At 45.0% G+C, this 105,608-nt stretch carries 100 protein-coding genes and 1 riboswitch (1 of these 101 only partly in view); of the genes, 39 read left to right on the top strand and 61 right to left on the bottom strand.

Annotated elements, in window-relative coordinates; translation table 11 throughout:
• The 4 genes from BFN00_RS01635 to prfB form a co-directional block, all read right to left on the bottom strand.
• Positions 1-810: the 5' portion of a 3-deoxy-D-manno-octulosonic acid transferase gene (locus BFN00_RS01635; RefSeq protein WP_071850267.1), read on the bottom strand. Its footprint begins 471 nt before the window's first position; 810 of the gene's 1,281 nt are visible here — the first part of the coding sequence; its start codon is at positions 808-810; the stop codon falls past the left edge of the window.
• 82 nt (positions 811-892) lie between these two features.
• Positions 893-1,978: an alkene reductase gene (locus BFN00_RS01640; RefSeq protein ID WP_071850268.1), complete on the bottom strand. Its 1,086-nt coding sequence runs from the start codon at positions 1,976-1,978 to the stop codon at positions 893-895.
• A gap of 15 nt (positions 1,979-1,993) precedes the next feature.
• Complete coding sequence (locus BFN00_RS01645; RefSeq protein ID WP_004281346.1) at positions 1,994-2,293, bottom strand: ArsR/SmtB family transcription factor; 300 nt, start codon at positions 2,291-2,293, stop codon at positions 1,994-1,996.
• A 146-nt stretch (positions 2,294-2,439) separates the two neighbouring features.
• A protein-coding gene (gene prfB, locus BFN00_RS01650) for a peptide chain release factor 2 (protein ID WP_101627160.1) occupies positions 2,440-3,535 on the bottom strand; the annotation gives its coding sequence in 2 pieces (ribosomal slippage) (positions 2,440-3,462 and positions 3,464-3,535; 1,095 coding nt in all).
• Between the two features lie 501 nt (positions 3,536-4,036).
• On the opposite strand from prfB, the gene BFN00_RS01655 reads away from it, so the two are divergent.
• Entirely contained in the window at positions 4,037-4,816 is a 780-nt protein-coding gene (locus BFN00_RS01655; protein ID WP_004647252.1) for a putative porin, read from the top strand.
• Positions 4,817-4,990: 174 nt separating this feature from the next.
• Entirely contained in the window at positions 4,991-5,791 is an 801-nt protein-coding gene (locus tag BFN00_RS01660) for a putative porin (protein WP_004647251.1), read from the top strand.
• A gap of 52 nt (positions 5,792-5,843) precedes the next feature.
• Here BFN00_RS01660 and recJ read toward each other — a convergent pair whose 3' ends face one another.
• From recJ to BFN00_RS01710, 10 genes are all read right to left on the bottom strand, one after another.
• Positions 5,844-7,544: a single-stranded-DNA-specific exonuclease RecJ gene (recJ, locus tag BFN00_RS01665; protein WP_071850269.1), complete on the bottom strand. Its 1,701-nt coding sequence runs from the start codon at positions 7,542-7,544 to the stop codon at positions 5,844-5,846.
• Between the two features lie 2 nt (positions 7,545-7,546).
• Positions 7,547-8,203 (bottom strand): pyridoxamine 5'-phosphate oxidase, encoded by a 657-nt coding sequence (pdxH, locus tag BFN00_RS01670; protein ID WP_071850270.1) that lies wholly within the window; start codon positions 8,201-8,203, stop codon positions 7,547-7,549.
• Positions 8,204-8,217: 14 nt separating this feature from the next.
• Entirely contained in the window at positions 8,218-9,549 is a 1,332-nt protein-coding gene (gene glmM, locus BFN00_RS01675) for a phosphoglucosamine mutase (RefSeq protein WP_034437971.1), read from the bottom strand.
• Positions 9,550-9,672: 123 nt separating this feature from the next.
• On the bottom strand, positions 9,673-11,139 hold the full coding sequence (gene guaB / locus BFN00_RS01680) for an IMP dehydrogenase (RefSeq protein WP_004281332.1): 1,467 nt from the start codon (positions 11,137-11,139) through the stop codon (positions 9,673-9,675).
• 225 nt (positions 11,140-11,364) lie between these two features.
• On the bottom strand, positions 11,365-11,730 hold the full coding sequence (locus BFN00_RS01685; protein WP_071850271.1) for a YkgJ family cysteine cluster protein: 366 nt from the start codon (positions 11,728-11,730) through the stop codon (positions 11,365-11,367).
• Positions 11,731-11,827: 97 nt separating this feature from the next.
• On the bottom strand, positions 11,828-12,625 hold the full coding sequence (locus tag BFN00_RS01690) for an oxygen-binding di-iron domain-containing protein (protein ID WP_071850272.1): 798 nt from the start codon (positions 12,623-12,625) through the stop codon (positions 11,828-11,830).
• A gap of 184 nt (positions 12,626-12,809) precedes the next feature.
• Positions 12,810-13,385: a TMEM165/GDT1 family protein gene (locus BFN00_RS01695; protein WP_004729168.1), complete on the bottom strand. Its 576-nt coding sequence runs from the start codon at positions 13,383-13,385 to the stop codon at positions 12,810-12,812.
• A 72-nt stretch (positions 13,386-13,457) separates the two neighbouring features.
• A riboswitch (yybP-ykoY riboswitch) is annotated at positions 13,458-13,599 on the bottom strand.
• A 157-nt stretch (positions 13,600-13,756) separates the two neighbouring features.
• Complete coding sequence (locus BFN00_RS01700) at positions 13,757-15,763, bottom strand: 2-oxo acid dehydrogenase subunit E2 (protein ID WP_071850273.1); 2,007 nt, start codon at positions 15,761-15,763, stop codon at positions 13,757-13,759.
• A gap of 2 nt (positions 15,764-15,765) precedes the next feature.
• Complete coding sequence (gene aceE, locus BFN00_RS01705) at positions 15,766-18,468, bottom strand: pyruvate dehydrogenase (acetyl-transferring), homodimeric type (RefSeq protein ID WP_071850274.1); 2,703 nt, start codon at positions 18,466-18,468, stop codon at positions 15,766-15,768.
• Between the two features lie 327 nt (positions 18,469-18,795).
• A complete protein-coding gene (locus BFN00_RS01710) occupies positions 18,796-19,479 on the bottom strand; it encodes a M23 family metallopeptidase (RefSeq protein WP_004281322.1) in 684 nt (227 codons plus the stop codon).
• Between the two features lie 107 nt (positions 19,480-19,586).
• On the opposite strand from BFN00_RS01710, the gene BFN00_RS01715 reads away from it, so the two are divergent.
• Complete coding sequence (locus BFN00_RS01715) at positions 19,587-20,027, top strand: DciA family protein (protein ID WP_004647242.1); 441 nt, start codon at positions 19,587-19,589, stop codon at positions 20,025-20,027.
• Positions 20,028-20,126: 99 nt separating this feature from the next.
• On the opposite strand, the gene lpxC is transcribed toward BFN00_RS01715, so the two are convergent.
• The 7 genes from lpxC to murG form a co-directional block, all read right to left on the bottom strand.
• A complete protein-coding gene (gene lpxC, locus BFN00_RS01720) occupies positions 20,127-21,029 on the bottom strand; it encodes a UDP-3-O-acyl-N-acetylglucosamine deacetylase (RefSeq protein ID WP_071850275.1) in 903 nt (300 codons plus the stop codon).
• Between the two features lie 126 nt (positions 21,030-21,155).
• Positions 21,156-22,349, bottom strand: a complete 1,194-nt coding sequence (gene ftsZ, locus BFN00_RS01725; RefSeq protein WP_071850276.1) for a cell division protein FtsZ — start codon at positions 22,347-22,349, stop codon at positions 21,156-21,158.
• 159 nt (positions 22,350-22,508) lie between these two features.
• Positions 22,509-23,771, bottom strand: a complete 1,263-nt coding sequence (ftsA, locus tag BFN00_RS01730; RefSeq protein ID WP_071850277.1) for a cell division protein FtsA — start codon at positions 23,769-23,771, stop codon at positions 22,509-22,511.
• 71 nt (positions 23,772-23,842) lie between these two features.
• Complete coding sequence (locus tag BFN00_RS01735) at positions 23,843-24,697, bottom strand: cell division protein FtsQ/DivIB (protein WP_071850278.1); 855 nt, start codon at positions 24,695-24,697, stop codon at positions 23,843-23,845.
• 2 nt (positions 24,698-24,699) lie between these two features.
• Complete coding sequence (locus BFN00_RS01740) at positions 24,700-25,629, bottom strand: D-alanine--D-alanine ligase (RefSeq protein WP_071850279.1); 930 nt, start codon at positions 25,627-25,629, stop codon at positions 24,700-24,702.
• A 57-nt stretch (positions 25,630-25,686) separates the two neighbouring features.
• Positions 25,687-27,135, bottom strand: coding sequence for a UDP-N-acetylmuramate--L-alanine ligase (gene murC / locus BFN00_RS01745; RefSeq protein WP_071850280.1), 1,449 nt, complete (start codon positions 27,133-27,135; stop codon positions 25,687-25,689).
• A gap of 12 nt (positions 27,136-27,147) precedes the next feature.
• Positions 27,148-28,245 (bottom strand): undecaprenyldiphospho-muramoylpentapeptide beta-N-acetylglucosaminyltransferase, encoded by a 1,098-nt coding sequence (gene murG, locus BFN00_RS01750; protein ID WP_071850281.1) that lies wholly within the window; start codon positions 28,243-28,245, stop codon positions 27,148-27,150.
• A gap of 424 nt (positions 28,246-28,669) precedes the next feature.
• Between murG and BFN00_RS01755 the strand changes: the two genes are divergently transcribed.
• Positions 28,670-29,872, top strand: coding sequence for an MFS transporter (locus BFN00_RS01755; protein ID WP_071850282.1), 1,203 nt, complete (start codon positions 28,670-28,672; stop codon positions 29,870-29,872).
• A 51-nt stretch (positions 29,873-29,923) separates the two neighbouring features.
• Here BFN00_RS01755 and gshB read toward each other — a convergent pair whose 3' ends face one another.
• Complete coding sequence (gene gshB, locus BFN00_RS01760) at positions 29,924-30,874, bottom strand: glutathione synthase (protein ID WP_071850283.1); 951 nt, start codon at positions 30,872-30,874, stop codon at positions 29,924-29,926.
• 143 nt (positions 30,875-31,017) lie between these two features.
• Between gshB and BFN00_RS01765 the strand changes: the two genes are divergently transcribed.
• The 4 genes from BFN00_RS01765 (at position 31,018) to BFN00_RS01780 (ending at position 34,509) form a co-directional block, all read left to right on the top strand.
• Positions 31,018-31,218, top strand: coding sequence for a DUF3565 domain-containing protein (locus tag BFN00_RS01765; protein ID WP_004281307.1), 201 nt, complete (start codon positions 31,018-31,020; stop codon positions 31,216-31,218).
• Positions 31,219-31,314: 96 nt separating this feature from the next.
• The gene (locus BFN00_RS01770; RefSeq protein WP_249449776.1) at positions 31,315-31,764 is read left to right on the top strand and encodes a hypothetical protein; all 450 of its coding nucleotides are present in this window, start codon (positions 31,315-31,317) and stop codon (positions 31,762-31,764) included.
• Between the two features lie 41 nt (positions 31,765-31,805).
• Positions 31,806-33,578 (top strand): copper resistance system multicopper oxidase, encoded by a 1,773-nt coding sequence (locus BFN00_RS01775; protein WP_071850284.1) that lies wholly within the window; start codon positions 31,806-31,808, stop codon positions 33,576-33,578.
• Positions 33,565-34,509, top strand: coding sequence for a copper resistance protein B (locus tag BFN00_RS01780; protein WP_071850285.1), 945 nt, complete (start codon positions 33,565-33,567; stop codon positions 34,507-34,509). The genes BFN00_RS01775 and BFN00_RS01780 overlap by 14 nt, the downstream gene beginning before the upstream one ends.
• A gap of 171 nt (positions 34,510-34,680) precedes the next feature.
• Here the strand turns inward: BFN00_RS01780 and BFN00_RS01785 are convergent, their stop codons facing one another.
• Positions 34,681-35,013, bottom strand: coding sequence for a hypothetical protein (locus BFN00_RS01785; RefSeq protein ID WP_071850286.1), 333 nt, complete (start codon positions 35,011-35,013; stop codon positions 34,681-34,683).
• Positions 35,014-35,558: 545 nt separating this feature from the next.
• On the opposite strand from BFN00_RS01785, the gene BFN00_RS01790 reads away from it, so the two are divergent.
• Positions 35,559-35,768, top strand: a complete 210-nt coding sequence (locus BFN00_RS01790; protein WP_004281299.1) for a cold-shock protein — start codon at positions 35,559-35,561, stop codon at positions 35,766-35,768.
• A gap of 462 nt (positions 35,769-36,230) precedes the next feature.
• Here the strand turns inward: BFN00_RS01790 and pyrE are convergent, their stop codons facing one another.
• The gene (gene pyrE, locus BFN00_RS01795) at positions 36,231-36,881 is read right to left on the bottom strand and encodes an orotate phosphoribosyltransferase (protein ID WP_071850287.1); all 651 of its coding nucleotides are present in this window, start codon (positions 36,879-36,881) and stop codon (positions 36,231-36,233) included.
• 40 nt (positions 36,882-36,921) lie between these two features.
• Here pyrE and BFN00_RS01800 point away from each other — a divergent pair, with 40 nt between their 5' ends.
• Together BFN00_RS01800 and BFN00_RS01805 are read left to right on the top strand one after the other, a co-directional pair.
• Positions 36,922-37,740, top strand: coding sequence for an exodeoxyribonuclease III (locus BFN00_RS01800; protein WP_071850288.1), 819 nt, complete (start codon positions 36,922-36,924; stop codon positions 37,738-37,740).
• 471 nt (positions 37,741-38,211) lie between these two features.
• Positions 38,212-38,562, top strand: a complete 351-nt coding sequence (locus BFN00_RS01805) for a Spx/MgsR family RNA polymerase-binding regulatory protein (RefSeq protein ID WP_071850325.1) — start codon at positions 38,212-38,214, stop codon at positions 38,560-38,562.
• A 72-nt stretch (positions 38,563-38,634) separates the two neighbouring features.
• Here the strand turns inward: BFN00_RS01805 and BFN00_RS01810 are convergent, their stop codons facing one another.
• Positions 38,635-39,072 (bottom strand): DUF2147 domain-containing protein, encoded by a 438-nt coding sequence (locus tag BFN00_RS01810; protein WP_005105342.1) that lies wholly within the window; start codon positions 39,070-39,072, stop codon positions 38,635-38,637.
• Positions 39,073-39,228: 156 nt separating this feature from the next.
• On the opposite strand from BFN00_RS01810, the gene BFN00_RS01815 reads away from it, so the two are divergent.
• Complete coding sequence (locus BFN00_RS01815) at positions 39,229-40,140, top strand: alpha/beta hydrolase (protein WP_071850289.1); 912 nt, start codon at positions 39,229-39,231, stop codon at positions 40,138-40,140.
• A 62-nt stretch (positions 40,141-40,202) separates the two neighbouring features.
• Here BFN00_RS01815 and BFN00_RS01820 read toward each other — a convergent pair whose 3' ends face one another.
• The gene (locus BFN00_RS01820; protein WP_005267680.1) at positions 40,203-40,772 is read right to left on the bottom strand and encodes an FMN-dependent NADH-azoreductase; all 570 of its coding nucleotides are present in this window, start codon (positions 40,770-40,772) and stop codon (positions 40,203-40,205) included.
• Between the two features lie 340 nt (positions 40,773-41,112).
• Between BFN00_RS01820 and BFN00_RS01825 the strand changes: the two genes are divergently transcribed.
• Entirely contained in the window at positions 41,113-42,309 is a 1,197-nt protein-coding gene (locus BFN00_RS01825; RefSeq protein ID WP_071850290.1) for a GGDEF domain-containing protein, read from the top strand.
• 25 nt (positions 42,310-42,334) lie between these two features.
• Here the strand turns inward: BFN00_RS01825 and dsbD are convergent, their stop codons facing one another.
• The 4 genes from dsbD to BFN00_RS01845 form a co-directional block, all read right to left on the bottom strand.
• The gene (gene dsbD, locus BFN00_RS01830; RefSeq protein WP_071850326.1) at positions 42,335-44,176 is read right to left on the bottom strand and encodes a protein-disulfide reductase DsbD; all 1,842 of its coding nucleotides are present in this window, start codon (positions 44,174-44,176) and stop codon (positions 42,335-42,337) included.
• 19 nt (positions 44,177-44,195) lie between these two features.
• Entirely contained in the window at positions 44,196-44,951 is a 756-nt protein-coding gene (locus BFN00_RS01835) for a transporter (RefSeq protein WP_071850291.1), read from the bottom strand.
• Positions 44,952-44,972: 21 nt separating this feature from the next.
• Positions 44,973-45,515, bottom strand: coding sequence for an ankyrin repeat domain-containing protein (locus tag BFN00_RS01840; protein ID WP_004647221.1), 543 nt, complete (start codon positions 45,513-45,515; stop codon positions 44,973-44,975).
• A 127-nt stretch (positions 45,516-45,642) separates the two neighbouring features.
• Positions 45,643-46,008, bottom strand: coding sequence for an HPF/RaiA family ribosome-associated protein (locus BFN00_RS01845; RefSeq protein ID WP_004281285.1), 366 nt, complete (start codon positions 46,006-46,008; stop codon positions 45,643-45,645).
• Positions 46,009-47,015: 1,007 nt separating this feature from the next.
• On the opposite strand from BFN00_RS01845, the gene BFN00_RS01850 reads away from it, so the two are divergent.
• The 3 genes from BFN00_RS01850 (at position 47,016) to BFN00_RS01860 (ending at position 49,230) form a co-directional block, all read left to right on the top strand.
• Positions 47,016-47,741, top strand: coding sequence for an outer membrane protein OmpK (locus BFN00_RS01850; RefSeq protein WP_071850292.1), 726 nt, complete (start codon positions 47,016-47,018; stop codon positions 47,739-47,741).
• A gap of 81 nt (positions 47,742-47,822) precedes the next feature.
• On the top strand, positions 47,823-48,335 hold the full coding sequence (locus BFN00_RS01855; protein WP_071850293.1) for a GNAT family N-acetyltransferase: 513 nt from the start codon (positions 47,823-47,825) through the stop codon (positions 48,333-48,335).
• 172 nt (positions 48,336-48,507) lie between these two features.
• Positions 48,508-49,230, top strand: a complete 723-nt coding sequence (locus BFN00_RS01860) for a hypothetical protein (protein WP_071850294.1) — start codon at positions 48,508-48,510, stop codon at positions 49,228-49,230.
• Positions 49,231-49,631: 401 nt separating this feature from the next.
• Here the strand turns inward: BFN00_RS01860 and urtE are convergent, their stop codons facing one another.
• The 7 genes from urtE to BFN00_RS01900 all read right to left on the bottom strand — a co-directional run bounded on the left by urtE (position 49,632) and on the right by BFN00_RS01900 (position 58,075).
• Positions 49,632-50,330, bottom strand: coding sequence for an urea ABC transporter ATP-binding subunit UrtE (urtE, locus tag BFN00_RS01870; RefSeq protein WP_071850295.1), 699 nt, complete (start codon positions 50,328-50,330; stop codon positions 49,632-49,634).
• 10 nt (positions 50,331-50,340) lie between these two features.
• The gene (gene urtD, locus BFN00_RS01875) at positions 50,341-51,159 is read right to left on the bottom strand and encodes an urea ABC transporter ATP-binding protein UrtD (RefSeq protein ID WP_004281279.1); all 819 of its coding nucleotides are present in this window, start codon (positions 51,157-51,159) and stop codon (positions 50,341-50,343) included.
• A complete protein-coding gene (gene urtC, locus BFN00_RS01880; RefSeq protein ID WP_005245654.1) occupies positions 51,156-52,229 on the bottom strand; it encodes an urea ABC transporter permease subunit UrtC in 1,074 nt (357 codons plus the stop codon). The genes urtD and urtC overlap by 4 nt, the downstream gene beginning before the upstream one ends.
• Positions 52,230-52,233: 4 nt before the next feature.
• The gene (gene urtB, locus BFN00_RS01885) at positions 52,234-53,865 is read right to left on the bottom strand and encodes an urea ABC transporter permease subunit UrtB (protein WP_071850296.1); all 1,632 of its coding nucleotides are present in this window, start codon (positions 53,863-53,865) and stop codon (positions 52,234-52,236) included.
• 94 nt (positions 53,866-53,959) lie between these two features.
• Entirely contained in the window at positions 53,960-55,240 is a 1,281-nt protein-coding gene (urtA, locus tag BFN00_RS01890) for an urea ABC transporter substrate-binding protein (RefSeq protein ID WP_005250249.1), read from the bottom strand.
• Between the two features lie 359 nt (positions 55,241-55,599).
• Positions 55,600-57,480 carry a DNA topoisomerase IV subunit B gene (parE, locus tag BFN00_RS01895; protein ID WP_071850297.1) on the bottom strand — a complete coding sequence of 627 codons (1,881 nt, stop codon included), beginning with the start codon at positions 57,478-57,480 and terminating at the stop codon, positions 55,600-55,602.
• 1 nt (position 57,481) lies between these two features.
• Positions 57,482-58,075, bottom strand: a complete 594-nt coding sequence (locus BFN00_RS01900) for a YqiA/YcfP family alpha/beta fold hydrolase (RefSeq protein WP_071850298.1) — start codon at positions 58,073-58,075, stop codon at positions 57,482-57,484.
• A 246-nt stretch (positions 58,076-58,321) separates the two neighbouring features.
• Here BFN00_RS01900 and BFN00_RS01905 point away from each other — a divergent pair, with 246 nt between their 5' ends.
• Positions 58,322-59,653, top strand: a complete 1,332-nt coding sequence (locus BFN00_RS01905) for a PGAP1-like alpha/beta domain-containing protein (RefSeq protein ID WP_071850299.1) — start codon at positions 58,322-58,324, stop codon at positions 59,651-59,653.
• 53 nt (positions 59,654-59,706) lie between these two features.
• Here the strand turns inward: BFN00_RS01905 and BFN00_RS01910 are convergent, their stop codons facing one another.
• Positions 59,707-60,234, bottom strand: a complete 528-nt coding sequence (locus BFN00_RS01910) for a disulfide bond formation protein B (RefSeq protein WP_004281272.1) — start codon at positions 60,232-60,234, stop codon at positions 59,707-59,709.
• An 18-nt stretch (positions 60,235-60,252) separates the two neighbouring features.
• Positions 60,253-61,830: a glutamate--cysteine ligase gene (gene gshA, locus BFN00_RS01915; RefSeq protein ID WP_004647205.1), complete on the bottom strand. Its 1,578-nt coding sequence runs from the start codon at positions 61,828-61,830 to the stop codon at positions 60,253-60,255.
• A gap of 211 nt (positions 61,831-62,041) precedes the next feature.
• Between gshA and BFN00_RS01920 the strand changes: the two genes are divergently transcribed.
• The 3 genes from BFN00_RS01920 to BFN00_RS01930 are packed head-to-tail and all read left to right on the top strand — an operon-like array spanning position 62,042 to position 64,498.
• Positions 62,042-62,581: a DUF924 family protein gene (locus tag BFN00_RS01920; RefSeq protein ID WP_004647204.1), complete on the top strand. Its 540-nt coding sequence runs from the start codon at positions 62,042-62,044 to the stop codon at positions 62,579-62,581.
• Positions 62,582-62,633: 52 nt separating this feature from the next.
• A complete protein-coding gene (locus tag BFN00_RS01925) occupies positions 62,634-63,185 on the top strand; it encodes a CC0125/CC1285 family lipoprotein (RefSeq protein WP_004647203.1) in 552 nt (183 codons plus the stop codon).
• Between the two features lie 11 nt (positions 63,186-63,196).
• Positions 63,197-64,498: a DUF445 domain-containing protein gene (locus BFN00_RS01930; protein WP_071850300.1), complete on the top strand. Its 1,302-nt coding sequence runs from the start codon at positions 63,197-63,199 to the stop codon at positions 64,496-64,498.
• 81 nt (positions 64,499-64,579) lie between these two features.
• On the opposite strand, the gene BFN00_RS01935 is transcribed toward BFN00_RS01930, so the two are convergent.
• Positions 64,580-64,867 (bottom strand): DUF2798 domain-containing protein, encoded by a 288-nt coding sequence (locus BFN00_RS01935; protein ID WP_004647201.1) that lies wholly within the window; start codon positions 64,865-64,867, stop codon positions 64,580-64,582.
• A gap of 259 nt (positions 64,868-65,126) precedes the next feature.
• Between BFN00_RS01935 and argS the strand changes: the two genes are divergently transcribed.
• Both argS and BFN00_RS01945 read left to right on the top strand, forming a co-directional pair.
• Positions 65,127-66,917, top strand: a complete 1,791-nt coding sequence (gene argS, locus BFN00_RS01940) for an arginine--tRNA ligase (protein ID WP_071850301.1) — start codon at positions 65,127-65,129, stop codon at positions 66,915-66,917.
• 298 nt (positions 66,918-67,215) lie between these two features.
• The gene (locus tag BFN00_RS01945; RefSeq protein ID WP_005245641.1) at positions 67,216-67,833 is read left to right on the top strand and encodes an SPOR domain-containing protein; all 618 of its coding nucleotides are present in this window, start codon (positions 67,216-67,218) and stop codon (positions 67,831-67,833) included.
• 222 nt (positions 67,834-68,055) lie between these two features.
• Here BFN00_RS01945 and asd read toward each other — a convergent pair whose 3' ends face one another.
• From asd to BFN00_RS01970, 5 genes are all read right to left on the bottom strand, one after another.
• Entirely contained in the window at positions 68,056-68,907 is an 852-nt protein-coding gene (gene asd, locus BFN00_RS01950) for an archaetidylserine decarboxylase (RefSeq protein WP_071850302.1), read from the bottom strand.
• A complete protein-coding gene (locus BFN00_RS01955) occupies positions 68,904-69,752 on the bottom strand; it encodes a sulfurtransferase (protein WP_071850303.1) in 849 nt (282 codons plus the stop codon). The genes asd and BFN00_RS01955 overlap by 4 nt, the downstream gene beginning before the upstream one ends.
• Before the next feature lie 184 nt (positions 69,753-69,936).
• On the bottom strand, positions 69,937-71,142 hold the full coding sequence (pncB, locus tag BFN00_RS01960) for a nicotinate phosphoribosyltransferase (protein WP_071850304.1): 1,206 nt from the start codon (positions 71,140-71,142) through the stop codon (positions 69,937-69,939).
• Between the two features lie 119 nt (positions 71,143-71,261).
• Positions 71,262-71,792: an ankyrin repeat domain-containing protein gene (locus BFN00_RS01965; RefSeq protein WP_071850305.1), complete on the bottom strand. Its 531-nt coding sequence runs from the start codon at positions 71,790-71,792 to the stop codon at positions 71,262-71,264.
• A 184-nt stretch (positions 71,793-71,976) separates the two neighbouring features.
• Positions 71,977-73,491: a catalase gene (locus BFN00_RS01970; RefSeq protein ID WP_071850306.1), complete on the bottom strand. Its 1,515-nt coding sequence runs from the start codon at positions 73,489-73,491 to the stop codon at positions 71,977-71,979.
• A gap of 227 nt (positions 73,492-73,718) precedes the next feature.
• Here BFN00_RS01970 and dtd point away from each other — a divergent pair, with 227 nt between their 5' ends.
• Positions 73,719-74,159: a D-aminoacyl-tRNA deacylase gene (gene dtd / locus BFN00_RS01975; protein ID WP_044108792.1), complete on the top strand. Its 441-nt coding sequence runs from the start codon at positions 73,719-73,721 to the stop codon at positions 74,157-74,159.
• A gap of 10 nt (positions 74,160-74,169) precedes the next feature.
• Here the strand turns inward: dtd and BFN00_RS01980 are convergent, their stop codons facing one another.
• The 5 genes from BFN00_RS01980 to serB all read right to left on the bottom strand — a co-directional run bounded on the left by BFN00_RS01980 (position 74,170) and on the right by serB (position 78,461).
• Entirely contained in the window at positions 74,170-74,610 is a 441-nt protein-coding gene (locus tag BFN00_RS01980) for a hypothetical protein (protein ID WP_071850307.1), read from the bottom strand.
• Between the two features lie 63 nt (positions 74,611-74,673).
• Entirely contained in the window at positions 74,674-75,153 is a 480-nt protein-coding gene (locus BFN00_RS01985; protein ID WP_044108790.1) for an SCP2 sterol-binding domain-containing protein, read from the bottom strand.
• Positions 75,154-75,294: 141 nt separating this feature from the next.
• Positions 75,295-75,630 carry a ciprofloxacin tolerance protein AciT gene (gene aciT / locus BFN00_RS01990; RefSeq protein WP_005094938.1) on the bottom strand — a complete coding sequence of 112 codons (336 nt, stop codon included), beginning with the start codon at positions 75,628-75,630 and terminating at the stop codon, positions 75,295-75,297.
• A gap of 373 nt (positions 75,631-76,003) precedes the next feature.
• Positions 76,004-77,074: an RNA-guided endonuclease InsQ/TnpB family protein gene (locus tag BFN00_RS01995; protein WP_004647187.1), complete on the bottom strand. Its 1,071-nt coding sequence runs from the start codon at positions 77,072-77,074 to the stop codon at positions 76,004-76,006.
• A 166-nt stretch (positions 77,075-77,240) separates the two neighbouring features.
• A complete protein-coding gene (gene serB, locus BFN00_RS02000; RefSeq protein WP_071850308.1) occupies positions 77,241-78,461 on the bottom strand; it encodes a phosphoserine phosphatase SerB in 1,221 nt (406 codons plus the stop codon).
• Between the two features lie 77 nt (positions 78,462-78,538).
• Between serB and BFN00_RS02005 the strand changes: the two genes are divergently transcribed.
• The gene (locus BFN00_RS02005) at positions 78,539-79,792 is read left to right on the top strand and encodes a hypothetical protein (protein ID WP_071850309.1); all 1,254 of its coding nucleotides are present in this window, start codon (positions 78,539-78,541) and stop codon (positions 79,790-79,792) included.
• Positions 79,793-79,886: 94 nt separating this feature from the next.
• On the opposite strand, the gene ppk1 is transcribed toward BFN00_RS02005, so the two are convergent.
• The 4 genes from ppk1 to mhpT form a co-directional block, all read right to left on the bottom strand.
• The gene (gene ppk1 / locus BFN00_RS02010) at positions 79,887-81,950 is read right to left on the bottom strand and encodes a polyphosphate kinase 1 (protein ID WP_071850310.1); all 2,064 of its coding nucleotides are present in this window, start codon (positions 81,948-81,950) and stop codon (positions 79,887-79,889) included.
• 177 nt (positions 81,951-82,127) lie between these two features.
• Entirely contained in the window at positions 82,128-83,087 is a 960-nt protein-coding gene (locus BFN00_RS02015) for a bile acid:sodium symporter family protein (RefSeq protein WP_071850311.1), read from the bottom strand.
• Between the two features lie 126 nt (positions 83,088-83,213).
• The gene (pncA, locus tag BFN00_RS02020; RefSeq protein ID WP_071850312.1) at positions 83,214-83,843 is read right to left on the bottom strand and encodes a bifunctional nicotinamidase/pyrazinamidase; all 630 of its coding nucleotides are present in this window, start codon (positions 83,841-83,843) and stop codon (positions 83,214-83,216) included.
• Between the two features lie 305 nt (positions 83,844-84,148).
• Complete coding sequence (mhpT, locus tag BFN00_RS02025; RefSeq protein WP_071850313.1) at positions 84,149-85,354, bottom strand: 3-(3-hydroxy-phenyl)propionate transporter MhpT; 1,206 nt, start codon at positions 85,352-85,354, stop codon at positions 84,149-84,151.
• Between the two features lie 725 nt (positions 85,355-86,079).
• On the opposite strand from mhpT, the gene dapA reads away from it, so the two are divergent.
• The 3 genes from dapA to purC are packed head-to-tail and all read left to right on the top strand — an operon-like array spanning position 86,080 to position 88,356.
• The gene (gene dapA, locus BFN00_RS02030; protein ID WP_071850314.1) at positions 86,080-86,979 is read left to right on the top strand and encodes a 4-hydroxy-tetrahydrodipicolinate synthase; all 900 of its coding nucleotides are present in this window, start codon (positions 86,080-86,082) and stop codon (positions 86,977-86,979) included.
• Between the two features lie 14 nt (positions 86,980-86,993).
• Positions 86,994-87,599, top strand: a complete 606-nt coding sequence (locus BFN00_RS02035) for a hypothetical protein (RefSeq protein WP_004647178.1) — start codon at positions 86,994-86,996, stop codon at positions 87,597-87,599.
• Between the two features lie 37 nt (positions 87,600-87,636).
• On the top strand, positions 87,637-88,356 hold the full coding sequence (purC, locus tag BFN00_RS02040; RefSeq protein WP_004281247.1) for a phosphoribosylaminoimidazolesuccinocarboxamide synthase: 720 nt from the start codon (positions 87,637-87,639) through the stop codon (positions 88,354-88,356).
• Positions 88,357-88,665: 309 nt separating this feature from the next.
• Here purC and BFN00_RS02045 read toward each other — a convergent pair whose 3' ends face one another.
• Complete coding sequence (locus BFN00_RS02045; protein WP_071850315.1) at positions 88,666-89,934, bottom strand: replication-associated recombination protein A; 1,269 nt, start codon at positions 89,932-89,934, stop codon at positions 88,666-88,668.
• Positions 89,935-90,197: 263 nt separating this feature from the next.
• Here BFN00_RS02045 and BFN00_RS02050 point away from each other — a divergent pair, with 263 nt between their 5' ends.
• Positions 90,198-92,336: a putative bifunctional diguanylate cyclase/phosphodiesterase gene (locus BFN00_RS02050; protein WP_071850316.1), complete on the top strand. Its 2,139-nt coding sequence runs from the start codon at positions 90,198-90,200 to the stop codon at positions 92,334-92,336.
• A 19-nt stretch (positions 92,337-92,355) separates the two neighbouring features.
• Here the strand turns inward: BFN00_RS02050 and BFN00_RS02055 are convergent, their stop codons facing one another.
• A complete protein-coding gene (locus tag BFN00_RS02055) occupies positions 92,356-92,808 on the bottom strand; it encodes a YcgN family cysteine cluster protein (RefSeq protein ID WP_005105303.1) in 453 nt (150 codons plus the stop codon).
• A gap of 192 nt (positions 92,809-93,000) precedes the next feature.
• On the opposite strand from BFN00_RS02055, the gene BFN00_RS02060 reads away from it, so the two are divergent.
• Positions 93,001-93,159 (top strand): DUF1328 domain-containing protein, encoded by a 159-nt coding sequence (locus BFN00_RS02060; protein WP_004647174.1) that lies wholly within the window; start codon positions 93,001-93,003, stop codon positions 93,157-93,159.
• 125 nt (positions 93,160-93,284) lie between these two features.
• Here the strand turns inward: BFN00_RS02060 and murJ are convergent, their stop codons facing one another.
• Positions 93,285-94,835, bottom strand: a complete 1,551-nt coding sequence (murJ, locus tag BFN00_RS02065) for a murein biosynthesis integral membrane protein MurJ (RefSeq protein WP_171260752.1) — start codon at positions 94,833-94,835, stop codon at positions 93,285-93,287.
• A gap of 60 nt (positions 94,836-94,895) precedes the next feature.
• Entirely contained in the window at positions 94,896-95,486 is a 591-nt protein-coding gene (ampD, locus tag BFN00_RS02070) for a 1,6-anhydro-N-acetylmuramyl-L-alanine amidase AmpD (protein WP_004729058.1), read from the bottom strand.
• 182 nt (positions 95,487-95,668) lie between these two features.
• On the opposite strand from ampD, the gene nadC reads away from it, so the two are divergent.
• Positions 95,669-96,514 (top strand): carboxylating nicotinate-nucleotide diphosphorylase, encoded by an 846-nt coding sequence (gene nadC / locus BFN00_RS02075; protein WP_071850318.1) that lies wholly within the window; start codon positions 95,669-95,671, stop codon positions 96,512-96,514.
• A 99-nt stretch (positions 96,515-96,613) separates the two neighbouring features.
• Here the strand turns inward: nadC and BFN00_RS02080 are convergent, their stop codons facing one another.
• Entirely contained in the window at positions 96,614-96,808 is a 195-nt protein-coding gene (locus BFN00_RS02080; protein WP_071850319.1) for a hypothetical protein, read from the bottom strand.
• 184 nt (positions 96,809-96,992) lie between these two features.
• Positions 96,993-97,709 (bottom strand): ribonuclease PH, encoded by a 717-nt coding sequence (rph, locus tag BFN00_RS02085; RefSeq protein ID WP_004281238.1) that lies wholly within the window; start codon positions 97,707-97,709, stop codon positions 96,993-96,995.
• A gap of 211 nt (positions 97,710-97,920) precedes the next feature.
• On the opposite strand from rph, the gene BFN00_RS02090 reads away from it, so the two are divergent.
• Positions 97,921-98,622 carry a TetR/AcrR family transcriptional regulator gene (locus BFN00_RS02090; RefSeq protein ID WP_071850320.1) on the top strand — a complete coding sequence of 234 codons (702 nt, stop codon included), beginning with the start codon at positions 97,921-97,923 and terminating at the stop codon, positions 98,620-98,622.
• A 52-nt stretch (positions 98,623-98,674) separates the two neighbouring features.
• On the opposite strand, the gene BFN00_RS02095 is transcribed toward BFN00_RS02090, so the two are convergent.
• On the bottom strand, positions 98,675-99,289 hold the full coding sequence (locus BFN00_RS02095) for a thiol:disulfide interchange protein DsbA/DsbL (protein WP_005094908.1): 615 nt from the start codon (positions 99,287-99,289) through the stop codon (positions 98,675-98,677).
• Between the two features lie 227 nt (positions 99,290-99,516).
• Here BFN00_RS02095 and ubiG point away from each other — a divergent pair, with 227 nt between their 5' ends.
• The 8 genes from ubiG (at position 99,517) to argA (ending at position 105,441) form a co-directional block, all read left to right on the top strand.
• On the top strand, positions 99,517-100,245 hold the full coding sequence (gene ubiG, locus BFN00_RS02100) for a bifunctional 2-polyprenyl-6-hydroxyphenol methylase/3-demethylubiquinol 3-O-methyltransferase UbiG (RefSeq protein WP_071850321.1): 729 nt from the start codon (positions 99,517-99,519) through the stop codon (positions 100,243-100,245).
• Positions 100,242-100,931, top strand: a complete 690-nt coding sequence (locus BFN00_RS02105; protein WP_044108779.1) for an HAD family hydrolase — start codon at positions 100,242-100,244, stop codon at positions 100,929-100,931. The genes ubiG and BFN00_RS02105 overlap by 4 nt, the downstream gene beginning before the upstream one ends.
• A gap of 39 nt (positions 100,932-100,970) precedes the next feature.
• Positions 100,971-101,717: a YciK family oxidoreductase gene (locus tag BFN00_RS02110; protein WP_005094903.1), complete on the top strand. Its 747-nt coding sequence runs from the start codon at positions 100,971-100,973 to the stop codon at positions 101,715-101,717.
• Between the two features lie 156 nt (positions 101,718-101,873).
• Positions 101,874-102,293 (top strand): hypothetical protein, encoded by a 420-nt coding sequence (locus BFN00_RS02115; RefSeq protein WP_004281232.1) that lies wholly within the window; start codon positions 101,874-101,876, stop codon positions 102,291-102,293.
• A 185-nt stretch (positions 102,294-102,478) separates the two neighbouring features.
• Positions 102,479-102,634: a hypothetical protein gene (locus tag BFN00_RS15895; protein ID WP_005105291.1), complete on the top strand. Its 156-nt coding sequence runs from the start codon at positions 102,479-102,481 to the stop codon at positions 102,632-102,634.
• A 315-nt stretch (positions 102,635-102,949) separates the two neighbouring features.
• Complete coding sequence (locus BFN00_RS02120) at positions 102,950-103,336, top strand: RcnB family protein (protein ID WP_005105288.1); 387 nt, start codon at positions 102,950-102,952, stop codon at positions 103,334-103,336.
• Positions 103,337-103,578: 242 nt separating this feature from the next.
• Entirely contained in the window at positions 103,579-103,965 is a 387-nt protein-coding gene (locus tag BFN00_RS02125; protein ID WP_071850322.1) for an RcnB family protein, read from the top strand.
• Positions 103,966-104,097: 132 nt separating this feature from the next.
• Positions 104,098-105,441, top strand: coding sequence for an amino-acid N-acetyltransferase (argA, locus tag BFN00_RS02130; protein WP_071850323.1), 1,344 nt, complete (start codon positions 104,098-104,100; stop codon positions 105,439-105,441).
• Positions 105,442-105,608 lie beyond the last annotated feature (167 nt).

The raw sequence follows: 105,608 nt of genomic DNA on the forward strand, positions 1-105,608 counted from the left end.
AATACAGACCAAATATGGATCAGCTTCTAAAGCAGCTTTTAAAGCACTCAGAATTTCTTTTTCTTCAGGAGCATGAGTACTAGCTAACGTGACGATCTTTCGCCCCCCTAACTGCCACTCCTGTGTCAATTGATCTGCCTGCTGGATAAAGCGCTCGGGCGCAGTAATATCAAATTTGATATTGCCCAAAACCTGGGTTTTTTCGGCTGCTATTCCTAACTGGATATAACGTTGCTGGGTGGCAATATCCTGTGCCAAAAGCTGGGTTAACTGCTGTAGCATGCCTCTAGTCAGACCTTTGACCTTGGTATAACCTTTGGCAGATTTTTCAGACAGACGCGCATTCAACAATACAGTTGGCACATTAAACTGGGGTGCCTGATCCAGCAGATTAGGCCAAAGCTCGGTTTCCATCAGCAATAAAAGTTTCGGCTGATACTTTTGATAAAATTCACGAATTAAAGTTTTCTGGTCAGCAGGCAAATACACGGCTTGAAACAAATCAAGATAAGGCGCTTTTAAAAAAAGTGATTTAGCGCGTGCCTGACCGGTTTTGGTGGTATTGGTGACCAGCACCGGATGGCCAAGTTTTAAATAATGTTCAATTAACGGTTGGGCAGCATTGGTTTCACCCACCGACACCACATGAAACCAGATGGCATGCAGGTTTTTGGGTGGCTGAAACGGGCCAAAACGTTCTGTTAGTTCTTGTTGTAATTGTTCAGGATCGGTCGCACGTTTACGGATACGCGATTGATATAAGGGTTTAACCAGCGCCAAGGCTGCGTTATACCAAAATGGAGTGGCCACATTGCGCCCCTGTCCAAAGATTCAATGGGCAGAATATAGCAGAGCCACATCAACATGTTAATCAATGTGGCTCATTTTTAGATTATTCTACTGTAGTTAAAGCTTCTGCTTCAGCCAATGTCGGATAATCAATATAGCCTTCCGCGACATTGGTTCCGATCATATTTTCCAGCTTCAGTTCATTCAGCGGCGCATCTTCGAGCAGACGTTCGTATAGATCCGGATTGGCAATATACGCCTTACCAAAAGCCACCGCATCAGCCTTGCCTGAAGCCAGTAATTCAATGGCATCTTCACGACTTAGTTGCATATTGGCAATATAAGGCACTCCATTTGAGCGCTGTTTCATATATTCAGAAATACTGTCTTCTGCCAGATATTCACGGGTAAAGAAGAAGGCAATCTTGCGCTTACCCAGCTGCTCCATGGCATAGCCAAATGTTTCACGTGGATCATTGTCGCCCATGTCATGGTCATCACAACGCGGCGCAAAATGCACCCCTACACGATCTGCGCCCCATACTTCAATCAGTGCATCAGTTGCTTCTAGCAGGAAACGTGTACGATTTTCGACTGAACCGCCGTATTCATCTTCACGCTGATTGGTTTTGCTTTGCAAGAACTGGTCAATCAGATAACCATTGGCAGCATGTAATTCAACACCATCAAAACCGGCTTCTTTAGCACGAATCGCGGCTTGCTTATATTGCTCGGTAATCGCTTGAATTTCCGAAATTTCCAGCGGACGCGGCAACACATAAGGACGTTTTGGACGTAACAAGCTGACATGACCCGCCTGTTGTACTGCACTTGCAGAGACTGGTGTTTCACCATTTAACAGATCCGGATGCGATACACGACCAACATGCCAAAGCTGGGCAACAATCAGACCGCCCTTCTCATGAACCGCTTGAGTAACCTTTTTCCAGCCTTCGACCTGAGCATCGGTAAACAATCCTGGAGTATTTAAATAGCCATTGGCTTCTTCAGAAATCACTGTGGCTTCAGAAATGATCAGGCCAGCACTTGCACGTTGCGCATAGTACTCAACCATCATTGGGGTTGGAACGCGATCAGCAGTTGCGCGGTTACGCGTCAGCGGCGCCATGATGACACGGTTTTTAAGCTCTAACGCACCGAGCGTTAAAGGAGAATTTAATTCAGCCATCGTTACTCCCACCTGTTAAAGGTGTTGTTGTAGGTGTTCGATAAATTGTTGAATCAAAGTTTCATTGCGGGAGAAATATGACCACTGTCCATGCTTGGTCGCAGTGATCAGGCCAGTCTGCTGTAATACAGACAAATGATTGGACATGGTGGACTGGGAAACCTGGCCCAAACGTTCAATTTGACCTGCACAGACCCCACGTTGAAAGCCACCACACTCTTCCGCAGACAGATATTGCTCCGGAGATTTTAACCACTCCAGAATTTGTCGACGGGTCGGATTGGCTAAGGCTTTAAAAATTAGATCAAGGTCCATAGGCACATCACAATCAGTGGCGCAACGAAACTTTATTCAGCATCTGCGACCATTATATCGTATTTTTTCGATTTATATATCGAAAATTTTAGATATAATAATCACAATCTGCACAAGCTTTGTTACGCCAGCTTTTAAACGATTTCTTACAGGCCCTGTTTCAGGCTTGCTTCGATAAATTTGTCCAGATCACCGTCCAGAACTGCGCCAGTATTGGAATTTTCCACACCTGTACGCAAATCCTTAATACGTGAATCATCCAGGACATAAGAACGGATCTGACTACCCCACCCAATGTCAGACTTGGAATCTTCCAGTGCTTGTGCCGCTTCGTTACGTTTGCTCATCTCGAGCTCATAAAGTTTGGCACGTAACTGCTTCCAGGCGTGGTCACGGTTGGCATGTTGTGAACGCTGGTTCTGACAGGCCACCACAATTCCGGTCGGTGCATGGGTTAAACGCACGGCAGAATCTGTTTTGTTAATATGCTGACCACCCGCCCCTGATGCACGATAAGTATCGGTACGAACATCGGACGGATTGATTTCAATTTCGATATTGTCATCAACTTCCGGTGACACAAACACGGCAGAGAACGAGGTATGACGACGGTTGCCCGAGTCAAAGGGCGACTTACGCACTAAACGGTGTACACCAGATTCGGTACGTAACCAGCCATAGGCGTACTCACCTTCCACACGAATCGTCGCAGATTTAATCCCGGCAACATCCCCATCAGATTCTTCCATCACTTCTGCTTTAAAGCCATGACGTTCAATCCAGCGTAGATACATACGTAGCAACATAGACGCCCAGTCCTGTGCTTCTGTACCGCCTGAACCAGCTTGAATTTCCAGATAGCAAGGATTTGGATCCATCGGATTATTGAACATACGGCGGAATTCAAGCTTGGCCAGTTCTTCTTCAGCCGTGCTCAGTTCAGCCTGTACATCTTCTAGCAAGCTTTCATCATCCGCTTCAACCGCCAGATCAAGCAAAGCCTGTGCATCTTCAAGCTGGGTACTTAAGCGATCCAGCACATTTAATACATTTTCAAGCTCGCCTTTCTCTTTGGCCATCGCTTGGGCACGACTCTGGTCATTCCAGATGGTTGGATCTTCTAATTCACGCAGGACTTCTTCTAAACGCTCTTTTTTCAGATCGTAGTCAAAGATACCCCCGTAGTGTTTGACCACGTTCGTTTAAGTCTTTTAATTGGTTTAGATACGGATTAATTTCCACGTGAATTACTCTCAATCAAAATTAGGCACAAAATTCTTAGCCCGATATTATAGCACAGTCTATTTCTGCTATTTTAATGATTCATTCAGTCTAAAGCTCGAATGTTTTGAGCATTTAGACCTGTGTTTTCCTCATCCAATTTTCCACATTTCATAGGCTCTTTTGCGTCTTTTTAGCTGAGATTTTTATTGACTTTTTAGCCTCACTTTTATGACCGAAATATAATTTTGCAATTGATTTTATAATCTAGGATTTCTTAGTGTACTGTATAAAAAATCAGCAAATTCAATAGATTCCACAATATCTACACACTTTTAATAAAACACTACATTATAAATTTAATTTTATTATTCAGTCACTTGTTTAGCAAAAATTACACAAGATTACGCTATTCACATTACTGTAACTTTCCTTTGATTGACGATCTTTGGAATTGCTCTAGACTGAAAGTTGTAACAAAAAGTGTAATGTTTTTAACTCACGATTTGAGGGGTAGTAACCATGAAAAAATTAGCGATTGCTTCGGCACTACTTTCAGCAATAGCAATGACTGGTACAGCAGCACATGCTTACCAAGCAGAAATTGGTGCATCAGCAGGAGTGGTTGATCCTGACAACGGTGGAACTAGCGGTTCTTTCGGCGTTGATGGTACATATTACTTCAATCCAGTTCAAACACGTAATGCACCATTAGCAGAAGCAGCATTCCTTGATCGTGCTAGCAACGTGAGTGCGCAATATCAATATAATGAAATTGGTGATTCTGAAGCGCATCGTTATGGCGTAGGTGCAGAGTACTTCGTACCGAATTCTGACTTCTACTTAAGCGGTAACGTCAATGGTCATGATCTGCAAGACAATGATGATCTAGAAAATGATTTAACTACGTATGCAGCTGAAGTCGGTTATCTGCCAGCGCCAGGTCTATTGATTGCGGCGGGTGTGAAAGGTTGGGATAACGACAATGATGATGGCGTAGATCCAACATTGCGTGCTAAATATGTGACGACATTAAGCAACGGTAAAGACATCAACCTGGAAGCAGGTGCAGCATTTGGTGATTTAGATGAATACAATCTGGCAGCAGATTATTTCATCGACAAAACCTTGAGTGTCGGTGCTGATTATCACAATAATGATATTACCGACAAGAGCGAATTTGGTATCAATGCACGTAAGTTCATTAACCAACAAGTGAGCTTAGAAGGCCGTGTCGGCTTTGGCGAACAGTTTAACAATGACTACAATACCTTTGGTGTAGCAGCGAAGTACCGCTTCTAATCTAAAACCAAAAATTAGTCATGCATAGAAACCCATCCTCGGATGGGTTTTTTTATTGCACTCTTAACAAGCATTTAGGTATTTTTGCACATTGACGGGGCGAATATAAACTGTACAATTTGTTACAACTGTTCATCAAACAGTCATATTTTTATAACAAAGAGAGAAATCTAAATGCTTAAGAAACTTGCTCTTGCTACAGCGCTTCTTGCTGGCCTGGGAACTGCACATGCTTACCAAGCTGAACTTAATGTCGGGTATGAAAATACAGATATTGATAATGTTGGGGATCTAGATACATTTTTCATCAATGGAAAATATTACTTAAACACTGTTCAAGTTAAGAACTCTCCACTTGCAGAAGCGGCTTTCCTAAATAAAGCAAGCAATATTGGCTTAGGTTATGCAAATGCAAGCGGTGATGGCGATGAGGATATTGATGTATTTGGTGTAAGTGGCGAGTTTTATATTCCAAATACTCAATTTTATGTAAGCGGCACTATTAACCAGGTTGACTTTGCTGGTGAAGACAATACTGGCTATGCTTTTGAAGTTGGTTACTTACCAGTTAATGGCCTACTATTAGCAGCTGGTGCAGCTAATGAAAGCGTTGATCCAGTTCAGGTAGCAAATTATGGTTTTGTCCCTAACCTCCTAAATGCTGTTACTGTAGGTGATGATACTGCACTATCTTTACGTGCAAAATATGTGACTCAGATTGGTAATCATTTTGCCAATTTTGAAGGTTTAACTTATTTCGGTGATGAAACAACTTATCGTTTAGGCGCTGATCTTTATATCGATCCAACTTTAAGTGTGGGTGTATCAATCGCGGATTCTACAGAAGATGATTCAGATACAGTATTTGGTTTACGCGCACAAAAATTCTTTACACCTGCAATTGCAGCTGGCGTGAACTATACAACTACTGACGGTGCTGACTCTTTCGGTATTAACGGTACTTTCCGCTTCTAATCTCTCCGATTAAAAGCATAAAAAACCGCTCACTCGAGCGGTTTTTTATGGCCTATTGTTCTAAATGGATAATCCGCATTTGCAAGCTGATATTGCCATTAAATACATTTTTATCCAGCTCATAGACCAATCGTGTATCTTTCATCGGGTCAAAGTCATATTTATCCGCTGCATTGAAAGCGATCGCATCCACGACCTGCCCATTCTCCAACGCCACACGTAACTTAAGATGCACATCTTTAAGCCAGCGATAGTCCATGATTTTGAACACACCATCAAAAATCGGTTGGGGGAATTTTTGCCCCCATGGACTTAAATTCTGTAATAAATCGACTGTTTCAATGTGAAAAGCAGAAGCTGGCAGCTCTCCATCCGTCCATAAAGTCGCAGTGAATAAATCCTCGTCCATCGCACCAACAAGTGCTTCAAAAACCTGCTTAAACTCAGCGAAATTTTCTTTTTTCAGGGTTAAACCGGCTGCTGCTGCATGTCCGCCAAAATGACTGACTAAATGGGGATATTGCTCCGCCACCTGTTCAATCGCATCACGAATATGAATACCTTCAATCGAACGCGCCGAGCCTTTGATATGAATCCCATCCTGATCCGCGGCAAAAACAATACTCGGACGATGAAATTGCTCTTTCAAACGCCCTGCCACAATCCCAATCACCCCCTGATGCCAATGCTGTTCAAACATGATCAGTGCAGCAGGTAGTTCAGTTGCATCCCACTGAATTTTATCCAGCTCAAGCAAAGCTTCCTGCTTGATTTTTCCTTCCACCTGACGGCGTTCGACATTGAGCTGATTCAGTTGTTCAGCCAGCGGATAAGCAGTTGTCAGATCAGGAGCCAGCAAACATTCGATGCCGATATCCATGGTTTCCATGCGTCCAGCTGCATTAATCCGTGGGCCCAGAACAAAGCCTAAATCTTGAGCTTTCAGACCAGCCGGATCACGTTTGGCAATATCAAGTAGCGCACTAATCCCTGCTCGGCACTGCCCTTGCTGGATCCGTTTCAGCCCTGCATCGACCAGAATTCGGTTGTTATAGTCCAGACTCGCGACATCGGCATAGGTACCGAGCGCTACCAGATCAAGATAATTGGTAATTACCGTAGAGGATTTTCCAAGTTTCTTGCGATGGGTAGACAGATTGGCCAGTACATAAAAAGCCACCCCGACCCCGGCCAGTGCCTTGCTTGGAAAGTCGCAACCCAACTGATTGGGATTGACCACGGCTTCGGCTTTTGGTGTCGGCTTGGTCGTCAGATGGTGATCGGTAATGATCACCTGCATGCCATGATCCTGCGCCTGTTTGACTCCGTCATGGCTGGAAATGCCATTGTCCACGGTAATCAGTAAATCAGGTGTGAAACTGACAAAAGCCAGATCTGCAATTGCGGGTGTCAGTCCATAACCATACTTAAAACGGTCTGGTACCAGATATTCAACATTGGCACCCATATCACGTAGTGCCAGCACCATGAGTGCGGTACTAGTCGCGCCATCGGCATCATAATCACCGACAATCACGATTTTCTGGCCACGATCAATCGCCTGATCCATCAATTGAATCGCTTCGGGCAATCCTTTCATGGTCGGTGCCAGCAAATGCTTCAGCTTGAGCTCAAGCTCCTGTTCGGATTCCACCCCACGCCGGGCCAGAATCTCGGCTACAAATGCAGGAACGCCCGGCAATTTTTCAGGACGTGTCAGCAATGGACGTTGTTTGATTTCCAGTTTTTGCATGGTTATGGCATTAAGCGCTCTAAAGTCCAACCGGCATCGGTTTTGCGATAACTTAAACGGTCATGCAAACGGTTCGGACGACCTTGCCAGAATTCATAATAATCGGGTTCTAGACGATAACCGCCCCAGAATACCGGCTTATCCAACTCTTGCTGATTGGCAACCTGGGTATGCAAATCCCAAAAACGTTGCTGCAATTCCTCACGACTGGCCACGACGCCACTTTGCGGGGTACTGATATGCGCGGCAATCTGGCTTTCTCGTGGACGTTTATGATAATAATCGGTCGATTCTTCTTCCGATATTTTCTTTACACGACCCGAAATACGAATCTGACGTTCCTGATCCTGCCAGTAGAACAACAGTTCGGCATAAGGATTTTTAGCCAGATCTAAACCTTTTTGACTATCATAGTTGGTATAAAAATCATACCCTGCGTCAGTCGCTCCACGCAGCAATACCGTACGCACATGCGGACGGCCTTGTGCATTGGCTGTTGCCAACGACATGGCATAGGGCTCGTGCAATTTTGCTTCCATTGCATGGTTAAACCATTGCAAGAACTGCATATGCGGATTCGGATTGACTTGCTGTTCCTGTAACTCGCCTTTTTCATAATTCAGGCGTAGTTCACTTAGATCCTTGATCAGATCACTCATTATCTATGTTCCCGTTAAGCTGCATTGGCACGCACAGCATCTGCCAGGCTGTTTGCAAGTGTGGTGACTTCAGCCAGATCATCGCCTTCGACCATCACACGAATGACAGGTTCTGTGCCGGATTTACGAATCAATAAACGGCCACGGCCTTTAAGCTGCTGTTCGGCTTTTTCAAATTCAGCTGCCAGTGCAGGCACTGAATAAGGATCAAACATGGCATTTAAACGTACATTGACCAGGACATTTGGCAACAGTTTAAAGTCAGCCACAAGTTCATGCAGGGCTTTTTTCTGTTCAACCATCACCGTTAATACCTGCAAGGCGGCAATAATCGCATCGCCTGTGGTGCTCTTGTCCAAAGTCAGAATATGACCTGAAGGCTCACCACCAATGGTCCAACCATTTTCTTCCAGGCCCTGCAATACATAACGGTCGCCGACTTTGGCACGTAATAACGGCACTTGTGCTTTTTCCAGCGCCAGTTCCAATGCCATATTGCTCATTAAGGTACCCACAATACCTGCAGGTTTTTTCGAGCTTTGAGTCGCAAGAATATAAAGAATATGGTCGCCATCAATCAGATTACCGGCTTTATCTACGAGAACCACACGGTCGGCATCTCCATCAAAGGCAATACCCAAATCCGCTTGATGTTGAACCACAGCTTGTTGCAAGCTTTCCGGATGGGTTGAACCACAGCCCTCATTAATATTTAAACCGCTCGGCTCATTGTGAATCGCAATCACACGTGCACCCAGTTCACGGAACACTGCAGGCCCCACGTTATAGGCTGCGCCATTGGCACAATCCACTACAATGGTAAGTTCATTCAGATCCAGATGATACGGGAACGTCGATTTACAGAATTCAATATAGCGACCATTAGCATCTTTAACCCGGATACTTTTACCCAGATTCGCCGTATCTTCAATCAAAAAATCTTTTTCAAGTTCCTGATTAATTTCGTCTTGTAAAGCATCTGGCAGTTTTTTACCTTCTGCAGAGAAGAACTTAATGCCATTATCAAAATACGGGTTATGCGAAGCGGAAATGACAATACCCAAGCTGGCATGTAAGGCACGGGTCAAGTGAGCAATCGCCGGTGTCGGTAGTGGACCTAAAAGATGAACATAAACGCCAGCGGCATTTAAACCTGCTTGCAAGGCTGCTTCCAGGATATAACCAGACAAACGGGTATCTTTACCCAGAACCACCAATGGTTTGGATTTTTTACTATGGCGTTTTAAAACTTTTCCGGCTGCAAATCCCAGTTTCAGGGCAAACTCAGGGGTAATCGGCAATTCGCCAAACTTTCCACGAATACCATCCGTACCAAAATAACTCATCTTTATCTCACTTCTTAGCGGATGATTGATATCACCCATTTTTTTCCTTGAGTCACACTTTACACCAAAATAAAAAAGCCGTCATTTGCATGACGGCTTTTTAAAATTTTAAATCACAGGAAATTAACCTACGCGATAGTTTGGTGCTTCTTTGGTAATGGTCACATCATGTACATGCGACTCAGACATACCAGCAGAAGTGATTTTCACAAACTTGGCATTCTGACGCAGGTCTTCAATCGTCGCAGAACCGGTATAACCCATCGAAGAACGTAGGCCGCCCATCATCTGATGTACGATATTACCCATTGGGCCTTTGTACGGTACGCGACCTTCAATACCTTCTGGAACCAGTTTCTCGGCACCAGCCTTGGAGTCCTGGAAGTAACGGTCAGCAGAACCTGTTGCACCTGCCATCGCGCCCAATGAACCCATACCACGATAGGCTTTGTAGTAACGACCCTGGAAGAATTCAACTTCGCCCGGTGCTTCTTCAGTACCGGCCATCAATGAACCGACCATAATCGTGCTTGCGCCCGCGCCAATCGCTTTGGCCATATCGCCAGAGAAACGGATACCACCATCCGCGATCAAAGGAATCTGATCTTTCAGCGCATTGGCAACAGAATCAATCGCAGAGATCTGTGGCATACCAATACCCGCCACAATACGTGTGGTACAGATTGAACCAGGACCAATACCAACTTTAACGGCATCCGCACCCGCATCAAGCAACGCCAGCGCAGCATCACCTGTCGCGATGTTACCGCCAATCACCTGAACTTGTGGATAGTTGGCTTTCACCCAACGTACACGCTCGATCACACCTGCAGAATGACCGTGTGCAGTATCGACTACAATCACGTCCACACCTGCGTCCACCAAGGCTTCTACACGGCTTGGCGTTTCTGCACCGGTACCGACAGCAGCACCAACACGCAGACGACCCAGGTCATCTTTACAGCTGTTTGGATACAATTCAGCTTTACGGAAATCGGTTACCGTAATTAAGCCTTTCAGCTCTTGCTGATCGTTGACCACCAATACTTTTTCAATACGATGCTGTTGCAATAAGGCTTGGATATTTTCTTTCGATTCGCCTTCACGAACAGTCACCAGACGATCCTGACCAGTCATGATATTGCTGACTGGCTGCTCAAGATTGGTTTCAAAGCGTGTATCACGACCGGTCACGATACCCACCACTTTGCCGTCTTTCACAACGGGCACACCACTGATATTGTTGGCTTGAGTCAGCGCAATCAGTTCACGTACTGTGGTTTCAGGAGTCACTGTAATCGGGTCTTTGACCATACCCGCTTCGAATTTTTTCACACGGCGCACTTCTGCAGCCTGAACCGCGATATCCATGTTCTTGTGCAAAATACCGATACCGCCATTTTGCGCCATTGCAATCGCCATACGGGACTCAGTCACCGTATCCATTGCTGCGGACACAAGAGGAATATTCAGGTTAATGCCACGAGTTAAACGTGTCTTTAGGGAGACATCTTTTGGAAGAACAGTAGAATAGGCAGGGAGTAATAGGACATCATCGAAGGTTAACGCGTCTTGAACGATGGTCAACATAACAGTCTCACTGGTAATTTCCGTGCACTATTATAAACAAATATCGGCTTAAATTTCATTGCAATTGCAAAATTATTTTTTTATTCAAGCTTTATACACGCAGATCTATGTGGGTGCTAAAACAGTATCAATAATACGTCCGATCATGAAGTTCCCTATTTTAAAATATACCCCGATCATTTTAATGGAGTGAAAAGCAGAGCCTAAGCTCTGCTTTGGGTGGATTTAGCTGACGAATTCAAAACTGTCATCATTGTCGGCTTCATCAGTTTCAATCTGGACAAAGGGCAACATATTGTGTGCAATACGTGCCTTATTGCATTGCTCATCGGCAATCTGCACTTCTTTGCAGGATGAACTGCGCTGCTCATACATACCACAGCTGACCTGCTGGCCGATGGTGCCATCAAGTGCAATACAGCGTGGATTTTTTTGATTGGTTCCAGCCATACATGAATAGACTGCTGTCACAGGTTCGGTATAGTGCTCAGGCATATGAATTCCTTCAGCCCAATAAAACGAAACCCTGAAATAGGCGCAGCACGCCCCGCAGCTTAAACACGCATCCGGTTTTGGAACTTGAGACAACATTTCTTATAAGTTCTCATTATCAAAAAAAAGTTTTTTGGAGAAGAAATATAAAAAATGTTGTTTTTCCACACAAGAAAAAAATTATTTTTTGTGTGAACTATTCAGGACAAGTAAAAACCGTTTCATCCATCAGGTCAGTTCCGCATTGCAGCGTTTCAATCCAGTCCAGAAACTGATTAATCTGCTCTTTACCGATAAATGGTGTACCATGTTGCGGCACAATCATCTCGATCTCCATGCTGCGTACCATTTGCACCCAAAGACGAATGACCTTGTTATTGCACATATAGCGTTGATGGAAGCTTTTCATTTTCGGAATATGCGCGGCAAAATTTTCTAGTGGCTTGGCGGCATCTTCGACCATAGACGCGCCCATATCACCTGAAAATAAAATCTTGGCAATCGGATCATAAAACTGGAAATTCCCCACCGAATGCAGAAAATGCGCCGGCACCGCCACAATATTTGATTGGCCCAGCGGAATGATTTGACCATGATCCGGAAGCTCCACCAAGCGGTCTAACCAGTTACCTTTCATCCGGTCACTCATAAAGGCTGAGTTTAAGTGCGGCAAGAAGCGCGCCCACAGTTTGGATGCCACCACTTTGGCGTCCGTATAGACCAGCCAGCGCGGCATCGAGGTGATGATATCCGGGTCCTGGTGCGAGGCCATGACATAATCCAGATTGGTCAAACGGGTATATTTATTCAGCTCCATAGTCAGCGGCACATAGGTTAAATCACCACCCGGATCAAGTACCGCTGCGCGCTCATGATCAATGATCAGAAACTGGTTTGCCTGAACGCCTTCACCTTTAACCAGACTGGTAAAACTGATGCACTTATGTGTCCCGTTATCAAACAGGACCTGCGATGTGGTGCGTTCAAAAGCCATGTAAATTCCCCAATTTATAATAAAAATAACGTTTTTATACCCGTATAAAATATAAGGAATTAATCAAACTTACAATCAATAAAACTAGCCATATCACACTATTTACCAAGGTTTTGAGAGAATTTTAACCATAAAAAATCCTGAGTTTTTAGCTCAGGATTCATGTAATTTATTATTTTATGATTTAAAAGAAATAATGTTGAGCCAGTGTTGCGACACCAATCACCAGGAAAATCGCCGCCCCAATTTTATGAATCAGGCTGATCGGGAGTCTATTCGCCAGCTTATCTCCCAAAAATACTGCAGGTGCATTGGCCAGCATCATGCCCAAAGTGGTCCCAAGCATCACCCAGAATACGCTATCGAAACGTGCTGCTAATGCGACCGTAGCAATCTGAGTTTTGTCACCAATTTCTGCCAGAAAGAACAGAATAAAGGTCGCACCAAATACCCCGAATTTTTGCCATTTATTGATACTGGCATTTTCATCCCCGAGTTCATCCGGAATCAGCATCCAGACAGCCATTGCGATAAAGCCAATCGAGACGATCCACAGCAGCACCTCCGGCCCAATCACCGTGGTCACCCATTGCCCTAATACCGCAGAAAGGCCGTGGTTAATCAGCGTCGCCAATAAAATGGCAACTAAAATAGGAACAGGTTTGCGAAAACGTGCAGCAAGCAGCAAAGCCAGCAGTTGGGTTTTATCACCCATTTCAGCCAGCGCTACGATTGCAGTCGACAGTAGGAATTCATACATGAGGTTTTTCTCTGGCTAGCATCCAATACCAATGACTCACCGCTCCTGCTAGCCAAAATCTGCAGAGTGGTAAATCAAAGGTCTTGCCAACAAAAGAAACCTTGGAAAAGCTGACTTGGTTCTTTGCTATGATGACCATGCTCGGTTGAGCAAATATGTTGACCATCACCCTTCTGCTTTGCGCAAAAAGCGGCTACTCCCCAATGAAGTGCGCCAAGTATAGAATCAAATAGATTATTTTTCAATGCAGCAGCAAAAAACCCTGCCGAAGCAGGGTTTTCTCTTTACACCCTCTTTATATTTCTTCCTGAGCTTCAATTGAAATATTTTTCAATGAAGCGCAAGAGAAAAGAAAGTGAATCGAATTTAATTTAGATTAACAGCGTACGAATATCTTTAAGCAGCTTGGTTAACTTATTGGTAAAGCGTGCTGCATCTGCACCATTGATCACACGATGATCGTAGGACAATGAAAGCGGCAGCATCAAACGTGGATCAAAGCCTTCACCATTCCAAACCGGCTGCATGGTTGCAGGTGAAATACCCAGAATTGCCACTTGCGGCCAGTTCACTAATGGCGTAAATGCTGTACCACCAATTGAACCCAGGCTAGTGATAGTGAAGTTCGCACCTTGCAGATCTTTCGGCGACAATTTCTTGTCACGCGCTTTTTGACCCAAGGCGCCTAGCTCAGTGGCAATCTGTTTAATTGACTTCTGATCTGGATGACGTAGCACAGGCACGGTCAAACCATCTGGCGTTGCGACCGCGATACCCATATGGATCTCATTACGTAGCAATACTGACTTACCCTCATCGGCCAAGTGACCAGCAAATTCACGCTCTTCTTTTAACAAGTGCGCAACTGCTTTGATGATGAACGCCATAATGGTCAGGCTAAGACCTTCTTTCTTGAAGTTGCCTTTCAGTTCATTACGCCATGCTTCCAGTTCAGTAATATCTGCTGCATCAAACTGGGTCACTTGCGGAATGAAATTATTCAGCGACAACTGTGGAATAGACACTTGTTGCAAACGCGTCAAGGCTTTCTCTTCCACACCACCAAAAGCGCTAAAGTCTGGTAGTTTTGGCAGACCTGCGACTTGAGCAGCAGCGGTGACAGGAGCCACCTGCGGCGTAGTAAGACGCGTTTTGACATACGCTTTCAGATCTTCTTTCATAACGCGCGCATGTGGGCCAGATGCTTTGACATCTGCCAACACGACGCCCAGTTCACGTGCTAGTTTACGCACAGCAGGACCGGCATAAACTTTCGAGTTAGCGACATTCTGCTCTTTGGTCAGCTTGTCGGCATTATCCGACGTCGCGACTGTTTGAGTAGAAGATTCAGCAGGTGCCGATGCTGCTTTTGCAGCAGGCGCTTTAGGTTCTTCTGCTTTGGCTGCAACAGGTGCAGCAGCTGCTTGCGCTTCAGCTTCGATTGTCACCAGTGCAATGCCTTGAGAGACATTTTGACCCAGTTCCACATGAATGGCTTTAATCACGCCGGCTGTAGTGCTTGGCACTTCAACAGTCGCTTTATCTGATTCCACCACGATGATGCTCTGGTCTTTTTCAACCGTATCACCGACCTGAACCAGAATTTCAGCCACAGCCGCCTTGTCTACACCTAGATCAGGCACCTTCACTTCAACATCACCTGCAAGTGCTGCTGGCGTTTGTGGCGCTTCAACTGCTTTCTCTTGGGTTACCGCTTGAGCAACTGGTACTTGAGGTGCTTCTGTCTGTACTTGTGCTGCCGAAACAGCCGTTTTCACTTTCAGAATGACCACACCTTCTTTGATCGTGTCGCCTTCTTTAATCTCGATGGACTCTACCGTGCCTGAAACCGTACTTGGCACTTCAACAGTTGCCTTATCTGATTCCACCACTACGATACTTTGATCTACCTCGATTTCATCACCAACAGAAACCAGAATTTCACCGACAGTGGCTTTTTCTACACCAATATCAGGGATTTGAACATCAACCACTTGTGAGCTTGCTTGAGCCTCAGGAGCAGCAGAAGCTTTAGGCTGATGTGAAGCGATTTCCTGCATGATTTCCTGATCCGGAAATGAGGTCGGGGTATTTTCTGAAGTTTTTTCAGATGCATCTGCTCGCTGTGACTCTACTACATCCGTGCTGCCGTCTTCAGCCTGTAGCTCAATCAGTACCGCGCCTTCAGTGACTTCATCACCCTGGCTGACCAGAATGCTTTTTACCACGCCTGCTGAAGTGCTAGGCACTTCAACAGAGGCTTTATCAGATTCAAGTAACACAATGCTGTCATCAATCGCAATCGTATCACCGACTTTGACCAGAATTTCGGCCACTGTTGCCTTATCTACACCAATATCAGGAGTCGTAATTTGCATGCTTAGTTCTCCTCTTTGTAGTCAGCAACAGCATGTACAGATGGGGTTTCTTGCGGTGCCCAAGCTACTGGACGATCTGTATCAAGCTCGAAAGTCGAAATCGCATCTTTTACCAGGCGCGCATCAACTTCACCTTCATCTGCCAGTTTTTTCAAAGTTGCCACCACAATATGGGCAGCATCAACACCAAAGTAACTACGCAAGTTGGCACGTGTATCTGAACGACCATAACCGTCAGTACCCAGCGCTACGAATGGACGACCATCTGGAAGATAAGCACGGATCTGTTCGCTATAAGCACGCATATGATCGGTTGCAGACACCACAATACCTTCAGTACCGCGGAGCTGTTTCGATACCCATGCTTCTTTCACGTCTTCAGCCAGCGGATGCAAGCGGTTGTATTCTTCACATGCCATGCCGTCACGTGCCAGTTCATTGAAGCTGGTTACGCTGTAGACATTTGAATGAATTTGATATTCCTCACGAAGAATCTTCGCCGCCTTGATCACTTCACGCAGGATCACACCTGAACCCAGTAACTGAACGGTGGCTTTCTCGTCTTCTTCAAGCAAGTACATACCGCGCTTGATACCTTCTTCAACACCTTTTGGCATTTCCGGATGCTCGTAGTTTTCGTTCATCACAGTCAGGTAGTAGAACACACGTTCCTGGTTCACATACATACGTTGTAAACCATCATGCACGATCACCGCCAATTCATAACCGAAACATGGGTCATAAGAGACACAGTTTGGAATGGTATTGGCCAAGATGTGTGAATGACCATCCTGATGCTGCAATCCTTCACCATTCAGTGTAGTACGACCCGCAGTTGCACCCAGCAAGAAGCCTTGTGCCTGTGCATCGCCTGCTGCCCATGCGATATCACCAATACGCTGGAAACCAAACATCGAGTAGTACATATACATCGGAATCATTGGCAGGTTATTGGTTGAATAACTGGTCGCCAATGCCGCCCATGCACTCATCGCACCGGCTTCGTTAATCCCTTCCTGCAACATGTGACCGTCTTTGGCTTCACGGTAATGCATCAGCTGTTCTTGGTCTTCCGGGGTATATTTCTGGCCATGCGCGGCATAAATACCGAGCTGACGGAACATCCCTTCCAAACCGAAAGTACGTGCTTCATCAGGCACGATTGGAACAACGCGGTCTTTAATCGCTTTCTCTTTAAGAAGTGCAGAGATTAAACGTACCATCACCATTGTGGTGGATTGTTCTTTACCATTTGAACCAGCCAAGACCGAATCAAATACTGAAAGTCCAGGAATCGCCAGCTGTTCGCTTTCTTTACGACGTGCAGGCAGGTAGCCACCTAGCGCTTCACGACGTGCCTTCATATATTTCAATTCAGGTGAATTTTCGCTTGGACGGTAGAATGGTACTTCTTCCAGCTGTTCATCGGTGAAAGGAAGATTGAATCGGTCACGCACATATTTCAAAGAATTGATTTGCATCTTCTTGATTTGGTGAGTTTTGTTGACTGCTTCGATTTCCTCGGACAAACCATAACCTTTCACGGTTTTCGCCAGAATCACGGTCGGCTGACCTTTGGCCGTACATGCTTCGGCATAAGCAGCAAAAACTTTGTACGGGTCATGACCACCGCGGTTCAGATTATCAATATCTTCATCGCTTAAATCTTTCACCAGCTCTTTGGCTTCTGGATATTTACCGAAGAACTTTTCACGCGCGTAAGCACCACCTTTTACCTGGTAACGCTGGAAATCGCCATCGACTGCTTCTTCCATCACTGCTTTCAGTGCACCGGATTTATCTTTATCCAGTAGTGGATCCCAATGACGGCCCCACACAACTTTAATCACACGCCAGCCTGCGCCGCGGAATAGTGACTCAAGTTCCTGAATGATCTTGCCATTACCACGTACCGGACCATCCAGACGTTGCAAGTTACAGTTCACCACCCAGATCAGGTTATCGAGCTTTTCGCGACCTGCCAGAGAAATTGCACCCAGGCTTTCCGGCTCGTCCATCTCGCCATCGCCCAAATACGCCCAAACCTTACGATCTTCTTCTTTGATCAGGCCACGGTTCATCAGGTACTTTTGAATATGTGCCTGATAAATCGACATGATTGGTCCAAGACCCATCGATACGGTTGGGAACTGCCAGTAGTCCGGCATCAAATAAGGGTGCGGATAAGATGGCAAACCTTTACCGCCCACTTCACGACGGAAATTATTCAAATGCTCTTCTGTCAAACGACCTTCTAAAAATGAACGCGCGTAAATACCAGGTGCACAGTGACCCTGGTAATAGATCATGTCGCCGCCGAAGCTATCGCTATTGGCGCGGAAGAAGTGGTTAAAGCCCACATCATAAAGGGTTGCGGAAGAAGCAAAACTCGCCAGGTGACCACCGAGATCATCACCGGTTTTATTCGCGCGTAAGACCATTGCCAAGGCATTCCAACGGATCAGCGCGCGAATACGACGCTCCATGTCCTGGTCGCCCGGCATGGCAGGTTGTTCTTCAACAGAAATCGTATTTAAGTAGGGAGTATTTAAACGCTGAATAGGAACATGCTTTGCAATTGCGCGTTGATAAAGTTTTTCTAACAAAAATGCTGCACGCTCAGTGCCCATGTGCTGCAAAACAGAGTCAAATGCATCTTGCCATTCTTGGGTTTCTTGCGCGTCTGTATCGCCATAAAACGCCATAATCTACAGTTCCTAAAAGCCTAATCTAATGTTTTATATGTACCATATTTGAGACCTTAGCAGGTATGGCCTTAGCTGAATGCGATTTAGCAGTACTATTTAGGAACTAAATGATGGGTGACGTATAATTACACTACATAACAAAAAATAGTCAATAAAGGCGATTTATTATACAATCATTATAATAGTTGGTGATAATATGAGACTTAAAAGTGATAAAACAAAAAGCCCTTCAAGTTGACTTGAAGAGCCTGCAGTTTAAACGCTTTAAAATGCTTATTGGAGGTTTTTATGTATAGAGATGCTTCTTGTTATTCAGGTCTATACTTAAGGTAACATGGCCAAATAAGTAGATGGGTTTTTACGTTGACCGTCTTTTACTACTTCATAATGTAAGTGTGGACCGGTACAGCGACCAGTACAGCCAACGTTGGCAATATGATCACCTGCTTGCACCTGCTCTCCCACACGTGCAATAAGACGTGAAGCATGGGCATAGCGCGTTAAATAGCCATTGCCATGATTGATTTCAACGTATTGACCATAACCTGTGCCCCAACCTGATTTGGTCACAATCCCTGGACCTGTTGCATAGATTGGTGTACCACTTGGCGCTGCAAGATCAAGGCCTGAATGATTTTCAGCACGGCCACTCATGGTACGGCCACCGTAATTTGAACTTACGCGAGAATTAGGTAAAGGATGAGAAATTAGCCAAGAATAAGCACTGTTTGCTGCCGCTTTATTGGATGAAGTATTGGCATACTTCTGAGCAAGCGTTCGATTGTTCAGTTCAACTGGTTTCTCACGAAGTTGAACATTCAATTTAGTCTGTGCTGGAATATCGATATCATCTGGATGAGTATATGCACCCTGTGCCAGAGTACGCGTCAATTGCTCGATACGATCTGTTGAACCATTTTCTTGATTTAGATTGACTAAATCTGCGAACGCAACCGAAGCCGCTGAAACTGATAAAGAAAATGCCAACAAAATACGTCGCATATGCATAAAAAACCTCTCTAAACTGCTTTAATCGAGTTCCTTGAAGATCTCTATCCTTGATATCCACTAAAAGAAGCGCATAAGATTAAGACATAAATATGTAGGAATTATGTATGTCGGAACCTGTCAACGTTTTTCAACAAACAAGAAAACAGATAAAAACAGGAAACTTTTCGTTTCTCTCATCACAAGTCGCTGCCTGGCAGAAACTTACGAAACTCGTACAACCGCTATTGCCCCAACCGGAACGCTGGCAAGTTGTCTGCTATCAAAATGGTGTGTTAACGATTACCGGTGAAAACCAGGCCATGATCAGTCAATTGGCCTATCTTCAAAAGCAATACATTTCACAACTCTCTCAAATAAATGAATTAACAGATCTCACTAAACTTCAAGTTTGCTTGCGGAATCCTTCGCAAACATCACCTGTTTCAGCAACACCTGAAAGAGCCTTAAATGCAGAAACACAGGAATTACTTCGTAGTGCTGCTGACTTTATAAGCGACCCTAAGCTTAGCCAAGCTTTACTACGTTTGGCAAGCAATAAAAAGTAACATAGCAATCAGATGTAATAAATTAAAAAGCAAACATTATGTGATGTGTATCACAGTATTAAAGCAATAACAAAAACATAAAGACACAAACACAATGACTTATGTCACATTCACATACATGATTGGACAATTGGCTTCGTCATCAAATGTTACAATTTCATAGCAGCTTGGATCACTTTTCACATTGCGTAAAAGTTGATTATTCAAGGCATGTCCAGATTTGTAACCATCAAATTTGGCAATAATCTGATGTCCGAGCAAGTATAAATCACCCACAGCATCCAGAATTTTATGACGTACAAATTCGTCTGAGAAACGCAAACCTTCTTCATTAACGACCCCAGTTTCATCTACACCAATGGCATTTTCCAGACTGGCACCTAGTGCCAAATTATTGGCTTTGAGATAATCCAGATCTTTCATAAACCCAAAGGTACGCGCTTCACTGACTTCATAAACGAAGGTTTCAGTAGAAAAATCGATGCTGGCGGACTGATGTTCTTTTTTAAAGGCAGGATGATCAAAATCAATGGTGAAATTCAGCTGAAAGCCATCATGTGGGCTAAAAATGGCACGCTTGTCATCAATGAGTGCTTCAACCGGTTTAATAATCTTGACGAATTTTTTAGCGGCATCCAGCTCTTGCAAACCACCCTGCATGAGCAGGTAAATAAACGGACCTGCGCTACCGTCCATAATCGGCACTTCAGAAGCCGACACTTCAATAATCAGGTTATCAATGCCCAGACCAGCAATCGCACTCATGACATGTTCAATGGTGCCTACTTTGGCATTTGCCTGAACCAGGTTCGAGCACATAAAGGCTTCCTGAATCAGCATGGCATCGGCAGGAATATCCACCGGCGGATTCAGATCAATACGGCGAAACACAATTCCCCCATCGGCATGGTGCGGCACAAAGTTAATCATGACTTTTTGCCCACTGTGAAGACCGATTCCGCTCGCTTTCACGACACGTTTCAGGGTACGTTGTTTCAACATGCTTTTATCATCTGTTCATCTATAAAACCGCTATACGTTAGCATATTTGGCCATTGATAAAAAACAAAAAGGTGGCTTAAAAGCCACCTTTCCTGTCTAATCCAGCTAAACACATGATGTTACATGTTATTTACGCTGTTGATTCTTAAGATAATCCTGAATACTCATTGGCGTCGGGCGCGGGCTAGAAACTGAAGCTGCCGCTGGATTCGCTGTTGCACCTGTTTCATGCTGCTGACGCTGAATTGCCGGTACATCATCATCTTCCACCACCGCCTGCGCAGCTGCTGCTGGACGAGTTGCCTGTACATTGGTACGTTTGGTCGGTTCAACTGAATCCGCTGCATGACGGGTTAGACCTGTTGCAATCACAGTCACGCTGATTTCATCACGCGCATCCGGATCAAAAACGGTACCGTAGAACACCTGACCTTCATCTAAATCAACAATCTGGTTCACAACATCGGTAATTTCTTCAATTTCACCGAAAGTCACATCATCACCACCGGTCACATTGATCAGAATACCTTTGGCATTCATGATAGTCACGTTATCGAGTAATGGACTACGGATCGCCTGCTCAGCAGCCTGACGTGCACGGTTCTCACCACGACCCAGACCGACACCCATCATGGCATAACCACGAGTGCTCATGGCTGTTTTCAAATCGGCGAAATCAAGGTTGATATGGCCAGGACGAACCACCAAATCAAAAATACTGCGTACTGCATTCAACAATACATCATCCGCTTTTTTATAGGCATCTTTCATTGAAATATCACGGAAGACTTTCAATAGACGCTGGTTTGGAATGATGATTAATGAGTCTACATGCTGCTCTAGCGCTTCAATCCCTTTTTCAGCAGACTGTAGACGGCGTTTGCCTTCAAAGTTAAATGGCGTGGTCACGACACCAACGGTCAGAATACCCATTTCTTTCGCAATTTCAGCAACCACTGGCGCTGCACCGGTACCGGTACCACCGCCCATACCCGCAGTTACAAAGACCATATCGGTCCCTTCAAGCTGTTGGCGAATCAGTTCACGGCTTTCTTCTGCTGCGGTCTGGCCGACTTGCGGATTTGCACCTGCACCCAGACCACGGGTACTTTGCTCGCCCAGCTGAATTTTAAATTCGGCTTCCATGCGATCCAATGCCTGCTTGTCCGTATTGGCACAAACAAACTTTACGCCCTGGATATCGGACTGCAACATATGTTGTACAGCATTACCACCCGCACCACCTACACCAAACACAGTGAAACGGGCTTGACCATTGCTATCGCTATGATCGTCTTCGAAAAATTCAAATGAGGCCATGACCTATAAAATTCCTAATTCATAATTGGCAGTCACTAAGCCCGTATACTGCCTTAATCTTAATAAAATTGTTTTTAAGAATGCTGCTCATGCGTTCACTTGTCAAGTACAAGCCCGATTAACTACATCTTCCCAACAATATTCACAATAAAAATCGACTTAAAAGATTGATTTCAAGGTGTCATTAAAGCCAAACAAGGCTCTTTTGACCCGCTTGGCCAATGACAACCGTTCTACATCATCCTGTTCCACAATCGTGTCTTGGGTATCACTCTGACTAAACATCAGCAAACCAGCCACAGTGCTATATTGCGAGCGACGTAAAGCAGCCTGATGTTGTTCATCTGCATACACCTGAGTCGGCGGATTACCTAAATGTGCCGAGACTCCCATGGTACGGCGAACAAAACTCACCATTCCTTCGATATGACTGGCATCACCGGTCAATACCACACCATGATACAAGCCCTGGATGGCACCATTTTTCACCAGCTCATCACGTACCAGACTCAGAATTTCTTCATAACGCGCCATGATGATTTCAGTCAGTTCAATCCGGCTGATGGTTTGTGGTCCATCAATCCCCTGGAACTGAATCATATGGTCCGGCTTGACCACTTTCAGGTCGACACAGCCATACAATAATTTTAGACGTTCAGCTTCTTCGGTCGTGGTTTGCAATACTGCTGCAATATCGCGGGTCACATGTTCACCGCCACGCTGGAAGGTATGGGTTAAGGCCAGACGGCCATCCACATACACTGCCACATTGGTCGTGCCAGCACCGATATCTACTAAGCACACACCATATTCTTTTTCATCTTTCAGCAGGCTGGCTTCAGCAGTGGCCAGGCTCGACACTACCATTTTTTCCACGCCAATATTGGCACCTTTCAGGGCACGATCAATATTCTGCATGGTACTAATCGGCAGCATCATCAGATGATAATGCCCGGTCATGCTATGTGCCGACATCCGAATCGGGTTTAACACCCATTCCGGTGAGTCATCCAGCTCAAAACCCAGAGGCACAGCACTGACCAGATAATGATCTGAAGTCAAATGGCTGGCTTTGGCCAACTCCAGTGCACGTACCACTTCACTGGTGGTAATCGCATGTTCGCTATTGTCGATCGAGGTGCGACCTGAAGCATAAAAGCTTTTTAATTCGGCACTTGGAATAGAAACCCAGGCAGAATGTACACGACATTCCGCCATATCTTCTGCTTCTTGAACGGCATTTTTAATTGCAGTAATAACTTTATCGAGACTGACAATTTTCCCTTTACTCATGCCTCGGTTACGAGCGGTGGCCATACCAATCACTTGGATATTGTCTGGCGCGTGTACCTTGCCAATCAAAACTGAAACTTTGTGTGTCCCAATGTCAATCGCCACAACCGAGGGAACAGCTTCACTCATTATTCACTACTACCATTACGTGTTTGTTAGATTTATGGCTTTAAATGCCTCTATTTTTTAATAGCCGGTCATTATGGCTTTACTGTTACCTTATTCTCAACGCCCGTGTCATCAATGGTTACAATAAAATGCCCATTTACAATTTTAGGCGGAATTGAATTTTTCCACTGTATCGACAATCCATTGCGATAACGCAAGTCGATGGCCGAAATTTTAGACCAGACCGGCTTTAAATCACTCTGAGACAGATGGCTCAGGCGCTGTAATTTGCTCATGGTCTGATCTTTATCCACAATTATTCTTAAACCCGAATCAAACTGCATAAACCAGGTCATTCGCTCGGTGAGATATAATTCTTTTAGACGAATGCCTTGTGGTAAAAATAACTGATTAATTTCATTATAACGACGCATCATGGTTTCTGCATGGCTCGCTGGCCCATGTAGTAACGGTAATGCCTGATAATTTTTGGGTGTGACTTCCGTGAAAATCACACCACTGTCACTCAATAAACGTCCTGTTCCCCAACGCGCAATCGCATGATGCGGCATCACTCGCACCCGAATGCCATTTGGCCAGGCTCGGGACACCACGACCCGATCCACCCAGGATAATTCCAGAGTACGATCGCGGATCGCTTCCAGATCTGAAGTAAAATAGTTTTCGGTCACAATCGGTGACACATATTGCATGACCTGACGCTGTTCAGCAGCCGAGCGCGTACCTATCACGCCCAGCTCTGCCACGTCACTATTGGTCATGACTTTATATAAGCCCAATATTCCAAAGGCCAGCACCAATACCGCAATACACAACAATAACCAGCCACCAAAATTGGTCAGCTTTTCTTTGCGTGTTGGCGGCTTGTCGTGAATTGAGGTAATCGCAGCACGTTTACGGCGCATGGAAACAGGAAGTTGAGCCATATTTAGTGTGCCGAACCGATAAGAGTCTGTTCCAGAATCGCAACACACAACTCATCAAAACTGTATCCGACTGCAGCTGCCGCTTTTGGCACCAAGGAGTGACTGGTCATGCCCGGTACGGTATTGACTTCAAGCAACCAGAAGTTGCCCTGCTCATCCTGCATGGCATCAATCCGGCCCCAACCGCTGGCACCGACTGCCTGGAATGCACGCAGACTTAAGGCTTTTAACTGTTGCTCTTCAGCTTCAGTCAGACCACATGGAATGCCATATTGCACATCATTACGGTTATATTTCGCTTCATAATCGTAGAAAGCAACATCTTGAGGCGGTTCAAGACGAATCACCGGCAGCGCCTGACCATTTAAAACCACAATGGTGTATTCACGGCCAGTAATCCATTTTTCTGCCATCACCACGGCATCATGTTCAGTTGCCTTGGCAATTGCTTCGGCAAAGTCTTCAATTTTTTCGACCTTGCTCATGCCGATACTGGAACCTTCATGCACCGGCTTAATGATCAAAGGCAAGCCTAAAGCATTAACAATGTCTGTCGCATCAGAGTCTTTGGTGACAATGCGATACGGTGCTGTCGGCAATTCCGAGCCCTGCCAGACCTGTTTGGTCTTGACCTTGTCCATGCCGATGGCAGAACCTTGTACGCCCGTACCGGTATACGGTACATTTAACCATTCCATTACACCCTGGATCTGGCCATCTTCCCCGCCACGTCCATGCAATACAATGAACGCACGATCATAATTCACCAATTCTGTGACACTACGCTCCTGCGGGTCAAACGCTTCCGCATTGACCCCTGAACGCACTAATGCCTCAAGTACCGCCGTACCACTGTCTAGAGAAACCTCACGCTCTGCAGATTTACCACCAAGCAACACGGCAACTTTTCCGAATTTTGAAGCATTTGACACGTTTATATCCTTAAACTTTTTTCAATCTGGTCAATTCAATTCAGTCACACAAGATGACTATTTTATATATAAGTGATTTTGTGCAAGTTCGACTGAGATTGTTCCAACATTACCTGCGCCCTGGGTTAATAACAAGTCATTTGCTTGCAATACTTTTCTCATGATCTGATTCAGGTTGCCGTCCGCCGCATCGACCAGAATAGGCTCGACTTCACCACGTAGACGAATGCTGCGGGCCAAAGTACGGCTGTCCGCTCCGACAATCGGTTTTTCACCGGCAGGATAAACATCCAGCAACAATAACTGGTCTACAGTAGAAAGTACTTCCACAAAATCATCAAAACAGTCACGGGTACGGCTAAAACGATGCGGCTGGAACATCATTACCAGACGACGGTCCGGATGACTCTGACGCGCAGCTTTAATCGTCGCTTCGACTTCTTTTGGATGATGACCATAGTCATCCACCAGTTTCACGTCACCGCCCTCAATCGCAAACTCACCCTGAACCTCAAAGCGACGCCCCACACCACTGAAACCTTCCAGTGCACGGCAGATTGAAGCGTCAGACACGCCTTCATCGGTTGCTATACCAATCGCAGCCAAGGCATTCAGCACATTATGCAAACCTGGTTGATTGACCGTTACACGCAATGGCTCACGCTCTTTACGTAATACGGTAAAGTGGGTTTGCATGCCATCTTGATCAACATCTACTGCACGGATGTCATTGTCTTCATTGAAACCATAAGTCAGTAACGGGCGTGCAATCCGCGGCATAATTTCACGGATATTGGCATCATCACCACAGACTACAGCCAAGCCGTAAAATGGCAGTTTTTGCAGGAACTGGATAAAGGTATCTTTCAGGACATCGAAGCTACCGCCATAGGTATCCATATGATCGGCATCAATATTGGTCACCACGGCAGCCATCGGTTCTAGGTGCAGGAAAGAAGCATCTGACTCATCGGCTTCGGCCACGATATAACGGCTGGCGCCCAAGGCTGCGTTCATACCGGTACGGTTCAGCAAACCACCGATCACATAGGTTGGATCCATGTTTTCTTCAGCCAGCATACAGGTGATCAGACTGGTGGTGGTGGTCTTGCCATGCGTGCCGGCAACGGCAATACCATGACGGTAACGCATCAGCTCACCCAGCATTTCCGCACGGCGAACCACAGGAATACGGTTTTCAATCGCGGTTTTAATTTCCGGATTTTCTTTATCAATCGCGGTAGAGACCACGATCACGTTGGCGCCCTTAATATTATTTGCAGTATGTCCGATATAGACTTTAATGCCATTCGCTTCCAGCTGTGCGGTGGTATTGGATGCCTTGATATCTGAACCGGAAACTTTATAGCCTTGGTTTTTCAGCACTTCCGCAATACCACACATGCCTGCACCACCGATCCCCACAAAATGAATGTGTTTGATACGGCGCATTTCCGGCACTTTAATTAACTTTTTCGCTTGTTCAGCTGGGGTTGTTGGAGACATAGTTTACTCGGATTACAATTCTTGAATTAAACGGACCACATGTTGAGTCGCATCGGGTTGAGCCTGTCGGCGTGCTTTAACTGCCATTTCCATTAACAGCTGGCGATTCAGCATCGGCTCTAATAATGTTTTTAAACTTTCCGGGGTCATCGTGGCCTGCGGGCAAATCTTTGCCGCATTGATATTGGCCAGGAAACCGGCATTGGCCGTCTGGTGATCATCCACCGCACTTGGAAGCGGCACAAAAATCGCAGCTACGCCGGCAGTGGCAATTTCAGTTACAGTCAAAGCTCCGGCACGGCAAATCACCAGATCGGCATTAGAATAGGCTTTGGCCATATCTTCAATAAAAGGCTGTACTTCTACTTGCAGACTGGCTGGTGCATTTTCATAACGTGCCCGTGTCGCCTCAGCATGGTTTTGCCCACACTGATGATAGACGCTTAATGGCACATTGAGTTGCTTTAAAGCTTCCGGAACCCGTTCATTTAAGGCTTGCGCCCCCAAAGATCCGCCAACAATCAGAATACGTAAGGGCAGTCCTGCCTTGTCACGCTCCTGATAACGCCAGGACGGATTTAAAATTTCGCTAATTTCTTGTCGTACCGGATTACCTGTAGTCACGACTTTTTCTTGGGCCGGAAAAGTATTCGGGAACGCCTGACACACGGTCTTTGCCACACGCGACAATTGAGTATTGGTAAAACCAGCAACTGCATTCTGTTCATGAATCAGCACCGGAATGCCTAAGATACGTGCGGCCAAACCACCCGGGCCTGCCACATAACCGCCAAAGCCTGCCACGGCATCGACCTGAAGCTGTTTCATGAATTTCATGGCACTTAAGGTGGCTTTCATAATTTTAAAAGGCGCCAAGGCTTTACGCACAAAACCATTGCCACGCACACCCTGAATATCAATCTGATAAATGGGAATATTCTGGTTTTTTAACAGGCGGTTTTCCATGCCTACGGGCGTGGCCAACCATGAAACCTGTATACCTTTTTGTTGTAAATCTTTGGCAACAGCTAACGCTGGAAACACATGTCCACCTGTACCTGCGGCCATCATCATGACATGTTTAGGCTGTTTTTGCTGAGCTTCGGTCACGGTTTAATTCTTCAATTCAAAAAATGGAGCAGGAAATCTGATTTAAGTAATCAATTGTAATCACAAACCTCAGGCCATGAAAGTTTATTTACTTTATTTCAACAAGGCTTTAATTGTTTTTTTCACGCAAACTTCAAGTTTAGACTCGTTTTATTTATAAGGTCTGCACTTTTCCTTCGACTTAAGTGACATATCATATCAATTTTAAATAGTTTTCTCATTATATTATCAATAACTTTGCCACGAAGAGCGCTTTATTTACAGCGGTCTTCCGTTTTCTCCCGTTCACCTCCTCTCTTATCATTGGCCGATAATCTTAGGCTTAAATCCTATCAATTTTATAAAAGTTTCATGCTATTCATATCTATATATGAATGATGCTTGATGTACAAGCAGATGCTTTAAATGGACTCAGTTCGGATAGATGTCAAAAATCTCATGTCGTGATGTATGGATTATCTTGGCCGGTTATCTGGCTGCGATCCATGTCGGCAAACTTTCGGCCGTGATTCCTGTGTTGCAGCAGGATTTAAACCTGAGTTTTACTCAGGCTGGTTTTTCATTAGCATTGGTGCAGGCTGCCGGAATGCTGTTTGCGCTATGCATTGGCGCCTTCTCGGAAAAAATGGGATTAAAGCGCTGCCTGATCATGGCCTTAATCATTTTAGGGCTAAGCAGTCTTGCCGGGCTTTGGATTACGCAGCCTGCCACTTTATATGTATTGCGTTTTATGGAAGGAATCGGATTTTTAACCATCTCCTTGTGTGCGCCAGCCATTTTAAAACGTACCAGCCGCGCTGAAACACTGAATTTCAAGATGGGACTCTGGAGTTCCTATATGGGCATCGGTGTCAGTCTGGCCGTATTAACGATTCCTCTCCTGCTTGAATATCTGGACTGGCAAACGATCTGGGCCATTTTGGGCTGCCTGTGCCTGGTTATTGCTGGCATGATCAAACAATATTTAAATATTGAACCTGTCCTGGTAACACAGCTAGATTCTTTCCAGGCAGCTACGGAAAACACCTCATTCTGGCAGATTGTTAAAATTACCCTGACCCACCCACCGATTATCTGTCTGGCGATTATTTTTGCCTGTTATAGCAGTCAATGGATCACTGTCACGGGCTTCCTGCCTACACTGTATGTCGAACAGGGGCTGGACTTAAAACGTGCAGGGATGCTGGTCTCGATGGTCGTTCTGGCCCATCTGGGGGGCACTTTTGGCGCAGGTATGTTGCTACAACAGGGTTATAGACCGCACACCTTATTGAGTACCGGATTTGTGGCAATGCTCTGCAGCAGTTGCTTGGTATTTGCTGCAAATTCCTGGCTCTCATTTGAATTGCAGGTTGTCAGTGCCGTGCTGTTTTCACTGATTGGCGGGATGATCCCAACCACTGTTTTTGCGATTACCCTGCACTATGCACCACGTGCCTATGCAGCAGCGGCCAGTGTGGGTCTGGTTTTACAAATTTCAGCCTGCGCACAGTTTTTTATACCGACCCTGAGCGCTGCGCTGATATCTGCCACTCAATACTGGGCCAATCTTGCCATTATCACCGTCTGCCTTTCGATGCTGGGTATGGTAATGACGGCATTTTTATTTAAGCGCTATCCCCAATGAAAAAATAAAAAAGAGCCTGCAAGCAGACTCTTTTTTCACCTGATTTTGCTTTTAAACCTGATTGGCCTGCCCCGCTTCCAGCACGGCAAACAGATCATCTGCAATCGAGGTGCCAAACTGGGTGTCAATTTCACGGATACAGGTTGGACTGGTTACATTAATTTCAGTAACATAATTTCCGATCACATCCAGCCCTACAAAGACCAGACCTTTTTCTCTGAGATACGGCCCTACTTTTGCTGCAATGGCTTTGTCATTTTCAGTCAGGGGGCGTGCCTCACCTAGGCCACCCGCGGCCAGATTACCACGCACTTCACCATTTTGTGGAATACGGGCCAGACAATACGGCACTGGCTCACCATTAATCATCAGGATGCGTTTATCGCCTTCGACAATTTCCGGAATATAACGCTGCGCCATAATCGGCTGGGTACCATTATTGGTCAGCATTTCAATGGTTGAACCGATGTTGATGCCATCCTGATACAGGCGGAAAATCCCGGTGCCGCCCATACCATCTAGAGGTTTTACAATCACATCGACCTGTTCTTTGAGAAATTCACGGATCAGGCTTTGCTGCGAAGTCACCAAGGTCGGAACTTGCAGATGCGGGAACTGGGTCGCGAACAGTTTTTCATTACAGTCACGCAGGCTTTGCGGTTTGTTGATGATCCATGCCCCTTCGCGCTCTGCCTGCTCCAGAATATAAGTGGTATAGACAAAGTTCATATCAAAAGGCGGATCTTTACGCATCAAGACAACGTCATAAGCAGCGATCGACTCTTTGCGTTTTTCACCGAGTTCATAATAATGGTCGTAGTCTTCAAATACCTGTAACGGCGCGATCAGACCAAAGGCCTTGCCCTGATCGATATATAAATCTTGCTGCAATGCATAACCGAGTTCATGCCCGCGACGGGCTGCTGCCCACAGCATGGCCATGGTCGAGTCTTTCTTCAGGTTTACATTTTCAATGGGATCCATCACAACAAGTACGCGCATGTGTCTCTGCTCTTTTTCAAAAAATGACTTGGCAAGGAGTATAGCTTGTGTGGATTCTTTTGTTTATGGTGATTTTGCATGACTTATTTTGTATAGGTTTTTAGATAGATGCTCAGGCAATTTGAGCTCAAGGGAGGTATGCCATGCAACAGGCCATTATCGGTTTTCACCTGGATGAGGAACAGCATTGGGTTGCAGAACTGGCCTGCGGACATGGCCAGCATGTGCGACATACCCCGCCCTGGCAAAATCGCCCATGGGTGATGACCGAGCAAGGACGTAAAGAAAAACTCGGGATGCTGCTAGACTGTAAAAAATGCGAAAAGTGCGAAACTGAAACCTGAACCTATGAAAAAAGTAGTATGTAGGTGACCTAAAAAATAATCTTGTCCAGAATTTGCTAATTTGGGTTACTGCGTTTATGCTTTTATTGCTCAAACATGCAGCGCATTTTTTCAGGGTGTACTTTTGCTCATACGGCTCGTCAAACAGATCTGGTTGGTGATGCTTGTGGTTTTGCCATAGGCTGGAGCAGTGTGTCTGTCGCATCTGCAAACACCATGCATCTGGTTATGCCGTCTGAAAAAACGAATCCTCATTGTCTGGAAATGACAAAACCCTCTGCTTCTCACTCGCTGCATAAGACTGATCATCATCAAGATCAGGAACTGATTCAGCCGAACTGTGTCAGTGACAGCACCCAGCAGTCATCAGACTGTCTGGATTGTGGCACTATGGCCTGCCAGAACCTGGTCACCAGCCTGCCCATTACAACGCCCGAGTTAAGTGTGCCTGATCACGGTTATCCGGAAAAAACCTTCCTCCCTGCTTACCATGCCAAGCACCTTGCCGGTTACTGGCAAGAAATCTTACGCCCACCCAAAGCTTGATCCTGAATTTTTAATTTTTTTTATTCATTAAGGATTAAGTTATGTTGCTTAAAATCAGTCAAAGCCTGTGTCTGGGCTTCGGTCTCATCTCGTCGTCTGCCCTGTTTGCAGCCGTAAAAGAATATCATCTGGTCATTGATGAAAGCCCGATCAATCTCACCGGAAAGACGGTCAAGCGAATCACTGTAAACGGAAAATTCCCTGCACCCTTGTTGGAATTTGAAGAAGGTGATGATGCAGTCATTCATGTACAAAACAACCTGAACAATCAGGATACCTCGCTGCACTGGCATGGCCTCCTCCTGCCCGGGCTGATGGATGGTGTCCCCGGATTTAACGGTTTTCAGGGGATCAAACCGAAACAGTCTTTTACTTATCGCTTCAAGGTTCGTCAAAACGGCACCTACTGGTATCACGCACATTCCAAAGGTCAGGAACAGGACGGCCTCTATGGCGCCTTGGTGATTCGCCCCAAAGCCCAGACATTGCTACCTGCACATGAACAAACCGAGCGGGATTATGTGGTGATGCTGTCAGATTTTCACGAACAAAGCGGCCAGCAGATTCAGAACAATTTAAAAAAATCGGCCGAATATTATCAGAACCAGCGTGAAACCTTGGGCGATGTACTCCAGCAGGTGAAACGTGATGGCCTGAAGGCCACCTGGTCAGACCGCAAGATGTGGAACCAGATGCGTATGCTGAAAACCGACCTATCTGATGTTACCGGTTATACCTTTCTGGTCAATGGAAAAACGCCGCAACAAAACTGGAGTGGCCAGTTCCAGCCCAATGAAAAAGTCCGCCTGCGTTTCATCAATGCTTCTGCCATGTCGTTTTTCGATGTGCGTATTCCCCAGCTGAAAATGACCGTGGTCAGTGCCGATGGACAACCGGTGCAGCCGGTCAATGTAGATGAATTCCGTATCGGAACTGCTGAAACCTATGATGTGATTGTGGAACCCACTGCAGCGCATTACCAGATTGAAGCGGAATCGATCGACCGCTCAGGCTTTGCCATTGGCAGTCTGCATCAGGCAACTGATTCAAGTAAAGCCCCGGCTCCGGTTCAATTACCAACACCGCGCCCTCGTGCCTTATTGACCATGGAAGATATGGGACATGGCGAACAACATGACATGTCACATGACACACACAGCAGTCAGACCACTCAATCTGCAACTGGTACGCCTAAACATGATGAGCATGCCCAGCACGACATGCATGCAAGTCATAATGCCATGTCTGGAACCAATCAGCCTCATCAGCCTGTTGAGGGCTGGGCCAATATGTCTACGCCTGCAGGGCACAAAGCCTTGCAATATCAAGACCTCAAAGCTCTGACACCGCAACCTGATACCCGCGCAGCAGAACGTGAACTGGTGATTCGTCTGGGTGGAACCATGGAGCGCTACATCTGGACCGTTGACGGTAAAAAATTCAGTGATGCCGAACCACTTCAGGTGAAATATGGCGAGCGGATCCGGCTGAAATTTATCAATGACAGCATGATGGCCCATCCGATGCATTTGCATGGCATGTTTATGCAGCTGGAAAATGGTCAGTCTGCTGCAAATATGCCAAATAAACACACTGTGATTGTGCCGCCCGGGAAAACGGTGACTACCCTGCTCACGGCTGATGAACTGGGCGAATGGGCGATTCACTGCCATCTGCTCTATCACATGAGTGCCGGCATGATGAACAAGCTGATTGTGGCAAAGGTTGACGAAGATCAAGCATCTCACCCTTCTTCACAAAAAATACCGTCAAAGCCAGCAGCTGCTCAAGGAGAAAGCCATGCACATCACTAATCTTTTGGTAAAGTCGGTGCTCAGCAGTGCGCTTACCCTAAGCAGTCTGAGTATTTTTGCGGCAGCTTCTAGCGAGCATACGAGTCATAATGAACATCAGCATCATAGCGGGCATCATGCCATGCAAAACATGGCTGATAACCACGCACAGCATACTGGAACAGCAGATGCCTCATCCTATCAACCACCAAAGTTATCACATCAACAGCAGGCGCTGAGCACACCACAAAATTCAGTCAGTTCTGCCAGCCAACATGACCACCGTAAAGAACATGGCGCACAGATTTATAGCCAGATCATTCTGGACCAGAAATGGCAGCATAGTTCAGAGGGAAATGGGGCATTCAAGTCCAAGAACCAAGCCAGAATTGGCACGGATGAAAATAAAATCTTCCTCAAGTTAGAAGCCGACAAACAGGAATCCCATCCGGCCGAATATGATGCCAACGTGCTGTATAGCCGAAATATTTGTGATTTCTGGGATGTGCAGACCGGGGTGCGCTATCGGCAGGAAAATTTAGCCGAGCCTTCTACAAACCAGCAGAACGAGCGCTTCGATGCAGTATTTGGCCTGCATGGCCTGGCCCCCTACTTTTTCGAAACGGATGCTCATGTCTATGTCGGTGAAGATGACTTTGTCGGATTAAAACTGGAAACAGAGCGTGACCTGTTACTGACTCAGAAACTGATTATGCAACCCTTTGTCGAACTGGATGTCATCCTGAATGATCAGGCAGCGAATGCGAAAAAAACCGGCCTTAGTCATGCCACCTTGGGCCTGGAAACACGCTATGAACTGAGCAAAAAGCTCATGCCTTATCTGGAAGTGGGTTATGAATATAGTAAAGGCAACAAACAGACAGCCTGGCAGCAAAGCTCTGATTCTGAAAAAGGCTGGATCTATGGTGCAGGTCTAAGAATGATGTTCTAAATTTTTGATACAGAAAATTATGCAGCTACGGGATATGAAGCTCCATTTATGCCCCGTAGCGCTATGGCACTATACATTTGGCTGAGAAAGATTTTTTAAGCCTATGAACTGTACATGCGATGTTTTTCTGCACTTTCCCGCTCATTAAGAGACTTGTTATTTTGCGAAAAACTAGTCTTCATCGCCTTGATTTCCACTGTTACTTTTAGCAACCAAAGTGCCTAACATAATGATAAAGGTACTCACACCGCCAATTAACAGGCTCAGCAGCCCCATTTCCAGCATAAAATTACTATCACCAGTCTCAGGGGCACCCCATAGAAATTGAAGACGATCGCCAAAAATAAAATTGATCACAAATACAATCAGAAATCCAATCAAGGTGGCAATCAGTAAAGTAACCACCAAGTTCTTCCACATTTTACATCCGACAAACAGGATGATCATGGCCAGTCCAACCATGGTGATGATGGATATAAGTAACACACTGTTCCAGTAATCCATGAGACTCACTCGTATTTGGTTTTAAATTAAAATCAAGAAATTCTTATAGTTAATTTTTCCAATTGAATTTTAATATAGGTGGATTTTTATACACAAACAATGACGATAACTATCTTAAAACTACAAATACTAATTTACCCAAAGTTATAAAATACACTGACTTAGTAAAATCTTGCTGGGTACTGAACGATTTTGATTAACATAAAGTAACACAAACACAACGTGTATTTATTGTTTAGCTTGGTTAAAGCTTAAATACAACCGATAAAGCTCAAGCAAACAGCTTGAAATTCTTTAAAAAACAAGAATGGAGCCACTTTTATAAGAAAAATAAATAATAAATATAAAAAACTTGAATATTTTCTGATTTAGGCTATGCTGTCTTTAACTAGAAAAAAGCGTTGTTTAGTTAAGCTTCTTTAAGTGCCGCAGTATTATTTATAATCCTCAGTTTTTTCAGATCTTTATTTCAATTCTTGTTGTTTTTCCAAGTTATCCATAGTCATTTGCATGACTAAAATTATTAAAATTTAACAGGTTATATTATGTCTACTACAGTTACCGGTACAGTAAAATGGTTTAACGAAACTAAAGGTTTTGGTTTTATTCAACAAGAATCAGGTCCTGACGTTTTTGCTCATTTCAAAGAAATCAGCAGTTCTGGTTTCAAAACTTTGTTTGAAGGTCAACGCGTTTCTTTTAGCGTGGTTGATGGTCAAAAAGGTCCAAATGCGATCAATATCGTTGCGCTATAATTTAGCCCAGCAATAAGAAAAAGCACCTTCAGGTGCTTTTTTTAGCACTGAAGATTCATAATTTTGGTGAAAGGTTTTCTGATTGTCTGTTTAGCTCATCAAAAGTGAATTTTTAAGAATCATGTTTCTGAATCACTGCTGCTCAGTTAGACTTTATAAAAGATAAAAATGAAAAACCCCCTAGCATCCTGCCAGGGGCCTTCCGTATGGGTTCGCTTGGTATAAATCCTGTCGTACCTTACTTTCCTTGTATTTATCTATTGTTATTCTTGTGTGGAACCTCCTGTTCCTGTTAAAGCTATCATAGGAAATTTCCACTATTCAAAACAGCCGCAAAGTGCTGGAATTGATGTAAGCCAATGCTTACAAGAATAGACAGAGATAATAAATTTCAAATGTTTAGCAAATTGAACATCTACAAAAAAAGGAAGCTCAAGCTTCCTTTTCTATGCCAATCTAGGCTTAGATCCCATATTTAACACGGTAATCTTCCATTTTCGCCAAAGCTGCTAGGTCGCCTTTCGCTTCCAGATAGTCCATTAAATCTTTCATGGTAATTAAGGCATGTACAGGAATCTCAAGCTCTTGTTGCACTTCCTGAATCGCAGACAGTTCGCCCTGACCTTTTTCCTGACGGTCTAATGCAACTAGCACACCCGCAATCTGCGCACCGGCATTTTTCAGGATGGTGACGACTTCACGAATCGCTGTGCCTGCGGTAATCACATCATCAATGATCCAGACTTTTTTACCTTCTACAGAAGCACCGACCAATACGCCACCCTCGCCATGGTCTTTGGCTTCCTTGCGATTAAAACCCCACGGCACACTTACCCCATGATTTTGCGACAGAGCCACAGCAGTTGCTGCCACAAAAGGAATGCCTTTATAGGCAGGTCCAAAAATCACTTCAATATGGTCACATTTAATCAGTTTTGCAGCATAGCCAGAAGCCAGCAGTGTCAAGGCTTCACCATCATTCAACAGACCCGCATTAAAAAAATAGGGACTCACACGTCCCGATTTTAAAGTAAACTCACCAAATTTAAGCACACCGCGTGATAATGCGAGTTCGATAAAAGCTTGTGGGTTAAACTGAGCTGGCGTTGACATGAGGTGCTCCTAAATCCATTAATTAAGGTAAGACTTGCGCATGATACCAAAGAGTAGCTATCCAGGTGATCAAAAAATTCTTCGCGTCGTTTCAATTAATGTCAACGGCTTACGCTCATCTGTCACCAAAGGTCTATTAGAATGGATGGAACAGTCGGATGCCGACGTGATTTGCATGCAGGAAAGCCGGATCACGCATGCGCAGTGGACCGATAAATTCAAGCCTGAAGGCTGGTACACGCACCTGTTTCCTGCCGAGCGTCCGGGTTATGCCGGTACTGCCATTTATAGCCGTCTGCCTTTTGTGTCTCTGACCGATGGCTTGGGTTTTGAACTGGCCGATTCACAAGGCCGTTTTATTGCCGCTGAATTTAACTTGGGTCTAGAACAAACTGTACAGATCTGTTCCCTGTATCTGCCTTCGGGTTCATCAGGCGATGAAGCACAAGCGCGTAAAGATCACTTTCTGGAAGAATACGCAAAAATCCTGAAACAGTGGCGCGATGAAAATAAATCGGTGATTGTCTGTGGTGACTATAATATCGTGCATAAACGTATTGATATTAAAAACTGGTCGGGCAACCAGAAAGCCTCGGGCTGTTTAACGCATGAACGTGCCTGGCTGGATCATATTTATGATGAGCTCGGTTATGTCGATACTTTCCGTGAAGTCCGCAAAGAAGCCGAATTATACTCATGGTGGTCAAACCGTGGACAAGCACGCGCCAAGAACGTTGGTTGGCGGATTGATTATCATGCCTGTTCTCCGGACTGGAAAGAGCGCACCGTTAATGCTTGGGTCTATAAAGAACAATGGTTTAGCGACCATGCCCCAGTGATTATCGACTATAAATTATAATCTTCACTATTTAATTGAGTGAACAGATGTTCACTCAATTAAGGCTTATTTCTTACATGACATGACGTATTTTTTGGGTTTATCTCAATGTAATAACATAGCATTATAGCGCTACGGCACAAGGACATGTCAGGACGACAACATAAGGACAGGACGCCGTAGGACGAAAATAAAACAGACTATAGATTTAGCTTGTTTTGCATGGATGTGACATTGGACGTTGGATTGAGACCCGCATGATCAGGATGATTAAATGCGGGTTTTCTATTTCTATCATTCCCAAATTTTTATTTTTCTTATTATTTGGATTGTTCTTTTTCTTGCTGCTCATATTAAAGCTGCTTGATGTCATTTTAATGACATGACTTTTCTGCTATTTAAAGTTTTTTCCTTTTTCATTTGCTTTTGCATGGTCTGCTGCTGCCAATTTGGTTAAGCTAGTTCATGATTTAAATTTTTTAGATGGCAGCTATGTTAAAAATTTACGGAATTAAAAATTGCAGTTCGATGAAAAAAGCCTTTGATCTGCTGACGGAGCAAGGTCTGAGTTATGAATTTCATGACTATAAAAAACAGGGCATAGATGCTGAAACAGTTAAAATTTGGCTGGATGCCTTGGGTCAGGACGTGGTCCTGAATAAGAAAGGCACCACTTGGCGTAAACTCGGTGAAGAAGAGCAACAGACCGCCCTGTCGAGTGAAGATGCCTTAATTAATGCATTAACCACCCATACCAGTTTAATCAAACGTCCAATACTGGCAACCTCTACAGGATTTATTGCCGGTTTTGATGAAACGGTTTATCGTGGCTTGAATCACTAATCTCTTGCCCTAAATAATTTTCATAAAAAAGCCTGACATCGGTCAGGCTTTTGTATATCTGCTTAAAATAAATTAGTTGGCACGAATCCAGGTCTGGTTACGACCCAATGCCGCTACGCCGATGAAACCACGCAGTTCAAGTTTCTTGCCACCGTCTGCCAGCTGACCTTTCAACTTATAAGTTTTACCAGATTGCGGATCTAGGATCGAACCGCTGTCATAACTGGTACCACCAGCATTTTTCAGACCTTTAACAATGGTCAAGCCTTTCAGAGATTTGTTGTGATATGGACCTTCACATTTCTTGCAGGCATTTTCTTCACCGGGAGTTAACACAGACTGAATACTGGCTGACAAAGTGCCGTTCTTTTGTTCAGTGAATTTAACCATGGCCTTAGGCTGCTTGGTTTTATCATCAATGGTTTTCCATACCGTACCATTTAAAGGATCCGCGGCATTAGCCAGTGCAGATAAGCCTAGTAGTCCTAACGTAAGCGCTATTTTTTTCATTTTTCTTCATTTCCTTAGTCTGAAAATAGACCCATGTAGTATTAAAAAGTCACAACAATTTTTCAATTTTTAGGTGTGACTATTTAGTGTAACCTTGTAAATATGGTTGGTAAATAATCTATACGATCAATAAAAGCACAAAAAGATGGAAGGAAGATGAAGATAAGCCCGCTAACGAAACAATTAATTACAGAAAGCTTTTTAAAAACGGCCATTCGTGCCCCGAGCAGATTCACTCTTCCACCGAGTTCGATGCGCATTGCACTGGAACAGATGTGCAAACTTTTCCCTCAGGATAAAACGGTACAGATTCGCTCGCTCCGACTGGCCGGACTGCGCGCGGAAGAAATTAAGCCGCAGCAGGAATCGACCCAGCTGATTTTTCATATTCATGGCGGCGCATTTTACTTAGGTTCTTTAAATACCCATCGTGCCTTTATGACTCAAATTGCGGCTCGAACCCAGATGCAGGTACTGCATGTCGATTATCCGCTATCACCCGAATCTGCCTATCCAGAAGCCTTGGAAGCCTTGTTTGATGTCTATAATCTGCTGCTGGATCAAGGTGTTCAAGCCAAAGATATCATTCTGTCTGGCGATTCTTGCGGTGCCAATCTGGCCTTGGCGCTGGCACTCAAAATACAGCAGGAAAGTCTGCCACAGGTCAGCGGTCTGATTTTGCTATCTCCACTGCTGGATTTAACGTTGACCAGTGAATCTTTACGTTATAACCAGAAGCATGACGCCCTGCTGTCTCTGGAAACAGTTCAAACTGGGATTGAATATTATGTGCCGCGTTCGATTGATCGGGGTGATCCGGAAGTTTCTCCCTTTTTCGCCGATTTAACTGGTTTGCCACCGATTCATATTCAGGTGGGTTCCAAGGAAATTCTGCTGGATGATGCTAGCCGTTTTAAAGAAAAAGCGGAGCAGGCAGGTGTCGAGGTCGAATTTAAACTGTATACCGGCATGTGGCACAACTTCCAGATGTTCAGCGCCTGGTTCGATGAAGCCAAACAGGCGCTGACCGATCTTGCAGAATTTGCCCATCGTCTGGATCGGGATTAAGCATGATTTAGCATATAAAAAGGGTCAGCCGTAGCTGACCCTTTGAAAAGAGGTTTTAGGTTTTAAATGGCCTGAACCTGCTGCAATGCAGTTTGTAGCGCTTGGGCTTTAACCGCTTCTCCCATGTTCACCCCTTCAGCACGAATCACTTCAATATCATTCACGCCAGTAAAGTTAAATACGGTTTTCAAGAAAGCCTCCTGAAAATCAGCCGGGCTTTGCTCACCATACACACCACCACGGCTGCTGGCGATATACACTTTTTTATTGCCCGCCAGACCCACAGGACCTTGTTCGGTATATTTAAAGGTGCGTCCCGCGACACAGATCCGGTCAATCCAGGCTTTCAGGGTCGATGGCAAACCGAAGTTATACATCGCTGCACCAATCACCACGACATCCGCCTGCAAATATTGTTCTAAAATTTCCTCGCCCAATGCCGTCTGTTCTGCATTCTGGCCCATTAAAATTTCGGCGGTAAGATGGGGAATAGGCTGTGCTGCCAGATCCAGATATTCAACCTCAATGGCCTCAGCATATTTTTGCTGCAATTGTTCCACCACGGCCTGAGTTAACTGACGCGAAATAGAAGCATCTCCTAAAATACTGGAATCAATCTGTAAAACTTTCATGGCTTCGCTCTTTATCTTTGGTTGTTTCTAACAATGCAGCCATTTTAACGATTGACCATATTGAAATAATTAGCACAAATAAAACACATCATCCTGAATTTAGAACAAAACTGTATACCTCTTAACCTCTTTAATTTTGATGAGAACCCTTTGGCATAGCCTAGATCACTTACGCTATCGGCAAAGAATGAGCAGATCAGATATCAACTAAATCACAAAAATGTTTTAAATATTGTTGTTTATCAAGCATTCAAACTTATGTTATCTTGTGTAAATAAAGCTATAAATATCCAATAAGTCTTAAAAAATCTGCCATAACAATTAAAGTCAGACCGGGACCATGAAGCGAATATCGCCTGTATTAGAAAAAGTGCTAAGACACAGAATCAAGAAATATCTGGTCGAAGATGAAGTCGTGATGAACTGGCGCATCCTGAAGAAATGCATCCTGATGCTGACCTTGGGATGCGGAGTACATCTGACCTGGCTCGGCTGGGATATTTTCGTGTTATTAAATCCCGAATATTGGCAATATGTTCATCTAGAACGGGTCTATACACAAATTACTCTGAACAGCAGCTTTCTGGTAATTCTATTTCTCCTGATTTTTCCCTGTTATAAATTTCAGGGGAATCAGCTGATTGAACGTTATCTGCCTTATATGGCAGTGGGTACTTTTGTTATCTCGTTGTGTCGTGACGCCTATGTCGTCGGGGTGATCAGCCCTGTGGCCACGACCTCCTATGTCTGTTTAATTATGGTGGGACTGGTGCTGTTTCATCGCACGCTGGTCTATAGCATGCTGATTCCTGCCTCCATTTTTCTGGGCGGATGCGCCTATTTAAGTTTCAGTCATCAATTGCCTTATTCACCGCTATTTAATATCGATGACAAGCTTTTTTATAATGGTTTCTGGCTGTTATCGATGCTGTATTTCATTTTGCCAATTCTGGCCGTCTGCATGGTGTTATTCGAGATTCTGCTCAGTCAATGGCGTCATCGCGAGCAGCTGATCAAACAGCTGAGTCAGATTGATCCGCTCACCAACCTGTTTAACCGCCGTAGTATCAACCAATGTCTGGATAAACTGAATGCCGCAGCCACTCCCAATTATGCTTTAGTGCTATTAGATCTGGATCATTTCAAGAAAATTAATGATCACTATGGCCATCATAAGGGCGATGAAACCTTAGTTGAAGTGAGTGCTGTACTGAACCAGCAATTGCGCGAAAGTGATGTGGTCGGCCGTTTTGGCGGGGAAGAATTTATTTTGGTGCTTAAAAATACCAGTCTGGAAAAAGCCGAGCAAGTGGCTGAACGCTGTCGCATCGCCATTCAGCAATTGCAGATTTTCAGTGATGAGGGTGAGCTGATTCCGGTGACCGCCAGTTTCGGGATTGCCATTTCTAGCGCGGAATTACGCCCGCAGCAGTTATTGAGTCAGGCCGATCAGGCGCTTTATCAGGCTAAAGCCGGTGGGCGTAATCTGGTCAAAGCCTATGCTGAACCGGTGCCAGCACAGATGCAGGTCTCTTAAACGGGTTCAGCTTTTTAAGACTAGATTATGGATTTTCACTTTGAGCCAGCGCTTGCAGTTGTGCCAGCAATTCTCCCTCGCTAAAGGCACCGGTCAAACGCAAGCCACGAATTTCCTGCTGCTGCGCATTCAAGAATAAATACGTTGGCGGTCCCAGAATTTCCCATTGGTTTAACAGTGCTTGATGAGAGGCATTATATTGGCTTAAATCCAGCTTGATCAGGAAATATGGCGCAAGCGCCTGCTGCACCGCTGCAGATTTTAAAATACGATGTTCGATCGGCTGACAGGCGACACACCAGTCGGCGTAGACATCAATAATGATCTTTTGCCCTTGTGGTGCCTTGTTCAAAATCTGCTGAAATTCTGCTGCACTACGTGCCACATGCCAGTTGACTTCTGTACTCACCTGCTCCACAAAAAACCGCTGACTATGCTGATATTGGCTATAAGCAATATAAGGTACAGCCAGTACCAGACACAGGATATACAGCCATCTTAGACTCGTGCGATGCCAGAAAATCCGGAACAGCACATAGGCTACGAAGGTCATACCCAAAGCTAAGGATAACCATTGTAAAGCGGCTTCTGAAATTAGCGGCCGAATAAAATACAGGGCCAATGCCAGCATGATAAAGGCAAAGAGCACTTTAATCTGATTCATCCAGTGCCCGGCTTTAGGCAGAATCCGTGCACCCAGAATACTGGCCAGTAATAAAGGCGTGCCCATCCCAAAACCCAGAGTAAACAGCAACAGAGCGCCCTGCCACTGACTTTGCGTCTGGGAAATAAATAACAATGCACCTGCCAGTGGTGCGGTCATGCATGGTCCTACCAGAAGTGCCGAGATCATGCCCATGACACCGGCACTGACCAGACTCCCTCCCTGCTGCATGGCCTGCGCCCGGTCCAGACGATGAACCAGACGTTGCGGCAGTTTGATTTCAAACAGGCCAAACAGATTCAGGGCAAACAGGACAAACAGGATGCTAAATGCGATCAGGGTTCCCGGTTGCTGCAACCAGCGCTGGAAGTTCAGACCAGCTGAAGACGCAATTAAGCCGAGTACCGCATAGACAGTAGCCATACTGCTGACAAAAGTCAGTGCAATCATCCAGGCTTTCAGGCCTTTACTGTCACGTACGATCAGCGAGGTCAGAATTGGCAGCATCGGCAAGGAACACGGGGTGAAAGCCAGTAAAATTCCCAAGCCGAAGAACAGTAAAAGCCCATAGCCCAAAGAGCGCTCAAGCAACTGGGCTGACCATTTCTGGTCTTGTGCTGCATAAGGTTCGGTTTGTGTGTTGGCTGATGCAGAGATTTCATCTGCTGTAGATTCTGAGGAATCCACTGTATTAAACAGGGTATTGTGTTGCAGTGATGAAGTATTCAGATCAAGTAAACGCTTTGCTCCTGATCCGGCAGCTTCGAATTGCACCAGACCGGACAAATCGGTCTTGAACTGAATGGTTTGTGGCGGATAACAGATCCGGTCTTTGGCACAGCCTTGCCAACTGACCTGATAGGATTGCCCCGCTTGAGTCGGGATCTGAAACTTTAACTGCTGATAATAAACCTGGGTATGTCCATAGTTATCATCATACAAATCTTCAGCGGGTGGCAACTCAAACGACACCGGTTGGTTGCCCTGCCGGACTTCAATTTTATGCTGATACAGATAATAGTTGTCTGGAATCTGCCAACTCAGTTCAGCCTGCTGCTGACTGGTGGAGATCACGCTCACAGGAAAAGCCTGCTCGGCAGACAACAATGCAGTTTCCGCCTGAGCAGGACTGCTGAACAAGGTGCTTCCCAAAATAACCAGGGCAAGCATTTTCCCCCAGGTCGGGAACTGCGAGTATTTCATCATCTGTGAGTTGAATAACTTAGAACAGCACAGAGAAACCTAAGCCTGAGAAGTAACTTCGATCTGCACCATCCAGATCTACACCGACATTCGCATCCAATTGGACACGGTCGTTTAAGGCATACATAACCCCGGTACCGAGTGCGTATTGATTATCGACACTTTCCGCTTTACGGTAAATCAGTTCAGAATAACCTGACCAGCGATCAGTAATGCGGTAGCCTAGAGAAGGAATCGCAGACACTGCCCAGTTGCTGTCCTGCCATTCATAACGCATGGTCAATGCGGTACTGACCAAGTCATTATATTGATACGACAAGACAGAACCTAGGCTGTAAATATCTTCTTCATTGGTGAAACCGGCATTGCCTGTTGCAATGATGGCTTCGGCCAGCAAAGCCATACTGAGTTTGTCATCATCCAAATCAATGGCCTTTTTCAGACCAATACTAACATCGCCCAGACCATCATCTTCTTCGGTCTGGCCATTGGATTTCACTTGGGTCCAGGTCGGGCCAGCCCAACCTAAACGCAATTCCAGATCATCACTGAGTCCGGTACGTAACAACATATCTGCACTGAGTGTGGTCGCGGTCTGATCGCCCGACTTGCTATAATGCGCTGTAGGCAAGCCTTGCTCCCAAGCGACATTTCCGACTGGCGTAATTCCAGTACTCAGACCCTCACCTGGTCGATCAAATTCAAAATCTGCTGCGAAAAGCTGTGCACTACAACCGGCCAGTGCAATCAAACCCAAGGTTTTTAATGTTGTCATGTTGGAGCTCTTTATTAAAATTTAACTGAGTTCTTTGGTCATTTTTGCGCCATGCTTGCGAAGCAGTTCTAGCGTCTGTTTTTCTTCATCCAAGGCTTCTGACCAGTTGATTTCATCAAAATCACAATCAAAGAATAGATCACTAATTGAAGATAAAATAGTCATGCCATCTTCATCTTTGCTATTTGGATCGACTTTTTCATCCAGTAAACGCTGTACAGCTGGCGCGCATGCGGCACTTGCGGCATCCCAGAGTGGACCATAAATTTCTTCTGCATCCCACAAATGCAGATTCACTTTGGCCTGGATCAGTTCTTCCAGAATCTGTAAATGTACCGCCAAACGTGCCTGTTTCTCCTCTTCTGAAAGTGGTGTTCCGGCTTCATACAGCTCACACACTTCTTCCCACCATTTAAACAGGCCATCTGACCAGACCGAAATCACCGGGCCTTTGTCATGATCAATAAAATTCGGGTTGAGTCCATCTGCCAGCAGCTGTTTGACCTGGTCCAGATTTAATTCTTCGAGTGCTTGCACAAAAAGCTGTTGTTGCGCAGTTAACATGATGGAGCTCACTTTGATTCGTTTTCGACTATTATGCCGAATAAAGCAGGATTTGTTGTGCTTCTCATAACTATATTTTTGTTTAATACGAAAAAAGCCCCGCAGGGCTTTTTCAAATCAGTTTGGCTTACTCTTCGATATCCGCAGTATCTGTGTCTGCTAGTTCGAGAGCACCAGGACGAACATTGTCTTTTTTCTCGATCACATGTTCCAGACTACGTTTTAGTCGGTCAATTGCACCATGGATCGCAGTATCGACATTATGGCCACGATGATTGACTACGACAGGTTTCAAGCCTGCAGGACGCGCTTCAATCATACAACGAATATCGTCATCGCCGCCTTTGGCGCCATTTTCATCACTAAGATGGACTGAAAAATGGGTAATACGTTCGCTGTGGCGCTGGAATTCTTGATTTAATTCTTCCCGTACATAAGTAATTAAACGATCACTATTCTGAATGTGGTTATCGGTACGAAGTTCAATATTCATATATTACCATCCTCAATCTTTGTAACTTTTGAGTGCAAAATTTTTTATCTTGGCACGTTTGTAGCTTGCTGTTTCGCATCGCATTTCACTTCTTCAAATGATTGGAATCACACCCTCCATTTTGAATGATGAACACATTTTTGAGTCTGCAGAATCGTGTCCTTATATCTTGAATATCGGCTGTATCTGGGAAATATGCAAGTGATATTTTGGTTTTTTAGCAAAAGAATAATCCATTGTGACAACTGCTTACTCAGCTCAAAAATACAGGATTCTTCAAACAGCAATTGCGCAACTCTTCACACAATTTAGTTTGAAATGTTTTTTAAGCCAGACCGATAAATCGCTTAAATAACATTCGACCAAGAAACCTAAAAAAAAAGAAATTAAAAGTATTTTTTTATGAAAATTAGCTCACTTTTATCTAATAGTTTTTCTTATAAGATCAGCGCCTAGTCAGCCTTACAGTTCTGAAGAGATAATATGCTTTATCATTATTTAGTTGCTTTTGCAGAACCGGGAAAAATACTCTTTCGTCATTCGAAAATAATAAACTGCAAAAATGATTTTCAATTGAAATATAAGACCGATCACTCTTATTTTACGACGCTGAGAATAGGCTTATAAAACGACCGTCATTTGAGATTTTAGAACTAACCTCATTACACAAACAGAACAAAGCTATTCAGCCTGAGGCTCAAATTAATTACTAAACAATCTGTATATTCCCCCTATTTTTACTGGTTTTCTAAACTCATCATCCTGAATTGAAGTGATTTTATATTTCTAGTTATACATTCAGTCTTTTAAGACGCTACATATTCAACTTTATTTAAAAAATAATAATTTAGAGAAATATCAGCAAAAGGCAATGAAAACTGAGGAAGATGATCGTCTTCATTCAACTCATGAAGGCTGAAATATATTTAAGTCAGCGATCACTTTTAACTTTATTTTTACTTATTAATCTGTATGCTTATTCTGCTTTCTCGGGGGGATAGATTTAAATGAAATTTACACAACTTGCGGCACTTTGTGCATTGGCTTCAACTGCTGTATTTGCTCAAGCAAAACCAGTTTGGCAGGACTTTAGCGTTACAGGTCTTTATGGTGAAAACTATGAAGTTGTAGACGATCAGCAAACTACTTTAACTGTTGAATATGCTGCAAAAGTTAAATATGCAGATATATTCTTCTTTATGGATCGTCTGCGCGGTGGCGATGATGTTAAAAGTACGTACTTTGAGTTATCACCACGTTTAAGCTTAAGCGAAGTTACAGGCCAAAAACTTGCCTTTGGTCCAGTGAAAGATGTGCTTATTTCAACAACGTGGGAAGGTTCAGATAATGCTGATAACTTCCTATATGGCGTGGGCTTTGACCTTGATATCCCATACTTTCAATATGCTAGCTTGAATCTTTATCGTGCAAATAATGAAAAAGTGTTTGGCAATAAAGACGATTATCAAATGACGCTTACCTATGGTGTGCCATTTAAACTGGGTGCTGAAGACTTTCTTGTAGATGGCTTCCTTGATTGGTCAACTGCTGAAAAAGACGCTCAAGCAAGCGAGTTAAACTGGACTACACAGTGGAAATGGAATGCGGGCAAACACATTTCTCCAGACACCCGTTTATACCTCGGCGTTGAACATTCAGTGTGGAACAACAAGTTTGGTCTTAAAAATCAAGACGAAAACAATGTCAGCGCACTTGTGAAATATCATTTCTAATTGATGTATGATCGAAAGCAGAACTCCGGTTCTGCTTTTTTTTAAACTGTGATTTCAGCTCACCTCTACCAGAACAAGAATATGCCTGATTTTGATATTCGACCTGCGACCGAACATGATCTTGAAACCATCCTCAAGATTTATAATCAGGAAGTACTCTATGGTACTGCGACCTGGAACAGAACGGCCTTTGATTTGAACTATTTCAAAATCTGGTTTAAGCAGCTTAAAAATCAGAATTTCCCGGTTTTTGTGGTTGAAGATACTCAAAATCAAGTCATTGCTGGCTATGCCTGTTATGATCAGTTTCGTAGTATTCAGGGCTTTCAACAGACGGTAGAACATTCGATCTTTTTAAATCCAGATTATGCAGGGCAAGGTTTAGGTTCTCAATTATTGCAGTATTTAATTGAACAGGCTCAGGTACAGAAACTGCATATCATGGTCGCGGCGATTGATTCTGAAAACACTTCATCGATTCGTCTGCATGAAAAACTGGGTTTCGTTCAAACTGCCTATATGCCGCAAGTTGGACAGAAGTTTGGGCAATGGCGTGATTTGGTCCTCTTGCAACTGAATCTGGATCGAGCTTGATTCATTCTTAGTTTAAAGCTATTCCAGAACTGCTTTCTGGACACTCCTTTTCAGCTTTTTAATACTTGGCCATCACGATATTTTGTTGTTATCCAGTTTAATAAGCACAAGTTCTATTTACTTATACGAGCGGCTATGTTTTATTCAGCTCAAAATCATACTGAATAACACCATGTATAAATCTCTATTGTCTATTGGTCTTTTAGGTTTAAGCGCGCACACTTTTGCTGATTCAGATTTTGAAAAAGAGCTCCGCTCAGGCTGTAGCAAAGTGCAAAGCTATGCAAATAATGGCAAGAAATTCTACGACCAAAAACAATATCAAAAGGCTATAGCGCAATTTGAGCAACAAGCCGCTTGGTCATCTTTTTGTGCGATGAATGTAGAAGACGGCGTTACAGCTTTTTCTGAGCGTGATATCACCACGGCATTTAATAATGTTGGCTTAAGTTATGCCAAGCTTGGAAAGCCGCAATGGGCACGCGCCTGGTTTTCCGTTTTTCCGAATACTAAAGCCAGCCAGTTCAATCTAAAACAGTTACCTGCACCAGAAAAACCGAAGAATTTTGCAGGAAAATATGTCCGCTATGCAGGTTTTGGTCAGTGGAATACGATGGAAGTTAAACCAGCTTCTAATGCCTACCAGATTGAGTTTAATGGACTCTATATGGGTTTACGCAGTCTGATTTATGGACCAAATATGGGAGAATTTTTAACCCGTATGTCGCTGAATAAAGCTCAGGCCAATTACAGCGTAGAAAATTGCAAAATTGATTTGAAATTTCAGTTTAACGCTCAAATTGGACAACAGATTGTAGTGAATAGCAACAATCCAATGTCTTGCGGTTTTGGCCATAATGTCTCGGCGGATGGCATGTATTTAAAGGTTGAGTGATTGCTGATTCAGCGATATCTTATTACCCTATAACAAACATAATATTCAAAATATTATAGGGAAAATATGGCTGATACGGGCAAAGCGATAGGCGGTGAATTTAGAACTGGACAATTTGGTATGTACTTCCTTTGGGATGAAAATACAGAAATCTAATCCCTCCATTATTCCAAAAAGAAAATTCCCCTCTCTCTTTAAGAGATGAGAAGCTCTGCTTCGTAAGAGGAGATTTAAAATCTAATCCCTCCAAACCTCCCTTTCTTACGCTTCGATATAAAGCAGTGCTTATATCTTGCTCAGGGAGGCTTTTTCCCTCTCCTTCTAGGAGAGGGTTAGGGAGAGGTAAATAAAGATAAGCCCTCATCCCCCGCCTTCTCCCATAAGAGAAGGAGCTAAAAGCATTAAATCGCCACCAACTCCCGAATTCCCTTCTCCGGCATTTCACTGCCCACACCTTGCGCCACAACCTGCCCACGTGCCATCACGGTATAACCATCGGCAAGTTCTTCAGCAAAGTCATAAAACTGCTCAACCAGCACAATCGCCATCTCACCACCATCCGCCAGTTTACGAATGACCCGGCCAATGTCTTTAATAATGGATGGTTGAATGCCTTCAGTCGGTTCATCCAAAATCAGCACACGCGGTTCAGAAGCAAGTGCACGTGCAATGGCAAGCTGCTGCTGCTGTCCACCGGATAAATCTCCCCCACGGCGATGCTTCATTTCGTCCAAGACAGGGAAAATTTCATAGAGATGCTCAGGCACTTTGCGTGTCTTTGCTCCTTTATATTTCGCCATACCAATGAGGATATTTTCCTCCACCGTCAGCGTTGAAAAAATATCTCGACCTTGGGGCACATAAGCCAGACCTGCACGGACACGCTGTTCAGGACTGAGTTTCGAAATGTCCTTGCCATCCAACAAAATCTGTCCGGATTTAATCGGTAAAATACCCATCAGACATTTAAGGAGCGTGGTTTTCCCTACACCATTGCGCCCAAGCACCACCGAACACTCACCCACAGGTGCAGTCAACGACACATCACGTAAAATATGACTGCCACCATAAAATTGATTGACGTCTTTGACTTCTAACATCACGGTCTCCTTAACGTCCTAAATACTTTTCAATGACATCTTCATTGGCTTGTACTTCTGCCAATGTGCCTTCTGCTAAAATTGCGCCTTGTGCCAATACCGTGACTTTTTCACTAATAGTATCGATAAAGCTCATGTCATGCTCAACCACAACGAGGGTGTGATTTTTCTTGAGTTCTAAACACAGCTCCGCCGTGCGCTCGGTTTCGGCATCGGTCATGCCTGCTACAGGTTCATCCAGTAAAATCAGTTTTGGACGTTGCATCAACAACATGCCGATTTCTAACCATTGCTTTTGACCATGCGACAGCAAGCCAGCAGGTTTATTAATGAACTCTTGCAGACGAATTTGCGCAAGTGATTCATCCAGGGCATTTTGGGCATCGGGATCGAGTTTGCTAAAGAAACTCTTTTTCACGCGCTTGTCTTTGGGGGCTGCTAGAAGCAGATTTTCCATGACGCTGAAATTTTCAAACACCGTCGGTTTTTGGAATTTACGTCCAATGCCTGCTTCAGCAATTTGCTCGGTACTCATTTTGGCTAGGTCATAGTTTTGCCCGAAAAATGCAGCGCCTTCAGTTGGACGGGTTTTTCCGGTAATCACATCCATGAGGGTGGTTTTCCCCGCCCCGTTCGGTCCAATGATGCAGCGTAATTCCCCTTCTTCGATATACAGCGATAAATCATTTAGGGCACGAAAGGCATCAAACCAGACACTGACTTTTTCCAGATACAATGCAATGCCATGGGTAAAGTCCGCGCCTTGTTCTTTTGGGCGACCATAGCCTTCAGAAGCATGACCACCATGCGGTTGCAGGATCTCGCTCATTCGCTACGCTCCTTTTTAAAACGGTCAAACAGACCAATAATGCCTTTTGGCAGGAAGATGGTCACTACAATAAATAACGTACCCAAAATCAACAGCCATGCTTCAGGATAAGCCGAAGTAAAATAGGTTTTTACTCCATTGATTAAGCCTGCCCCAATCAATGGACCAATCAGCGTGCCACGTCCACCCGCTGCCACCCAGACTGCCATTTCAATCGAGTTCACCGGGTTCATTTCACTTGGGTTAATAATGCCGGCTTGTGGCACATACAGTGCCCCTGCAATGCCTGCAATCACCGCAGATAGCACCCATGCCGAGAGCTTGTACCACAAGGTACGGTAGCCCAAATATTGCAGACGGTTTTCGCTGTCACGAATTGCACCGAGTACACGGCCATAAGGTTTATTCATTAAATGACGTAAACCAATAAAGCACAGCAACAATACCAAAGCGGTGATAAAGCACAAACTTGCCCGCATCGATGCCGAGGTAATGTCCAGGCCTAAAATGGTTTTAAAACCGGTAAAGCCGTTGTTGCCACCAAAGCCGGTTTCATTACGGAAGAAAAGTAATGCAGCGGCAAAAGTCATAGCTTGGGTAATAATCGAGAAATACACGCCTTTAATTTTGGAACGGAAGGCAAAGAAGCCGAAAATAAAGGCGATGATGCCCGGCACTAATACCACTAATACCAATGACCAAAGGAAGTATTCCGTACCGACCCAAAACCATGGCACTTCCGTCCAACTAAGGAAGCGCATAAAGTCAGGAATGCCATCCCCTGCAGACTGGCGCATTAAGTACATCCCAAAGGCATAACCGCCAAGGGCAAAGTACAAACCATGTCCTAAACTTAAAATTCCGGCATAGCCCCAAACTAAATCCAGTGCCAAAGCGACCAGAGCCAAACACATGATTTTGCCAATCAAGGTGACCCAATACGCAGATAAATGTAGGGTTGAATCGGCAGGTAACAGGTGTAACCATGGCAATGCCAATAAAATGGCAAAGCATACGGCAATCGCAATGCCACTATGCGGTTTGTCGGATAATAATTGTGTAATCTTCATGTGCTTACTCCACAAAACGGCCTTTGATGGCAAACAAACCTTGTGGACGTTTTTGAATAAACAAAATCACAAGCACCAAGAGAACAATTTTTGCCAGTACTGCACCAATGCCAATTTCCAAGGCGGTACCGCTAATACCCAGACCAAGCGCTGCAAGGACTGCACCCCACACCTGACCTACACCACCGACAACCACCACCAAGAAGGCATCAATAATGTAGTTTTGCCCTAAATCCGGCCCGACGTTACCCACTTGTGCCAAAGCACATCCGGCTAACCCTGCAAGACCTGAACCTAAACCAAAGGCCATCATATCGATACGACTAGAACGAATACCGACTGCTCGCGCCATTTGACGGTTTTGTGTCACCGCACGAACGAAGAGACCAAAACGGGTTTTATTCAGTAGGTAAACCAACAACAAAAGCACTGCAATGGTAAAGACAATAATCGCAATACGGTTATAGGGCAGCATCAAGCTTGGAGTAATCGAGATCCCGCCTGACAGCCAGGAAATGTTAGAAACTTCGACATTTTGCGCACCAAAAGTCATGCGTACCAATTGCATCAGAATCAGGCTGACACCAAAAGTGGCAAGCAAGGTTTCCAACTGGCGACCATATAGCGGACTAATCACGGTACGTTCAATCAACATGCCGATCAGCCCACTTACCAGGAATGCTGCAGGAATCGCGGCGATTAAGTACCAATCGACATAGCTACCCAAATAACTTTTAAACAGGCTTTGCACCACATAAGTGGTATAGGCACCAATCATAATCAGCTCGCCATGCGCCATATTAATCACACCGAGCAAACCATAAGTAATCGCAAGACCCAGTGCAGCAAGCAGTAGAATACTCGCAGTACTTAAACCTGAAAATAAATGTCCTGTCCATTCGCTGGCTTGAATACGGGTTTTAATACTGCTTTTCGCTTCAAGCAAAGCCGCTTTCAGCTCTGGATGTAAATTCGGCTGTGTTAGCTCATTTTCCACCATCGCCAAGACATCGGGACGATTGGAGTCTTGCAAGGCTTTCGCCGCTTGAATTTTAACTAAGACATCTTCATCTTGATAATCCAGACGCGCTTTAAGCTGGGCCAAACGGGCTTTGACTTTGTTATTTTGTTCGTTCAAATACAGGGCATTGATGTGAGCAACATTCAGCTCTGCCAAGTTGCTTTCATAAATATCAATCGCTTCTAAACGCTCGGAAGCATCTTCAGATTTGAGTTTTCTTTGTGCCAAACCAAAGTTGAGCGCTTTACGCAAGGTATTCACCAAAGTCACTTGTGATAAGTCACTCGGCCAATCTGCAACGATGCCTAGACTCGGATAGCTGAGTAATTTTTCGTCCGATTCTAAAATATAGGTTTGACCATTAGCCCCACTATAAAGCTGCTCGTTTTCAACATATTCTGCAAGCTGATCTAACTGCTCAATACTGCCCGGCCATTGCTTCAGTAAAGCACGGCGCTGGGCAAAATCACCTTGCACAAATTGCTGGATTGCATCTTGTTGTATTGCTGCAGTCAATGCAGTGCTATTTGAGGATTGTTCTGCTGATACCAGTTGCACACAAATAACCTGTACAAATACCAGAAAAATAGCGGCGATATTCACGCGAATATTCATTATATTCACCCCTATTCCATTGGAAATTTTCCGTGGAGAGTAAGAAAAAAATCAGAGGACACCTGCCACGGCTGTGGCAGGCAAAAGATAGCTGTTATTTCGGAATGTACGGGCTCCAAGGCTGTGCCTGGATGGCTTGTGGCGTTTTATAGACCACATCAAACTGTCCATCGCCACGAATCTGACCAATCATGACTGGCTTGTGTAAGTGGTGATTCGTCGCATCCATTTTTAAGGTATAGCCGGATGGGGCTTTGAATTCCTGACCTGCCATCGCTTCACGGACTTTATCGACCTCTGTAGAACCTGCTTTTTCAACGGCTTGCTTCCACATGTTAATCCCGACATAAGTTGCTTCCATTGGGTCATTGGTCACGAGCTTGTCTGCATTCGGCAGTTTGAATTCCACCGCATACTGCTTCATTTTGTTGGTAAATTCTGTATTGACCGGATTCTTCACTGACATGAAATAGTTCCATGACGCCAAATGACCGACCAATGGCTTGGTGTCAATACCACGCAGTTCTTCTTCACCCACCGAGAACGCCATGACGGGAATATCAGAGGCTTTAATGCCCTGATTACCCAATTCACGATAGAACGGCACATTCGAGTCACCATTGATGGTCGAGATCACCGCAGTCTTTTTACCAGCTGCGAATTTTTTCACATTGCCGACAATGGTTTGATAGTTGCTATGACCAAATGGCGTGTACTCTTCCATGATGTCCGCATCAGCCACACCTTTAGACTTTAAAAAAGCACGTAAAATCTGGTTGGTGGTACGTGGGTAAACATAGTCTGTACCGAGCAGAACAAAACGCTCCGCTTTACCGCCCTCTTCGCTCATCAAGTATTCCACGGCTGGAATGGCTTGCTGATTAGGTGCAGCACCGGTATAAAAAATATTTTTGGATTGTTCCTGGCCTTCGTACTGTACAGGATAGAACAATAAGCCATTCAGCTCTTCAACCACTGGTAAGACAGATTTACGTGATACCGACGTCCATGCACCGAAAATTACCGCGACTTTGTCTTGGGTAATCAGCTGACGTGCTTGCTCTGCAAAAAGTGGCCAGTCTGATGCCGGATCGACCACCACAGGTTCCAGTTTTTTACCCAGTACCCCACCCTTGTCATTGATTTCCTTAATCGCCATTAAGGCCGTGTCTTTCAGTGAGGTCTCAGAAATTGCCATGGTGCCTGACAATGAATGCAGGATCCCGACTTTAATCGTATCGCCGCTATCTGCGACTTTGCTTTCCGCGGCCGGGGCTTCTGCTTTTTCAGCAGATTTTGAACACCCCGTTAATGCAACAGCCCCTGCCATGGTTGCGGCTAAAATACTTTTTGAAAATAAATTGCGTTGGAACATCAGATTTTCTCCAAACTTTATGATGGTGCATTTTTCATGCTTGTCTTGTTGTACATCTGGATGGAGTGATTCAATTTCTGTGCCAAGGCTTCAAAAAATAAAAAAATTTACTTTAACTTATTTCATTATTTGTATTATGAATCATTGATTTAGTAATACTAAAAAGAATTAAACCTGTATTTAAATGCTGTATCCGAGCTTAACTCTAAGTAGGTCGCGCAAAGAGCAATGAAAACATAGCAGAAGTGAGATAGAAGATGATGTACAAATAAAGTGCAGCATCTTGAGTAATTTTTGCACTGTTTTAAAACAAAAAAATCCCGCGGTTGCGGGATTTTTTATTGCTTAAATTCGATAGTTTAAACCACCAAATCTGCCAGATTACCTTTTTGTTCTAACCAGTCTTTACGGTCACTGGCACGTTTTTTCGCCAAAAGTTTATCCAATAAACCTGCAGTATGATGAGCATCATCCAGATCTAGTTGCACCAGACGGCGCGTGTTTGGATCAAGTGTGGTTTCACGTAACTGGCTGGCATTCATCTCGCCCAGCCCCTTGAATCGGGTAATTTGCGGATTCTTGGTTTTGCATTTTTTCAGGATGCTATTCAGCTCATCTTCATCCAAAGCGTAGTGCACATCTTTATTGTCATCGATTCGGAATAATGGTGGCATCGCTACAAATAAATGCCCTTCTTCCACCAGAGTCGGAAAATGCTTCACAAACAAGGCACACAGCAAAGTGGCAATATGCAGACCATCCGAGTCGGCATCAGCCAGAATACAGATCTTGCCATAACGCAGTTCCGATAAGTCATCCGAACCCGGATCAACGCCAATGGCAATCGCAATATTGTGTACTTCCTGAGATGCTAGAACTTCGTCCGAAGAGACTTCCCAGGTATTCAGGATCTTGCCACGAATTGGCATGATCGCCTGGAAGTTCTTGTCACGTGCCTGCTTGGCTGAACCACCCGCAGAATCCCCTTCCACAATAAACAGTTCTGACTGATCCAGATCATGGCCTACACAATCCGACAATTTACCTGGCAAAGTTGGACCTGCCACAATCTTTTTACGTTCTACTTTTTTCGCAGCTTTTAAACGGCGACCGGCTTTAGAAATGGCCATTTCTGCCAGTTGCAGGGCGATGTCAGAATTCTGGTTCAACCACAGTGCAAAGGCATCTTTGGCAATATTCTGCACAATCCCTGCTGCTTCACGGCTCGACAGACGTTCTTTGGTCTGACCCGAAAACTGTGGCTCCTGAAATTTCAATGACAGGATATAGTTGACGCCGTCCCAGACATCTTCGGCAGAGAGTTTCATATTCCGTGGCAGCAAATTCCGCAGTTCACAGAACTCGCGCATCGCATCAGTCACACCTGAACGCAGACCATTCACATGGGTTCCGCCCTGCGCAGTCGGAATCAGGTTGACATAAGATTCCTGAACACTTTCACCACCTTCAACATTCCAGCAAATCGCAAATTCTGCGCTGGCGCGCTCTGCGTCACCTGTGGTGACAAAAGCCGGTGCCGGAATAATTTCACGGTCTTCCAGCTCGTCCATCAAATAGTCGACCAGACCATTTTCAAACTGCCAGGTGATCTTTTCATCATTAATCTGATCAACATAGTTGATCTGTAAACCGGCCGCCAAAACAGCTTTGGCTTTGAGATTATGTTTTAACGCTTTGAGGGCAAATTTTGGCGAATCAAAATATTTGGCTTCAGGCCAGAATTGTACCGTAGTTCCTGATACCCGTTTCGGTGCCTTACCTGCCAGCACTTCAAGCGGTGCAACCGGTTCGCCATTTTCAAAGGCCATTCTGTACAGGTTACCCTGACGCTGAACTTCGACCTCTACACGGGTCGAAAGCGCATTGACCACTGAAATCCCAACGCCATGCAAACCACCGGAAAACTGGTAATTATCGGTGCTGAACTTACCGCCGGCATGCAGTTTGGTCATGATAATTTCAATACCGCTCTGGCCATATTCAGGGTGAATATCCACCGGCATACCACGGCCATTGTCTTCGACTGATAAAGAACCATCTTTATAGACCGTGACGGTAATCTTGTTGGCATGCCCTGCCAGTGCCTCATCGACAGCATTATCAATCACTTCCTGTGCCAAATGGTTGGGACGAGAAGTATCGGTATACATGCCCGGACGACGACGGACCGGATCCAAACCAGATAAAACTTCAAGAGATTGAGCCGTATATTGAGACACGTTATTCGGTTTCCTTTTTTATGCAGTCCAATAAAAACTGTAAGACGAACGGAATTTTTTCCGCAAAATCATCCATCCCGTGACTGCCATGCGCTTCAGTCATCAGCATTGCAGGGGGATGCGCAGCACTATAATAACGATGTGCTTCACGATAATCCAAAACTTCATCGCCTTGTTGCAGCAGAACCAGTATTTTGTCTGCATCTTGTGCAACCGGCAGGGCCAATTGCTGGAGTTGTAACAGATCTGCCTCATCCAGACACCAGTTCGGATGAACCTGATAAGGCAGTTGCTCATCAAACAGTTCACGAAACAGTTGCCATGGTCGCATTGCCGGATTGATCAGTACAGCAGGCACAGCATGCTGTGCGACCAGATGTGTCGCATAAAATCCCCCGAGACTGCTCCCCACCAGGGCCACCTCATGCATCGATTCAATCAGGCCAGAAACATGCCTAATGGCAGCGTTCGGTGACATGTTTAAATCGGGTAAATGTACCTGAATTTCAGGATACTTTGCACAGTAATGTTGCAGCAATTCTCCCTTGATCGAGTTTGAACTACTTTTAAAACCATGCAAATAAATGATATTCATGAACTACCAACAAAAAAACCATCAATCATCAAAATTTAATTTAAATAATGTGAAGTACACTACGTTATAAGACCAGTTAATTGCTTAAATTGTCTGACAAAAAAGCCCAAAATCTTCTCTAATTCTCGTTATTTTAAACTGAGGCCCTAAAAACCTGAAAACACCACAAAAAAAAGAATTTATACCGCGAAGTTCTTTAAAAAGGAAGATGGCAACGTATGCGGCTCATTGAAAGGACAGGATCAGATGCCAAGTTTGACACCGTTACATGAAACCTATTGTCGCTGGGACCGAACCCCACCGAGTCAGGCCGATGTACTGGAAGGTCTGGCGCAGCTGGTAACGACGCGCTTTAACGACGTGATTCAGGAGCTGATCAAGAGTATTCAACGCGAAATTTTAATGAGTATTTTTGGTTTAAGTGAAAATAATTCACAAAAACTTCAGAATATTTCCTCGATTGCCCGGCTCTATCAAATGTCCTATGACATGCTGTTTCATTATGGTAATACCCTGATTGCGCCGGGGCTACGCCAGATTATTGAGCGTTTTCCCAAACTGCACAATAAGCCGCTGACGCCTTCCTTACATTTTCTGGTTAGTGCCCTGAATGGCATTATCGGGGATTATCTGCTGAAATATCAGAATCCTTTGGCCCTGCCGATGGTGATCTATGACCACTATGGTTCGTTACAAAATGGCGAGTTAAGCGGGCGGATTACCCTGTTTGTGCATGGCTTATGTATGAACCATCTCGACTGGTCGAATCGCAAATATGAAGGGATCGGGGAAAAATTACTGGCACAGCGCGACCGCAATACCATGCTGTATTTAAACTACAATACTGGACGCCGGATTTCTGCCAATGGTCGAAGTCTGGCGAATACCTTACAGGATCTGATTGCTCGCAATCCGAGAATTACCAGTATTGACCTGATCGGGCATAGCATGGGTGGTCTGGTCTCTCGTAGTGCGCTGTTTTATGGCAAGCAGAATGTCTATAGCTGGGTCAATATGGTGGAAAATCTGGTCTGTCTGGGTTCACCGCATCATGGTGCAGTACTGGAACGTTTTGGCTTTAGCTTGCAGGACAAACTTGGACATTTTCCACTGATCCGGCTGCTTGGCCATCTGGTCAATATTCGCAGTAACGGTATTCTGGATTTGCGCCATGGCAGCGTCCGGGATGATGACTGGGAGCATAATCCACTTCGGATCGGCTTTATGGATGATCACCGTAAACCTGCCCCAATTCCCTCGCATATCGATACCTATCTGGTCGCCGGTACCATCGAGTTTGAAAACCGAAAAAACAAGACCTTACATGTGATTGGCGATTATCTGGTCAGTATTAAAAGTGCTTTGGGCGAGCATCCCAATCCGCGTTTCCAGCTCAAAGTCCCCGATGCAAACAAGGCGATTTTTTACGGCCTGAACCATTTTGAAATTCAGTATCATCCGCTAGTGGCCGAGCAGGTGGCGCGCTGGTTCTATCCAAGTGTAGAAGATGAAGCCTTTGATCAGATTCATGAATATGTGATGGATCTGGACAGTCTGGAAGGCATAGCCCTGACCTAAACTGAAGCAAATAAAAAAGCCCTCGATTGAGGGCTTTTTTATTAAATACGGAATTAATATTTATCTCTGAGTCGTTTAACCGGTGCCTTTTTATATTTACGCAGTAGTTGCCACAGGCTAATCAGCAATAAAATACTGAAAAAGATCAAAGACCAGACAGGCAAGGATTGACCCAAGAAGGTCCAGTCAATCGCGGCACATTCCCCTGAACCATTTAAGACCTGTTGCAGTACAGACTGCATCGGCAGGGTTTCCAGCCAGTATTCCAGACCGGGACCGCAGCTCGGCACCTGATCCGGTGGCAGGTTCTGTAACCAGACATGACGCGCAGCCACGCCCACAGACCACAAAATACTGAGCGAACCCAGCAAGGCATACAGCCGCTTCATGAGATTAGATGCGGGATTATGCAGGAATGCGATCAGTGAGATGATCCCGAGTCCGATTAATCCAACACGCTGAAACACACAGAGCGGACAAGGCGCCAGACCTTGTACATGCTCAAGATATAAGGCAAATGCCATGCCGATGACAGCAGCCAGAAACAACATACCACTCACGAAGCGATAACCCCATTGCATGGTGAATCCTCTTATTTTTTATCGATATTGGGCTAAATAATCAGCAAAACTGACGCTGCTATCTTGCTCGAGTTGCTGTTGCTGCTGCAATGACTTTTGTGACATTTCTTCAAAATAAGCCAGGGTTTCCGGGCTGAGCTGATGCGCTTCATAGACACTGCTGTGTTGCTGGGCCAGATGTTGGCCAAAATGCCACATACTGCCCTGTTCACGCGTATCCCCGACCACTAGGGCAGACAAGGTGGCATCGACTTCATCGACCCGGATCCTCATGGTTTTTAGAGCATCAGTATATAAGGTGGTGTCATAGGCCGAATTTAACAGCTTGGCCAGGGGATGCATATGTTGCAAATGCATGGCACACCAGTCTTCAATCGGATAAGACTGACCATTTTCCATAATTGCGGCATTTGGCGCACGGCCACGATTCACGACCTCGGCCTGATTCTGCTCAATGATATCCTGTTCATCGCTGAGGAGCGCCGGACTGTCCTGCAATAAACAGTACAAAGCTACGACTTCGAGGAAGCCGGCCGTATCTTCATTAATCCCAATCGGGCTATAGGGATTGACATCGACGGCACGTAACTCGACATAGGCAATCCCGCGATTTTCAAGGGCCTGTGACGGGGTTTCACCCGCGAGTGGCACCTGTTTCGGGCGCACTAAGCTGTAATATTCATTTTCGATTTGCAACACATGATCATTGATCTGGATCGGCTGGCCATTGGCATCATCTAGTCCCAGACGACTAAACGGTTTATACGGCGTTTTAACGGCTTTTTGCAGTCCGTCCAGATAGTCCTGCAAATTATTGTAGTGAATACCGAGCTGTTTCTGCGCAGAGTTTTGATAGCCAAAACGTCCCATACGCAGCGCGGTCGCATAAGGCGAATACAAAGTGCCTTTCACCAATGGCAGCAAGAAATGATCACGGCCAGTCATAAAGCACTGGCAGACTGCCGGACTGGCCCCGATCAGGAACATCACCAGTGGGGTCAGACGAATAAAGTTACGGATCAGGCCCATATAGCGATGGCTGCGATAATCCTGCAAGCTCAATGCTTTCAGCGCTTCGTCCTGTTCCTGCTGTTGCAGTGCCTCGAAGAGATGGTCCGGGAAAGACAGGTTGTAATGCACACCTGAAATCGTCTGCATACGGCGGCCATAACGCACACCTAGACCATGACGATACAAGGTTTTAAATAAACCGATATTCGAGCTGCCATACTGTGCCAGCGGAATACTGTCATCGCGGCTGTCCAGCATACACGGCATCGACAAAGGCCAGAGCTTTTCATCATTTTCCAGATGGCGATGTACAATTGCATGAATATCGCTGAGATAGTCCAGCGCCTTTTTAATACTGTCTTGTGGCGGAGTAATAAACTCCATCAATGCTTCAGAATAGTCCGTGGTGATATGTGGATGAGTCAAGGCTGAACCCAAGGCACGAGGATGCGCTGCCTGTGACAGGAAACCATCACTTTGCATACGTAAGCTTTCACGCTCGATACCACGCAGCATGCCTTTGATGAGTGACGACTCGACCCAGGTCGGTAACACATTTTGGGAAGTCGATTCAGGTTGACTCATTACAATCTCGCTTAAGGGGGCTAAATTATTAAATTAAAATCATCGGTTTAATCAGTATAACGTGATTTCGTGCCGGCACATGACAGGCTGCCTAGTTTTCAGGCAAACTATTGATTTTTAATTTGGCAAATTTTTAACACAAACTTCCTCTATAAGACATGGAAAATTTGTGATTTTATTAACAAATAGATGCTAATGAATTGTAAATATTATGAATTATCAAGATATTTTAGACTTCTGGTTTCATGCGGACAGCCAGCCCTTATGGTTTAGCCAAAGTCATGAATTCGACCAAAGTATTGCGCAGCAGTTCATGAGCACTCATCAGCAGGCAGCCCGGGCTGAACTTTGGGGCTGGCGTGAAACAGCAGAAGGTCGGCTGGCCGAAATTATTGTGCTAGATCAATTTTCACGAAATTTATTCCGTGATTCTCCCCAAGCTTTTGCCCAAGACAGTTTGGCACTGGCCTTGGCTCAGGAAGCCATCAGCCTGAACCTGGATCAACAGCTCAGTCCAGAACAACGTGCCTTTCTGTATATGCCATTTATGCACAGCGAATCCAAACTAATTCATGAATTCGCCTTAAAACTGTTTCAGCGTCTGGGCAATCCGACCAATCTGGAATTCGAGAAAAAGCATAAAGTCATTATTGACCGCTTTGGACGTTACCCGCATCGGAACCAAATCCTGGGTCGTGAATCGACCAATGAAGAACTTACTTTCCTGACCCAGCCCGATAGCAGTTTTTAAGATTTTTTAAGACCGGCTGTCTGAACTGGATCATTGCATCAGGAGATCGAACATGAAAAACATGCTACTGGGATTGAGTATGATTGCTGCCATCAGCCTGACTGGCTGTGCAACCACACCCTCAAAGCCCTTAACATTTGATCAGTTAGGTCGCTACAGTACCACTCCCCTCAATAGCAACACTTACCGTATCAGCTTTCAGGCCCGTCCCAATATGAGCTTTGGCACAGCTGAAGAAATTACCCTGCTCAAAGCCGCACAGACTACCGTACAAAATGGCTTTCAGTTCTTCAGGGTACTGAATGATCCAAGTAACCGTACTCAACAACCTCCACGGCAGGCCATCGTCTATCCGGCACCGAGCTTTTATCCGTACGGGTATTACCGCCGATATCCGGGGTTCTGGCCAGACCCATTCTATGACCGTCCCTATACCGTGACTCTGGATCCTGCCCAGGTGGCCTATACCATTGAATGCTTCAAGGCCAATCAGGCGCCTCAAGATGCCTTTGATGCCCGCTTGATTTTACAGTCACTTGGGGCTAAATATGGTTTAAGTCCATCCGGTGCAGTGCTGCAACCGCAACCGGCCAATCCCTCCTGACAGGATGATCTATGCAGACAGAGCGTATCTCCCCGAGCTTACAACGCAGTAAACGTTTCGCGACCATCGCCCTGGTGGTCGCCGTACTGATCTGGTTGGCATTGATGGTTGCAGCCAAACTGCTACCCGAATATGTCTGGCTCATTCATATTCTGATGCTCTCGGCAGAAGCGGGTGTGGTCGGTGGTCTGGCGGATTGGTATGCGATTACCGTACTGTTTCGTAACCCTTTTGGCAGATTGCCTATTCCCAAGTTTTTACGTGACCATACCGAAATCATTCCACGTAACAAGGCCCGTATTGCAGAGTCGATGGGCCGTTTTGTGCAGGAAAATTTTCTTTCTCCGCAAATTGTACAGCGCAGTCTGGACAGTACCGACCTGAGTCTGGCTGCAGGACGCTGGCTGGCCAATCCACAAAACAATGCCCAAGTGACTCAGGTCATTCAACAGACGGTGCCTAAAATTTTTGAATTTGTCGGACAGGAACAGATTGCCGGATTTATCCAGAGCAACAGCGTGCAATGGGTCAAAAATACCCAGATCAATACCCTGGCCAGCGAAATGCTGCATGCCGTTCTGGACAATGATTTCCATCAGGATGTGCTACAGCGTGGACTGGATGTGGTGCATGCCTGGATGACCTCGCATCCTGAACAAACCCGTGAGCTGACCCGTAACCTGTTTAAGGAAATGGGGGTGTGGAAACTGGCCAAAGGCGCCAGCTGGATCGGGATTGACGTGCAGCAACGCAGTATTGATTCCGTGATCGGGCGGGTTGAAGCCATGCTGGCCGATCCAGATCATCCATGGCGACTTAAAATTGAGAACATGGGACATAGCTGGATGTTGCAGCTGGCGGATAATGACAGTGAAGCCAGCCAGCGTCTGAATGAAACCAAAGATGCCTTACTGGATAGTCCACAAGTGCTGAATTTTATCAGCGGTGCGGTGGTGATTTTATGTGATGCGATCAAGGCAGACTTGCAAAAACCTGATTCGGGTATTGCGGAAAATCTCAGAATTGCCATTCAACAGGTCGGAGAAAATATCATTTCGAATGCCTCGGTACGTGAGCTGCTGAATAAACGTCTGAGCTCTATCGCGGTTGACCTGAGTGACCAGTACAGTGAAAAAGTGATTCGCTTTATCAGCGAGCGCATTCACGAATGGGATTCAAGCGAGATGATCGACAAGATTGAAAATGAAGTCGGCGGTGACCTGCATATGATCCGGGTCAATGGTGTCGTGGTCGGTGCTTGTATCGGTCTGGTGCTCGGGATTATCCGGGCGGCGGTAGAGCATTTAATTTAAAGCTGATGAAGCTATTTCCTCTTACAGCCCAGCTTTTAAATCGTCAGAGAGCTGCCCCCACCCGATTAAATTTAAAAATGATCACTTGGGTGGCTGAGGTCCGGACATATCGACCAATAGCCCAGTGAATTTGCGTACGAACGGCAATAAGGTCACCACAATCGGAAAAGCAATCGCCCAGGAAATCATCCAGTTATGAAACCAGAGTGCCATAAATCCATCAATCCAGCCGAGATTACGCAGCATATTGATCATGGAAATGATGCCACTCATCAGGCAGGATAGGATAAAAGGCACAATAATCAATGCCCATTTTGCAGGAAGTTTAGGAATATGACCGATAATGGTCGGACGTTGTGATGCAGCCACGACATGCTCTTTTTACTGTTTTCAGATGACTAATATAAGCCAAATTCTATACGGTGGAGCATTGTTTTTTTCATCTGAAATGTTGAGCTAAAAACTGGTTTTATTTTCACGGGATTAATCCGGTTATTACCCCTTTCTCTAGTTCAAAATTTCTGGTGAAGTGATCTTCTACTTTTTATTCCCTAGAAATGCTTTTACCTAAACAGCCTGAAATTTGCTATATTTGCTGTTTTTCTGCGATCTCTATTTTCGACTGATTATGAATACGGCAATACAAGCAGCTCTCGATCATGCAGTGCACACTTTACAGGCACAAGGCGTACTCCCATCTCACTGGAACAATACAAGTAATTTGACGCGTACCAAAGACCGAAGCCATGGTGACTTTGCGTCGAATATTGCCATGATCGCGTCGAAAGCTGCGGGTATGAAGCCACGTGATTTAGCGGAAAAAATTCTTGCTGCCCTGCCTGAAGTGGCGGATATCAGCAAGGCAGAAATTGCCGGTCCTGGTTTTATTAACTTCTTCCTGAATGCTGACCAGCGCTTTGCAGTCCTTGATCAAATTCAGGCACAACAGGCGACTTATGGTCGTACCCAGGTCAATGCGGATAAACGTATCCAGGTTGAATTCGTGTCTGCCAACCCGACCTCTAGCCTGCACGTAGGTCATGGTCGTGGTGCCGCGTATGGTATGACGGTTGCGAATTTGCTTGAAGCGACTGGTGCTAAAGTCGACCGCGAATACTATGTCAATGATGCTGGCCGTCAAATGGACATTCTGGCGACTTCGACTTATCTGCGCTACTTAGAATTAACGGGTCAGGAACTGGTGTTCCCGAAAAATGCCTACCAAGGTGACTACGTTAAAGAAATCGCGCAAAGCATTATTGATCAGGATGGCGACGCCTATGTACGTCCTGTGGCTGACGTGTATAAAAACGTGCCTGAAGATGTACAGTTTGCAGCTGAATTAGATGCAGATGGCAATAAAGTCATATTGTCTGGCGATAAAGAAAAACACATCGATGGTTTGATCTTTAATTCACAAGCGTTAATTGGCACAGGCTACCGCGTATTCTTGCAAGCCGCGCTTAAAGCTATCTTAGATGATATTAAAGATGACCTAGGCGAATTTGGTGTAACCTTCAATCAATGGTTCAGCGAAGAATCATTGACAGACAAAATTGAAGAAGCCTTACAGACCTTAGATCAGCGTGGTTTCCTGTATGGACTGGATGGCAACATCTGGTTCAAATCCACTGCATTCGGTGATGAAAAAGACCGTGTCGTGAAACGTCGTAATGGTCAGACCACTTACTTCGCGTCTGACATCGCTTACCACCTGAACAAGTTACAACGTGGCTATACCGATATCATCGATATCTGGGGTTCAGATCACCACGGTTATATCGCACGTGTAAAAGCGGCCATTGATGCGCTGGGCTATGACTCGAAAAAATTAACGGTTCTTCTGGTTCAGTTCGTGAGCCTATGGCGTGGCGGCGAGATGGTACAAATGTCATCCCGTTCAGGCCAGTTTGTGACCTTGCGTGATCTGCGTAAAGAAGTTGGCAATGATGCTGCACGTTTTTACTACGTAATGCGTAAGTCTGAACAGCACATTGATTTTGACCTGGATCTTGCTGTGTCACAAAGCAAGGACAATGCAGTGTATTACATCCAGTATGCACACGCCCGTATCTGTCGTATGTTAGAAAAAGCAGCGTCTACCAATGTCAACTTTGATGCTACAGCAGCACGTAATTTGGCGGCTAAGCTGGAGCTTGATGCTGAAACTGAAATCCTGGCCAAACTAGCGGCCTATCCGGAAATTCTGGTCCGTGCTGCAAACAGCTATGAACCACATCAAATCGGTAATTACCTGAAAGAGCTGGCAGCCTTGTTCCACGGCTGGTACAACGACAATAAAGTACTCGGTGATGATGCTGAATTGACTCAGGCACGTTTACTGTTATCTGTGAACGTGCGTCAGGTACTGCGTAACGGTTTAGAACTTTTAGGTGTGTCAGCTCCTGAATCAATGTAAAGCACTGCTTTTACATTGATGCAAGAAGGTAAATAGTCAAAGCACTGCTTTGCATGCTCGCAAGGCGAGAGCTAGGCTCGAAGTGAGCATGTAAGCAAAACATTGCCGTTTATCTGCCGAGCAGACATTTTGTAACTTTAGCTATGTGCTTGAAGATACAGATAAATTAAAATTCTGTGTGATTTGTGATCTAGAGGATGACTTTTGTATCCTGATCACATAGGATGAAGTGATAGTAGGGGCATAACTGCTGTTATGCCTTTTCTATATGTCCCGATTAATAAGAGGAAAATCCCAAGTGTTTGGAAAAACGCAGCGCGGTGTATCTGAAAGACCGAATAAGCCTAAAAAGCCACTTATTCCAACCTGGCTCGGCACACTCGTGATCATTTTAATCGTGTTAAGTTTTTTAATGGCACTGATGCTCTGGAAGCCATGGGAACCAGTTAAACCGAAAACTCAAACAAGTGCTGAATCTGTCCAAGAAGAAGATACCAATAAAGATTACCGTTTTTATGATCTCTTGCCACAGCAACAAGTGACGCCAATTCCTGAACAGGCCGTCCCTGAAAACAAAAATCAGGATACGGTAGTGATTGTAGAAGCACCTCGACCTGAAGTGGCTACACCTGAGGCGACCACAACTGAGCCTGGCTTAGAAGCCAGCGAAGCGCCTGTTGCCGCTCCGGCCAGTTATATTCTGCAAGTCCGCAGTTTTGATGATCCGGATCAGGCCGATGCCCGCCGTGCCGAAATTATTCTTAATGGCTTATCTGCCGATGTGGTACGCAGCGTAGAAAATGGCAAAGTCTGGTATCGCGTGGTTTCAGGCCCTTATGATTCTGCAGAAGCTGCAATTATTGCGCAGCAAACCTTGCAAAATAGCGGAATCGATTCCATCGTCGTGAAACGATAATTTTCTAGAAATAAAAAAAGCGCCTGATGGCGCTTTTTTATTTCTTTTTAGCTCCTCCCTTTTAAAAGGGAGGCTGGGAGGGATTAGCTAAAAATTAAATCCATCTTTAGAAAGGGGGAAGTTCCCTCTCCTTCTAGGAGGTGAGAAGCACTGCTTCGCAAGGAAGAGGTTATTTTAAAAGCCCCTCCACCTAGCCTCCTCCCAAAGGGAGGAGGAATAGTATTACAGCGTATGCCCCAGCGCTTCACCCATATTCACCAAAGAATTGGCCTTGAATGCGGCCTCCCACTGCATTTTATTTTCTTCGAATAAAATCACTGCTGTTGAACCGAGGTAGAAACGACCCAGTTCTGCCCCTTTTTCCAGGAACAGATCATGCTGATTAAGTTCGATCCGGCCTGAAGGCTTCACTTTGCCGGTTGCCACGGTTTCAATACCCGCCACAATCATCGCACCGACCAATACCACCGCCATACGGCCGATTTCAGTATCAAACAGACAGACCATACGTTCATTGCGTGCAAACAGGCCCGGAATATTTTCTGCGGTCACCTGATTGACCGAGAATAGCTCGCCCGGTACATATAACGTTTCAGTCAAGGTGCCAGCAAATGGCATATGCACCCGATGATAATCACGTGGCGACAAATATACGGTCGCAAATTCACCGTTTTTGAATGGCTCGGCCAGTTGCGGATCAGCAATCAGTGCTTCAACGGTAAATTTCTGGCCTTTGGCCTGAAACACATCGCCATTTTCAATTTTACCCAGCTGGGAAATCGCACCATCTGCAGGCGAAACAATGCTCGTAGCATCTGGATCAACTGCACGGATACCTTCTTTTAGGGCACGGGTAAAAAATTCATTAAATGATTTGAATTTCAGGGCATTGGCCTGTTCAGCAATCGACATATCAATGCCATACTGCGCCTTAAAGGCAGTAATTGCAGCAGTTTTGATAATCGGGTTTTCGCTGGCGGCAATTTTACCCACCACCCGAGACAAGCGATGTTGCGGTACTAATCGTTGAGCTTTAATAAAAAACTGTTGTTTTAAACGTGATGTGATGCTCAAGATGGCAGCTCCCCTGTAGCGATTGGACTATCGAGGCGGTTGCCCCATTCACTCCACGCACCATCATAGGCTCGAATTTTCCAGCCCAGTAAACGACCCAGAATATAGGCCAAACCTGAGCGGTGATGGGACTGGCAGTACACCACAACGGGTTGATTCAAATCAAAGCCCAGTTGTTCCAGACGCTGCTGAGTACGTGGTAAAGGCTGTAATTTTAAATGATTTTCACGATTAAGGGCAGTACTCCATTCAAAATGACGTGCTCCCGGAATGTGACCGCCGCGTCGAGCCGCTAGACGCAGGCCAGTATATTCATCTTGTGTACGGCAATCCCAAATTTGAACCTGTTGATTTTCAACCTGTTGGCGCAGTTCATCATAGCCAATCTGAAAATTCGCCTGATGCTCAAGATTGACCTGCAACACGTTCTTCACTGGTGCAAACTGTTCCTGACTGGAAGAAGTCGGCAAGCCTGCACCGAGCCAGGCATGAATCCCACCATTCAATAAGCTGGTATTTTCAAAGCCCTGACAATGCAGGTTCCAGAGCAAACGCCCTGCCCATGCCCCGCCCTCATCATCATAAGCCACCACATGATGTTCAGGAGAAATATTCAGATAATCAATGAGAGCCTGCAAGCCTTCCGCGTCCGGCAACAGTCCCATTGCCGTTTCTTCCTGACGCACCAGAAGTTTAGGCTTTAAATGCAAGGCGTGCGGAATATGCAGCTGCTCATACACAGAGGCACGGCTCAGGTCGACAATACGAAGTTTTTCATGGCCCAAATAGGGAACTAAATCTTCTGCCTCAATCAGCAGGCCAAAATTAAAAGCTGCAGCGGTCATCGTTATCATGGCTATTATTGGTCAAATCCTGTTGATCTTAGCACAGCTGGTTTTTACACTGATGTGCTTTCTTTGCAGATGATTAGCAAGATTTTAGCTAAACCCTGGTGTTAAATAAGCTTGCATAAAAAAACCGCCTCTATATAGAAACGGTTCTTAAAAATTATGAATTTTTCAAACTGACTTAAGCAGGTTCATTGATCTCAAAAACCTGACGCAAATAGGCCAAGAACGTATCATTATCGGTCATGGTTTTGCCCGGACTATCCGAGATTTTGGCTACTGACTGACGGTTACATTCCACCAGTTTCAGCACAATATTGAGTGGGGTTTGCCCCATATCATTGGTCAGATTGGTGCCAATGCCGAAACTGACCTGAAAACGGTCTTTAAAATACTGGTGCAGTTTCCAGGCTTTTTCCAGATTCAAGCCATCACTAAAAGTCAGCATTTTGGTTTTGCTGTCAATTTTCAGCTTTTTATAATGCGCATAGGCCTTGTCACCCCATTCATAGGGATCACCACTGTCATGACGCAAGCCATCGAACAGTTTGGCAAAGTACAGGTCAAAGTCGCGCAGGAACGCATCCATCCCAACCACATCGGTTAGGGCAATGCCCAGGTCACCACGATATTCCTGTACCCAGCTTTCTAGTGCAGATTTCTGGAAATTACGCAGACGTACATCCAGTGCCTGAAAAGCTTGCAGGAATTCATGCGCCATGGTGCCAATCGGGGTAATGCCCAGCTCTTTGGCTAACAGTACATTACTGGTGCCACGGAACACATGCGGTGCGGCTGTGTGAAATTCTTCGACCACATGCTTTTGCCAATCGAAACTGTAACGGCGACGCGTACCAAAATCTGACACCAAAAATGGTGGATCATTGGGGTTTTGCGCAGCATCATACTGTTTTAATAGCTCGATTTTGGCTTTTAAACGGCGTTCGCCTTCAGCCAACACTTCAGGCGTGCGAATCCGACTGAAATACAGTTCATTGACAATCGCCAGTACGAAGATCTCGAACATCATCGCCTGAACCATCGGGCCTTCCACCACAATATCCAGACGGCCTTGACTGTCGATACTGGCCTTGATGAAACGGCGCTTGAGCTGGAACAGTTCCAGATAATCCACAAAATCGCTTTTGATAAAACGTAAGCTTCTTAAATATTGCAGTTCATCTTCTTTGAATTTGAGCTGACACAGCAGGTCCAGTTGATGATTGAGATCATCCAGAATATCCGTCAGTGGATAGACTGTATCTTCCAGATTACGACAACGGAAATGGTAGACACTATGCGTTTGCGGAAACTTGTGTAAGACCACTTGTAACATGGTGAATTTGTACAAGTCAGTATCTAACAGAGAATGGATAATTGGAGCCATAACTAAGGGAATATCGCTGTGCTTATCTCTGCATTAAAGCATAAAAAGTCATGCAATAATGCAGGATTTACGTACAGCTGGCTGTATTTGCGACAAAAGTATCAGAAGCATAACCCGGTTTATTTCTGGGTGTTGGTCTGAGCTTTTTCCTGTTCCTGAATCAGTTTCTGTAGCTGTTTTTCCTGGCCAATGACCTTGGCAAATTCGGCTGTGGTCTTTTGTCCGGTTTTTTGCGCCTGGGCATCACAATCCACCTGACGCAGCTGCTTGGCAATTGCAAATTCCATTTTAAACAAGGCTCCCATCAAGGCTGTATTGCCTCGATTATCTCGAGCACAGCGGTCGGCACCATGTTTAAGCAAGCTGGCGACAATATCCTGATGGCCATAATAAGTCGCCATCATCAGTGGTGTATAACCGTCTTTATTGCGTACATCGACCGGAAAGCCGTGTTTTAAAAATTCGTTGATAACTTCGCTATTGCCAATTTTGGCGGCAGTAAAGAACAGGTCGACCAGTTCCTGTTGTGAGTTCATCTGAATATTGTCCACGCTTTTAGCGGGGGAGATCTCCTTCGCGACAGTCACGTTTGCGAATGCGGAACCTATCGTGAGAATACTGGCTAAAAACACAGATGACATAACTTTCATGATGAACTCCAGCAGAAATCGAATTCATTTCAATACGGTTGAATCTTGAAATGCTTTTTAAATTGAAACAAACAAGTTGCCTGTAGAACTCCCCCTAGGGTGCAGGAAAGGTTTGGAATTCTACAGGACTTTGCGGAGGTGACTTCTTAAGCCCTAATCACCAATCCTGATCGACCAATCGAAATCAGTCTTTTAATTTTGCAGCTTTGGCTTTAACAGTCGCGAGGTTACCGTTTACTGCCTTGGTCATACGTGTACCGTAGTCCGCATCTGCCTTGTAGAAATAAGACAACATGACGTGCTTGGTTTCTGAATCTTTCACTGCACCTAAGTCAGCAGCAAGGTTCATGATCAGGTCATCTTTCTCTTTAGCCGTGTATGAACGGTACAGCTCACCTGCCTGCTTGAAGTTCTGCTCTTTCACACCAATTTGCTGTACATGACCAGATAATGGAGTTTGTACTGCACGCGCTTTTTCAGTGGCAGCTTTTGGCTCTTTACGGCTTGGCTCATAGTTCACATCCGAGTCACGCTCAGAGATATTCATGTAGCCATCCTGGTTATTGTTGTTTACATTCACCACTGGGCGGTTCACCGGAATTTGCTGGTGATTCGCGCCTAAACGGTACATTTGGGTATCTGAGTAAGAGAAGATACGGCCTTGTAACAGACGGTCTTCTGATGGCTCAATACCTGGCACTAGGTTACCTGGTGCAAATGCCGACTGTTCAGTCTCGTTGAAGAAGTTCTTCGGCATACGGTTCAGGGTCAAAGTACCCACTTTGGTTTCTGGAACCAGCTCAGTTGGCCAGATTTTAGTTGGATCTAGCGGATCAAAATCAAACTTGCCCAAGTCTTTAGGATCAATCACCTGAATATACAGATCCCATTTCGGGAAGTTACCTGCATAGATGTTGTTATAAAGATCATTGGTCAAGTGGTTGAAATCTTTACCTTGCTGCTCAGCCGCTTCTTTCACGTTCAAGCCCTTCACGCCCTGTTTCGAGCGGAAGTTGAATTTCACGTACTTGTATTCACCTTTGTCGTTATACAGTTTGTAAGCGTGAACACCAAAACCGTCCTGTTCGCGGTAGCTGGTTGGAACACCTTGCTTGCCGTAAACATAAGTCAGCATGTTGGTTGCCCATGGCTGGCTCGACAGGAAGTCAAACACGCGGTTAGCATCTTGAACATTCGTTACCGGGCTTGGCTTCATCGCATGAATGAAGTCCGGGAATTTGATCGCATCACGGATAAAGAATACCGGTGTCTGGTTACCAACCAAGTCCCAGTTGCCTTCTTGGGTATAGAATTTCAAGGCAAAACCGTGTGGGTCACGTAGCGTTTCCGGTGAACCTTTACCATGAATTACGGTAGAGAAACGCAGGAAAACTGGAGTTTTAGTACCGGCTTTGAACAATGAAGCAAGGGTAAGATCAGACAGATCCTTGGTCGCAACGAATTCACCATATGCCCCAGTACCACGCGCATGCACCACACGCTCAGGAATACGCTCGCGACCAAAACGTTGTAATTTTTGTACCAGTTGAACGTCCTGAAGGAGTACTGAACCATTTGGGCCCGCAGTGATCGAGTTCTGGTTATCACCGACTGGCGCGCCATTGTCTTTGGTTAAAGGGGCAGCTTGTGCAGCTGTGACAGTTGCAAGCATTGCAACCAGTAATGAACGCTTAAACATTTCTAAATCTCTCAATTTATTACCTTTCCTGCACGGGCTAAGATACGCCAACACAATAAATAGATAAAACAGATTATTTTTATAAATTCAATCGTTTTAATGAATTTATAAAAATAAAGCAATTGATTTTCAGATATTTAAAGCTCATAAAATCAGCATCTCATACTGCTCCAGATTTTATTCTTGCTACAATCACGTCCATCTATCATTAGCAGTCCATATGTAAAATGCGTGCCTTATTACAAAGAGTTTTAGAAGCTAAAGTCGTGGTCGAGGGTGAAACCACCGGGGAAATTGAAAAAGGAATTCTGGTTTTTCTGGGTTTGGGCAAAGACGATAATCTGGAAAAAGGCAAAAAGTTGATTGATAAGATATTGAAATACCGCTTCTTTGATGATGAACAGGGCAAAATGGGCTGGAACGTTGCCCAGGCCGGCGGTGGTTTATTGCTGGTTTCACAATTTACCTTGATGGCACAAACCCAGAAAGGTTTACGTCCCGACTTTGGTCCCGCCATGCCACCTGCCGAGGCTAAAGCACTTTATGAGCAGCTGGTAGAATATGCCCAAAGCCAGTTTGAACATGTACAAACCGGTATTTTTGCAGCCGATATGAAAGTGCATCTGGTTAATGATGGACCTGTGACGTTTAATCTGGAAGTGGAATGATTTATTTTTATCAGTACTTTGATTTTAGATTGAACGTGGTATCCGCCTCCATATTTGAATTGATTTTAATCCTGATATCGCCGAAGCTGCCTGCTTCAATATAATTATTCACGGCTGCAAACTTAGTCAATCGAAGTTTATTAGGTATTGCTTCGCTGTGGCCTCCCCCTTGCGGATGATTGGGCAAAGGCAATCCGAAGATTGTTAGCCCTGTATCTCCGCTGGAATGGATCTTAAAAGCAATGCTGTCTCCTACAGCAATATTTTTTAGTTTTTCCTCTCCACCCTTATATTGAATGATGACGACAGCTAAATGCTGTTCACTCTGATTTTCCAATAGAATATCAATATCATTCGAAGCAGGCTTACAGGAAATAAGCATAATCAAGATCAACCCGACATAGATTATTTTCATATCACTGTGATTATTATTTTTTTTCGACTTATCCATTAAAAAACCGATTACATTTGCATGCAATCGGTTTTTAGTTATTTTTAAAGCTTAGCTCTAAACTTAACGACCCGTTTTCTCTTTAATAAACTGACGTACCATTTTCACTTTTTCTTTGACTGGCTTTGGCAGTTTTGGTGGAATCATTTTTGCCACCTGGTTAAACCAGACCAGCAGGCCAAAGTCGCCTTCCATCTTAATCGTGCCGCTTTGCATCCCGGTCATAAATGCCGTCGGGTCACCTTTGACCAAGGTCTTCACGCCCTGCTCACTGTCGGCAAACTGCAACACAAAATCAGCTTTTTCAGCATCACCCGAAACCGTATCGATATGACCGTTATCCACAATAATCTGACGTGCCATGCCTTCATCCGTACCAATCTGGATACGGAATTGACGTCCATGTACCAGTTCAATGAATTTTGGGCTGGTACGTGCCAACTGCTTCATACGTAAAGCTAAACCTGCGACCAGTAAGTCCAGCGGGTCTGTACTCATATCAATAAGAGGAAGTTTTAACACAGGAATGGACGACAGTTTCATGGAGGATGCCTATTCTAATTGTACGAAAATTGACAAATATCCTAGCATAGTTCTGGGCTAGGTGGATTATGCAGTTTGTATCATATTTCCAAACTGAAAAATGCACCCGTGGGTGCATTTTTTTCATTGCAACTTCTAGAATTAACGGCTTGAAAGCTGCTGCTGGTCGTCTTCATACACCGGCGTATGTTCGATGCAACGGCGTTTTGCCAAAGCACGCTCAGCACGACGATCTTCACGCAACAACAGGCCAGTCACCACCATCATGACCGCAGTTAACGCGCTCAGATAACTATACGTCATTGGTAGCTCAAACCAAGTTTGAGTTCCTACACGAATCACCTCGATCAGGCCCCATACCAGCATCCCGGCCGCCATAAAGCTTAACCAGCGACGATAAGGCGAGAAGAACACAGCAAGCACAGCTACAGCGACTAAACTGAAACCCACAATCGTTGCTAAATGCGCTGTTACCATATAAACCCCTCCATCCAGATAGATAGTTCCCGCTTGATATTGCAACGCTTCTATCTATTGAATTTCGTTAAATCAATAAAATGAAATCTGTTGATTTGTATCTCTATGCCTGCATTATGCTGAGTTTTTTGCATAAAAAAAGTCCTGTCATCCAGCCTAACGACATACTTTGTCGCGATATTATATTGTCATTACATTTTTTGCTTTTCACATTTTTATGGATCAATGACTGCGCCAATGTTGGCGTGTCATTACAAAATTATCAGTAGTTTTTTTAAGTGAAAAAATTATTTTTCCGTTTAAGATGATCGATGTTTTTGTAGCCATATTTCAACTCTTCCTTATATAACTCACATCATAAGCATTGACATCCTCACCCACCTGAAAGGAGGGTGATTCCTACTGCTAGACGCTTATGCCCAAGCGCAAGTATGTTCTTAGCACTGTTCAAATCCCGATCCAGGACACTTGAGCAGTTTTCACATTCCCATACTCTTATTCGCAAATCTGCTCTACCTTTCGGACTGCTTGCGGTGATCTCACCACAGCACGAGCAGATTTGGGTTGTGAAACTTTCGTTGACTTCCTCAAACAATACACTTGCGTTCTCGCATTTATACTTGAGCATTGTTTTGAGTTCTGAAAATCCTGTATCTAAAACCGATTTAGCCATTTTAGTTTTCACAAGTTTTTTAGCACTCAGGTTGCCAACAATAATCAGTGCATTTTCTTTTACAAGCATGGTGCTTGCTTTGTGCAAATGATCTTTACGACAATTTGCAATCTTGGCGTGTAATGCACGAACACGCTTTTTATTCTTCGCTCGTTGAGCAGTACCTAGTTTTTGTTCATATTTTCGATAGAACTTTGGATTTGAAATCACAGTACCATCAGAACAGGTGGCTATATCTTTTAAGCCTAGATCAATGCCAATAGCTTTAGTTGCAGTTGGTTTATCTAACTTAGGTGAATCCACGACCAGGCACACATACCAACGCCCACGACTGTCCTCAACAAATGAGCCTGTTCTAACGGCATATTTGTTTAAACCGTAGCTATCCCATAAGCCAAATTTGGTTTTTCCATACTCAACCCATCCCTCAGCATATTTCAGTCCTGATTTTTTGAATGGTATCCAACCAAGCGATCTTCTTGCTGACTTCTTGTTACTTACACGCCATTTTAATTTTGCTTTTCTAAACTGTTTTCTTTTAGCAGCATATTCTTCCCTAATTGCATCCACCGTTTGGCTATGCAGACCACACAATTTTGAAGTCCCTTTTGTGTATTTAGCCATATCGAATGCTGAGAAAAAATCACCTGTTCTTTTTAGGTGTTTGAAACTTAAATCATTGACATAATTCCAAACAAAGTTCACCTCAGATGCTAATTGGTCTAGCACCTTGCAATGTTTGTCTTTTATGCGTAATTTAAGTGTTTTCATGGGCTTATATTAGCTCATGTTGAATTAAAATTATTGATTCTTAAAAAATAAACGACATTTCATGTCGTGTCGCTTATATCTCTGACCTGAAGAACAGAGTTTTACGCTCCATTTGATAAAAAAACGCGACCCAAAGGTCGCGTTTAAAATCAAGCAAAGCCTGTACTTATGCACGGTTCAGGTCTTTATCATGTACGCCGAGCAGATACAGCACACCGTCCAGACCGACGCTAGAAATCGCCTGATTGGCATTTTGGCGTACCAGAGGTTTGGCACGGAAAGCCACCCCCAGTCCTGCAATGGATAACATAGGCAAGTCATTGGCGCCATCACCGACTGCAATGGTTTGTTCCAGGGAAATTCCCATCTCCTGGGCGATTTCACCGAGCAAGAAGGCTTTACGCGCGCCATCGACAATATGGCCTTTGACTTCACCGGTAACCACACCATCCTGCACATCAAGCGCATTGGCATGTACTTCATCAATATCCAGTTTAGTTTGCAGATATTCCGCAAAATACTGAAAACCTCCAGAAAGAATTGCAGTACGGTAACCCAATGCTTTTAAAGTCGAAATCAGGCGTTCAGCCCCTTCAGTAATGGTCAGGCGCTCGGCAATTTTCGGCAGTACCGATGCGTCCATACCTTTTAACAAGGCAACACGGGCACGGAAGCTTTGCTGGAAGTCTAGCTCGCCTTGCATGGCACGTTCGGTAATTTCAGCGACCTGCTCACCAACACCGGCTTCAATTGCCAATTCGTCAATAACTTCCTGCTCGATCAGGGTTGAGTCCATATCGAAGCAAACCAGACGGCGGTTACGGCGATAGGCATTGTCTTCCTGTACCGCGACATCGACATTCAGTTCATTCGACAGGCTGAGGCAGGCCGCGCGCATGGCAGCTGCATCTAGCATCTGTCCGCTTAAACCAAACTGGACACAGGCACGTTTTGGACCGGCACTCTGGCCATCTAAAACGGGGCGGCCAGAGAGACGGGTCACGGTTTCAATATTAAAACCCTGACCTGACACAATCTGGGTCACGGCTTGCAGATGAGAGGCATTTAATTCAGGGGCCAATGCCGTTACGATATAACGTGTGCGTCCACCCTCTTTGACCCACTGATCATATTCAGTCGCAGAGATCGGTTTAAAGCGCACAGTTAACCCGATATCATGTGCTAGAATCAGGATCTCCTTCATGGCTAATGCTGTCGCGGTCTGGTCTTCAGAGGCTACAACAATACCTAAGGTTAACTGATTATGAATAACCGCTTGCCCTACATCTAAAATCTGTAGGGAATGGGCGGACAAAACCTGCATTAATCGTGTAAATTGATTAGGCTGGTCAGGTCCTAAAAATGATATAAGAATGATTTCTCGCATGAATTGACTCGGGTCTGAGCTACAACTATTGTTAGAATCATAATCGAAATTGAACAGAATTGCCTTGGAAGTTTACGTTGAATGCGCCTAGACAAGGGCTATTTGCTAGCCTATTGATTGTAAGTTTTGCTCTGCATACCTTTTTACTGGTATTGGCAACCACTCACCAGCTGAATGAAAATCGTGCCAATCAGGGACAGCTGATCACCAGTCAACTGGTGACAGACAGCCTGTCTGAGCTTGAACCGCCTAACCGCGTTTCTCTGGCGTTGCTGGCAAATCGTTATGCCACCAATCCAAGTGTCGCTTCCATCCGGATTCTGGATGCGAAAGCTCAGGTTTTAGCCACTGGCGGACTGACCAAAACCCGCGAGGGGGAAGTTTTTGTCCGTGATGCGCTGCAAAACGAGAAAAAAGTCGGTGTGATTGAAATCACCCTGATTGAACCAAGTATTGGTGAAATTCTGCGCACACAATGGCTGGCGATTCTGTTCTCGTTCATCATTCATAGTCTGCTCTGGGTCGCTTATCGTGCTGTGGCACGTCCAAGCCGCACCGAATATCTGGCGCGCATCAATAACGAATCGCGGCTGAAATTCGAGATTCAGACCCTGACCCAGGCATTGGAACAGGAAAAGCATAATGCGGCACTGGCGATTGCCCAAGCCCAACAGGCAGTGAAAAACAAAGCCAAAGAAAAAGAACATAAGCCGGCGGTACTGGAGAGCGATAGCCTGAGCTTAAACATCCAGTTCTACGATCCAAAACAGTTACTGGATAGCGTGAATAAAACCGTTTCGGTGCCTTATTTCAATCTTTGCCAGATTTTTCTGAATAAAGCCACCGAACTCTGTGTGCAACGCTATAAGTTAAATAGTTCTGATATTTGTACCGTACATAAATTTGATGAAAAAGGTGCCACCATCAGTATCGCGGCAGACAAACCGAATGCCCTGGCCTGCCTGACCATGATCAGTGCTGTGTTCCAGCTGCTTTCGGAAGTCCTGTATAAACGCTATCGTGAAGAAAAACGTTTTGTGCTACAAACCCGCAGCGCGATTGCTTCTAAAGTCGAGGAGATGCAGCTCAGCTCGGTACAGGCCGCTGAGCGCCTGACTCAGCATCTGGTCGCGAAAGAAAGTGCCTTACATGTACCGACCACCTTGCTGAAAGATGTGAGTGATCACTTCCAGCTGGTCAGCATGCCGAATCCAACCAATGTCCTGACCCGTCACGCTTTTGTGGTGAATGGGATGGATGCTGAAAGCGCCGAGCTGGCACAGACTTTTAGAACTGAAATTCTAAAATCCAAACAGTCCAAAGCCTCATAAATATCCTTGAATGTTTTAATTAAAAAAGCCGGATCCAACATCCGGCTTTTTTATGGATATAAAACAAATACGCCAGTGTGTCTTGGCCTATCTCTTAAATTTTTAACTGTTTTTGTTCTAGCAGATATTGCTGGGCATTATAAGGCTGGGCCGGATCCTGACAGGGGACTTTATGCCACTGACCATCGGCATCTAACTCCCATGCATTTTGACAATCTTTTAAATAGCTGATCAGGCCATCTTTATAAATCCGTTTTTTCAGCGCTGGATCCAGCACCGGGAAACAGGTTTCGACCCTGGAAAACAGGTTGCGCCCCATCCAGTCAGCACTGGCACAATACAGTTTCTTGGCACCGCCATGCTCAAAATAATAGACCCGGGTATGTTCCAGGAAACGTCCTACGATTGAACGTACCCGAATGTTTTCCGACATACCGGTGACTTGTGGAATCAGGCAGCAGATTGAACGTACAATGAGGTCAATTTTCACCCCGGCCTGCGAAGCCTGATATAAGGCAGCAATTAATTGCGGTTCGGTAAGTGCATTCACTTTGATGATGATATGCGCGGCTTTGCCGGCCAAGGCAAATGCCTTTTCCTGGTCAATCAGTTTCAGCAATTCGCTATGCAGGGTAAACGGCGCATGCAGCAAGGCTTTCAGTTTGGCCATTTTCCCCATACCGGTCAGTTCCTGGAACATGCGGTGCACATCTTCACAGATATCCGGCTGTGTGGTCATCAGGCCATAATCGGTGTACATGCGGGCATTACCGGCATGATAGTTTCCGGTACCCAGATGCGCATAACGCAGTAATTCCTGATTTTCACGCCGGACGATCAGAATCATTTTGGCATGGGTTTTATAACCGACGATGCCATAGACCACCACTGCCCCGGCTTCTTGCAGGATATTGGCCACCATAATATTGGATTCTTCATCGAAACGTGCCCGCAGTTCAATCACGGCTGTGACTTCCTTGCCATTCCGTGCGGCTTCTGCCAGCACCTGAACAATTTCCGAATCCGGACCACTGCGGTACAGGGTCTGCTTGATCGCCAGCACCGCCGGATCCTTGGCCGCTTCGCGCAGTAAAGTAATCACAGGCTGGAATGAATCAAAAGGATGATGCAGCAGCACATCCTGCGCCTTCAAAATTTCAAAAATACTTTTCTGTTTACGGAAAATTTTCGGAATGACCGGACTGAAATGCGGATACTTTAATTCTGGACGATCAAAGCTGGTACTCAGGCGGGACAAATTGATCGGCCCATCAATCCGGTACAGTTCCTGTTCCGTCAGATCAAATTCATCCAGCAAATAGTCGATGATGCTCTGTGGACAGTCATTTTCAATTTCCAGACGTACCGCACGACCAAAGCGACGTGAAGACAGTTCGTCTTTTAAGGCAACCGCCAGATCATCGACATCTTCCGACAAGACCAGATCGGCATTGCGGGTGACCCGAAAAGCATAACAGCCGGTGGCTTTCATGCCCGGAAACAGCTCACTGATATGCTGCTGGATGATCGCGGTCAGGAAAATCTGGGTAGTGTTATTGCCAGCCACCTGTTCCGGAATTTTAATCAGGCGCGGTAAAGAGCGCGGAGCCGGGACAATTGCCATCTCGATTTCACGGCCAAAGGCATCTTTACCTTCCAGACTGATAATAAAATTCAGGCTTTTATTGACCAGACGTGGAAAGGGATGCGATGGATCCAGACTGATCGGGGTCAGTACCGGTTGCACTTCTTTGGCAAAAAAGGCTGCAATCCAGGCCTTGTGTTTTTCCAGAAGATCCTGATATTGAAGAAACTGAATACCCTGCGCCTGAAGTTCAGGCAAAATTGCATGATTCAGAACCTCATACTGTTTGTTAACTGTGGCATGAATGGACTGGGACAGTTCTTGTAGAATCAGCTCGGTAGGTACAGCATCAGGCGTCCGGGTAGTCGCATTCAGGTCTTGCTGTTTCATCAGCCCGGCGATCCTGATTTCAAAAAATTCATCCAGATTTCGGGAAAAAATGATCAGGAAGTTTAAGCGCTCTAAAATCGGTAAATTCGGATCGAGTGCTTGTGCCAAGACACGACGCTGAAATTCAAATAGGGAAAGCTCCCGATTAAAATAGGTCGCTGACGAATGCTGAAATTGTTCCATGCCCTCTCAATGCTGCTATTACAGTCTGTTGTTTTACATCATTGAGGGGCGATCTTAGGCAGGCTTCATGACAGTTATGTTACAAAGCACAATTAATCTATATAAATTAATATTCTAATTTTTCCAAAATACAAAAAATCCGGTCGCTAGCTTTTTTGTGTTGTCATCAAACTGTCATCAGGTATCCATTGTTTCAGTCGTTTTTTCAGTGGATCTGGCCGCCCAGTAGGTGGCCAACGCCGGTCCTGAAATATTATGCCACAGGCTGAAAATGGCGCTTGGTAAAGCCGTCATTGGAGATGCAGCAAAATGGGTCGCCGCCAAAGCCACACCCAGACCAGAATTCTGCATCCCCACTTCAATGGATACCGCACGACAGTCTATTTCTGCTAAGTGAAATATACGGCTGGCCCAATAACCCAGTAAATAGCCCATACCATTGTGTAAGGCCACGATCCCTAAAATCATTAACCCGGACTCCAGAATCTGGGTTTTGCTGCCAGCAATAATCGCCGCGACAATTGCCACAATTGCAATCACAGAAATTAACGGCATCACCTGAATATAGGCCGTGACTTTTTGTTTGAGTAGCGCCCGTACGATTAAGCCCAGAATAATCGGGAATAACACCACCTGTAAGATCGACACCAGCATCGACCAGGCATTGATCTCAATCCACTGACTGGCCAACACATAAAAAATGGCTGGGGTTAGAATGGGAGCCAGTAAGGTAGAAACCGAGGTACAGGCGACAGACAAGGCGGTATTGCCCTTGGCCATATAGGTAATCACATTGGATGCCGTTCCGCCCGGACAGCAACCCACCAAGATCACCCCGATCGCAATTTCCGGTGGCAGCTGGAACAACTTGCACAGCAAAAAGGCCAAGCCAGGCATCACCATAAACTGGGCGACGACGCCAATCGCTACTGCTTTCGGACTTTGCAGGACACTTTTAAAATCGCCTACCGTCATGGTCATCCCCATGCCGAACATGATGATGCCCAACATCCACGGAATATAAGCCCGTAACCAGACAAAAGCTTCAGGGATCATCAAGGCAATGCCGGAAAAAAGCACCACCCATAAAGCAAAGGTTTTTTGGACAAATTGGCTAAACTGGAGCAAGGCTGACATGGGTTTCATCCAGGTGACATTAAGGGAGAAAAAGTAAGATAAAACAGGCATCCGTTGATGCCTGAATTTTTATATTTAAATATAAATAAAATCAAAGGAATATTTAAATTCTATCCCTATCCAGCTTTAAGCGGCTTGAACGATATCTTTCACATAGATACGTTTTACGCCATGCGACAGCATATCCTGCCAGGCATGTTGCAAGGAACCATTCAGGTCAATGCCCTTGGTGGCATCGGCAATCACATAGGTTTTAAAGCCCAGTTTGCAGGCATCGATTGCGGTCCAGGCCACACAAAAGTCCGTGGCAATCCCGACCACGAATACCGTATCAATCCCGCGTTCACGCAGATAGCCAGCAAGACCCGTCGTGGTTTTCTGGTCAGCTTCCATAAAGGCCGAATAACTGTCGATCTGGGAATGAAAACCCTTGCGAATGATGAGTTGTGCTTGTGGTAAATTTAAATCCGGATGCAGTTCGGCATCGAGTGTCCCTTGCACACAATGCTTTGGCCATAAAACCTGACTGCCATAATCCAGCTGAATACTGTCATAGGCTGCTTTGCCGGGATGGTTGTCTGCAAAAGAAATATGGTTATCCGGATGCCAGTCCTGAGTCAGGATAATATGCTTAAAATGCTGTCCCAATAAATTGATATTTGGAATAATCTGGTCAGCATTGGCTACAGCTAGATTGCCTCCGGGAGTAAATCCTCTTTGTACGTCTACGACCAGTAAAGCGACATTATTCTGCATCTGTTTTCATCCATTGAAATTTCGATTTATGCCCAAGCATAGCGCAAAATACCCCAGGATTTTTAGCCCTGCTGCTAAAAATGGTATGACTGTGTATTCTCAGCATGCGCATATGAGCAGATCAATCGATTCATTATTTTTGACAAAAAAGGATGGGTTCCGCGCTTGTATCAAGCTAGATCTCTACAAAAAATAAGCTTAAAGATAAAGTGATGAGTCTTTCTAATAATAAAACAGTGTATTTAATTCTTAAATTCTGAAAATAAAAAAGCCTGCAAAAGCAGGCTTTTTTAAATCTTGGAACATTACACTTTGGTGCGATTCACCAGGAACAGCATACATAATGCAGAGATGATGATACATGGGATCGCAGCAGTAATGACCCCCGCAGCACCGAAACCTGCCGTCAGTAACTGACCGGCAATGACTGGACCCAGCATGGCACCGATACGGCCAACTGCAGACGCAACACCAACACCAGTACCACGCACTTCAGTCGGATAAACGATACTGCCGAAGGCATACAGTACACCCTGACAACCAATCACGAAGGCACCGGCCAATGCGGCGGCCATATACATCTGGTTCAGTGAGCTTGCACCATTCAGCGCCAGTAGACCTGCCAGAATGCCCCCGTACATCAACAGGATCACATAGGCTTTCTTCCAGCGGTCGGTCAGCATACCCAGAATAATCGTACCCAGGGTCGCTGTAACCATGAAGTAGAACTGTGCGGTTGAACCATCTTTACGTGTGAAGCCGAGTTCCATAAACAAGGATGGCAACCAGCTCAACATGATGTAAACCACCATCAAGGTAAAGAAGTAGCTCACCCAGATACATAGCGTACGTAACAGGTTGTCCGAATTAAACAGGTCCTTGAATGAACCCTGCGGTGCAACGGCAAGTTCTGCAGCCGTTTTGTTCTGTGCTTTCAGATATTCCTTCGACTCAGGCAAAAATAGCATCATCAGCGGAATGGCAAAAATTGGTAACAGGCCACCGAGATAGAAAACATTTTTCCAGTTGGCACCAAATTCAGTCGCAGCAACCAAAGATAAAATCGCTGCACCGACTGGCATACCGCAGTACATTAAGCCGACTGCACGGCCACGATTTTGTGGAGAGACAGCTTCTGATGCGAGTGTAATCAGAATCGGCATCGCGCCGCCCAGACCTGCTCCAGCCAGGAAACGCACTGCCAGCAAGCTGTTAAAGCTATTGACCCAAACCGTACATAAGGTAAATACAGCAAATATTGCTGTCGACCAGATCAAGACTTTCTTACGGCCAATGCGGTCCGCAAATCGACCACCAACCAGTGCACCCGGTAATAAACCCAGAATCCCTGCACTAAAAAACACACCCAACTGGGAACTATCGAGACCAAAATGCTCACGAATACCTGCAGCAGCAATTCCGGCTGCCTGAATATCTAAGCCTTCAATCACCGCAATCAGAAAACAGATCGCGACCGTGACGATAGCATGCTTATTGTCTGATTTTTCCATTGGATTATCCTTGTTCAATCAGCGTTACAAAAGACAGCCATCATCTATGAGCCTGATTGCAGAAATAACTATCAATAAGTTGAACGTTTTGCTTGGATATTCCAAAAGGGGCTGAAGTAAATCAATTGAAGATGCTGACTGATAAAGTCGCAAAAACACTTAATCAGAACATCATAAAGTTCAAGACTTAGACTTTAAGGCTTATACATCAAGTTAAAAAATTAACCGATAAGAAAAAAAAATTCTCAATTTATTGATATTTAAAAAAGATTAGTCTTAATAGTTTTTGTCTTTATTTGTCTGGGTACAAGAGTGCGATCAAGATGTACGAGATCTCAATTTATCCAATATAACTATTATTCCAAAATCAAAAGGCATAAAAATCGCAGTTTTCAGCTGATCTTTTTGCACAAGCCTTATCATTATTGGGTTCATTTGGGGCAATATCTTCTTTTGTCTAGACTAGAGACATAACTTTGGTCTCAGGATTTTGCTTTATAAATCATCTTATTTATTACTTGATTGTTTCCAAAAGGCTTTGTATAAAGAATTCAGTAGCTTTTACTAAAGCATATTGTTCTTATGCGTTTGATCAGTCATAATTTGCATAAGCAATATTCAATTCAATGCAAATCTATTGAATTTGCTATAAATCAAAATACAAATCCATCCCAATTTATGTTTTCTCATTCCTTTCGGATGGACAAATAGGATAGTTTTTTAAAATGACTCAGCAAGCACAGACCATTCAAGGTTCCATAGTCGCAATCGTCACCCCTATGTTTGAAGATGGCAGCGTAGATTGGAAGGGTCTCGAGAAGCTGGTTGAATGGCACATTGCAGAGGGCACCAACAGTATTGTCGCCGTTGGAACAACAGGCGAAGCCTCTACTCTCAGCATGAGTGAACACACCCAGGTGATCAAAGAAATCATTCGTGTGGCCAACAAACGTATTCCTATTATTGCCGGCACAGGTGCGAACTCGACCCGTGAAGCGATCGAACTGACCCGCGAAGCCAAAGAGCTAGGGGCAGATGCCGCTTTACTGGTAACGCCATATTATAACAAACCGACTCAGGAAGGCTTGTATCAGCATTATAAAGCTATTGCTGAAGCTGTTGACCTGCCACAGATTCTTTATAATGTTCCAGGCCGTACCGGTGTGGATATGGCCAATGAAACCGTGATTCGCCTGGCGGATATTCCACAAATTATCGGTATTAAAGATGCGACTGGCGATGTACCGCGCGGTGCTGAACTGCTACAAGGTCTTGTAGGCAAAGACATGATTGTTTATTCGGGTGATGATGCCACTGCATATCAGCTGATCGGTCATGGTGCCAAAGGTAATATCTCAGTGACGGCGAACGTGGCTCCGAAAGCTATGAGCGAAGTGTGTGCTGCCGCCATTGCCGGTGATGCAACCACAGCTGAACAGTTAAATGCTCAGGTTGCAAATTTACACAATATTTTATTTTGCGAATCGAACCCAATTCCTGTGAAATGGGCACTCCATGACATGGGCTTAATTGGTACGGGTATTCGCCTTCCATTAACACCACTTGCAGAACAATATCGCGCTCCGCTTCATGAAGCACTGGTCGAAGCGGGCGTTATTAAATAAAAGAGCACAAGATTATGCAATTACGTTTAGGACTTAGCCTTACACTTTCAGTATTCAGTTTGGCAGGTTGTAGTTCAATGGCCTTTAATAACGGCACTTTAGACTATAAAGAGACTACTACCCTGGAAGCTTTACAATATCCTGAAGGCGCCATGGTTCGTCCTGCAACGCCATTGTATCCTGCTCCAACAGTTGATCCGCTTGCAATTGAACATGCACCGAAGCTTGAAAACCAGCGTGGCAACCGTTTTGCCTTGCCACGCCCACAAGCCCAGACTGAAAACTCAAATACAGCTGATCTAACCGAAACCAATACAGTGGGTCAACCACAGTTGGTCACTGACGGAAATCTTAATCCGCTGCTTAAAATTGAGGGAAATTCTGCTACAATTTGGCAATATACACTTGCCACCCTCAGCAGTCTGAATCATAGCATCGTTGCGCAGAGCAAAAATCGTTACGAAGTCACGATTAAGGTCGACCAGCAGACCTATGTATTAAGATTATCTTCTGTCGGTTCGAGTAATAACCTCGCTGTGTTCAATGCCGATAACAGTTTTGCCGACCGTGAAAAAGCTGCAGAACTGCTCAACCAGATTTACCAAAATTGGCCAGCCTAGACATTTCTAGGCATTTTTTTTTGTAAAAGGTTCCCTCATGTTAAAACAAACCTTGCTCTATACTGGTAAAGCGAAATCTGTCTACACCACAGACAGTTCAGACCATCTGATTTTAGTCTTTCGCGATGATGCCTCAGCATTCAATGGCGAAAAAATTGAGCAACTAGATCGTAAAGGCAAGGTGAACAACCGTTTTAACGCCTTCATCATGGAAAAACTGGCAGAAGCGGGAATTGAGACCCACTTTGAAAAGCTACTGACTCCAAATGAAGTGCTGGTGAAAAAACTGGATATGATCCCGGTTGAATGTGTGATCCGTAACTATGCAGCAGGTTCTTTATGCCGCCGCCTGGGTGTGGAAGAAGGCAAGGAACTGACTCCTCCAACATTTGAATTGTTCTTTAAAGATGATGCGCTTGGCGATCCAATGGTCAATGAATCACAAGCCATTGCTTTAGGTTGGGCAACTGCTGAACAATTGGCGAAAATGAAAGAATTGACTTACCAAGTGAACGACGTGCTTAAAGCATTGTTTGACGCAGGTAACATGATTCTGGTCGATTTCAAACTTGAATTTGGTGTGTTCCACGACCGTATCGTACTTGGTGATGAATTCTCTCCAGACGGTTGCCGTCTATGGGACAAAGACACCAAGAAAAAACTGGATAAAGACCGTTTCCGTCAAGGTTTAGGCGGCGTGGTTGAAGCCTATGAAGAAGTGGCTGGCCGTTTAGGTATCAACCTGGACAACATCTAATCTGGAAATGCGCAGATTCGAAAAAACCGAGCTTTTTAGCTCGGTTTTTTTATTTCCGGTTTTTAATCGGAAAAATAAATTTTTATTATTAAAATGATCGTTTTTACATCAAAAACTATCTGCATTAATATTATCTCATACCAGGCAAATCAGTGAATTGATGCACTTAGCTCCATATTTGCCGACCAGATTTTTCCTCTACCCTCTAGGATGTTATCTCCCTCAAAAAACATCCTACTTTCAGCCCAATTCACCTTGAATTGGGCTTTTTTTACTCTGTTCAATTAGTTGAGATACCCAGCTTTATTGCTACTGTTGTTGCTGTTGCCAACGGCGTTGCTGTAAACGCTCCCCTTCAACTTCACGTTTATTACGTGCTGATTCATACAGTTTGGTATTTTTCAATTCTGGCGGCATATATTCTTGCAGCACAAAATGCTCAGGATAATTATGCGGATACAGATAATCCACGCCATAGCCCTGTTCTTTCATCAGTTTGGTCGGTGCATTCCTTAAGTGCAAAGGCACTGGCAGATTTGAGGTTTTATCTGCGAGTTCCATCGCCTTGTTAATCGCCAGATAGGTACTGTTACTTTTAGCACTGGTCGCCAGATAAACTGCACATTGCCCCAAAATAATCCGGCATTCTGGCATTCCCACGGCCTGCACCGAACGGAAACATTCCCCTGCCAACAGCAAAGCATTCGGATTCGAGTTGCCGATATCTTCGGATGCGGCAATCAACATGCGCCGTGCAATAAACACCGGATCTTCGCCGCCTTTGAGCATGCGTGCCATCCAGTACAAGGCTGCATCCGGATCACTGCCGCGAATCGACTTGATGAAGGCCGACACCAGATCATAGTGCTGCTCACCGGACTTGTCATAACGGGCGATATTCTGCTGTGCGACTTTCACCACTACCGCATTAGTGATGATATTTTCCATATCTGCTTCAAAGGTACTGGCAATCAGATCCAGTAAATTTAGCGCCTTGCGGGCATCTCCTGCCGCGAACTGGATCAGGGCATCAAATTCTTCAATCAGGATATGTCTTTCCTGTAAGAAAGAGTCATTTTGTAAGGCTTGCATCAACAAGGTCTGAATCGATTCAGCACTCAATACATTCAGGCTATACACCTGACAACGTGATAATAAGGCACTATTCACTTCAAAAGACGGGTTTTCGGTGGTGGCGCCAATTAAGGTAATTTTCCCTTTCTCGACCGCATTTAACAGCGCGTCCTGCTGGGATTTATTAAAACGGTGAATTTCATCAATAAATACCACTGGCGTCAGCAAATCACCACCTTCGGCAATGATTTCACGCAGTTCTTTCACGCCGGTATTCAGGGCAGACAGACTGATAAAAGGCCGGTCTACCGCTTGAGCCAGCAGTAAGGCAATGGTGGTTTTTCCGACTCCGGGTGGTCCCCAGAAAATGATCGAAGGCAGATGCCCCTGATCAATCATCTGGCGTAAGGGTGCATGTTCCCCCAGCAAATGTTCCTGCCCGATAATCTGTGTAAGGTCGCGTGGCCGTAAGCGTTCTGGAAGCGGGATATGACTATCTGACATGTTATTATTGGCTCAAACTAAATTCTGATCTCATTCTAACACCAGCAGTTTTGATTCCAAGAATGCAAACATCAAGCATAAAAAATTAATTTATGTAGATATCCTCTATTTTTTTAATTCTGAATGAATTAATCTCTGTAAAAGTGAATAATTTGAACATGATTAATTGTGAATTAATTACAGTGTAATTTTCATATTGTTTATTCTAATTAAAAGAAACTTATCTCGCCCCTTGGGCACTTTTGGGTTGTAGTGGTGAATGCATGAAGCATGATAAATTTGAACAGGGAGCTGTGAGTCGGTCTAAGCCACTGACGTCATCATCACTGATTGCACCCCACGTTCACTTGTCTGAATCGGTTTTGTTAAAAAATCTGATCGATGCCTTACCGCAACCCTTGTGGGTCAGCAACAAACAACATCTGCAATATTTTAACGATGCCATGACTGATTATCTTGGCATGAACCTGAATGAACAGGGCCATCTGCAATGGCAGAGTTTTATTCATACCGAGGACTTGCAGCTATTTTTAGCGCAGTGGCATGCTGCGCTGGATCAGCATCAGAATTTTGAAACCCAGTGCCGGATTAAACGCAATGATAGCCATTATCGCATGTGTAGCCTAGCGGTAAAATTTCATCATGAAGTTGACCATTTGCTGCAATGGGCAGTTTCCCTGACCGATGTGCATGATTATTTTGAGATCCAGCAGCAACTTTCTCAAATTGTTTCAACCCAAGAAAACATGCTGGATGCCAGTGCAGACTGCATTAACATCATCAGCCCTGAAGGCGAGATTCGGCATAGCAACCAGTCTGGCTGTCTGGCACAAGAAAATGAGACCACAGAACAAGATCAAGACCGTTCATTGTGCTGGTTAAATCGCTTAACCCCTGAAGCCCGAAAATCCGGACAACGTGCTCTGAAACAGGCTGCCCAAGGCTTAAACAGTCGTTTTTCCAGCAAAATTCAGATCAAAGATCAACCAATTCAATATTGGGATCATCTGCTCACCCCGATTCTGGATCAGCAGAATATTACCCAAAATATTCTCTGTGTATCACGCAATATTAGTCAGCAAAAAATCGCAGAAACCCGTTTAAAAGAAGTGATTAAACGGGATGAACTCACCGGCCTATATAACCGTGGTACCTTCTATAAAACCTTCAAACAGGTTTTGGTAAAGGCTAAGCAACAACAGACCATGGCGGGTTTACTGCTGATTGATCTGGATTATTTCCGGCATATCAATGATACCTTGGGCCATATTGCCGGCGATCATCTGTTACATGTCTTGGGCAAACGTTTCCAGACCTGCTTCGGGCCAAATACCATCATCGCCCGTTTGGGTGGCGATGAATTTGCCGTACTGGTCAAAAATTTGGAAAGTGAAGAACAGCTGCTGGCAACGGCGCAAATGGCCTATGCCCAGCTGGATCAGCCCATCAATTATGTCGGCAATAGCATCAGCAGTGCCATGAGTATAGGCTGTGCCATCTATCCACGTGATGCCTTAAATACCTCGAATCTGCTGAAGTGTGCCGATATCGCCTTAAATGACCTGAAAAATAGTGGTCGTGGTGGCATCCGCATGTTTAATCAGGAAATGTGCGGTTCACTGGAAAATATAACCAAGCAGCTGACTCTGGCTCGCAAGATTATTCTGGCCGATCAGATCATTCCCTATTACCAACCTAAAGTACGTCTTTCTGATGGTGCAGTGATTGGTTTCGAAGCACTATTACGCTGGCAAGATCAGAATCAGAACATTCAGTTACCTTCCGAAATTTTTGCTGCCTTTCAGGACTATGAGCTGGCCTCACGCATCAGTGAGACCATGCAACTGAAAGTCTTTGCAGATATGAGTCGCTGGCAGGCACAAGGTCTGGATCTGTTACCGATTTCCATCAATGCTGCACCAGTCGAATTCCTGCGCGATGACTATGCCGAAAAACTGTTGGCACGCCTGTCCAACTTTGATATTCCCGCACATAAAGTTGAACTAGAAATTACCGAGCAGAGCCTATCCGAACATGGTGCCAATTATGTGGTTCGCGCCCTGAACCTGCTGAAACAGGCCGGAATCCAGATTTCGCTGGATGATTTCGGCACTGGACATTCTTCGCTGACCCGCTTGCAGGACTATCCGGTGGGTTGCATCAAGATTGACCGCAACTTTGTAGAACGCATGAACAGTGACCCATCTGCCCTGGCCATTGTCAAAGCCATTACCCAGATTGGCTCCAGTATTGCACTGGATGTTCTGGTCGAAGGAATTGAGAATACAGAACAGCTGGATACCCTGATCCATTGTGACTGTCAGATTGGACAAGGCTTCTATTTCTATCGTCCGATGGCCGGTGCTTCGGCCCAGGCTCTACTCCATCCGGCAGATCAATAAACGAATCACGCAGGCAGATTCAACGCACCCAGCGTACGATATAATCTTCAATGTCGTCTTGATGAATATCTGCTTCACTCAGGCAGCGCCCTGCTGCCGACTTGCGTGCCTGAATCACGCTTTCTCGTGAACCGCTAATCAGATAATGCCAGGATGGCAGGCTTTTGCCCTGCTCTACCCGGCGATAGGCACAACTCGAAGGCAACCAGTGAATCGTTTCCAGCTTCTCTGGCGTGAGCTGAATACAATCAGGCACATACTGCAAGCGATCTGGATAATTGGAGCAACGTGCAGTGCTACAATCCAGCAGCTTACATGCCACTTTGGTATAGGCGACTTCCTGAGTATCTTCATCTTCCAGTTTAATCAGACAACACAACCCACAACCATCACATAAGGCCTCCCACTCGACTTGCGTCAGTTCAGCAAGTGAATAGTTTTTCCAGAATTCGGGACGTAAAGTATCGCTCATGATCGGGCCGGAATATTCAAAAATCAGCTGATTATAACAGCCAGAACCCTGCAGACCTACTGTCTCAAATTTTTATTGTTATCACGTAAACTATTGTTAAATCAGAGACAGTTCATCAACACAACACTAACAGTTGCTGGAATCGTTTATTTCTATACTAAATTTGAAAATAAAAACACATGGAGAATATATATGTTTCGCTGGGCTATTATTTTTGCTGTTATTGCATTAATTGCGAGTCTACTTGGTTTCGGTGGCGTCGCAGGCTTGTCTAAGGATTTTGCGATTATCTTGTTGGTAATTGCGGTGATTCTTGCGATCGTTGGTTTTCTTTCGCGCGGCAAGGTCTAGATTTACGCTAGACCTTTTCAAAGCAAGTGTTAGCTTTCAAAAAAAACAAGAGCCTTCTGGCTCTTGTTTTTTTATGGGTATTTTAATGATCTGTTTTGATCAAAAATACTTCTTTTAAGATGAACTTAGGGCTTTAAATGACGTGGTCTAAAACCTGCCACCAGCAAGGCTGCAACATACGCTACCACACCGACAACACATAAGATCAATACTTCTACCACACGCATCCATTGTGATACATCTGCGTTATACCAACTCAGGGCATAGGCCAGAGCTGCAATCATCACCACATTGGCAAACATGAATTGCAGGAAGATTTTTTTCCAGTGCGCCCCAAAACGGAAAATATCACGCTTATGCAGATAATAATAAAGCAGACCAGCATTGACCATCGCTGAACCTGTCGAGGCCAGCGCAAGGGCCATATGCTCCGCTTCCCAGTCAATCAGCTTGAACAAGCCGATAAAGATCACGTTCAGAATCGCATTGGCTGCCACAGCCATCAGACCGATACGCACCGGGGTTCTGGTATCCTGCTTTGCATAAAAACCGGGTGCAAAGACTTTAATCAACATAAAGGCAATCACACCACCGCTCATACATTGCAGCGCCAAAGCCGTCATCTGGGTATCTTCAAAGGTGAACTGGCCACGTTCAAACAGGGCCTGAATGATCGGGGTCGACAGCATAAACAGTGCAATACTGGCGGGTAGGCCTGCCATCACAATCACTTTAGCTGCCCAGTCCATCATGCCACGGAATTTTTCCGGATTTTGCTCAGTATGCCGTGCCGATAAGGACGGCAAAATCACGGTACCAATTGCAACACCGATCAGACCCAGCGGCAATTCGGTCATACGCTCGGCACTGTACAGCCAGGACACCGAACCATCCTGCATGAATGAGGCCCAGATGGTATTTAACAGCAGGTTAATTTGCGTGACAGATACACCAAATAATGCCGGCAGCATCAACTTCATGATGCGATCAACGCCTTCATGCTTGAAGTCAATTTTCGGTGGAATCAGCAGATTTTTACGCCACAATTCAGGAATTTGGATCGCCAGCTGTAAAATACCGGCAATGATCACAGCCCAGCCCAGCGCCATAATCGGCTCGGCCATATAAGGCGTAAGCCAGAGCGCCCCGGCAATCATCGCCACATTCAGCAAGACCGGCGCAAATGCCGGGGTACTAAAAGAGCCATAACTGTTCAGAATACTGCTGGCAAAAGCCGTCAGTGACATGAACAGCAAATAAGGAATGGTCAGGCGGAACATGTCGGTCGCCAGAGCGAACTTTTCAGGATCGCTATGGAAACCGGGCGCATAGATATACATAATCAATGGCGCAGCAATGATCGCGACCATGGTAAGCGTGGTCATGACCGTGGCCAGACAGCCAAACACCCGGCTAATCAGGATCTGGACTTCGGTATGCGTGCGACTGGTTTTATATTCAGTCAGTACCGGAATAAATGCCTGTGAAAATGCGCCTTCGGCAAATAAACGCCTGAAAAAGTTTGGAATACGAAATGCGACTACGAAGGTATCGAAGTCTTTACCAGCACCAAAGACATTCAGTAAAACAATATCTCGAACCAATCCCAGTACGCGTGACAACATGGTCATCGCACTGACAATGACGGTCGAACGCCAAAGCGCCATCCTATTCACCTAATGTATAAATTTGTGGCTATTGTAATGAAACTTTTGTCAGAAGTTCATTGCTTAATTTCATCGCTCAAGCGAGCTTGAGGTGTTTTTATAATGCTGTAACTGTGCACGAAAATCAGCCCAGTTAAAATATGGTCCCGGATCGGTCTTGCGGCCCGGTGCAATATCCGAATGTCCGGCAATATGCTGCTGAATCTTGGAATAATGCTGTTGCAGACAGGCCGTGACTTTTACCAAGGCCTGATATTGTTCAGCTGCAAAAGGCAAGTCATCACTGCCTTCCAGTTCGATCCCGATCGAATAATCATTACATTCTTTTTTGCCCAAATAGCTCGAGCGGCCGGCATGCCAGGCACGGTCATTGAAATTAACAAATTGCAGTACTTCTCCCGTTCTTAAAATTAGCAGATGGGTCGACACCTGCATCCCTTCAATGGTTTGAAAATAAGGATGTACGGACCAGTCCAGCTGATTCTGAAAAAACTGTTCAATATAACCACCGCCAAACTGTGAAGGTGGCAGGCTGATATTGTGAATCACCAGCAATTGAATCTCGGTCTGTTCTGGCCGCTGATTAAAATTGGGAGACGGGATTTGACGTGCACCGATTAGTTGCCCGTCCTTGACCTGAAACTCAGCTGCCTGTTGCATAAAACCGTTCTCCCCAAAAATAAAATCTGCAAGATCAGCATTGCAGCCGGCTTCATGCTAAAACTTTCAAGGAGAAATCTCAATTCATCCCAGCAAACTGGATGAAAAATCGCTCATCTTTTATGTAACGGTGCTAAGATAAGGCGCAATTTTCACGGCTTAAAAAAGATACGGAAATACTCATGCGCATATCTCAAGCTTTGCTAGACCAGTCCATTCAGATCAATATTCAACAGGCGCTTTCAGAAGATATCGGTGACGGTGATATTACCGCCCTGCTGACCCCTGAAGATGAACAGGCCACTGCCACCATCATTAGCCGTGAAGACATGGTTTTGGCCGGGCAGCCTTGGGTAAATGCCTTGATTCAGGCCTATGATCCCAGTATTGAAGTGACCTGGCTGAAAAATGATGGTGATCACGTTCAAGCCAATCAAGCCTTTTTAAAACTGGCCGGATCTGCACGTAGCTTACTCACCGTGGAACGCCCTGCGCTCAACTTTGTCCAGACGCTGTCTGCGGTTGCGACTAAAACCGCCCACTATGTCAAAGAGCTACAAGGTTTAAACACCAAATTGTTAGATACTCGTAAAACGCTTCCGGGCCTACGTATTGCACAAAAATATGCCGTAGCCATTGGTGGTGGTCAGAACCATCGTCTGGGCCTGTTCGATGCATTTTTGATTAAAGAAAATCATATTATGGCAGCGGGTGGCATTGCCCAGGCGATTGCCCAGGCCCATCAGATTGCGCCGGGCAAGCCTGTCGAAGTTGAAGTTGAAACTTGGGATGAGCTGAATCAGGCACTCGAAGCCCATGCCGATATCGTGATGCTGGATAATTTCAGTCAGCAGCAGATGATCGACGCGGTGCAACATGTGGCCGGTCGCTGCAAACTGGAAGCATCAGGTAATATCACGATTGATAATTTACGTGAAGTTGCCAGTACGGGCGTAGATTATATTTCCATGGGTGTGCTGACCAAAGATGTCAAAGCCATTGATCTGTCGATGCGTTTCAATTCTTAAGCCTAAATGGGATAGATGACCGTAGAGGGTGCGAAGCACCCTTTTTTATTTTTAGAAAATTTTTTTGCGTATATTTTGCTCAATTTTCTATTTTAGACCTTAATCATCATCGTCCCGATTACCTCGGCGATCGCGGTCATCATCGTCACCATCACGGTCGTTATATCTTCCGTTATCCTCATCACGATCCTGATTTAACACTGAACGCTCGTCATCTTCACGATTATTGCCCCAGTCGCAGGCAGTTAACCCAAACACACCCAGCAATGAAATTGTACAAAGCCACTGTTTCATGTCGCATTCCTCATTGTGATCTCACCTGATCCAATATCAATGCAAAACCGGTTCAGATATAGCCGATTCATGTCGGCTTTTTGTCAGGAAGTTCTTAATGCAGTTTTTGAACAATATAGTTGCAGAGTAAAATTTCAGGCATAAAAAAACGCATCCGGAGATGCGTTTATTAACATGGAATAGATTACCAGCCTAAAGCTTCTTGCTGTTTTTTCACCAGTTCCTGAATGCCTTTCTCGGCCATTTCCAGCATGGCATTCGATTGTGCACGGGTAAATGGTTTGTCTTCTGCGGTACCTTGAATTTCAATAAATTCACCGGCCTGAGTCATCACCACGTTCAAATCGGTTTGACAGTTTGAATCTTCTTCATAGCAAAGATCCAGTAATACTTCATCTTTGAAAATACCGACAGAAACCGCAGCTACCAAACCTTTTAATGGATCATGTTTGATTTTTTTTCTTTCCAGCAAGACGTTCATGGCATCGACCAGAGCCACCGCAGCACCGGTAATTGCGGCAGTACGGGTGCCGCCATCAGCCTGAATCACATCACAATCGATAGTAATGGTATTTTCACCGAGTTTTTTCAGATCGACCATTGAGCGCAGGCTACGACCAATCAGACGCTGAATTTCCTGGGTACGGCCACTCTGTTTGCCACGTGCCGCTTCACGGTCACTACGGGTATGGGTTGAACGTGGCAACATGCCATATTCAGCCGTGACCCAGCCCTGGCCCTGACCTTTCAGGAAGCGTGGTACAGAACTATCCACACTGGCGGTACAGAGTACTTTGGTATGACCAAATTCAACCAATACAGAGCCTTCCGCATAACGTGTATAGTTACGGGTAATTTTCACTTCACGTAATTGATCTAATGCTCGTTGGTCGATACGCATAAATAAGTCCTGTAGAGGTTAAAAATAATTGCGGCTCAGTATAGCAGAAGCCTTTGCCAAGATTAGGCAGCCGGGTGATTCATTTACAAAATCAATGCATCAGGCCACTGCGAAATGTCGAAATTCTGCCGATCTGTAGCACTACGATTTGATTTAATTTTTGCTAGACTAAAACTCCCCTTGAGGGAAGCCGGTGATAGGAAACCCATTTATGTCCTTACGTGAAGATCGCAAGCAGCAAAGTCATCAGGCGTTACTCGATGCCACTCTGGCATTCAGCAGTCAGGGCCGTGCTTTCAGCACGATCAGCCTGCGTGAAGTTACGAATGCAGTTGGACTGGTACCGACGGCATTTTATCGGCATTTTCAGGATATGAACCAGCTCGGTCTGGAGTTGCTGGATCAGGTTGCGATTCACATCAAAGGAGTACTCAATCAACTGGGACAGGCTTATCTGTATCAGCCAAATACCCGAACCTACACCGGACTTGAACTGTTTTTTCAGGCGGTCGAATATCATCCTGAACCCTGGATTTTTTTTGTTGCAGAGCGTTGGGGCGGTTCGGACGTGTTACGTGCCGGTATTGAACGGGAAATTCATTTTCTGGCTGAAGATGTCATGCATGAACTGGCCAAAATGCAATCTACCCGACATATTCAGGCGCCACAGGACTTGCAGGCATTGGCACAGATGCTGATTGAGCTGTCCCTGAACTGGGCGATGGGCTGGATTCATCTGCAGCATCAGGCTGATCCAGAGCTACGCCGCGCCCAATCCAATGCCTTTAAAACCCAAAGCGTGCTACAGATGCAGCTTTTGCTGCGTGGCATTTTGCACTGGTACCGGAGACCTACCGAAACAGTCGAAACTGCAAGCCCTGTGTTCAATGAAACAGTCACCCCTCCGGCCTAAATAAAAAAACCTGCATCATGATGCAGGTTTTTTAGTGATCGTCAGTTCAGACTTATTTGGCTTTACGCTCTTTTTCGATCAGGTAATTCACCACCTGAATGACTTTAGCATCATTACCTTGCACAATATATTTACCATTCACGGTCACTGCCGGAACACCACTGAGCTGATACTGAGCAGCCAGATTTTTGGCTTGGGCAATTTTTGAAGTGATCGGGAAAGATTTATAAGTACTGTTAAATTTCGCTTCAGAAATACCATAGCGGGTATAGAACTTGGCCAATTGTGCCTGTTCTAAAATTGGACGTTGCTTGTCATGAATATCATGGAATAATTGTAAATGTGCTTTTTGACGCACACCCAATGCTTCAGACACATAATAAGCACGCGCTGCCTGCTCCCAGAGTGGATTCATTGCAGCCGGTGTACGTACGAAACGTACATCCTTTGGTAATTTTTTCAACCAGCCCTGCATATGTGGTTCAAGCGCGAAACAGTGACCACAGCCGTACCAGAAGAATTCACGTACCTCAATTCTGCCCGGTTTTTCGACTTTGACTGGTTTTGCAACCACCTGATAGTCCTGACCTGCCACAAAATTGGCCATAGCATTGCCTGAAAAGGCCAAAACAGATGCGGCAACAGCGCCTAAAAGGAATTTTTTCATTCGGATTATCGTCCTCTAAATCATTATGCTTAGTTTATGTGTTCACTATAAATCAATTATGCCGGTTTCGTTTTCATTCTGTGAACTTTTTTGCTGCTTTTATCGCTTTTTCTGCCAGAATCGCTACACTAAACCATCGGACTGATTTTCAAGGTTTTAAATCAGTTTCTCTGGCCATTCGGCACATACATATTTTTAGCTAATCACGACTGATTGAGGTGACACCGATGTCGCAATTGAATGTTGATCCACAAGAAATTGCCAAGTTTGAAGCATTTGCAGCTATATGGTGGGATCAGCATTCCGAGTTCCGCCCCTTGCACATGATTAATCCACTGCGTTTAAACTGGATTGATGAACATGCCGGAGGCTTAAGCGGCAAAAAAGTGTTGGATGTCGGCTGTGGCGGTGGCATTCTGGCCGAAAGCATGGCGCGACGTGGTGCCAATGTGCTCGGAATTGATATGGGCGCAGCCCCTTTAAATGTGGCACGCATCCATGCTGAACAGGAAGGCGTAAGCAATATTGAATATCGTCAGGTGCCGGTCGAGCAACTGGCAGAGGAACAGGCTGGCCAATATGACATCGTGACCTGCATGGAAATGCTAGAGCATGTGCCAGATCCGGCATCGATTATTCAGGCCTGTCATAAACTGGTCAAGCCAGGTGGTCATGTATTCTTCTCGACCATTAACCGTAATCCAAAGTCCTATTTATTTGCCATTATTGGGGCAGAATATGTCTTGCGCATGCTGGCCAAAGGCACCCATGATTACAGCAAATTTATCAAGCCGTCCGAACTGGCACATGACATTCGCAACTCGGGTTTAAAGCTTAAAGACATGACCGGTCTGCACTATAATCCGCTGACCAAGCGTTATTGGCTGGCACCGAATGTTGATGTGAACTATATGGTCTATACCGTGAAAGATAGCGCAGCAGAGACCACAGCATGAAAGCCGTTTTATTTGACCTCGATGGTACCCTGATTGATACCGCTGCCGATTTTATCCGGATTATCCAGCAGATGTGCCATGAAGAAGGCCGTGCACTGGTTGAACCCGAGCTGATTCGTACCCAAGTCTCCGAAGGCGCTCGCGCTATGGTGAAACTGGTTTATCCGGAACTGCAACTGGAAGATCCGGTCTTTCTGCAACACCGTCAGCGCTTTCTGGACATGTATGGCGCAGATATTGCGGTCGATACCGATCTGTTTGATGGCATGTATCCATTACTTGAACAGCTAGAGGAAAATGACATTCCTTGGGGGATTGTGACCAATAAACCGCGCTGGCTCAGTGAGGCTTTACTGCAAGCACTGAATCTGAGTGAACGCTGTGCGGTACTGGTGTGCCCTGAAGATGTCACCCGCACCAAACCTGATCCTGAACCGATGTATCTGGCAGCCAAGCAACTGAATCTTGCCGCGGAAGACTGTATCTATGTCGGAGATCATCCACGAGATATTGATGCCGGCCGTCATGCCCAGATGCTGACCATTCTGGCTGCTTATGGTTATTTGCCGTTGCAATACAAAGACGATTTAAACGCCTGGCAGGCCGACCATATCGTGCATACTGTGACAGAATTACATCAATTGATTCAGACACTAGTACTGAAGCAGCATACTGCGGTATCTTGAACGCTTAACACTAAATAATAAGAAGTGAGGAGGTAGATAATGAAATATTCAGCATATCAACCTCGCCCCGATCTGCTCAAGGATCGTATCATCCTAATCACAGGTGCGGGCGATGGCATTGGACGTGCAGCAGCAATCAGTTATGCCTTGCATGGCGCAACTGTGGTGCTGCATGGGCGTACCTTAAACAAACTCGAAGTCATTTATGATGAAATTGAAAGTTTAGGTGCGCCGCAACCTGCCATCTTGCCGCTACAACTGTCGAGTGCTTCAGAACGTGATTATGAACTTTTGCTCGATACACTAGACCGTCAGTTTGGTCGTCTGGACGGCATTCTGCACAATGCCGGCATTTTAGGAGAACGGGTTCCCCTGGCGGATTATCCGGTCAATGTCTGGGATGATGTGATGGCGGTCAATCTGCGTGCACCATTTGTCATGACCCAAGCGCTGTTACCGTTATTATCCAAATCCGAACATGCTTCTGTGGTTTTTGCCAGCTCAGGTGTAGGCCGCGAAGCCCGCGAACGCTGGGGTGCGTATTCGGTTTCTAAAATTGCTATTGAAGCGGTAAGCCAGTTATTTGCCAAAGAGCAGGTACATCCGAATATCCGTTATAACTGCATCAATCCCGGGGCAACGCGGACTGCCATGCGCGCCAAGGCCTATCCGAATGAAGATCCGAAAACCCTGCCTACCCCCGATTCAATCATGCCGGCTTATCTATATTTGATGGGTAATGACAGCCTGCATATGAATGGCCAGAGTATTGATGCACAGGATTAAATTATTCTGTCTGTCATTCAGGGAGCAATCGCTCCCTTTTTATTTCATTTTTAGTCATATTCAGCGCATAAATCTTAAGTAAGTTCACCCCGCTCGCATTGAGTTTCATTAAAATAACAGCATACTAAGCCCCACTATATTTCACTCGAGTGCATCATGACTGAATTAAACAATATTACGGTGACCCATTTAGACGATGGCATGGTGTCGCTGCTGATTGATCAACAGCCTATTTCAGAAAAATACGGCACCAAGTTTGAAGCCAGTATCGTGGATGACATCAAAGCACTCGAAAATGCTCAGAAACTCAAATTGTTCGAGCAATTTGTATTTTCACATCAGGATCTGAATTTTGAACATGCCTATTATTATGTGACTGGCATTGAAAAATTAGACGACAGTTATCGTCTGGCCAAGCATTTTGTTTATCGCATTAAAATTGAAGGTCAGCCAGAAATCGAACATGTCATCAGCAATCAGGGCAAAGCCATGACGGCCGAGGATGTACGTGCCTTTATTCAGGCGCATGTGCAGAAATCACTCAACGATTATACTGACCTGAACTATGCTTATTAAAAGTCGGGTCATTGAATAATTTTGGGCACTTTTCGATAAAGTGCCCTTTTTTTTCTTAAAATCCTGCAAAAAACAACAATAAATCGGATTTACATATTAAATATATAAAATTATACGGTTTTCCAAATCAAACTCATTGAACTATGCTTTCTTGAACCACAGATAGATCAAATCAGGAGCGCAGCATGGCTGACCAAAAACGTAAAATTGAAACGATTCACCGGATTGAACAGTTGCAGTTATCTGAAGCATTGATTGTGGCACTTGACGATGCTCTACAAGCTGAATCGGTGGCTGAAGCAATCCAGTCCTTACAAGGTTTGGCAGAGCAATGGAATTAATCTCAAACTAACCCGGCAAAATTCTTTACCGTTTCAGTAAATCACTAACTTTTTTCTTGCTGATTCAATGTTGTTTTTTTGAGCTAAATCATCGATTTTCGCTTGCATGTTGGCCCTTGCTTTGATGAGATAAGGACATAGCTCGGTAGGCTACTTTATAGAAGTGATACCATCGCTTAAAGTCATGTAAAAACATGACATCATCATAATATCTCTGCATTTGTTATAAAAATTGTGCCTGTTCTTCACAGTTTCTCTGCAATTTTTCCGTACATTAGGCACTGTAGAAGATGAACAATTTAATGAGGGTTCAACATGAAAAAGGTTTTGGTGGCACTGGCAATTTCTTGCAGTACATTCATGCTGAGCAATGTCGTCATCGCTGCCCCTCATTTTAACGATGAATCCCGTATGGATTCACGTCATGGTCATGACAAGAAAAAAGCCCGTGAGTTCCGAGAGGAAGAGCAACAGGATAACCGCCGTATGCGTGAAGAACGTGGGGTGAAACGCCTGCAACAGTTACGCTGGCAGCCGGGTTATGTGATGCCACAGCATTATCGTGGCAATGGCTATAAAGTTGAATACAAAGACCATCGCCTGCCTCGACCTGACCGCAAGCAGCAATGGTATAAAGTCAATAATGACTACATTCTGGTGGATTCTGAAAACAACAGCATTATCCGCATCGTGGGTGACTAGTTCATAAGCGCATTCAAATTTAATCTTCTTTAAGGCCCAACCATGTTTGGGCTTTTCTATTTTACTGGCTGAATTTTTTTATCCGCAAATCTTGCGGCTTATCCAGCTTTTAGACTGCATGACTTATCTACTAAATTTCTTCATGAATTTAACAATTTAACTAAATTGTACTCACGCTTTCTATGTACTTGTTCGCTAATTTAGTCTTATCGAAATTAGATATACATCTTAAGGTGAGAGCCATGAAAAAAGTCTTAACTACAATCGCGTTATCTCTAAGTGCTTTGTTAGCTACTTCTGTAATGGCAGCACCACAGCATGACTCGCGTTATGACTATAATCCACATAAATCGGCACCACACTGGAATGCCAAAGATAGCAAGAAATGGAATGACGACCGTCGCTGGAATGATGACCGCCGTCATAACAACCGTATGGTCAATCCAAGCCGTGACTGGCGCGTAGGACAAACTTTACCTCGCCAATATGACAACAACCGTTTTGAAGTGAGTGATCGCGAAGCACGCCGTTTGCCAAATACCGGTCGTTTCCAGCAATGGTACAAGGTCAACAATGACTACGTTCTGGTCAATGAGCGTACCAACAAAATTGTACGAATCATTAACTAAGCTTTCTCCATTACTGCTCGTCTTGCAGACACCTGAAGTCCCCTTCAGGTGTTTTTTTATATCTGCACTTCCACTTGCGTTTTTTTTCATTAGAATCAAAGCTGGATCTTCAATCATTGAAATGGGCACAGCATGACTTCAGCAGAAACGTCACAAAGCACAACCTTGCAATATGTGCACTGGTTTCGCCATTCTGCGCCTTATATCAATGCGCACCGTAACAAAACCTTTGTAATCATGTTTGATGGCGAAGCCGTCTTAAATGATAACTTTCAGCATATTATTCACGATATCGCCTTATTACATTCTTTGGGTATTCGGCTGATTCTGGTACATGGTGCACGTCCACAAATTAACCAGAATCTGGCTCAAAGCCAGATTACGACGCCTTTTTACCAGCAGCGTCGAGTCACCACACGTGAATCTTTAAGCTGCGTGATGAATGCCGTGGGTTCGATCCGTCTGCAAATCGAAGCACTGCTGTCTATGGGACTGGCCAACTCGCCGATGTATGGCGCCCGGATTGATACTGTTTCAGGGAATTTTGTCACCGCCAAGCCGTATGGCATTCGTGATGGTATTGATTTTCAGCTGACCGGTGAAGTGCGCTCAGTTGATACCGATGCGATTCAGCGCCATCTGGACAGCCATAATATTGTGGTGCTTGGCCCGACCGGTTATTCCACCACAGGAGAAGTCTTTAATCTGCTGGCTGAAGAAGTTGCTACCAAAACGGCGATTCGCCTCAAGGCAGATAAACTGATTTTTCTCGGTAAGCAGCATGGTCTGATGGACAGTAACGGCCAGCTCAAACGCGAAGTGACACCGCAACAGCTGGATGATTTTATTCCGGTCGAACAAGATGCGCTTGAAAGAGGACTACAATTGAAAGCCGCACAGGAAGCCTCAATGAACGGCGTACATCGGGTGCATCTGATTTCTTATGCCTATGATGGTGCCCTGCTGGAAGAGCTGTTCACCCGGGATGGTTCCGGAACTTTGGTCACCGATGCACATTATGAAGAAGTGCGGATGGCCGATATTCAGGATGTAGGGGGTCTGATCGGTTTGCTGCGTCCACTGGAAGAAGAAGGCATTCTGGTCTATCGTTCGCGTGAACGTCTGGAAAATGAAATCAACCAGTTTGCCGTAATCGAACGGGACGGCATGATTCTGGCCTGTGCCGCCCTTTATCCGATTCCGACTACGGGTGATGAATTGCGTTCTGCAGAAATTGCCTGTGTTGCGGTACATCCAAGTTATCGCAAGTCTAATCGGGGCAGCCAGATTCTGCATTATCTTGAAGAAAAAGCCAAAAGCATGCAGATTCAGCAGCTGTTTATTCTAACCACCCGCACCGCGCACTGGTTTCTGGAACAGGGCTTTGAACCGGCTTCAGTCGATGATTTGCCAGATGCCCGTCAGGCTTTTTATAATTATCAACGTAATTCAATTGTTTGCAAAAAGTCACTTTAAAGTGGCTTTTTCTTTCAGTGCTTTAGCTTAATTTCAGATAAAGATATCTGACAATCTCGATTTAAATTTTCAAATTCTATTACTGGTTTTTAGCTAAACATATCAACAGATCAGATTTAAAAAAATAACTATAAATTTCATAAGTTTGATTAGGGTCTGTTGACATT

It is taken from the genome of Acinetobacter sp. AR2-3, assembly GCF_001878775.1.
Taxonomy (GTDB): Bacteria; Pseudomonadota; Gammaproteobacteria; order Pseudomonadales; family Moraxellaceae; genus Acinetobacter; species Acinetobacter lwoffii_D.

Coding starts and splice junctions, on each gene's coding strand:
- BFN00_RS01640 (WP_071850268.1), bottom strand. CDS start 1,978: ATGGCTGAATTAAATTCTCCTTTAACGCTCGGTGCGTTAGAGCTTAAA.
- BFN00_RS01645 (WP_004281346.1), bottom strand. CDS start 2,293: ATGGACCTTGATCTAATTTTTAAAGCCTTAGCCAATCCGACCCGTCGA.
- BFN00_RS01655 (WP_004647252.1), top strand. CDS start 4,037: ATGAAAAAATTAGCGATTGCTTCGGCACTACTTTCAGCAATAGCAATG.
- BFN00_RS01660 (WP_004647251.1), top strand. CDS start 4,991: ATGCTTAAGAAACTTGCTCTTGCTACAGCGCTTCTTGCTGGCCTGGGA.
- recJ (WP_071850269.1), bottom strand. CDS start 7,544: ATGCAAAAACTGGAAATCAAACAACGTCCATTGCTGACACGTCCTGAA.
- pdxH (WP_071850270.1), bottom strand. CDS start 8,203: ATGAGTGATCTGATCAAGGATCTAAGTGAACTACGCCTGAATTATGAA.
- glmM (WP_034437971.1), bottom strand. CDS start 9,549: ATGAGTTATTTTGGTACGGATGGTATTCGTGGAAAGTTTGGCGAATTG.
- guaB (WP_004281332.1), bottom strand. CDS start 11,139: ATGTTGACCATCGTTCAAGACGCGTTAACCTTCGATGATGTCCTATTA.
- BFN00_RS01685 (WP_071850271.1), bottom strand. CDS start 11,730: ATGTTGTCTCAAGTTCCAAAACCGGATGCGTGTTTAAGCTGCGGGGCG.
- BFN00_RS01690 (WP_071850272.1), bottom strand. CDS start 12,625: ATGGCTTTTGAACGCACCACATCGCAGGTCCTGTTTGATAACGGGACA.
- BFN00_RS01695 (WP_004729168.1), bottom strand. CDS start 13,385: ATGTATGAATTCCTACTGTCGACTGCAATCGTAGCGCTGGCTGAAATG.
- BFN00_RS01700 (WP_071850273.1), bottom strand. CDS start 15,763: ATGCAAATTACGACTCCTGATATTGGTGTAGATAAGGCAACAGTGGCC.
- aceE (WP_071850274.1), bottom strand. CDS start 18,468: ATGGCGTTTTATGGCGATACAGACGCGCAAGAAACCCAAGAATGGCAA.
- BFN00_RS01710 (WP_004281322.1), bottom strand. CDS start 19,479: ATGCATATGCGACGTATTTTGTTGGCATTTTCTTTATCAGTTTCAGCG.
- BFN00_RS01715 (WP_004647242.1), top strand. CDS start 19,587: ATGTCGGAACCTGTCAACGTTTTTCAACAAACAAGAAAACAGATAAAA.
- lpxC (WP_071850275.1), bottom strand. CDS start 21,029: ATGTTGAAACAACGTACCCTGAAACGTGTCGTGAAAGCGAGCGGAATC.
- ftsZ (WP_071850276.1), bottom strand. CDS start 22,349: ATGGCCTCATTTGAATTTTTCGAAGACGATCATAGCGATAGCAATGGT.
- ftsA (WP_071850277.1), bottom strand. CDS start 23,771: ATGAGTGAAGCTGTTCCCTCGGTTGTGGCGATTGACATTGGGACACAC.
- BFN00_RS01735 (WP_071850278.1), bottom strand. CDS start 24,697: ATGGCTCAACTTCCTGTTTCCATGCGCCGTAAACGTGCTGCGATTACC.
- murC (WP_071850280.1), bottom strand. CDS start 27,135: ATGTCTCCAACAACCCCAGCTGAACAAGCGAAAAAGTTAATTAAAGTG.
- BFN00_RS01755 (WP_071850282.1), top strand. CDS start 28,670: ATGTCAAAAATCTCATGTCGTGATGTATGGATTATCTTGGCCGGTTAT.
- gshB (WP_071850283.1), bottom strand. CDS start 30,874: ATGCGCGTACTTGTTGTGATGGATCCCATTGAAAATGTAAACCTGAAG.
- BFN00_RS01765 (WP_004281307.1), top strand. CDS start 31,018: ATGCAACAGGCCATTATCGGTTTTCACCTGGATGAGGAACAGCATTGG.
- BFN00_RS01770 (WP_249449776.1), top strand. CDS start 31,315: ATGCAGCGCATTTTTTCAGGGTGTACTTTTGCTCATACGGCTCGTCAA.
- BFN00_RS01775 (WP_071850284.1), top strand. CDS start 31,806: ATGTTGCTTAAAATCAGTCAAAGCCTGTGTCTGGGCTTCGGTCTCATC.
- BFN00_RS01780 (WP_071850285.1), top strand. CDS start 33,565: ATGCACATCACTAATCTTTTGGTAAAGTCGGTGCTCAGCAGTGCGCTT.
- BFN00_RS01785 (WP_071850286.1), bottom strand. CDS start 35,013: ATGGATTACTGGAACAGTGTGTTACTTATATCCATCATCACCATGGTT.
- BFN00_RS01790 (WP_004281299.1), top strand. CDS start 35,559: ATGTCTACTACAGTTACCGGTACAGTAAAATGGTTTAACGAAACTAAA.
- pyrE (WP_071850287.1), bottom strand. CDS start 36,881: ATGTCAACGCCAGCTCAGTTTAACCCACAAGCTTTTATCGAACTCGCA.
- BFN00_RS01800 (WP_071850288.1), top strand. CDS start 36,922: ATGATACCAAAGAGTAGCTATCCAGGTGATCAAAAAATTCTTCGCGTC.
- BFN00_RS01805 (WP_071850325.1), top strand. CDS start 38,212: ATGTTAAAAATTTACGGAATTAAAAATTGCAGTTCGATGAAAAAAGCC.
- BFN00_RS01810 (WP_005105342.1), bottom strand. CDS start 39,072: ATGAAAAAAATAGCGCTTACGTTAGGACTACTAGGCTTATCTGCACTG.
- BFN00_RS01815 (WP_071850289.1), top strand. CDS start 39,229: ATGAAGATAAGCCCGCTAACGAAACAATTAATTACAGAAAGCTTTTTA.
- BFN00_RS01820 (WP_005267680.1), bottom strand. CDS start 40,772: ATGAAAGTTTTACAGATTGATTCCAGTATTTTAGGAGATGCTTCTATT.
- BFN00_RS01825 (WP_071850290.1), top strand. CDS start 41,113: ATGAAGCGAATATCGCCTGTATTAGAAAAAGTGCTAAGACACAGAATC.
- dsbD (WP_071850326.1), bottom strand. CDS start 44,176: ATGAAATACTCGCAGTTCCCGACCTGGGGGAAAATGCTTGCCCTGGTT.
- BFN00_RS01835 (WP_071850291.1), bottom strand. CDS start 44,951: ATGACAACATTAAAAACCTTGGGTTTGATTGCACTGGCCGGTTGTAGT.
- BFN00_RS01840 (WP_004647221.1), bottom strand. CDS start 45,515: ATGTTAACTGCGCAACAACAGCTTTTTGTGCAAGCACTCGAAGAATTA.
- BFN00_RS01845 (WP_004281285.1), bottom strand. CDS start 46,008: ATGAATATTGAACTTCGTACCGATAACCACATTCAGAATAGTGATCGT.
- BFN00_RS01850 (WP_071850292.1), top strand. CDS start 47,016: ATGAAATTTACACAACTTGCGGCACTTTGTGCATTGGCTTCAACTGCT.
- BFN00_RS01855 (WP_071850293.1), top strand. CDS start 47,823: ATGCCTGATTTTGATATTCGACCTGCGACCGAACATGATCTTGAAACC.
- BFN00_RS01860 (WP_071850294.1), top strand. CDS start 48,508: ATGTATAAATCTCTATTGTCTATTGGTCTTTTAGGTTTAAGCGCGCAC.
- urtE (WP_071850295.1), bottom strand. CDS start 50,330: ATGTTAGAAGTCAAAGACGTCAATCAATTTTATGGTGGCAGTCATATT.
- urtD (WP_004281279.1), bottom strand. CDS start 51,159: ATGAGCGAGATCCTGCAACCGCATGGTGGTCATGCTTCTGAAGGCTAT.
- urtC (WP_005245654.1), bottom strand. CDS start 52,229: ATGAAGATTACACAATTATTATCCGACAAACCGCATAGTGGCATTGCG.
- urtB (WP_071850296.1), bottom strand. CDS start 53,865: ATGAATATTCGCGTGAATATCGCCGCTATTTTTCTGGTATTTGTACAG.
- urtA (WP_005250249.1), bottom strand. CDS start 55,240: ATGTTCCAACGCAATTTATTTTCAAAAAGTATTTTAGCCGCAACCATG.
- BFN00_RS01900 (WP_071850298.1), bottom strand. CDS start 58,075: ATGAATATCATTTATTTGCATGGTTTTAAAAGTAGTTCAAACTCGATC.
- BFN00_RS01905 (WP_071850299.1), top strand. CDS start 58,322: ATGCCAAGTTTGACACCGTTACATGAAACCTATTGTCGCTGGGACCGA.
- BFN00_RS01910 (WP_004281272.1), bottom strand. CDS start 60,234: ATGCAATGGGGTTATCGCTTCGTGAGTGGTATGTTGTTTCTGGCTGCT.
- gshA (WP_004647205.1), bottom strand. CDS start 61,830: ATGAGTCAACCTGAATCGACTTCCCAAAATGTGTTACCGACCTGGGTC.
- BFN00_RS01920 (WP_004647204.1), top strand. CDS start 62,042: ATGAATTATCAAGATATTTTAGACTTCTGGTTTCATGCGGACAGCCAG.
- BFN00_RS01925 (WP_004647203.1), top strand. CDS start 62,634: ATGAAAAACATGCTACTGGGATTGAGTATGATTGCTGCCATCAGCCTG.
- BFN00_RS01930 (WP_071850300.1), top strand. CDS start 63,197: ATGCAGACAGAGCGTATCTCCCCGAGCTTACAACGCAGTAAACGTTTC.
- argS (WP_071850301.1), top strand. CDS start 65,127: ATGAATACGGCAATACAAGCAGCTCTCGATCATGCAGTGCACACTTTA.
- BFN00_RS01955 (WP_071850303.1), bottom strand. CDS start 69,752: ATGACCGCTGCAGCTTTTAATTTTGGCCTGCTGATTGAGGCAGAAGAT.
- pncB (WP_071850304.1), bottom strand. CDS start 71,142: ATGGCTCCAATTATCCATTCTCTGTTAGATACTGACTTGTACAAATTC.
- BFN00_RS01965 (WP_071850305.1), bottom strand. CDS start 71,792: ATGAAAGTTATGTCATCTGTGTTTTTAGCCAGTATTCTCACGATAGGT.
- BFN00_RS01970 (WP_071850306.1), bottom strand. CDS start 73,491: ATGTTTAAGCGTTCATTACTGGTTGCAATGCTTGCAACTGTCACAGCT.
- dtd (WP_044108792.1), top strand. CDS start 73,719: ATGCGTGCCTTATTACAAAGAGTTTTAGAAGCTAAAGTCGTGGTCGAG.
- BFN00_RS01980 (WP_071850307.1), bottom strand. CDS start 74,610: ATGGATAAGTCGAAAAAAAATAATAATCACAGTGATATGAAAATAATC.
- BFN00_RS01985 (WP_044108790.1), bottom strand. CDS start 75,153: ATGAAACTGTCGTCCATTCCTGTGTTAAAACTTCCTCTTATTGATATG.
- aciT (WP_005094938.1), bottom strand. CDS start 75,630: ATGGTAACAGCGCATTTAGCAACGATTGTGGGTTTCAGTTTAGTCGCT.
- BFN00_RS01995 (WP_004647187.1), bottom strand. CDS start 77,074: ATGAAAACACTTAAATTACGCATAAAAGACAAACATTGCAAGGTGCTA.
- serB (WP_071850308.1), bottom strand. CDS start 78,461: ATGCGAGAAATCATTCTTATATCATTTTTAGGACCTGACCAGCCTAAT.
- ppk1 (WP_071850310.1), bottom strand. CDS start 81,950: ATGGAACAATTTCAGCATTCGTCAGCGACCTATTTTAATCGGGAGCTT.
- BFN00_RS02015 (WP_071850311.1), bottom strand. CDS start 83,087: ATGTCAGCCTTGCTCCAGTTTAGCCAATTTGTCCAAAAAACCTTTGCT.
- pncA (WP_071850312.1), bottom strand. CDS start 83,843: ATGCAGAATAATGTCGCTTTACTGGTCGTAGACGTACAAAGAGGATTT.
- mhpT (WP_071850313.1), bottom strand. CDS start 85,354: ATGGAAAAATCAGACAATAAGCATGCTATCGTCACGGTCGCGATCTGT.
- dapA (WP_071850314.1), top strand. CDS start 86,080: ATGACTCAGCAAGCACAGACCATTCAAGGTTCCATAGTCGCAATCGTC.
- BFN00_RS02035 (WP_004647178.1), top strand. CDS start 86,994: ATGCAATTACGTTTAGGACTTAGCCTTACACTTTCAGTATTCAGTTTG.
- purC (WP_004281247.1), top strand. CDS start 87,637: ATGTTAAAACAAACCTTGCTCTATACTGGTAAAGCGAAATCTGTCTAC.
- BFN00_RS02045 (WP_071850315.1), bottom strand. CDS start 89,934: ATGTCAGATAGTCATATCCCGCTTCCAGAACGCTTACGGCCACGCGAC.
- BFN00_RS02050 (WP_071850316.1), top strand. CDS start 90,198: ATGAAGCATGATAAATTTGAACAGGGAGCTGTGAGTCGGTCTAAGCCA.
- BFN00_RS02055 (WP_005105303.1), bottom strand. CDS start 92,808: ATGAGCGATACTTTACGTCCCGAATTCTGGAAAAACTATTCACTTGCT.
- BFN00_RS02060 (WP_004647174.1), top strand. CDS start 93,001: ATGTTTCGCTGGGCTATTATTTTTGCTGTTATTGCATTAATTGCGAGT.
- ampD (WP_004729058.1), bottom strand. CDS start 95,486: ATGCAACAGGCAGCTGAGTTTCAGGTCAAGGACGGGCAACTAATCGGT.
- nadC (WP_071850318.1), top strand. CDS start 95,669: ATGCGCATATCTCAAGCTTTGCTAGACCAGTCCATTCAGATCAATATT.
- BFN00_RS02080 (WP_071850319.1), bottom strand. CDS start 96,808: ATGAAACAGTGGCTTTGTACAATTTCATTGCTGGGTGTGTTTGGGTTA.
- rph (WP_004281238.1), bottom strand. CDS start 97,709: ATGCGTATCGACCAACGAGCATTAGATCAATTACGTGAAGTGAAAATT.
- BFN00_RS02090 (WP_071850320.1), top strand. CDS start 97,921: ATGTCCTTACGTGAAGATCGCAAGCAGCAAAGTCATCAGGCGTTACTC.
- BFN00_RS02095 (WP_005094908.1), bottom strand. CDS start 99,289: ATGAAAAAATTCCTTTTAGGCGCTGTTGCCGCATCTGTTTTGGCCTTT.
- ubiG (WP_071850321.1), top strand. CDS start 99,517: ATGTCGCAATTGAATGTTGATCCACAAGAAATTGCCAAGTTTGAAGCA.
- BFN00_RS02105 (WP_044108779.1), top strand. CDS start 100,242: ATGAAAGCCGTTTTATTTGACCTCGATGGTACCCTGATTGATACCGCT.
- BFN00_RS02110 (WP_005094903.1), top strand. CDS start 100,971: ATGAAATATTCAGCATATCAACCTCGCCCCGATCTGCTCAAGGATCGT.
- BFN00_RS02115 (WP_004281232.1), top strand. CDS start 101,874: ATGACTGAATTAAACAATATTACGGTGACCCATTTAGACGATGGCATG.
- BFN00_RS15895 (WP_005105291.1), top strand. CDS start 102,479: ATGGCTGACCAAAAACGTAAAATTGAAACGATTCACCGGATTGAACAG.
- BFN00_RS02120 (WP_005105288.1), top strand. CDS start 102,950: ATGAAAAAGGTTTTGGTGGCACTGGCAATTTCTTGCAGTACATTCATG.
- BFN00_RS02125 (WP_071850322.1), top strand. CDS start 103,579: ATGAAAAAAGTCTTAACTACAATCGCGTTATCTCTAAGTGCTTTGTTA.
- argA (WP_071850323.1), top strand. CDS start 104,098: ATGACTTCAGCAGAAACGTCACAAAGCACAACCTTGCAATATGTGCAC.